The 115,343-nt window shown below is 61.4% G+C and carries 90 protein-coding genes (2 of these 90 only partly in view); 47 read left to right on the top strand and 43 right to left on the bottom strand.

Going from position 1 to position 115,343, the window contains the following annotated elements; translation table 11 throughout:
• From KUA23_RS17005 to KUA23_RS16980, 6 genes are all read right to left on the bottom strand, one after another.
• Positions 1-1,216, bottom strand: partial view of an extracellular solute-binding protein gene (locus KUA23_RS17005; RefSeq protein ID WP_252992481.1) — the 5' portion only. 644 nt of this gene lie to the left of the window's left edge; the window shows 1,216 of its 1,860 coding nt (coding positions 1-1,216); its start codon is at positions 1,214-1,216; the stop codon falls past the left edge of the window.
• Positions 1,217-1,346: 130 nt separating this feature from the next.
• Positions 1,347-1,628 (bottom strand): peptidylprolyl isomerase, encoded by a 282-nt coding sequence (locus KUA23_RS17000; RefSeq protein WP_252992480.1) that lies wholly within the window; start codon positions 1,626-1,628, stop codon positions 1,347-1,349.
• Positions 1,629-1,716: 88 nt separating this feature from the next.
• Positions 1,717-2,565, bottom strand: coding sequence for a response regulator transcription factor (locus tag KUA23_RS16995; RefSeq protein WP_252992479.1), 849 nt, complete (start codon positions 2,563-2,565; stop codon positions 1,717-1,719).
• A 65-nt stretch (positions 2,566-2,630) separates the two neighbouring features.
• Positions 2,631-4,049 carry an aminotransferase gene (locus KUA23_RS16990; RefSeq protein WP_252992478.1) on the bottom strand — a complete coding sequence of 473 codons (1,419 nt, stop codon included), beginning with the start codon at positions 4,047-4,049 and terminating at the stop codon, positions 2,631-2,633.
• 25 nt (positions 4,050-4,074) lie between these two features.
• Entirely contained in the window at positions 4,075-5,175 is a 1,101-nt protein-coding gene (locus tag KUA23_RS16985; RefSeq protein ID WP_078048796.1) for a polyamine ABC transporter substrate-binding protein, read from the bottom strand.
• A gap of 97 nt (positions 5,176-5,272) precedes the next feature.
• Complete coding sequence (locus KUA23_RS16980) at positions 5,273-5,767, bottom strand: DUF1543 domain-containing protein (protein WP_252992477.1); 495 nt, start codon at positions 5,765-5,767, stop codon at positions 5,273-5,275.
• 106 nt (positions 5,768-5,873) lie between these two features.
• Between KUA23_RS16980 and KUA23_RS16975 the strand changes: the two genes are divergently transcribed.
• Positions 5,874-6,695: an aldo/keto reductase gene (locus KUA23_RS16975; RefSeq protein WP_078048794.1), complete on the top strand. Its 822-nt coding sequence runs from the start codon at positions 5,874-5,876 to the stop codon at positions 6,693-6,695.
• A 52-nt stretch (positions 6,696-6,747) separates the two neighbouring features.
• Here KUA23_RS16975 and KUA23_RS16970 read toward each other — a convergent pair whose 3' ends face one another.
• A complete protein-coding gene (locus KUA23_RS16970; protein ID WP_078048793.1) occupies positions 6,748-7,263 on the bottom strand; it encodes an Hcp family type VI secretion system effector in 516 nt (171 codons plus the stop codon).
• Between the two features lie 442 nt (positions 7,264-7,705).
• Here KUA23_RS16970 and tssA point away from each other — a divergent pair, with 442 nt between their 5' ends.
• From tssA to KUA23_RS16890, 16 genes are read left to right on the top strand one after another with little or no spacing between them, the layout of a single operon-like run.
• Positions 7,706-9,259, top strand: coding sequence for a type VI secretion system protein TssA (gene tssA, locus KUA23_RS16965; RefSeq protein WP_252992476.1), 1,554 nt, complete (start codon positions 7,706-7,708; stop codon positions 9,257-9,259).
• A 32-nt stretch (positions 9,260-9,291) separates the two neighbouring features.
• Positions 9,292-9,789: a type VI secretion system contractile sheath small subunit gene (tssB, locus tag KUA23_RS16960; protein ID WP_078048791.1), complete on the top strand. Its 498-nt coding sequence runs from the start codon at positions 9,292-9,294 to the stop codon at positions 9,787-9,789.
• Positions 9,790-9,817: 28 nt separating this feature from the next.
• Positions 9,818-11,293 carry a type VI secretion system contractile sheath large subunit gene (tssC, locus tag KUA23_RS16955; RefSeq protein WP_078048790.1) on the top strand — a complete coding sequence of 492 codons (1,476 nt, stop codon included), beginning with the start codon at positions 9,818-9,820 and terminating at the stop codon, positions 11,291-11,293.
• A 14-nt stretch (positions 11,294-11,307) separates the two neighbouring features.
• Positions 11,308-11,709: a type VI secretion system baseplate subunit TssE gene (gene tssE / locus KUA23_RS16950; RefSeq protein WP_214496842.1), complete on the top strand. Its 402-nt coding sequence runs from the start codon at positions 11,308-11,310 to the stop codon at positions 11,707-11,709.
• On the top strand, positions 11,699-13,486 hold the full coding sequence (tssF, locus tag KUA23_RS16945) for a type VI secretion system baseplate subunit TssF (RefSeq protein ID WP_252992475.1): 1,788 nt from the start codon (positions 11,699-11,701) through the stop codon (positions 13,484-13,486). The genes tssE and tssF overlap by 11 nt, the downstream gene beginning before the upstream one ends.
• Positions 13,450-14,457, top strand: a complete 1,008-nt coding sequence (gene tssG / locus KUA23_RS16940; protein ID WP_252992474.1) for a type VI secretion system baseplate subunit TssG — start codon at positions 13,450-13,452, stop codon at positions 14,455-14,457. Before tssF ends, tssG begins: the two co-directional genes overlap by 37 nt.
• A 12-nt stretch (positions 14,458-14,469) precedes the next feature.
• Positions 14,470-16,902: an AAA family ATPase gene (locus KUA23_RS16935; protein ID WP_252992473.1), complete on the top strand. Its 2,433-nt coding sequence runs from the start codon at positions 14,470-14,472 to the stop codon at positions 16,900-16,902.
• Positions 16,899-18,431, top strand: coding sequence for a sigma-54 interaction domain-containing protein (locus KUA23_RS16930; protein ID WP_252992472.1), 1,533 nt, complete (start codon positions 16,899-16,901; stop codon positions 18,429-18,431). Before KUA23_RS16935 ends, KUA23_RS16930 begins: the two co-directional genes overlap by 4 nt.
• Before the next feature lie 42 nt (positions 18,432-18,473).
• The gene (locus KUA23_RS16925) at positions 18,474-18,647 is read left to right on the top strand and encodes a type VI secretion protein (RefSeq protein WP_252992471.1); all 174 of its coding nucleotides are present in this window, start codon (positions 18,474-18,476) and stop codon (positions 18,645-18,647) included.
• Positions 18,622-19,794, top strand: a complete 1,173-nt coding sequence (gene tagH, locus KUA23_RS16920; RefSeq protein ID WP_252992470.1) for a type VI secretion system-associated FHA domain protein TagH — start codon at positions 18,622-18,624, stop codon at positions 19,792-19,794. Before KUA23_RS16925 ends, tagH begins: the two co-directional genes overlap by 26 nt.
• Before the next feature lie 5 nt (positions 19,795-19,799).
• Positions 19,800-20,285 carry a type VI secretion system lipoprotein TssJ gene (gene tssJ / locus KUA23_RS16915; protein ID WP_214496848.1) on the top strand — a complete coding sequence of 162 codons (486 nt, stop codon included), beginning with the start codon at positions 19,800-19,802 and terminating at the stop codon, positions 20,283-20,285.
• Position 20,286: 1 nt separating this feature from the next.
• Entirely contained in the window at positions 20,287-21,615 is a 1,329-nt protein-coding gene (tssK, locus tag KUA23_RS16910; RefSeq protein ID WP_078048781.1) for a type VI secretion system baseplate subunit TssK, read from the top strand.
• 5 nt (positions 21,616-21,620) lie between these two features.
• The gene (gene icmH / locus KUA23_RS16905) at positions 21,621-22,484 is read left to right on the top strand and encodes a type IVB secretion system protein IcmH/DotU (protein WP_214496849.1); all 864 of its coding nucleotides are present in this window, start codon (positions 21,621-21,623) and stop codon (positions 22,482-22,484) included.
• 15 nt (positions 22,485-22,499) lie between these two features.
• The gene (gene tssM / locus KUA23_RS16900; protein WP_252992469.1) at positions 22,500-25,862 is read left to right on the top strand and encodes a type VI secretion system membrane subunit TssM; all 3,363 of its coding nucleotides are present in this window, start codon (positions 22,500-22,502) and stop codon (positions 25,860-25,862) included.
• The gene (locus KUA23_RS16895; RefSeq protein WP_214496851.1) at positions 25,859-26,572 is read left to right on the top strand and encodes a PP2C family protein-serine/threonine phosphatase; all 714 of its coding nucleotides are present in this window, start codon (positions 25,859-25,861) and stop codon (positions 26,570-26,572) included. The genes tssM and KUA23_RS16895 overlap by 4 nt, the downstream gene beginning before the upstream one ends.
• The gene (locus KUA23_RS16890) at positions 26,569-27,414 is read left to right on the top strand and encodes a serine/threonine-protein kinase (protein ID WP_252992468.1); all 846 of its coding nucleotides are present in this window, start codon (positions 26,569-26,571) and stop codon (positions 27,412-27,414) included. The genes KUA23_RS16895 and KUA23_RS16890 overlap by 4 nt, the downstream gene beginning before the upstream one ends.
• A 4-nt stretch (positions 27,415-27,418) precedes the next feature.
• Here KUA23_RS16890 and KUA23_RS16885 read toward each other — a convergent pair whose 3' ends face one another.
• Positions 27,419-27,748, bottom strand: a complete 330-nt coding sequence (locus KUA23_RS16885; protein WP_078048778.1) for a DUF6388 family protein — start codon at positions 27,746-27,748, stop codon at positions 27,419-27,421.
• Between the two features lie 252 nt (positions 27,749-28,000).
• Here KUA23_RS16885 and KUA23_RS16880 point away from each other — a divergent pair, with 252 nt between their 5' ends.
• Entirely contained in the window at positions 28,001-30,079 is a 2,079-nt protein-coding gene (locus KUA23_RS16880) for a PTS sugar transporter subunit IIC/EAL domain-containing protein (RefSeq protein WP_252992467.1), read from the top strand.
• Here KUA23_RS16880 and KUA23_RS16875 read toward each other — a convergent pair.
• The 3 genes from KUA23_RS16875 to KUA23_RS16865 are packed head-to-tail and all read right to left on the bottom strand — an operon-like array spanning position 30,073 to position 33,347.
• On the bottom strand, positions 30,073-30,906 hold the full coding sequence (locus KUA23_RS16875) for a metal-dependent hydrolase (RefSeq protein WP_252992466.1): 834 nt from the start codon (positions 30,904-30,906) through the stop codon (positions 30,073-30,075). The genes KUA23_RS16880 and KUA23_RS16875 overlap by 7 nt on opposite strands.
• Before the next feature lie 15 nt (positions 30,907-30,921).
• Positions 30,922-31,812, bottom strand: coding sequence for an SDR family NAD(P)-dependent oxidoreductase (locus KUA23_RS16870; RefSeq protein WP_252992465.1), 891 nt, complete (start codon positions 31,810-31,812; stop codon positions 30,922-30,924).
• A complete protein-coding gene (locus KUA23_RS16865; protein WP_252992464.1) occupies positions 31,809-33,347 on the bottom strand; it encodes a flavin-containing monooxygenase in 1,539 nt (512 codons plus the stop codon). The genes KUA23_RS16870 and KUA23_RS16865 overlap by 4 nt, the downstream gene beginning before the upstream one ends.
• Before the next feature lie 266 nt (positions 33,348-33,613).
• Between KUA23_RS16865 and KUA23_RS16860 the strand changes: the two genes are divergently transcribed.
• The 10 genes from KUA23_RS16860 to KUA23_RS16815 all read left to right on the top strand — a co-directional run bounded on the left by KUA23_RS16860 (position 33,614) and on the right by KUA23_RS16815 (position 47,239).
• A complete protein-coding gene (locus KUA23_RS16860; RefSeq protein ID WP_252992463.1) occupies positions 33,614-34,612 on the top strand; it encodes an alpha/beta fold hydrolase in 999 nt (332 codons plus the stop codon).
• Positions 34,613-34,906: 294 nt separating this feature from the next.
• Complete coding sequence (locus tag KUA23_RS16855) at positions 34,907-36,187, top strand: alkane 1-monooxygenase (RefSeq protein ID WP_099491620.1); 1,281 nt, start codon at positions 34,907-34,909, stop codon at positions 36,185-36,187.
• A 133-nt stretch (positions 36,188-36,320) separates the two neighbouring features.
• Complete coding sequence (gene praA / locus KUA23_RS16850) at positions 36,321-36,815, top strand: alkane oxidation protein activator PraA (RefSeq protein ID WP_028616492.1); 495 nt, start codon at positions 36,321-36,323, stop codon at positions 36,813-36,815.
• A 132-nt stretch (positions 36,816-36,947) separates the two neighbouring features.
• On the top strand, positions 36,948-37,442 hold the full coding sequence (gene praB, locus KUA23_RS16845) for an alkane oxidation protein activator PraB (protein WP_078048771.1): 495 nt from the start codon (positions 36,948-36,950) through the stop codon (positions 37,440-37,442).
• Between the two features lie 131 nt (positions 37,443-37,573).
• Entirely contained in the window at positions 37,574-39,028 is a 1,455-nt protein-coding gene (locus KUA23_RS16840; RefSeq protein WP_078048770.1) for an outer membrane protein transport protein, read from the top strand.
• Positions 39,029-39,295: 267 nt separating this feature from the next.
• Positions 39,296-41,821, top strand: coding sequence for an acyl-CoA dehydrogenase (locus KUA23_RS16835; protein ID WP_252992462.1), 2,526 nt, complete (start codon positions 39,296-39,298; stop codon positions 41,819-41,821).
• 149 nt (positions 41,822-41,970) lie between these two features.
• Positions 41,971-43,314, top strand: a complete 1,344-nt coding sequence (locus tag KUA23_RS16830; protein ID WP_252992461.1) for a 3-oxoacyl-ACP reductase — start codon at positions 41,971-41,973, stop codon at positions 43,312-43,314.
• A gap of 4 nt (positions 43,315-43,318) precedes the next feature.
• Positions 43,319-44,209, top strand: coding sequence for a MaoC/PaaZ C-terminal domain-containing protein (locus tag KUA23_RS16825; RefSeq protein WP_078048767.1), 891 nt, complete (start codon positions 43,319-43,321; stop codon positions 44,207-44,209).
• Positions 44,206-45,504: an acetyl-CoA C-acetyltransferase gene (locus KUA23_RS16820; protein ID WP_252992460.1), complete on the top strand. Its 1,299-nt coding sequence runs from the start codon at positions 44,206-44,208 to the stop codon at positions 45,502-45,504. The genes KUA23_RS16825 and KUA23_RS16820 overlap by 4 nt, the downstream gene beginning before the upstream one ends.
• A 31-nt stretch (positions 45,505-45,535) precedes the next feature.
• Complete coding sequence (locus tag KUA23_RS16815) at positions 45,536-47,239, top strand: AMP-binding protein (RefSeq protein ID WP_100490500.1); 1,704 nt, start codon at positions 45,536-45,538, stop codon at positions 47,237-47,239.
• 111 nt (positions 47,240-47,350) lie between these two features.
• On the opposite strand, the gene KUA23_RS16810 is transcribed toward KUA23_RS16815, so the two are convergent.
• On the bottom strand, positions 47,351-48,466 hold the full coding sequence (locus KUA23_RS16810) for a Gfo/Idh/MocA family protein (protein ID WP_252992459.1): 1,116 nt from the start codon (positions 48,464-48,466) through the stop codon (positions 47,351-47,353).
• 307 nt (positions 48,467-48,773) lie between these two features.
• Between KUA23_RS16810 and KUA23_RS16805 the strand changes: the two genes are divergently transcribed.
• On the top strand, positions 48,774-49,814 hold the full coding sequence (locus KUA23_RS16805) for a WD40/YVTN/BNR-like repeat-containing protein (protein WP_100490502.1): 1,041 nt from the start codon (positions 48,774-48,776) through the stop codon (positions 49,812-49,814).
• 16 nt (positions 49,815-49,830) lie between these two features.
• Positions 49,831-52,206, top strand: a complete 2,376-nt coding sequence (locus KUA23_RS16800) for an efflux RND transporter permease subunit (protein ID WP_099491601.1) — start codon at positions 49,831-49,833, stop codon at positions 52,204-52,206.
• Between the two features lie 57 nt (positions 52,207-52,263).
• Here the strand turns inward: KUA23_RS16800 and KUA23_RS16795 are convergent, their stop codons facing one another.
• Both KUA23_RS16795 and KUA23_RS16790 read right to left on the bottom strand, forming a co-directional pair.
• Complete coding sequence (locus tag KUA23_RS16795; protein ID WP_252992458.1) at positions 52,264-57,174, bottom strand: dermonecrotic toxin domain-containing protein; 4,911 nt, start codon at positions 57,172-57,174, stop codon at positions 52,264-52,266.
• A gap of 161 nt (positions 57,175-57,335) precedes the next feature.
• Positions 57,336-61,649, bottom strand: a complete 4,314-nt coding sequence (locus tag KUA23_RS16790; protein WP_346356342.1) for a dermonecrotic toxin domain-containing protein — start codon at positions 61,647-61,649, stop codon at positions 57,336-57,338.
• Positions 61,650-61,805: 156 nt separating this feature from the next.
• Between KUA23_RS16790 and KUA23_RS16785 the strand changes: the two genes are divergently transcribed.
• The 5 genes from KUA23_RS16785 to KUA23_RS16765 all read left to right on the top strand — a co-directional run bounded on the left by KUA23_RS16785 (position 61,806) and on the right by KUA23_RS16765 (position 64,627).
• Positions 61,806-62,072 carry a hypothetical protein gene (locus tag KUA23_RS16785; protein WP_256581753.1) on the top strand — a complete coding sequence of 89 codons (267 nt, stop codon included), beginning with the start codon at positions 61,806-61,808 and terminating at the stop codon, positions 62,070-62,072.
• A 472-nt stretch (positions 62,073-62,544) separates the two neighbouring features.
• Positions 62,545-62,835 (top strand): DUF5629 family protein, encoded by a 291-nt coding sequence (locus tag KUA23_RS16780; RefSeq protein WP_099491595.1) that lies wholly within the window; start codon positions 62,545-62,547, stop codon positions 62,833-62,835.
• Entirely contained in the window at positions 62,822-63,997 is a 1,176-nt protein-coding gene (locus KUA23_RS16775; protein WP_252992456.1) for a lactonase family protein, read from the top strand. Before KUA23_RS16780 ends, KUA23_RS16775 begins: the two co-directional genes overlap by 14 nt.
• Before the next feature lie 156 nt (positions 63,998-64,153).
• Entirely contained in the window at positions 64,154-64,333 is a 180-nt protein-coding gene (locus KUA23_RS16770) for a hypothetical protein (RefSeq protein ID WP_010210027.1), read from the top strand.
• Positions 64,334-64,501: 168 nt separating this feature from the next.
• Complete coding sequence (locus KUA23_RS16765) at positions 64,502-64,627, top strand: hypothetical protein (RefSeq protein WP_256581755.1); 126 nt, start codon at positions 64,502-64,504, stop codon at positions 64,625-64,627.
• A gap of 53 nt (positions 64,628-64,680) precedes the next feature.
• Here the strand turns inward: KUA23_RS16765 and KUA23_RS16760 are convergent, their stop codons facing one another.
• The 11 genes from KUA23_RS16760 to KUA23_RS16710 all read right to left on the bottom strand — a co-directional run bounded on the left by KUA23_RS16760 (position 64,681) and on the right by KUA23_RS16710 (position 78,507).
• Positions 64,681-65,274, bottom strand: coding sequence for a glutathione S-transferase (locus tag KUA23_RS16760; protein WP_252992455.1), 594 nt, complete (start codon positions 65,272-65,274; stop codon positions 64,681-64,683).
• Entirely contained in the window at positions 65,271-68,909 is a 3,639-nt protein-coding gene (locus KUA23_RS16755; RefSeq protein WP_252992454.1) for an AAA family ATPase, read from the bottom strand. The genes KUA23_RS16760 and KUA23_RS16755 overlap by 4 nt, the downstream gene beginning before the upstream one ends.
• Complete coding sequence (locus KUA23_RS16750) at positions 68,906-70,147, bottom strand: exonuclease SbcCD subunit D C-terminal domain-containing protein (protein ID WP_078048755.1); 1,242 nt, start codon at positions 70,145-70,147, stop codon at positions 68,906-68,908. The genes KUA23_RS16755 and KUA23_RS16750 overlap by 4 nt, the downstream gene beginning before the upstream one ends.
• Positions 70,148-70,322: 175 nt before the next feature.
• On the bottom strand, positions 70,323-70,553 hold the full coding sequence (locus KUA23_RS16745; RefSeq protein WP_214496867.1) for a DUF6124 family protein: 231 nt from the start codon (positions 70,551-70,553) through the stop codon (positions 70,323-70,325).
• 465 nt (positions 70,554-71,018) lie between these two features.
• The gene (locus tag KUA23_RS16740) at positions 71,019-72,659 is read right to left on the bottom strand and encodes a BatD family protein (RefSeq protein WP_252992453.1); all 1,641 of its coding nucleotides are present in this window, start codon (positions 72,657-72,659) and stop codon (positions 71,019-71,021) included.
• Positions 72,656-74,395 (bottom strand): tetratricopeptide repeat protein, encoded by a 1,740-nt coding sequence (locus tag KUA23_RS16735; RefSeq protein WP_252992452.1) that lies wholly within the window; start codon positions 74,393-74,395, stop codon positions 72,656-72,658. Before KUA23_RS16735 ends, KUA23_RS16740 begins: the two co-directional genes overlap by 4 nt.
• Complete coding sequence (locus KUA23_RS16730; protein ID WP_252992451.1) at positions 74,392-75,480, bottom strand: vWA domain-containing protein; 1,089 nt, start codon at positions 75,478-75,480, stop codon at positions 74,392-74,394. Before KUA23_RS16730 ends, KUA23_RS16735 begins: the two co-directional genes overlap by 4 nt.
• On the bottom strand, positions 75,473-75,967 hold the full coding sequence (locus tag KUA23_RS16725; RefSeq protein WP_025857779.1) for a DUF4381 domain-containing protein: 495 nt from the start codon (positions 75,965-75,967) through the stop codon (positions 75,473-75,475). The genes KUA23_RS16730 and KUA23_RS16725 overlap by 8 nt, the downstream gene beginning before the upstream one ends.
• The gene (locus KUA23_RS16720) at positions 75,964-76,896 is read right to left on the bottom strand and encodes a DUF58 domain-containing protein (RefSeq protein ID WP_252992450.1); all 933 of its coding nucleotides are present in this window, start codon (positions 76,894-76,896) and stop codon (positions 75,964-75,966) included. Before KUA23_RS16720 ends, KUA23_RS16725 begins: the two co-directional genes overlap by 4 nt.
• A gap of 5 nt (positions 76,897-76,901) precedes the next feature.
• A complete protein-coding gene (locus tag KUA23_RS16715; RefSeq protein WP_003174327.1) occupies positions 76,902-77,861 on the bottom strand; it encodes an AAA family ATPase in 960 nt (319 codons plus the stop codon).
• A gap of 292 nt (positions 77,862-78,153) precedes the next feature.
• Positions 78,154-78,507 carry a hypothetical protein gene (locus KUA23_RS16710; protein ID WP_028616470.1) on the bottom strand — a complete coding sequence of 118 codons (354 nt, stop codon included), beginning with the start codon at positions 78,505-78,507 and terminating at the stop codon, positions 78,154-78,156.
• Positions 78,508-78,998: 491 nt separating this feature from the next.
• Between KUA23_RS16710 and KUA23_RS16705 the strand changes: the two genes are divergently transcribed.
• Positions 78,999-83,867 carry an NAD-glutamate dehydrogenase gene (locus KUA23_RS16705; RefSeq protein ID WP_078048748.1) on the top strand — a complete coding sequence of 1,623 codons (4,869 nt, stop codon included), beginning with the start codon at positions 78,999-79,001 and terminating at the stop codon, positions 83,865-83,867.
• A gap of 101 nt (positions 83,868-83,968) precedes the next feature.
• Here the strand turns inward: KUA23_RS16705 and KUA23_RS16700 are convergent, their stop codons facing one another.
• From KUA23_RS16700 to KUA23_RS16690, 3 genes are all read right to left on the bottom strand, one after another.
• Positions 83,969-84,661 (bottom strand): GntR family transcriptional regulator, encoded by a 693-nt coding sequence (locus KUA23_RS16700; protein ID WP_099491578.1) that lies wholly within the window; start codon positions 84,659-84,661, stop codon positions 83,969-83,971.
• Positions 84,662-84,678: 17 nt separating this feature from the next.
• Positions 84,679-85,380 carry a FadR/GntR family transcriptional regulator gene (locus KUA23_RS16695; RefSeq protein ID WP_012724653.1) on the bottom strand — a complete coding sequence of 234 codons (702 nt, stop codon included), beginning with the start codon at positions 85,378-85,380 and terminating at the stop codon, positions 84,679-84,681.
• A gap of 169 nt (positions 85,381-85,549) precedes the next feature.
• Complete coding sequence (locus KUA23_RS16690) at positions 85,550-86,875, bottom strand: C4-dicarboxylate transporter DctA (RefSeq protein ID WP_177409504.1); 1,326 nt, start codon at positions 86,873-86,875, stop codon at positions 85,550-85,552.
• 217 nt (positions 86,876-87,092) lie between these two features.
• On the opposite strand from KUA23_RS16690, the gene KUA23_RS16685 reads away from it, so the two are divergent.
• A complete protein-coding gene (locus KUA23_RS16685) occupies positions 87,093-87,722 on the top strand; it encodes a DNA-3-methyladenine glycosylase I (protein ID WP_252992449.1) in 630 nt (209 codons plus the stop codon).
• A gap of 172 nt (positions 87,723-87,894) precedes the next feature.
• Here KUA23_RS16685 and KUA23_RS16680 read toward each other — a convergent pair whose 3' ends face one another.
• The 3 genes from KUA23_RS16680 to pdxR form a co-directional block, all read right to left on the bottom strand.
• On the bottom strand, positions 87,895-88,299 hold the full coding sequence (locus KUA23_RS16680; RefSeq protein WP_099491576.1) for a cupin domain-containing protein: 405 nt from the start codon (positions 88,297-88,299) through the stop codon (positions 87,895-87,897).
• A gap of 96 nt (positions 88,300-88,395) precedes the next feature.
• Positions 88,396-88,677: a putative quinol monooxygenase gene (locus tag KUA23_RS16675; protein ID WP_252992448.1), complete on the bottom strand. Its 282-nt coding sequence runs from the start codon at positions 88,675-88,677 to the stop codon at positions 88,396-88,398.
• 85 nt (positions 88,678-88,762) lie between these two features.
• Positions 88,763-90,196, bottom strand: a complete 1,434-nt coding sequence (gene pdxR, locus KUA23_RS16670) for a MocR-like pyridoxine biosynthesis transcription factor PdxR (RefSeq protein WP_078048742.1) — start codon at positions 90,194-90,196, stop codon at positions 88,763-88,765.
• Between the two features lie 155 nt (positions 90,197-90,351).
• Between pdxR and KUA23_RS16665 the strand changes: the two genes are divergently transcribed.
• Complete coding sequence (locus KUA23_RS16665; RefSeq protein WP_252992447.1) at positions 90,352-90,795, top strand: carboxymuconolactone decarboxylase family protein; 444 nt, start codon at positions 90,352-90,354, stop codon at positions 90,793-90,795.
• On the opposite strand, the gene KUA23_RS16660 is transcribed toward KUA23_RS16665, so the two are convergent.
• From KUA23_RS16660 to KUA23_RS16640, 5 genes are all read right to left on the bottom strand, one after another.
• Positions 90,796-91,563, bottom strand: a complete 768-nt coding sequence (locus KUA23_RS16660; RefSeq protein ID WP_034106094.1) for an SDR family oxidoreductase — start codon at positions 91,561-91,563, stop codon at positions 90,796-90,798. It abuts the gene before it with no gap.
• A gap of 22 nt (positions 91,564-91,585) precedes the next feature.
• Entirely contained in the window at positions 91,586-92,653 is a 1,068-nt protein-coding gene (locus KUA23_RS16655) for a phosphotransferase family protein (RefSeq protein ID WP_078048740.1), read from the bottom strand.
• Between the two features lie 129 nt (positions 92,654-92,782).
• Positions 92,783-93,736 (bottom strand): 2-hydroxyacid dehydrogenase, encoded by a 954-nt coding sequence (locus KUA23_RS16650; RefSeq protein ID WP_100490518.1) that lies wholly within the window; start codon positions 93,734-93,736, stop codon positions 92,783-92,785.
• A gap of 53 nt (positions 93,737-93,789) precedes the next feature.
• Entirely contained in the window at positions 93,790-94,314 is a 525-nt protein-coding gene (locus KUA23_RS16645; RefSeq protein ID WP_214496871.1) for a cysteine hydrolase family protein, read from the bottom strand.
• Between the two features lie 183 nt (positions 94,315-94,497).
• Positions 94,498-95,091 (bottom strand): TetR/AcrR family transcriptional regulator, encoded by a 594-nt coding sequence (locus KUA23_RS16640; RefSeq protein ID WP_214496872.1) that lies wholly within the window; start codon positions 95,089-95,091, stop codon positions 94,498-94,500.
• Positions 95,092-95,374: 283 nt separating this feature from the next.
• Here KUA23_RS16640 and KUA23_RS16635 point away from each other — a divergent pair, with 283 nt between their 5' ends.
• On the top strand, positions 95,375-96,652 hold the full coding sequence (locus KUA23_RS16635; protein ID WP_100490521.1) for a serine/threonine transporter: 1,278 nt from the start codon (positions 95,375-95,377) through the stop codon (positions 96,650-96,652).
• Positions 96,653-97,435: 783 nt separating this feature from the next.
• Here KUA23_RS16635 and acnB read toward each other — a convergent pair.
• Positions 97,436-100,045: a bifunctional aconitate hydratase 2/2-methylisocitrate dehydratase gene (acnB, locus tag KUA23_RS16630; protein WP_078048735.1), complete on the bottom strand. Its 2,610-nt coding sequence runs from the start codon at positions 100,043-100,045 to the stop codon at positions 97,436-97,438.
• Positions 100,046-100,442: 397 nt separating this feature from the next.
• Between acnB and KUA23_RS16625 the strand changes: the two genes are divergently transcribed.
• Positions 100,443-100,913 (top strand): DUF1289 domain-containing protein, encoded by a 471-nt coding sequence (locus KUA23_RS16625; protein ID WP_078048734.1) that lies wholly within the window; start codon positions 100,443-100,445, stop codon positions 100,911-100,913.
• A 133-nt stretch (positions 100,914-101,046) separates the two neighbouring features.
• Here KUA23_RS16625 and KUA23_RS16620 read toward each other — a convergent pair whose 3' ends face one another.
• Positions 101,047-101,910, bottom strand: coding sequence for a universal stress protein (locus KUA23_RS16620; RefSeq protein ID WP_099492848.1), 864 nt, complete (start codon positions 101,908-101,910; stop codon positions 101,047-101,049).
• Positions 101,911-102,061: 151 nt separating this feature from the next.
• On the opposite strand from KUA23_RS16620, the gene KUA23_RS16615 reads away from it, so the two are divergent.
• A complete protein-coding gene (locus KUA23_RS16615) occupies positions 102,062-102,664 on the top strand; it encodes a MiaE family protein (RefSeq protein ID WP_078048732.1) in 603 nt (200 codons plus the stop codon).
• On the opposite strand, the gene KUA23_RS16610 is transcribed toward KUA23_RS16615, so the two are convergent.
• Positions 102,620-103,819 (bottom strand): MFS transporter, encoded by a 1,200-nt coding sequence (locus KUA23_RS16610; protein WP_100490523.1) that lies wholly within the window; start codon positions 103,817-103,819, stop codon positions 102,620-102,622. The genes KUA23_RS16615 and KUA23_RS16610 overlap by 45 nt on opposite strands.
• A gap of 157 nt (positions 103,820-103,976) precedes the next feature.
• On the opposite strand from KUA23_RS16610, the gene KUA23_RS16605 reads away from it, so the two are divergent.
• Both KUA23_RS16605 and KUA23_RS16600 read left to right on the top strand, forming a co-directional pair.
• Positions 103,977-104,684, top strand: a complete 708-nt coding sequence (locus KUA23_RS16605) for a winged helix-turn-helix domain-containing protein (RefSeq protein ID WP_252992446.1) — start codon at positions 103,977-103,979, stop codon at positions 104,682-104,684.
• Entirely contained in the window at positions 104,685-105,968 is a 1,284-nt protein-coding gene (locus tag KUA23_RS16600) for an ATP-binding protein (protein ID WP_078048729.1), read from the top strand.
• Between the two features lie 855 nt (positions 105,969-106,823).
• On the opposite strand, the gene KUA23_RS16595 is transcribed toward KUA23_RS16600, so the two are convergent.
• The 4 genes from KUA23_RS16595 to KUA23_RS16580 all read right to left on the bottom strand — a co-directional run bounded on the left by KUA23_RS16595 (position 106,824) and on the right by KUA23_RS16580 (position 110,954).
• Positions 106,824-107,615 carry a MipA/OmpV family protein gene (locus KUA23_RS16595; RefSeq protein WP_100492452.1) on the bottom strand — a complete coding sequence of 264 codons (792 nt, stop codon included), beginning with the start codon at positions 107,613-107,615 and terminating at the stop codon, positions 106,824-106,826.
• A gap of 17 nt (positions 107,616-107,632) precedes the next feature.
• Positions 107,633-109,447 (bottom strand): serine hydrolase domain-containing protein, encoded by a 1,815-nt coding sequence (locus KUA23_RS16590; protein ID WP_099492263.1) that lies wholly within the window; start codon positions 109,445-109,447, stop codon positions 107,633-107,635.
• A 94-nt stretch (positions 109,448-109,541) separates the two neighbouring features.
• A complete protein-coding gene (locus KUA23_RS16585; RefSeq protein ID WP_252992445.1) occupies positions 109,542-110,030 on the bottom strand; it encodes a GFA family protein in 489 nt (162 codons plus the stop codon).
• 33 nt (positions 110,031-110,063) lie between these two features.
• Entirely contained in the window at positions 110,064-110,954 is an 891-nt protein-coding gene (locus KUA23_RS16580) for a LysR family transcriptional regulator (RefSeq protein ID WP_078048726.1), read from the bottom strand.
• A 226-nt stretch (positions 110,955-111,180) separates the two neighbouring features.
• On the opposite strand from KUA23_RS16580, the gene KUA23_RS16575 reads away from it, so the two are divergent.
• The 4 genes in view from KUA23_RS16575 to KUA23_RS16560 are tightly spaced (at most 29 nt apart) and all read left to right on the top strand, a layout consistent with a single transcriptional unit that may run on beyond the window.
• On the top strand, positions 111,181-111,999 hold the full coding sequence (locus tag KUA23_RS16575) for an HTD2 family dehydratase (RefSeq protein WP_252992444.1): 819 nt from the start codon (positions 111,181-111,183) through the stop codon (positions 111,997-111,999).
• Positions 112,000-112,028: 29 nt separating this feature from the next.
• Complete coding sequence (locus KUA23_RS16570; RefSeq protein ID WP_078048724.1) at positions 112,029-113,192, top strand: acyl-CoA dehydrogenase family protein; 1,164 nt, start codon at positions 112,029-112,031, stop codon at positions 113,190-113,192.
• Positions 113,193-113,202: 10 nt separating this feature from the next.
• A complete protein-coding gene (locus KUA23_RS16565) occupies positions 113,203-114,552 on the top strand; it encodes an MmgE/PrpD family protein (protein WP_252992443.1) in 1,350 nt (449 codons plus the stop codon).
• A 9-nt stretch (positions 114,553-114,561) separates the two neighbouring features.
• A protein-coding gene (locus tag KUA23_RS16560) for a CaiB/BaiF CoA transferase family protein (protein WP_252992442.1) crosses the window boundary here: on the top strand, positions 114,562-115,343 show its 5' portion. 412 nt of this gene lie beyond the right edge of the window; only the first 782 of its 1,194 coding nucleotides appear in the window; it begins with the start codon at positions 114,562-114,564; its stop codon lies off the right edge, out of view.

The following is a 115,343-nucleotide window of genomic DNA, read 5'->3' as shown; positions in this document are numbered from 1 at the left end:
CGCTGCCGTCGGTGACCGGCGCTTTGAATACCTGGGTGAACACCTCGTCCGGCACCTGGCCGCGCAAGGGTTCAAGAATCGCCAGTTCTTCTGGGGTCGGCGGCTGGCTGGCCGCCAGCGGGCTGTTGGAGAAGAAGCTCTGCTGGCGGATGTACATGTTGCGCATCATCTGCCGGTTGGCCCATTCGAAGTCCCACAGCATCGCCAGGGCCTGGCGCACGCGGCGGTCCTTGAACATCGGTTTTTGCACGTTGAACACATAGCCCTGGGCCGGTTGCGGCATCTCCTTGGCCAGGTGTGCGCGTTGCAGGCGACCGTCATCCAGGGCCGGGCCGTTGTAGCCGATGGAATAACCGGTGGCGGAAAATTCGCGGTTGAAATCGTAGGCGCCGCCTCGCAATACCTGGCGGGCCACTTCGGTGTCGCCGAAATACTCCAGGCTCAGGTGATCGAAGTTGTACAGGCCACGGCTGACGGGCAAGTCCTTGCCCCACCAATTCGGGTCGCGGGTAAAGGTGATGGTGCTGCCGGAGTCGATCTTGCTGACGGTATACGGGCCGCTGCCCAGCGGGGCCTCATAGCCGCCGCCGTTGGCGAAGTCGCGGGTTTTCCACCAGTGCTCCGGGAACACCGGCAGGGTCGCGATATCCAGAGGCAGGGTTCGGTTTTCGTTGCTGGAGAAGTCGAAGCGCACCTGGCGCTCGCCCTCGACTTCGACGTGCTTGACGTCGGCGAACAGGGTACGAAAGCGCAGGCTGCCCTGGGTCATCAGCAGGTCGAAGCTGTAGCGCACGTCTTCGGCGGTGATCGGCTTGCCGTCGGCGAAGCGTGCCTTGGGGTTGAGGTAAAAACGCAGCGACAAGCCATCGTCGGCGCGCTCCATTTTCTCGGCGACCAGGCCGTAGACCGTGTAGGGCTCGTCGAGGGAACGCTGGGCCAGAGGGGCGTAGAGCCAACCGTCGACCTGGGACACACCGATGCCTTTGTCGATATACGGCAGCACATGGTCGAAGCGCCCGATCTCGATGGCCGAGCGGCGCAGGCTACCGCCCTTGGGGGCGTCGGGGTTGGCGTAGTCGAAATGGGTAAAGCCGGCGGGGTACTTGGCCGGTTCGCCGTACACCGTCAGGTAGGGTTGGGGCGCCGCGATCACGGCGGAACTGGCCAGCAGCAGGGCCAGGGTCGAGCTCAGCATGTAGGAAAAAGCCAATCGCATTGTCAGCCTTGAACGCCGTATGAAGAAGAAAATGGATTTGTACGCTAACGGCATCAGCGTCGCCAGTCATCACATGCACAACGGCCCACCAAAAGGCGGGCCGTTGTTTATAGCATCAGCACAGATTGGATCAGTTCTGGCGGCTGGTGACTTCCAGCAGGTGGTAGCCGAACTGGGTTTTCACCGGGCCTTGCACGGTGTTGACCGGGGCGCTGAACACGACGGTGTCGAATTCCTTGACCATCTGGCCTGGACCGAACGAACCCAGGTCACCGCCTTGGCGGCTGGATGGGCAGCTGGAGTTGGCTTTGGCGACTTCTGCGAAATCGGCGCCGCCTTCGATTTGGGCCTTGAGTTCGTTGCACTTGTCTTCAGTGGAAACGAGGATGTGACGGGCGGTGGCTTTGGCCATGGGAAGTAACTCCTTGAATAAAAAAGGTGAGCCTACCGGATTCAGTCGGTTATTTCCTGGCAAAGTTCCGCCGGATGACTCGAGTGGCTCAGGCGCGGGCCATGGCGCCGCTGCGGGTCAGCCATTCGATAAACAGCGCAAACAGCTCGGCCTGGGAACTGATCACCAGTTTGGTGTACAGGTTCTTGCGGTGCATGCGCACGGTTTCCGGTGAAATACCCAGGACCTGGGCGGTGGATTTCACCGAATGCCCGCGCAGGATCAAGTGCGCGATTTCCCGCTCACGCACCGTGAGCACGCCGCTGCCGAACCCCATGAACGCCGCTTCTATCTGCTGATGCGCCTGGGTCTGGGTGAAGGCGTCGTCGCTGATTACCTTGGCCAGGCCGCCCGTGGTACCGAAACGCCGCAGCAATTCGCGGACCATGGCCTGGGTGGCCTTCTGCACGGCCAACTGTTGCCCGGTGAACTGGCCGGCGCTCAGGCCCTGGAACATGCACAGCGAAATCTTGCTCTGGGGGCAGAGGTCGACAATGTAGTAGCTCTCTTGGGCACCGCCGCTGCGCAAGTAGTAGGTCTTGTAGTACTCGCTGTTGAAGAAGTCGTCCGGGGCAATCTCGGCCAGGGGGTAGAAACCTTCGGCAAGGCCCTTGTCCACCGCGAGGCAGAAGGGGTCGAGCAAGTAGCCACGGGAAAAGTAGCGGTGGATGATTTCATCCTGGTAGGCCCGGGGAATGCCCTGTTGGTACAGCAGGTGCGGAGGCAGGCCCTGGCGTTCCAGGCTGATCATCATCGATTCGATGGGGGTGAGGGTGCAGAGGGCTGTGGCCAGGTGTTCGAGGAACGACGCCTCGTCCACATGAATAAGCGCCTGGCCCAGGGCGTGGTGCCAGGCTTCCAGTTGCTGCAGGGTGGGGGCAAGGCTGGCGGTCGTCATGACGGCCAGTCTACCCGGCTGCCTGTGCCCAGGCCACCACGCCGAGACAGGCTCGGCGCTGGCGGTCATCGGCCCTGGTACTCGCCTCTCTCGCGCAGCTCTGCCGCTGTGTCGAGGATGCATTCGCGCAAGGTTTCCACCACTTCATCGACCTGGGCGTGGGTGATGATCAAGGGCGGTGACATCACGTTCAGATGCCCGATGGGGCGCACCAGCAAACCCTTGGCCTGGGCGCGCAGGTGGATTTTCTCGCCGATGTTGACGGCGTCCGGCAGCAGCGCCTTGGTGCGTTTGTCGGCGACGAACTCGATGCAGGCCATCAAGCGCTGGCAGCGGATATCGCCCACCAGTGGCAGGTCGGCCAGGGTTTTGAGGCGCTGTTCCAGGTACACGCCGACATCCTCGACATGCGCCAGCAGGTGCTCCCGTTCGATGATCTCGATATTTTTAAGCGCCGCCACGCAGCTCACCGGATGGCCGCTGTAAGTAAACCCGTGGGTGAAGCAGCGACCCTTGCCCGGTTCGCCGATGACTTGCCAGATGCGGTCCGAGAAAATGCACGCCCCCAGGGGCAGGTAGCCGGAAGTCAGGCCCTTGGCGGTGGTGATGATATCGGGCTGCATGCCAAACACCTCTTCGGAGGCAAAGAACGCACCGAGACGCCCGAACGACGTCACCACTTCATCAGCGACATACAGTACGTCGTGGCGCTGGCAGATTTCCCACATGCGCCGGTGGTAGCCCTTGGGCGGGATGATCACGCCGCCCGACCCCATGATCGGCTCTGCAAAAAACGCCGCCACGTTTTCCGCGCCGAGGGTGAGCACCTTGTCTTCGAACTCGTTCACCAGGAAATCGAGGAAGTCCGCCTCGCTCATCCCCTCTGGCGCCCGGTAGTAGTTGGGGCAGGAAATGTGGTGGAACAAATCGCTCATGAAATCGAATTCCGGCGCGCGGTCGGCGGCCTTGTTGCCGATGGACATCGTCAGGAACGTGCTGCCGTGGTAGGCACTGAAGCGCGAGATGATGTGCTTCTTGGTCGGCTTGCCGCGACTGTTCTGATAGAACTGCACCAGGCGGTAAGCCGTATCGACCGCCGTTGAGCCGCCCGTGGTGAGGAACACGTGGTCCAGATCGCCAGGTGCCAGGCTGGCGAGCTTGGCACAGAGTTCGATGGCGGTGACGTTGGCCATGTCGCAGAAGGGGTTGGAGTACGCCAGTTGGCGCACCTGGTTGGCGATCGCCTCGGCCATTTCTTCACGGCCCAGGCCGATATTCGTACACCACATGCCGCCGACAGCGTCCAAGTAGCGGTTACCGTGGGTGTCGTAGATGTAGGCGCCATCGCCCATGGCGATGTTCAACGAACCCTGTTCACGGTGTTCGTCGAACATATGGAAACCGTGCATGTAGTGGGCTTTGTCGGCAGTGTCCAGCGCGTCGTGGTCGAACTGGGCGAAGAAAGCAGGATTTGGCAGGGTCATGGCATTTACCTTCAATGGCTGGGGGTCACTTGCCGGTCTTGACGGCATTCCAGGTACGGGTGATCAGGCGCACGGCGGCCGGTGGCTGGCTTTTCTGGGTGAACAGCCGCTGCATCGTCACTGGGTCCGGGTAGATCGCGGGGTTGTCGCGGACATCGGCGTTGACCAGCGGTTTGGATGCCAGGTTGCTGTTGGCGTAATGGATGGTGTTGCTGACGCCCGCCATGGTCCGGGGTTGCAGGAGGAATTCGATAAACCTGTGGGCATTGGCGACATGGGGCGCATCGGCCGGAATGTAGAAGTTATCGAACCAGATCAACGAACCCTCCTTGGGGATGAAGTAATCCAGCTTGATCTTGGCCCCGGCCTCCGTCGCGCGAGCCTGGGACGTGGCGTAGTCGCCCGACCAGGTGGTGGCCAGGCACAGGTCGCCATTGGCCAGGCCATTGATGAACCCACTGGAGTCGAATTTGCGAATGTAGGGCCGCACGGCCATCAGCACGTCCTGGGCGGCCTTCAAGTCCTTGGGGGCGACGCTGTTGGGGTCCAGGCCGAGGTAGGTCAGGGCCAGGGGAATCATGTCGGTGGGCGAGTCCATGAAGGTGATGCCGCAATCGGCAAAACGGGAGATCACCTTTGGGTCGAAGATCATCGCCAGGGAGCCGATGGGCGCGTCCGGCATGCGCGCCTTGATCATGTCGACGTTGTAGGTCACGCCATTGCTGCCCCAGGTGTAGGGCGCGGAATAGGTGACGCCGGGGTCGTGGGCCTCCAGGCTTTTGAGCACCAGGGGGTCGAGGTTTTGCCAGTCTGGCAACTGCGCCTTATCCAGGGGTTGGAAGACGTTGCCCTTGATCAGCAGCGGCACCAGGGAGGCGTTGAGCAGGGCCAGGTCATAGCCGGAGCGCCCGGACAGCAGTTTGCCCTGTACGGTTTCGTAGGAATCGTAGGTGTCATAGATCACCTTGATCCCCGTGGCCTTCTCGAAGTCGGCCAGGGTGGTGTCGCCGATGTAGTCTGCCCAGTTGTAGATGCGCAAGGTGTTGCCTGGGTCGTCGGCGGCCCGGCTCAAGGTGGAGCAAGCAAGCGATACGACGCTGAACAGGGCGATAAGGGCTTTACGCATGGGGACCCACCTTGAGTTGTGCGTGTTGTCAGGCCGAGGGACTGATTGCACTGTCAGGCAGGTGGCGGGCAGGCGCCATACCCCGTTCGGGTAGGGTTCAGGTCAGGACGATATAGTCGTTCTGCTGGATGATCGGTCGGTGCGGGCCCTGCACCAGGTGGACATAGCGACCATCCACCAGGTCGATGGGCAGGCAGTCGTCGATATCCAGCACGCCATCGGTGTGGGGCTGGGACCAATGGCGCAGCATCTGTTGCTTGCCCTTGCTCATGGCCTCCTGTTTGTTGCGCGCCACCACCAGCAGGTAGTGGTGGGCTTCGCCAAAGCTGTTGGCCTCGTAACCGCCAAGGTTGATGAAGTACAGGTGATGGGCGCCGGCGGCAGGTGCCAGAGGGCTGATGTCGACTTTCCAGCCGTCGACGCCATCCACCGCCATCCACGAATCGATATGCACGCCTTTTGGGCTGCCGAACCAGTCGGCGCGCAGTTGCGGGTAGGCCGCTTCCAGCGTGTCCGCCACCGCAAACACCACATCGTGAACTTCAATTTTCGCCCGTGAGTGCTTACCCCCGAGCATGACGACAAACAGCATTGCAGGTTCTTCCTGGCGACTTGGCAGAGGCTAACCATACTTCGATTGAACCCTTTTGTCCGGCCAATGCCACACTGTTAATCCGCGAACTCATCAGGAGGTTGTCATGCGTACCATTGATCTGGCGGGCGTTCCCGTCCCTGTCATCGGCCAGGGAACCTGGCGCATGGGCGAAAACCCCGACCAGCACCGCGCTGAAGTCGCGGCGTTGCAACTGGGCATCGACGAGGGCATGACCCTGATCGATACGGCCGAAATGTACGGTGAGGGCGGTGCCGAAACGGTGGTCGGCGAAGCCATTCGTGGGCGCCGCGACCAAGTGTTCCTGGTGAGCAAGGTCTACCCGCACAACGCCAGCCACAAAGGTGTGCCTCGTGCCTGTGAAGCCAGTCTCCAACGCCTGGGCACGGACTACATCGATCTGTACCTGCTGCACTGGCGCGGCCAGTACCCCTTGGAAGAAACCGTCGAAGCCTTCGAGCGCCTGCGCGAGGCCGGCAAGATCGGACGTTGGGGCGTCTCCAATTTCGATGTCGCCGACCTGCAGGAACTTGCATCCCCGGCCTGCGCCACCAACCAGGTGCTCTACAACATCGAAGAGCGCGGCATCGAGTTCGACCTGCTGCCCTGGTGGCAACAGCACCACTTGCCCTTGATGGCGTACTGCCCAATCGCCCAGGGCGGCGAACTGTTGTCCAGCCCGACCCTCAAGCAGATCGCCCGCCGTCACGAGGTCACACCCGCCCAGGTTTCCCTGGCCTGGGTGCTGCGCCAGGACGGCGTCATCGCAATCCCGAAGGCCGTCACCCCCGAGCATGTGCGACTCAACGCTGCCGCCGCCAAGCTGGTGCTGGATGAGCACGACCTCGACGCCATTGATCGCGTGTTTGGCGCACCCCAGCGCAAGCACCCGCTAGCGATGGTCTAGTCGCCTGTCAGGCGCGGCGCCGTCCTTGGCGCCGCACCTGGGGAGGCCCGGTTTAACCCGCTACCGGGCTGCGCCAGTCATCCGACCCGGAAGTGCCGGACACTTCATGGGTCCACACGATCTTGCGATAAGTGAAGTACACATCCTCCAGGTGGGTGAAATGGGCGTTGTCCGGGTCCTGACAGTTGGGCATGCGTGACTGGATGTCCACGATGGTTGCACCCTCCAGTTCGATGGTGAAGTAGTGCTCCTGGGTGCCGGCTGACGAAGTGCGCAGCCATTCCAGCCGGCACTTGACCTCTTCGCCGCTGGTCAATGCGCTGAACAGCAAAGGTGAGGACTTATCGAAGACTTTGCTGATCATCAAGGGCTTGTGGACCCTCTGGCCGGTTGGCTGGCCCGATTGTGGGTCGCGCGGAATGATCACCTGGTGGGAGAAGCCCTGGACCAGGATCTGGTCCTCATGGCCTTCCTGGTAAATGTTGCCTACCGAGTCCTGGGTAAACGTGCCTGCCGTGATCAAACCTTGTTTTACACCGGTAACGGAGAGATACGCGGGTGTTGGCATGACGGAGTTCCTTGTCTGATTGATGAGGTAGTTCCAACCGAAGCGTTTGTCGGCTGGGTAAGTTGCCTATAACAAGAAGCGTGCCTGAAAGTGTTCCGGTCAATGAAATAAGGGGTGTAATGTTGTTGGGAGGGTGATGGTTAGTTAGTTGCGGCAATAAAGCTAGAATTTATAGGTGAAAGGGTGCGCGTTAGTGCGCATTTATTTGCTCATGTTATTGGTGTTGTAAATAAACGAATTTTCACAGGAGTAGTAGGAGCGGGTGCGCAAAATGCTGCGCACTCGATAAATTAAGGGTCTTGTAGGAAAAAGATTAAGTAACGCTCCATTGCTTGCTGAATGTTTTAGGCATGACTAAGGTTCGTGAGCTTCGCAGGAAAGCCAGCGAAGTTTACAGGGGGTAGTTGCCTCTGCTTGTTTCGTTAGTTGCGCAGGATGCCGCATGTCTTATTCAGACAACCTTTATGATCATTACCTTGAACTTGCACGGTCGCCTTGCATGCAAACACGTTTTGCTGGCGAAGACGTGCGGTTTTCGAGTGAGTATGAAGTTCTGGAATCTGAGCTGGCCAAGGCGCAATCGATGCATGGCAACGGTCAGCCTGACTGGCACAAAGTGCTGGAGACCGGCGAGTGGGTGTTGCGCCAGCAGTCCAAGGACCTGAGGGTGGCGGTGTGGCTCACCTGGGCATTGCACCAGCGTGAGTCCTACCCGGGGTTGCTGGCCGGGCTCGGGTTGCTGCGCTACCTCTGCGACCATCATTGGCCGCAGGTCTATCCCGAAAAACTGCGTACCCGAGGGGCGGCCTTCGGATGGTTGGTCCTGCGCCTTGAACCCCTGTTTACCCAAGGCCTGGCACTCCAGAACCAGCTGCCGTTGTTTCACGCCGTGCATGAGCACTTGGTGCGTCTTGATGAGGTGTGGGCCGAGCACCTGGGAGATGACGCGCCGTTGCTGTTGCCGATTCGCAGGCAATTGGCCCAGCGCCTGGAGCGTGCTGCGCAGGGCGATTCCCCTACGCCAGGGTTGAGCGGCGTCATTGCCCACGTCAAGCAAGCCACCAGCCAACTGCTCAAGCCCGAGGCCGTGGTGGACAGCGAAAAAGACGCCCATCGGTTACTGCGCGCGTTACAGGAACAGGCCCGTCCATTGTGTGCATGGTGGTTGCGTCAGAACGCCACTGATCTACGCGCATTGCGCCTGAATCGAACATTGATGTGGCTGGCACTCACCCGCTACCCGGACGCCAGCAACGAACGTGTCACTGCTCTGCGTGGGCCCGCCCCAGACAAGCTCAAGCGGTACCAGGCGCTTTTCACCCAGGGGCATCACGCCGACCTGGTGCTTGAACTTGAGGCCAGCCTGGCGGGTGCGATGTTCTGGTTCGATGGGCTGCACCTGCTCTGGCAATGCCTTGACGCGTTGCAAGCCGAGCAGGCCAAGACCGAACTGGAAGTGACGTTTGCACTGTTGTTGCAACGCCTGCCGGACTTGCCAGCGTTTTGCTTTCACGACGGCGTACCGTTTGCCGACGCCGCCACTCGCGAGTGGATCACGCTGCAGGTGACGCGTCACCTGCAAAACCCTGAGTCGCCCGCGGTGGTTGTGGATGCCGAAACCGAACCCTGGGAGCTCGCCTTGCAGGCTGCCACGCCTCGCCTTCGAAAAGACGGGCTCAAGGCTGCTATTCAAGCTCTCAAGCCCGGCATGCAAGCCGCGCACAGTGATCGCGCACGCTTTTATTGGCGGTTGGCCCAGGCGCGCCTGTGCATCAACGCGGGCAAGCATGAGCTGGCGAAGATCCAGCTCGAACACCTGGACCTCGAACTGCAACGTACCGGCCTGGAGCGTTGGGAGCCGGAGCTGGCGCTTCACGTGATGCAGCTTCTGTACCGCTGCTGCGACCTCCTGCCGCAAGACCACGCCGTGTGCGAGCGCAAGGAAGACACCCATCGCAGGCTGTGCCTCTTCGATCTGGAAGCGGTACTTGAATAGGCTTTCGAGCCACTTGAAAAAGGAAAGACACCATGGCCAAAGAAGGTTCGGTAGCCCCCAAGGAACGCATCAACATCACCTTCAAACCCGCCACCGGCGGGGCGCAGGAAGACGTTGAGCTGCCGTTGAAGCTGTTGGTGCTGGGGGATTTCACCCAGCGTGAGGATGCCCGCAAGCTTGAAGACCGCAAGCCCATCGCGATCGACAAGAACACCCTCGATGACGTGCTGGCCAAGCAGGCATTGAGCCTCACGCTGAACGTGCCCAACCGTCTGCAGGAAGAGGCAGACGTTGAGGAACTGGCGATTCAGCTGCGCATTAATTCCATGAAGGATTTCAATCCGGCGAACCTGGTTGAGCAGGTTCCCGAGTTGCACAAGCTGATGGCCCTGCGCGAAGCACTGATGGCGCTCAAAGGGCCCTTGGGCAACACGCCGAGCTTTCGCAAGGCAATCGAACAGGCCCTGGCAGATGACGATTCCCGCGCCAGGGTCCTGGCGGAGCTGGGGCTGGACACTCCTGTCGCCTGACATTCTTCAGTAAAAGGACACTGACCGCATGACCACACAACAACACTCGCTGCCGGCACAAACCGCTGAACACCACAGCATTCTCGACACTATCGTTGCCCAGACCCTGCTGAACGTGGACGACGAGGCGTATGGCATTGCCAAGAGAGGCGTCTCGGCATTTATCGAAGAATTGATCAAACCGCAGAATCAGGGCGAGCCGGTCAAAAAGCGCCTGGTCGACCGGATGATCGCCGAGATCGATGCGAAACTGAGCCTGCAGATGGACGAGATCCTGCACCACCCGGACTTCCAGGCCCTGGAAGCGTCCTGGAAGGGGCTGCAGTTGTTGGTTGACCGCACCAACTTCCGCGAAAACATCAAGATTGAGCTGCTGAACGTCTCGCGCCAAGACTTGCTGGACGACTTCGAAGACTCACCGGAAGTGACCCAGTCCGGGTTGTACAAACACATCTACAGCGCTGAATACGGCCAGTTTGGTGGCCAGCCCGTCGGCGCGATCATCGCCAATTACTTCCTGTCCCCCAGTGCGCCTGACGTGAAGCTGATGCAGTACGCGTCCAGCGTGGCCTGCATGGCACATGCGCCGTTTATTGCCGCTGCGGGGCCGGCGTTCTTCGGGTTGGAAAGCTTCACCGGCCTGCCGGACCTCAAGGATCTGAAGGACCATTTCGAAGGCCCGCAATTTGCCAAGTGGCAAAGTTTTCGCCAGAGCGAAGACGCACGCTACATCGGGCTGACGGTGCCGCGTTTCTTGCTTCGTACGCCCTATGATCCCCTTGAATGTCCGGTGAAGACCTTCGCCTACCAGGAAAACGTGGTCAACAGCCACGAGCACTACCTGTGGGGCAATACGGCCTATGCGTTTGCCACGCGCTTGACCGACAGTTTCGCGCGGTTCCGCTGGTGCCCGAATATCATCGGCCCGCAAAGCGGTGGGGCGGTGGAAGACTTGCCGTTGCATCACTTCCAGAGCATGGGGGAGATCGAAACCAAGATCCCGACCGAAGTACTGGTTTCTGACCGCCGTGAGTACGAGCTGGCGCAAGAGGGCTTCATCGCCTTGACGATGCGCAAGGGCAGTGACAATGCGGCGTTCTTCTCGGCCAGCTCGGTACAAAAACCGAAATATTTCGGTATCAGTCCCGAAGGTAAGGAAGCCGAGCTGAATTACCGCCTGGGTACGCAGTTGCCCTACATGATGGTGGTCAATCGCCTGGCCCACTACCTCAAGGTGCTTCAGCGTGAACAACTGGGTTCGTGGAAGGAGCGCACCGATCTGGAGTTGGAGCTCAATAAATGGATTCGCCAGTACGTCGCCGACCAGGAAAACCCCAGTGCCGAAGTCCGTGGGCGACGGCCCCTGCGCGCAGCCCGCATTGTGGTCAGTGACGTCGAAGGCGAGCCCGGCTGGTACCGCGTCAACCTGAGCGTGCGACCGCATTTCAAATACATGGGGGCTGACTTCACGCTGTCCCTGGTTGGCAAGCTCGATAAAGAATGAGCAGAGCCCAGGGAATGACCTACCACCGAAGCCTTTTCGAGCGACTCGAACGCCCGGCAGCCAACCCCGACTCTGGCGTGACCTCTGTCGCCATCCATCTGGGGAAAATGCTTAGCATCCGTGCGGGCAGTGCGCAGACATTGCCGGACTACGGCTTGCCCGACCTCAATGACATGAACCAGAGCCTGCATGAATCGTTGAGTCAGTCGCGCCTGTTGATCGAGCGATTTATCCGGGCTTACGAGCCGCGTTTGAAGGACGTGCGGGTCAGGTCATTGCCCCGGGATCATGACCCTTTGGCCCTGGCGTTCGCTATTGAGGCGACGCTGGTGGTCAAGGGGGCCCGGCAGCCCGTGGTGTTCACCGCGCGCCTGAGTGACGGCGGCCGGGTCGAGGTATTGCCGGATGTCGTTTAACCGTTATTACCAAAGCGAGCTGAGTGCCTTGCGGCAGCTCGGGCGACGGTTCAGCGAACGCAACCCGGCGCTCGCGCCCTTTCTTGCCGAGTCTGGCCAGGACCCGGATGTCGAGCGTTTGCTGGAGGGCTTTGCGTTTCTCACCGGTCGCTTGCGCCAGAAGCTGGATGACGAGCTTCCAGAGCTGACGCATTCGTTGATGCATTTGCTCTGGCCCAACTACATGCGCCCGGTCCCTGCGTTCAGCATCCTGCAGTTTGATCCACTCAAACACTCAGGCCCAGGTGTGTGGGTCGCGCGGGACACAACGGTTGAAAGCACGTCGGTCAATGAAGAACGCTGCCGTTTTCGTACCTGCTACGACACACAGGTCCTGCCGCTGCAACTGAATGCGCTGGAGCACATTGCTCAGGGCGAGCGGGCGGTATTGAGCCTGCGCCTGGGCATGAGCGCCGAAGGTAATTTCAGCGAGTGGACCTTTGATCAGCTGCGCCTGCATCTGGCGGGAGATCGCTATATCAGCCAGGCGCTGTACCTGAGCCTGTTGCGTCAACTTGGAGGCATCGAGGTACTGCCTTTTGGTGACGATGGCCTGCCAGTGACTGGGGCGGACGGGCAGGTGCTGTCATTCCGGCTGGGTGCCGATCAGGTGCAGCCTGTGGGGTTCAGTGAGGAGCAAGCCTTGATCCCGTATCCGCAGAATACCTTTCGCGGGTATCGACACCTGCAGGAGTACTTCGCCTTTCCCGACAAATACCAGTTTGTCGACGTGGGAGGCTTGGACGTACTGCATCGATTGCCTGGCGAGTTGCTCAAGCAGGTGAGGGGGGTGGTGTTGCGTTTTGAATTGCGCTGCCCGTGGCGTGAGTCCCAGAAGCCTACCCTGGAAAACGTGAAGCTGTACTGCACACCCATCGTCAACCTGTTCAAGCATGACGCAGTGCCGATTCGCCTGGATGGCAAGCAGGATGAGTACCTGCTGATTCCTGGCGAATACTCACGGGAGAATGCGTGTGTCTTTTCTGTAGACCGCGTCACCGGTTGGCAGCCTGGAGGGCTTGGGTACCAGGCCTACGTCCCGTTCGAGTCCTTCGAGCATCACGGCGATACCCACCCGTCTGGAGGGGCTCCAAGCTACAGCATTCGCCAACGGCCTTCGGCACAGCATGCCGGACTCGATACCTGGCTCGGGTTCGGCAGCGGGCTGGTGCTGTACCAGCAAACACTGTCGATCGAAATGACGTGCACCAATCACAACCTGCCGAGCCTGCTGCAGGTAGGCGACATCAACCAGCCTGGCGAACAGATGCCCGAGGGTTTGTCGTTCCGCAATATCTGCGCACCGACTGCCAGCTTCTCCGCACCCCTGGACCAGGACTTTCTATGGCGACTGATCAGCAACATGTCGCTCAACTACCTGTCATTGAGTGACATCAATGCCTTGCGGGTGGTCCTCGAAACCTACGACGTGCCGCGCTACCACGATCGGCAAGCCCAAAAGGTCAGCGCAAGGCGGTTGGGCGCGATGCGATCGGTCAGTCACGCAGCTGTTGATCGGCTGCACCGTGGTGTGCCGTTTCGCGGCGTGCGCATCGACTTGGTCATCGATCCACAGGGCTTTCTGGGGCAGGGCGAAGTGTTTTTGTTTGCGTCGGTGCTCAACGAATTCTTTGCGCTTTACGCCAGCCTCAACGCCTTTCACGAACTCAGAGTCACCAGCACACAAGGAGACGTGTACCTATGGCCACCACGGATGGGGCTGCAACCCCTGCTTTGACGCAACTGTGCCGAAGCATTCGCGAATACACGCTGTTCCAGGCGGTTTTGCAGGTTATCAAGCGCCTGCGGGATACCCATCCGCTGCTGGATGACGACGCGCTGTACGACCTGTTGGAGTTTCAAGCCAACCCGGGCCTGGGTTTTCCGGGACACGATATTGATCGAGTGGAGTTTTTCATTGAGCACGATCAATTGCGTGCGCGTTTGCGCCTGAACGTGTTGGGCCTATGTGGCGCGGGGTCGCCCTTGCCGGCGTTTTATGCCGAGCAGGCCTGTGCCGACGGAGCGCCAGGCCGGGCGACCCGCGACTTCCTTGACATGTTTCACCACCGTCTGCAACGGCTGATGCTGCCGATCTGGCGCAAGTATCGCTATCGGACGTGTTTCCAGGCAGACGCCAGGGATGCTTTTTCCGAGCAGATGTTTGCATTGGTCGGGTTGAGAGGGCAGCAGATTCGCAGTGCTGCGCCATTGAACTGCACACGGCTACTGCCCTACCTGGGGCTGCTCAGCCTGCGCGCGCATTCGGCCGCCTTGATCGAGACGGTGCTGCGTTACTACTTCAAACACAACCGCTTGTTCATCGAGCAGTGGGTCCAGCGCAGGGTTGTCATCGCTGCGTCACAGCGAAATCGCCTCGGTGCTGCGAACAGCATGCTTGGCCACGACCAAGTGCTGGGGAGCCGGGTCGCGGATCGAAGCGGCAAGTTCAGGGTGCATCTGCAAGGCCTGGGCTGGCAGCAGTTCCATGGGTTTCTGCCTACCGGTGCTGACTACCCGCTGCTGTGCTCATTGGTGCGGCTGACGGTGCGTGACCCCTTGGAATATGACCTGCGTCTCGTACTGGCCAAGGCTGAAATCAGGCCGCTGCACTTGGGTGAAAACAACGTATGCCGGCTCGGCTGGACCAGTTGGCTGGCGCATGAATGCGCCGACGGTGTGGTCATTGTGCCGAGCACCGCTCACTAGGGATGAATCATTATGATGAATGTGGACCTGCAACAACTTATCCAGACATTGACCTTCCCGACCCGTCGAGACCTGGAGCGCGCAGCCGAACGGTGCGTCACGCGCGGCGGCAGGGAAGTGCTTGTAGAGGACCTGTTGCTGACCCTGCTGGAACAGCACGACGGCCTGTTGATGCGTGCCTTGGGGGATGCAGGCATCGAAACCGGCGACTTGCACGCAGCGCTGCAACCTAAAGGCGAGGCGAGCGCGTCGCGCAATCCTGTGTTTGCCCCGGCGCTCGTGCAATGGTTGCAACAGGCCTTGATGGTTGCCCATCTGGAGCTGCGGCAGACTGACGTCAATCACGCAGCGTTGCTGCTGGCGCTGTTGCGTCACCCGCTGCAACACGCAGGCAGCGCTTATCAGCGGGTGTTAAACCGTTTGGATGCGACGCGTGTGCTCGGGTTTGCATTGAGCCAGGCGCCCCAAACGGCGCCTGCGCCGAGCAGTGAGTCCTTGCTGGGGCGCTTCACCCATGACCTGACACGCCAGGCTCGCGAAGGTCACATCGACCCGGTGTTGTGCCGTGACGCCGAGATCGGTCAGTTGATTGACATACTCATGCGTCGGCGCAAGAACAATCCGATCCTTGTCGGTGAAGCCGGTGTGGGCAAGACGGCCGTTGTCGAAGGCCTCGCGCTGCGTGTCGCCGCCGCACAGGTGCCGGGCGCGCTCAAGGACGTGCGGGTGTTGACCCTGGACATGGGGCTGCTCCAGGCCGGGGCGAGTATCAAGGGCGAGTTCGAGCGGCGCCTCAAAGGTGTGATCGACGAGGTCAACGCCTCGGCAAAACCTGTGATCCTGTTCATTGACGAGGCGCACACGCTGGTGGGGGCGGGCGCCCAGGCCGGTGCGTCCGATGCGGCCAATCTGCTCAAGCCGGCCCTGGCCCGTGGTGAGCTGCGCACCATCGCTGCGACCACCTGGACGGAATACAAGAAATACGTCGAGAAAGATCCGGCGTTGGCGCGGCGTTTTCAACCTGTGCGGGTTGGGGAGCCGAGTGTCGACCAGGCGATTTCAATCCTGCGCGGGTTGGTCCCGGTGTATGAGCGCAGCCACGGTGTTTACGTACGCGACGATGCTGTCGTCGCGGCGGCGCAGATGAGTGCCCGCTACCTGGCCGGGCGGCAGTTACCCGACAAAGCGGTGGATGTGCTCGACACCGCCTGCGCTCGTTTGCGTATCCGTCGGGAGACGCCGCCCGAAGCACTGCGGCACCTGAACGCGGAGCTGGCCGAAGGCGCGCGGCAACAGCAGGCATTGACTCGCGACCGGGATGCCGGGCTCAGTGTGGATGAACAGGTCTTGCACGCGTTAAGCCTGCGCATGAACGCTGCGGACGACGAGCGTCAACACCTGGAGCAAGGCTGGCGGGAACAGCAGGCATTGGCGCCGCAGGTGTGCCCGCGCCTGGTGGCCCAGGTTATCAGTGCCTGGACCGGTATCCCGGTTGAGCAACTGGCATTCGAGCACAGTGCACGGGTGCTGGGCTTTGCCGATGCGTTGCGTTCGCGCATTCGTGGCCAGGAGCAAGCGATACAGGCCTTGGACCGCAACCAGCGGGCCGTCGCTGCGGGGCTCAATAAGGCCGACGCACCGGTGGGTGTCTTCCTGCTGGCAGGCCCGAGTGGGGTGGGCAAGACCGAGACTGCGCTGGCGCTTGGCGACTTGCTGTACGGCGGTGAGCGTTTTGTCACCACGCTCAACATGTCCGAATTCCAGGAAAAACATTCGCTGTCGCGGTTGATTGGCGCGCCACCCGGTTATGTCGGTTTCGGCGAGGGCGGCAGGCTGACGGAGGCCGTACGCCAACGCCCGTATTCGGTGGTGCTGCTCGATGAGGTCGAGAAGGCCGATCCGGAAGTGTTGAACCTGTTCTATCAGATTTTCGACAAGGGCCTGGCCAATGACGGGGAGGGCCGGGAGATCGACTTTCGCAACACCCTGATCCTGATGACATCCAACCTGGGCAGTGAGTGCATCGGCCAATTATGCGCAGACGGCCAGCGGCCAGATGTGCAGGTACTGCAAGAGGCGATTCGCCCGCTGCTGCGCGACCACTTCAAGCCTGCGTTGCTGGCTCGGATGCACGTGGTGCCGTATTACCCGATCTCGGACGAAATCCTGCATGACCTGGCAAGGCTCAAGCTCGAAAGCCTGGAACAACGTTTGCACCTGCGCAAGCTTGCCTTCAGCTATACGCCGGAACTGGTCGCACACATGGCCGAGCGGTGCACCCACGCTGACAGCGGTGCCCGTTACATTGACCAATGGATTGAGCGCCATCTGTTGCCGCAGGTGGTGGACCGATTGCTGGAAGCCATGGCCCAGGGCGAAACGCTGTCACGGGTGCATGCTCGCGTGGACAGTGAGGGCTATCCCTTTTGTGAGTTCAGCCAATGAGGGATACCGCATTTACCCCGATCGCCCAGCCCCAGGCCAACGCCGACCAGCTGCTCGCCTGGTTCATTCGCCTGGGCATCGACGGCGAAGAAACCACGTTGCCCGGCCTGTGTGTCGCGGCGGCGGCGCAACTGAGCCAGTGTGAACTCAGCCAGTTGTACGGGCGCAATGAGTCCACCGGCCAGCTTGCACTGATTGCCCAGCATTTGCCCGGTGCGCAGCCCGCCGTCGATCCCGCCTGCACCCAGGATTTTCAGCATGAACAAGTGTTGAACCATGTGCTCAGCCACCGCGCCGCCTTCAGCCTGGAAGATCTCAGCGGTGGCGTATACGAATGCGGCTTCCTGCCTGCGCTGGCGTCACCTTGGCGAGCGTTGTTATGCGTCCCGTTGTTCAATCGAGACAAGGCCATCATCGGCGTGTTGCTGTGTGCCAGCCAGCGTCCGCAACATTTGCAGGAGTGCAGCGACGCCTTGAGCCAACTGGGCAGCTTTGCCCTGATTCAATTGGCGTTGCAGCGTCGCACGTGTTCCGAAGGCCGTTTGACTCAAACGTGTGACAGTACGCCACCACCCCGTGCGGCGCTGGGTTTGATCGGCAGCAGCACCGCCATGGACGAAACGTATCGGCTGATCGGCAAGGTTCTGCATGCGCCCTATACCGTGTTGTTGCGCGGCGAAACCGGCACCGGCAAGGAGGTGGTGGCGCGCGCGATCCACGCTGCCGGCCCGCGCAGCCGCAAGGCATTCGTGGTGCAAAACTGCGCGGCGTTTCCCGAAGGGCTGCTGGAGAGTGAGCTGTTCGGTTATCGCAAGGGCGCATTCACAGGGGCGGAGCGCAACCACACCGGGCTGTTCGACACGGCTCACGGCGGCACGCTGCTGCTGGACGAAATCGGTGATATGCCGCTGTCACTGCAGGCCAAGTTATTGCGGGTCCTGCAAGAAGGCGAAGTTCGCCCATTGGGCGCGACTACGGCGCATAAGGTCGATGTGCGCATCATCGCCGCGACTCACCGAGACCTCGCCGCGATGGTCGCCCAAGGCAGTTTTCGCGAAGACCTTTACTACCGGCTGGCGCAATTTCCCATCGAGCTGCCGCCCTTGCGTGAACGCGAAGGCGATGTGTTGCTGTTGGCCCGTGAATTCGCGCAACAGGCTTCTACTGCGCTTGGGCGTGAGCCGGTGATGTGGTCCAACGCTGCCCTTGATCAGCTCTCGAGCCATGCGTTCCCCGGCAATGTCCGTGAACTCAAATGCCTGGTTGAGCGCGCGGTGCTGCTCTGTGACGACGGTGTGATCCTGCCGGCGCATTTGCCCTTGTCTGCGCCCCCTGCCAATGCACCCGTCGATGCGACGTTACGCCAACGCCTGGAGCGGGTCGAGCGGGTATTCCTGATCGATTGCCTGCACAAGAACCGTGGCAATCGTACCCGTGCGGCTCGTGAACTGGGCGTCGCACGGCGCACGCTGCTCTACCGTCTGGCGCGTTTGAAGATCCCGGTTGGAGATGCCCGTGAGGAGTGCTGAGTGGGAAACGTATGGGCGGCTTAATTTCATGGGAGAAACCTGATGCCTTTTCATCGGTGGCAAGCCGTTGTGCTTGTGTTGTGTTTGTTGAGTGGCTGCAACGCCAATTATGTCTTTGATGATGCCGACTACCGTCCGTTGGGTGACCCCGAGGCGATGCGTCGTGGCCAGTTAGCAGGGGAGCACAGCCATGCAATTAGTATTCGAAGTCTGTAGGACCACCAGCGATTTGCCGCCGGCTCGCAAGACGTTTGACGGCGTCGGCGGCGTAATCGGTCGTGGGGCGGGGTGCGACTGGATTATCCCTGACGCCAATCGCCTGATTTCCAGTCACCACGGCCTGGTCAGCTTTCGCGAGGGCCAGTACTTCCTGACGGATATCAGCAGCAACGGCATCGGCGTGTCAGGCAGCATGGAGCGGCTGTGCAAGGGGCAGGCACGGTTGATCAGTGCGGGGGATGTGTACCAATTGGGAACCCTGGAAATTCGTGCCCGCCTGCTGGAGCCTGCCCGGCAGTCCTTGGCCAGGGATGACGTGATTCCAGACGATGCATTTCTGGGACTTGACCCTGTTCATGAGTTGGATCGCGAGCCGTTTCGTGGCGATGCGTCAGCGTTGCCGGACACCTTGGACGCCTCCGCACAGGCGATGCCACCCTCGCTGTGCCAGGGGCCCGTGGACCGTGACCACTTGGTATTGCCAAGGTGGGCTGAGCCGGACGAACAAGTGACTGCGCCTCTCCCGGCAATGGCTGCACCTGCCAGCCCGGACGCATTCTGGTCGCAGTTTGCGCAGGCGTTGGGCATCCAGGTCGACACCCTCGATACATCGGGGCGCGAAGCCCTGGCGATCAAGGTCGCGGGACTGTTCAGGCAAACCCTCGAAGGGTTACAGCAATGCCTTCGCACCCGTGATGAGCTGAACAGTGAGATCCAGGGCGCGTTGGTGGTCCCGGTGCGTCATACCCGCAACCCGTTGAACGACTGTGCCGACACCCAGGCTGTCGTGTCGTCGCTGTTGGGGACTGGCGAGCCGGGCCAACTGTCGGCCGAGCAGGCCGTTGCCCAGGTGTGTCGAGACCTGCAGGTTCATCAACTGGCCCTGGTCGTCGCCTGTCGAGCCACCGTAAGGAGCGCGTTGGCGGCTTTTGCGCCAGGGCATCTGTTGCTGTGTTTCGAGCGCGAAGGCAAGCCCTCGCGGTTCCACACCGATGGCGTGCACTGGCGAGCCTATCAACGCCACTATCGACGGCTGGCTGAAGACACGTCCCTGGGCGAGCAATTATTACGCACTGAGTTTTCCAAGGCCTACGAGGAGCAGGTGCGCCTGGTCTCCACGCTGCATTCCGGGTACCCAGGATGATGTTCATGTATCGAGTCACTGCCAGCTCAATGCTGCTGGTGCTTGGCCTGTTGGCTGGGTGCAGCACGCTTTCGCCTTTGTCGACCCTGACCAAACTGGACCTGACGTTGACGTCCAGCGACGACGTCAACCCCGACCTTCATGGTCGTCCATCGCCAGTGGTGGTGCACCTGCTTGAGTTGCGCCACCCCGTGGCCTTTGAACACGCCGACTTCTTCAGCCTCTATGGCCGGGCCGAGCAGACACTGCCCAAGGATTGGGTCGCCAGCGAGGAACTGGAGCTGCGTCCGGGTCAGCAGACGGCGCTCAAGCTCAGTGTCGGGCCACACAGCCGGTATGTCGGCGTGCTCGCGGCCTATCGCGACTTGCCCCACGTGCAATGGCGGCTGGTGGTGCCCGTGGTCCCTGGGCAACGGAGCCGGGCCGAAATCATGCTGGACCAACAGGGTATGCGGATAGCACCCCGTCATACCGACAGGACGGAGGACTGAGATGCAAACCCACAACGTTATCTGGCAAGAAGGCATGCTGCTCAGGCCCCAGCATTTGCAGCACAGCGATCGCTACTACCATCGGCAACTCAACCGCACGCGCCTGCTGAACAGCGATGCCTGGGGTTTCCTGACCCTGGAAGTGGACGTGCAATACCTCAACCTGGGCAAGGTGGTTGTCACCCAGGCCAGCGGTGTATTACCCGATGGCAGCCTGTTCGAACTCAGCGGTGCGATGGAGCCCCTGGTGCTACAGGTTCCTGCCAACGCAGGCAGGCAAGCGGTCTACCTGGCGTTGCCGCTGGCGACTGACAATCAGGTGCACGTGCGCAGGCAGGAGCAAAGCGATGTCCTTGCGCGTTACGTCGCTTATGAAACCGAGATAGGGGACACCAATGCCGGTGTCGATTCCCTGTGCCAGGTCCACTGTGCACGCCCGGATTTGCGCCTGGTGTTGGGCGAGCAGCCCAGTGATCCGTCCTACGTGAAACTGCAGGTCGCCCAGGTGTTGGCTTCGACCCAAGAAGGTGGGGTGCGGCTGGAGGCGGATTTCGTGCCGACGTTTCTCTATCTGCAAGGCGCCGGCTATGTGTCGTCATGCGTCAAGGAAGTGATCAGCCTGCTGGCCAACCGTGGCGAGGCGATTGCCGCCCGCATCCAGGGCAGTGGTGCCTCTGCCGGGGCACAGGTCGGTGATTTTCTGATGCTGCAATTGATCAATCGTGCGGAGTTGATTTTGCGTCACTACCTGAGCCAGGCGCAGGTCCGTCCGGAGCAGGTGTTTCGGGAGTTGCTGTCGATTCTTGGCGAGCTGTCAACGTTCGCCAGCGACAACAAGCGCGCGCAATGCTCGGTGCACTACCAGCACGGTGATCAAGGCGCGAGCTTCCGTGGGCTGATGGAGGGGCTTCGCACCTTGCTTTCATGGGTGCTGGAACAACATGCCATTGAACTGACGTTGCAACCGCGCCAGTACGGGGTATTGGTCTGCCCGGTGAACGATCTCAAGCTACTCGGCTCGGCCACGTTCATTCTGGCGGCCACTGCCCAGTGCGATACAGAGGAGCTGCGCCATCGCCTGCCATCACACCTCAAGATCGGCCCCGTTGAGCGCATCCGCGAGCTGGTGAACCTGCACCTCGCCGGCATCAAGGTCAAGCCGCTGCCGGTAGCGCCGAGGCAGATTCCGTTCCACGCGGGCAAGACCTATTTCATGCTCGAACTCAGTCCCCGCGACATCGCGCAACTGGAGCAGTCGGGTGGTTTCGCCTTTCACGCCAGCGGCGAGTTTGCCGAGCTGCAACTCAACTTCTGGGCTATCAGGAACTGAATGCCATGACGATGGACAGTGAATACCCGCAGGACGAAAAAACCGTGCTGCTCGACCGAGAGGGGCTAGGCCCGGCGCATGGGGCCGTCACGGACTTCCCATCGCCGCCACGTTTCGAGCAACTGGAAGACCGCATGATCTATAGCGCCCACTTGCAGGGCGCGCAGCGCTTCAGCGTGGGCTCCAATATCCTCCTGGCAGCGGCCTGGGAACTCTTGTTGCAGCTCGTGCAACTGAAAACCGGCCCTGCTCGGGAAAGCCTGTTGTCGCTCAATGACCAGCTTTCATCCGAGGTCAATGCGTTTGAGGCACGAGCCCTGCACCAGGGCGCTGAAAATAGTCAGGTGATGTCGGCGCGCTATGTGCTCTGCACTGTGATTGATGAGGCGGTGGTCACCACTTCCTGGGGCAGTCGCAGCGACTGGTCGAAGACGAGCTTGTTGAGCCGCTTTCACAACGAAACCTTCGGCGGTGAAAAGTTCTTCCAGTTGCTGGAGCGCTTGTCCCGCGATCCTGTCAAGCATGTGGCCATGCTGGAGCTTATGTACGTGTGCCTGTCGCTGGGGTTCGAGGGCAAATACCGGGTCATGGAGCGGGGCAGGGTGCAGCTTGAGAGTATGCAGGATGCGGTGTATCGCCAGATCCGGCATGTGCGCGGTGAGCGACTGCCTGTCTCGCTTTCGCCCGCGTCGATGAAGGTAACTCGATCGCGCGTCCGCTTTATTTCTTTCACCTGGGTTGCCCTCGGTGTGCTGGCCTGCTTACTCGTGATGTATTCAGGCTTTGCCTGGGTTTTGGGGCAGGAGCGCATGACGGCGCTGCAACCTTTTCAATCGTCGGTGTCAGGCGCGTCCCAGACGCCCTTGTAACGCAGGGAGCAATGAATGAACGCATTCTTCAAGGGCGTGGGCACGGTGCTGCGCAAGAGTTGGGCCTGGAGCCTGTTACTGGTGTTTTCCTGTGCGCTGCTGGTGTGGTTTTTCGGGCCTTTGCTGGCGGTGGATGACTACCGTTTCTGGCAAAGTTCCACTGCCCGTTTGCTGACCATCAGCGCGATGCTGTTGTTCTGGGGATTGGCGATGGTTGTGGTAGGCGCACGCCGCGCTGTTCGCCTCGATCAGCCTGAACACCAGGACCGTCATCGACGACAGGCATTGATCAGCAACGAAATTGGGCACATACGCGGGCGCTTTAAAGAGGCCCTGCACACCCTGAAAACTTCACGCTGCTATGGTGAACGCAGCGAACGCTCACGCAACGAGCTGCCCTGGTATCTGTTGATCGGCGAGCAGGGGAGCGGCAAAACGGCGTTGCTGTCCGCCAATGGGTTGCAGTCACCCCTTGACCGGACCGAAGCGGCGCGTCCAGGCACGAGCGCCTACTGTGACTGGTATTTCGCGGATGAGGCGGTACTGGTCGAATTGGCTGGCCGCTACTTGGACCAGCCGGACCCTTCGGTAGACGGGTCAGGTTGGTCGGCGTTGCTGGGCCTGCTCAAATCGTGGCGCCGATCTCGGCCGCTCAATGGCGTGGTGGTGACGCTGTCAGTTGATACGCTATTGCGCAGCCATGAACACGACCTGCAACTGCAGGCGCGTAACGTGCACACCCGCTTGCAGGATATTCAGCAGGTATTGCATGTGGATGTGCCGGTTTACCTGGCATTGACCCAGGCTGATCGGTTGCCTGGGTTTGCCGAGTTCTTCGATGCGCAACAGGGCGACAGCGCCGACGATGTGTTGGGTGGTTGCTTGGCAGCCGGTACGACCGGCATTGACGTCGCCGAAGTGCGTGAAGCATTCGACGCGTTGCTGCAGCGCCTGGGCGCCGAGCTGATCCCGCGTTTGCATCAGGAGCGAAACCTTGAGCGACGGGGCCAGATGCTGGAGTTCCCCCGGCAGGTTGCACGCCTCGGCGATGGCTTGGGCCTGTTTATCGAGACTGCGTTTTCCGCCCATCGTAATCAGCGTATCAATGGCCTGCGAGGGTTCTACCTGACCAGCGCGAAGTCAAGCGATGGACGTGCTCACTTTGTCCAGGGCCTGTTCAATCGCGTGATTTTTGCCGAGGCTGATCTGGCCGGGCTGCATTCCCCGGAGCGGCAGCGTATACGTCGACGTCACGGGGCATTGGCGCTGGCTGCATCAATCCTTATCGGCGCAGTGGCAGCGTTATGGATGCACAGCTATTCGTTCAACCATCAGCGGTTGGTACAGCTGCTGGCATTGACCAGCCCCACGCCTTCAACCCCGCTCGGCCTGGACGATAGCCCGGCATTGTTGGCGTTGCTGGACAGTCGGCTGGCCGCGACACGCGTATTTCCACCGCAGGCAGCGGCACGATGGGTCGATCGGGCCGGTTTATATCAAGGCGACGTCAGTCGTCCGCTGTTGGACGGCGCCTATGAAGAGTCCCTGCGTCAGCAACTGCTGCCCTTTGTCACCTCCCTGCTCGAAACGCAGGTGCAAGCGAGCCTGGGTGACCGCGAGCGCTTGTTGGATAGCCTGCGCGCCTACCTGATGCTCAACCTGCGCGATCGACGTGATACGGCTTGGCTGGCGGAATATGTGGCCGGGCAATGGCCTGCGGGGAATGCAGGGGATACATTGGCACATAAGCGACTGAGCGAATACCTCATGCGGCTCCTTGAACAACCCTTTGAAGTGGCGTTGAACGATGAGTCGGTAGCCCAGGCTCGCCAGGCGTTACGCGGCGAATCACTGGCCGAGGTGGTCTACCGTGCACTGCGTGATCAAGCGCGGAATCTGGAGCCTCACCACTTGGCTGCAGGTCCGGCGTTCTCCAGGGGCGAGTCAGCCGTTCCGGGGTTCTATACCAAAAAGTACGTTGAGTATTTCGAGCGGCAGGGCCCTCAGTTGGTCAATGCCATTGCCCAGGATAATTGGGTGCTTGGTGAGGCGACTGATCTCAGCGTAATGGCGTTGCGTAAGTTGATGCTGGAGCTGGAGCAGCGCTATTTCAGTGAATACGCCGATGCCTGGAGTGAAGCGCTTGGTCGACTCCGACTGGTAGAAAGTGACAGCCTGAGACAAAGTGCGCAGCAGTTGGCAAGCCTTGCATCCAGCCAGTCGGGGGTGCTGCAGGTGTTGCAGCAGGTGCGCGAAAACACCCGTCTGGTGCCGGCATCGCAGCGGTTTGAGGCGGTTAGCCAGCACGCGGGTGTGTTGGGCACGGCAGCCACAGGCGTGCTGAACAGCGTGGTGCCGGCGGATACCGCCCGACGTGCATTGCAGCGCCGCTTCGAGCCATTGCACCAATTGCTCGATGACGAGCAGAACCCCGCTGGCGAGTGGATGCAGGCATTGCGCCTGCTGGACGAACTGCAGCTGCAATTGTCGACACTGAGCCGGGAGAGTTCGCCGGAGCAGGCAGCGTACAAGCTGGCCAGGCAACGCATGGAGGGGCAGCAACCGCTCTTGGGGAACCTGCGGGATACGGCCATGCGCTTGCCTGCGCCGCTCAAGGGCTGGTTCGAAGGGGTTGCCGAGCAGAGTTGGCGCCACCTGCTGGATGACGCCTATGTGTATATCAATCAGCGTTATCAAAGTGAGGTCCATGGCTTTTACGCGAAGGCGATTCGGCAACGCTACCCGTTCAATGCCCATGCTGGCGGCGACGTCGCCCTGGATGATTTCCAGGCCTTCTTCAAACCGCGAGGGACGATGGAGCGCTTCTATGATGGCTTCCTGCGGCCCTTCGTCAGTGCCGAGGGTAACCGCTATCGTTTGCGCAGTCTGGAGGGGCACAGTCTGCCGGTGTCGCGTTCGCTGCTGGATCAACTGGCCAAGGCCCAGACCATCCGCCAAGGTTTTTTCACCGAGGACCAGGGGGATTGGGCCGTTCGGTTTACGCTGGCGCCCTACAGCCTGGACCAGGCTGTCAGCCGGGCGACGCTGCGGGTAGGCGATCAGCAGTTGGAATACCGGCATGGCCCGATTGTGCCAATGGCGTTCCGTTGGCCGATCGACACCGATAACGGTCGCGGCAGCCTGATACTGGAACGCGGTGCAGAGCGGCCATTGGGCATCGAAAAAGACCGGGGCGCCTGGTCGCTGTTCCGGCTTTTCGAGCTGATGCAAAACGAGGCCGCCAGCGGCAGGGACGCGCAGATACTCAAGGCTGACCTTGCCGGTTTGCGTGCCAATTACCTGCTCACCAGTCAACGCAACCCCAGCCCGTTCCAGATGGCGACATGGCGGACCTTCCGCCTGCCGGAGCAGCTGTGAGCCGGGCGCTCTCCTGGCGAAGCGCCGGGCAAACGGCGCAAGGCAAGCGTCGCACGCACAACGAGGATGCCTTCCTCGACTGCCCGCAACGCGGTTGCTGGGCGGTCGCCGATGGCATGGGCGGCCACACGGCCGGGCATGTCGCCAGTCAACGGGTGGTCAGCAGCCTTGCTGCGCTGTCGGGCGAAGGCGGGTTGGACCAGCGGGTCAAGGCGATCCGAGGCAGCCTGCGCGGCCTCGACAGCCAACTGCAACCCGCCGATGGGCTGTCGGGCATTATAGGCAGCACGGTCGTTGTGCTGGTGCTCGAACACGACCGCGCGGCGTGTATCTGGGCCGGGGACAGTCGCTGCTACCTATGGCGCGGGCAGCGTTTGTATCAGCTGTCGCGTGACCACTCCTTGCAGCAGCATCTGATGGACAAACAGCACTTGAGTCCCGAGCTGGCCCAGGCTCATCCCGGCGCAAAAGCCTTGACCCGCGCGATCGGTGCTCGACAGCCACTGAGCCTGGAGGTGCTGGAACTGGGCGTCCACGCCGGGGATGTGTTTTTGTTGTGCAGTGATGGCCTGTACCAGGGGCTCAGCCACAGCGCGCTGGGGAGCGCCATGAGCGCAGGCACGCCACGTCAGGTGGTGGATCGATTGTTCAGCGATGTGCTGCGTGGGCCGGCGCCGGATGACCTGACTGCCGTGGTGGTCCAGTCATGAGCGAGGCGCCGGCCTTGCCAAGCCTGCTTGCGGGGCGCTATCAGCTTGAACGAGTCCTTGGCAGTGGCGGCATGGGCGTGGTCTATCGTGCCCGGGACCTGCTGCATGAGGCGTTCGGCGAGCCGGACTGCCGAGTGGCGTTGAAGCTGTTGGGTGAACCTCTTTCCATGTGCGACGACGCCCATGTGTTGCTGTACAGCGAGTTCGCTATGACCCGCAGCCTGCGCCATGAGCACGTCGTCCGTGTGTTTTCTTTCGAGGTCGACACGGATCACCAATTGGCATTCTTCACCATGGAAGTCATGCCTGGCCTGACGCTGGACCGCATGCTGCCGGAGTGTCCCCAGGGGCTGCCCTGGCACGCGTTGCAGCCCATGGCGTTGCAACTGCTCGACGCCTTGGACTACACCCATCGACAGGGTGTCCTGCATGGCGATGTGAAACCGGCGAACATCATGGTGGGAGAGCAGGGGATGCGCCTGTTCGACTTTGGCCTGGGGCATGCCGAGGTGCAGGCGAGGGCCGGGCTACCCGGCTTGAGCCGCAGTCGCCTGAACGCCTGGACACCGGCCTATGCCGCGCCGGAGTTGATGGCGGGAGGGGCACCGTCGGCCAGTGCCGACCTGTATGGGGCGGCGTGTGTGCTTTATGAACTGGCCGAGGGGCGACGCCCCGGTGATCGCCAGGGCCATCAACGGCTGCCTCGGCCCAGGCAATTGCCCAGGCATTGCTGGCCGTCGTTGTGCTCAGCGCTGGCGATGGACCCCGAGCAGCGAACGGTCAGCGTCGCCGAACTGCGCGAGGCGTTGGCGAACCGGCGACGTCGCTGGTTCCTGGGGTAATGCGTCAACCGGCCAGGTCATGCAGCTGGCAGTACTCGGTCCAGCTCAGCCCTGCCATCTGCGCCACCTCCTTGTGCACCTCAAGGCGTTGGGCCTCGAAGGCTTCGGCGGATTCGCTGGTGAGCTTGAGGGTCAATTCCCAGGCAAAAAGGCCCTGGCGCTCGGCCTCTGCTTCGAAGGCTTCATGCAGACGCTCGGCGCGGTATTGGGCCAGGGTTTCGCCCTTGGCCTGGGCGGCCAGCGGGTTCAGGCTATCGAGTTCGGTGGCGACATCGGGGTGTTCGTCGAGGAATCTGTCCAGCGCGAGCTGGTGGTTATCACCGGGTTGTGACAAGGGCTTACTCCAAACATAGAGAGGGTCAGGCGGACATTCACACAGGCCTCATTGAAGCAGATCCAGGGATAAGTCTGGGTGTGGACATTCAATTTTTTGGCAAGATCACGGAATTGCCTGTCGTCCACTGCGGAAAATTCACCCGGATGAATGGCAAAAGGCTTTCGCTCATCGTGCCAGGACGTGTAGCGTTAGCCCGTGTTTCCGGCCCTGCCTTTCAGGGACAGTGGGCGATGGGCAGGGGGATGGGTCATGGCACAAACGCTGTTCAAGCTGTTCTTCACGCAACGTCTGGCTGCGTTGGCCAGCACCGAGTCGCTGCGGGCGATTCGCGAAGGGTTGTTGTGGATCCTGCCATGCCTGCTGGTATCGGCGGGCTTTCTGATCCTGTCCGAATGCGCCCGCGTCCTTGGCTTCGACCCGCAAGTGGTGGCGTTCCTGGCGGGCCTGCACAACCAGATCAGCTCGGTGATCCCGCTGCTGGTCGCCGCTTCCATCGGTTATATGCTGGCGATCCAGCATCGTCTGCCGCAACTGCCGGTGGCGTTCCTGTGCCTGGCCCATGTGGTGGTAGCGACCTTTATCCTGCGCGAATACCCCAGGGCTTCGGCCACCTTCGTACTGTTTATCGCGATTGCATCGCCGTTGCTGAATGTGCCGGTGATTGCCTGGCTGCACCGGTTTCGCTGGACCCGGTTGGTCAATGAAGACCTGGTGGGGCACAACCTGCGGGGCGCCATCAATATGGTGCTGCCGGGGGCCATAACCGCCCTGGCATTGGTGGTGGTGTTGTCCTTGTTGCTGCAGATTCCGTATGTAGCGCAGTTGCAAGGCCCCCAAGTGCTGAACGCGCTGCAGTCGCCCTACGGCAGCGGCCTGTTCGTGACCCTGATGAATTCGCTGCTGTGGTTTTTCGGCATCCACGGCGTGTACGCCATGCAACCGCTGTTCGACGTGCTGGACCAGGCGGTGGTGCTCAATAACCTGGCACTGGCGGCGGGTGAGCCGATCAAATATGTGTTGAACAGTGGCCTGTTGGGCAGCTTTGCGTTTATCGGCGGCTCGGGCGGTGCCTTGTGCCTGTTGCTGGCAATCCTGCTGTTCTCCAAGAGCCAATCCATGCGCCTGTTAGCGGTGGCGAGCCTGCCGCTGTCGCTGTTCAACGTCAGTGAGGTGCTGTTGTTCGGTTTGCCGATCATCCTCAACCCGCGTTTGTTCATTCCGTTTCTGATCGTGCCCGCGTTGAACGCCATGGTGGCGTTGACAGTGGTGCAGATGGGGTGGGTGTCGCCGGCGGTGGTCAGCGTGCCCTTCACGGCGCCGGTGTTGCTCAATGCCTACCTCAGTACCCACGGCGATTTGGCTGCGGTGGTTTTGCAAGTGGCGCTGCTGGGCCTGGGCACCCTGGTGTATGCGCCGTATGTGCGCGCAATCCATCGCCAGGCCACCGAAGGCGGTACGGTGTACCTCAAGTCCCTGGACATGACCTTCCGTGGGCTTGAGGAAAAGGGCCGCCTGCGAGAGCTGGACCCGATACTCGCCTCCCACAAGATTCTGGCGCGCCAGGCCACTGAGATGAGCCGCATCCAGCAGATCAGCGACTACGAGTTCTACCTTGAATTCCAGCCGCAGGTCTCGACCCGAACCGGCCTGTGCACCGGTTGTGAAGCGCTGATGCGCGCCCGCGATGCCCAGGGCACGGTGCATTCGCCGTGGGAGTTCCTGCAGTGGCTGGCCCAGGCGCGGTTGATGCCTGACGTGGATGTGTGGGTGGCGTCCCAGGCGGTTCGCCAGTACCAGAAGTGGCAGAAGCTCGGTTTTGCCTTGCCGATGACCATCAATATTTCCAGCGCGACCCTCACCGACGCGGCGTACGGTGAGCGCCTGGTGGACATCCTCGCCCAGGCCCATGGGCAGGTGTCGGTGGAAATCACCGAAGACGCGTTGGTGAGTGATATCCAGGTCACGCGCCAGACCATCCAGAAGCTGCAGGCCATCGGTGCCAAGGTCTACATCGACGACTTCGGCACCGGGTTTTCGGCCTTGAGTTACCTGCACCAATTCCCGGTCGACTTCATCAAGATCGACCGCAGCTTCGTGGTGGCCCAGCACGACCCCAAGGGCGCCCAGGTCATGACCGGCATGCTGCGCTTCTGTGAGGCGTTGAACCTGGGCGTGGTGGTGGAGGGCGTCGAGACTGCCGAGCAATTGGCCTTCCTGAACAGCGGCGCCGAGTTGATTATCCAAGGCTGGTATTTCAGCAAGGCGCTGTCGGGTGACCAGTTGGAAGCCTTCGTGCATGAGCGCGCCGCCTTGGCACAGGTTCAATAGCCGCGTTGAGTCTGCTCGATGTCCTTGAGCAGCCCGTCGATGCCGGCCAGGCGCGAACGGTTATCGTGGTCCCAAGGGTGAAAGCCGGGCTTGAAGTAGTGCAGCCATGGCACCAGCATCCGTGGGAAAACACCCCTCGGCCCATATAGAAACTTCAACATGCGCCAGAAGCCCTTCACGTGCCCACCGGCTTTGCGGTCGGCTATCAGCAGGCGCAGGTGGAAGTCGAACACCACCAGCCAGAAGAACACCGTGGTGGTCAGCATGGTCCCGGTGCGCAGCAGGTAGCGCTTGGGCCCCGGCTTGATCACGCGGTTCCACACATCGAAGGCGACGGCCTTGTGTTCGGTTTCCTCCAGGGCGTGCCAGTACCACATCTGCTGGTAGCCCTTGAGTGAGTCGCCAAAGCGCGACGGGTCGCTCAAGAGTATTTCCGCAAGCATCGCGGTGTAGTGCTCAAGGGCGATGGTCACCGCCAGGTTGAAGGACGGCGGCAGGTGTTTCTTCTGCAGGTCGAGGATGAATTTAAGGCGTCGGTCCAGGGTGTGCGCCGGCAGCCCTGCACATTGCAATAGGTCGTTGTAGGCGACGTGCTCGCGGCTGTGCATGGCCTCTTGGCCGATAAAACCCTGGATCTCTTTTTTCAGTTCTGGGTCGTCGATGTGCTGGCGGTAGTGGCGCACGCTGTCCATGAAAAACAGCTCGCCCTGGGGGAACAGCAACGACAGCGCATTGAAAAAATGCGTAATGAACGGACCCTGTTCATGCCAGTCCTTGATGCGCTCGGCGGGCAGGGCGAAACGGATGTCACGGCGGATCGGCAACATAGTGTGTGCTCCTGTTCAGAGGCGAGGCTCGTCGTTGGTTTCAAACACCGGCGTGCGCGGCTTGGGGGCCATGCGCTTGCTGGCGAACACCACCAGCGCTTGATAGGCCGCCGGCAGGCAACGGGCGAGCAGGTCGAGGAAATACGCGTCGCGGCCGATCAGCACGCGACGCTTGTTTTTGCGCACGCCGTGCAGGATCACCTTGGCGGCCTGGTCGGCGTCGGTAATAAACAGCTTTTCGAAATCGGCACGGGCCTGCTGTTCGCTGTGGATCAGGAAACCGGTCATGTTCGCGTCGATGCGGCTGCTGCGGCAGATATCGGTGCGAATGCCGCCGGGGTGCACGCAGGTGGCCGACACGCCGCAGCCCTGCATGTCCAGCTCCTGGCGCAGGGATTCGGTAAAGCCGCGCACCGCAAACTTGGTGGCGTTGTAGCCACTCATGCCTGGTTGAGCAAACAGGCCGAACACGCTGGAGGTGTTGATCACGTGGCCTTCGCCTGACGCTTTCAAGTACGGCAGGAACGCCTTGGTGCCGTGGACCACTCCCCAGAAGTTGATGCCGACGATCCATTCCAGGTCGGCATAGTCCACGCCCTCGACGGTGCTCGACAGGGCAACCCCGGCATTGTTGAACACCAGATTGACCCGGCCGTGTTCAGCCACGCAGCGCGCGGCCCAATCCTCCATGGCCTGGCGATCGGAAACATCCAGTATCTGGGTGGTGATCACCACGGGGGCCAGGGTCGAGGACTTGATCAGCGCCAGGGTCTGCTCCAGTCCCTGGCCGTTTTTATCCGCGAGCGCCAGGTGGCAACCTTCCCGCGCCAGGGCCACTGCCAGGGCGCGGCCCATGCCGGATGCCGCGCCGGTAATTGCCGCTACGCGGCCATTGAATGACTTCATGACAGGCTGCCTTCCGGGGTGGAGTGGGGGGCCGACACGGGCCGGCTGGGTGGATTGATCGGTAGCAGGTCGGCCACGTAATCCTTGAGCGCAAACTGGCGGGTCACCTGTTTGAAGCGCCAGGTCGAGCCGGGCCACAGGGTGGTGTTCTTGCCGGTGCGTGGGTCGAGGTACCAGCTCTGGCAACCGCCGGTGTTCCAGATGGTGCGCTTGAGCTTGGCTTGCAGTTGTTGGTTGTAGGTGCTCTCCACGGCGGCCTTGACGTCCACGGTGGCGATGCGATGCCGTTGCATTTGCTGGAGCGCGTCGAGGATGTAGGTCACCTGGGCTTCAATCATCAGGATCATCGAGTTGTGCCCCAGGCCCGTGTTGGGCCCGACGATCAGGAACAGGTTGGGATAGCCAGGCACCGTGGTGCCCTTGTACGCATGGGCGCCGTCTTGCCAGGTGTCCATCAGGTCCACGCCACCGCGCCCGATGATGCAGTCGCGGGGCAGGGGATCGGTGGCCTGGAAGCCGGTGCCGAAGATCAGGCAATCCGCCGGGTGCTTGATGCCGTCGCTGGTGAACACACCGTCCGCTTCGATGCGCAGCACGCGCTCGGTCACCACCTCGACATTGCTGCGCGACAAGGCGGGGTAGTAGTCATTGGAGATCAGCACCCGCTTGCAGCCGATGGTGTAGTCCGGGGTCAGGGTCTTGCGCAGGGACGGACGCGCCACTTGCTTGTGCAGGTGGCGCAGGGCGATTTTCTGTACCATCTTCATCAGCCGCGGGTTCAGGGCAAAGCCGACCACGCGGCCTTCCAGCGCCCAGTAGAACGCGCTGCGCACCAGGCGCTGGGTGAAGGGCAGGTGCTTGAACAGCCAGCGCTCGACGGGAGAAATCGGTCGGTCGGGCTTGGGCATGATCCACGGTGGGGTGCGCTGGAACAGGTCCAGATGAGCCACCTGCGGTGCAATCTGCGGCACAAACTGAATGGCACTGGCGCCGGTGCCGATCACCGCCACGCGTTTACCCTTCAGGGAGTAGCTGTGGTCCCACTGTTGGGAGTGAAAGCGCTTGCCCTTGAAACTGTCCAGGCCCGGAATATCCGGCAGAGCCGGGCGCGACAGGCCGCCCATGCCCGACACCAGCACCCGCGCACTGACCTGGCGGCCATCGCTGAAGCTCAACTGCCAGCGTTGCTGCTGCTCATCGAACACGGCACGTGTAAGCCCCATACCGAAACGCAAGTAGGGCGCCAGGCCAAAACGCGTGGCGCATTGCTCCAGGTACGCACGGATTTCCGCTTGCGGCGCGAACTGCCGCGTCCAGTCCGGGTTGGGCGCAAAGGAAAACGAATACACATGGGACTGCACATCGCAGGCGCAGCCGGGGTAGTGGTTGTCCCGCCAGGTACCGCCGAGGGTGTCGGCCTGCTCGGCGATGAAGAAGTCGGTAAACCCGGCTTCCTTGAGCTTGATCGCCATGCACAGTCCGGCAAAGCCGGAGCCGATGATGGCGATGTCGATTGAGTCACGCTGGGCAGTCATAAGTAGTCCCTCGTCGGCATCGGGTGTGCGCCTTTTCTTGTTGTGTCTTTTAGATAGAACACCATTGCAAAGAAAAATTGAATTACTTATTTTAAAAAAGATTTTAAATAATCTACCTGAAAATATCGCCTACGCTAGTCCCAGGTTCCTCATGTGCGCGCTGTCCGACGGGCAGGCACGAAGTTCAGGTCCAGGGTGTGGACGATGGCTGAGGCCCGATCAATACCGGTCGGGTCGCCAGCTGCAGGGATGCAGAGGACCGAGCTATGGCTGTTGAATGGGTTATCGCTGCGGCTGTATTTATAGGCGCGAGCGCCGTTTTGTGGGGCTTCAGCACATGGATGACGCGGCGTATCGAGGCCGCTGTTCCGATCAATGGGCGCTTCGTGGAGGTCGAGGGCGAGCGCTTTCATTATTACGAAGAAGGCAAAGGCCCGCCGCTGGTGATGATTCACGGGCTGATGGGCAGCAGTCGCAACTTGACCTACGCCTTGTCCGGACAACTGCGTGAGCAGTTTCGCGTCATCACCCTCGACCGTCCGGGGTCGGGCTATTCCACGCGCCATAAAGGCACCGCCGCCGACCTGCCTGCCCAGGCACGGCAAGTGGCGGCCTTTATCCATACGCTGGGCCTGGATAAGCCCTTGGTGCTGGGGCATTCCCTCGGCGGCGCCATTTCCCTGGCGCTGGCGCTTGACCATCCTCACGCGGTATCGGGGCTGGTGCTGGTGGCGCCACTGACCCATCCACAACCGAGGTTGCCCCTGGTGTTCTGGTCACTGGCGGTGCGACCGTCCTGGCTGCGGCGATGGGTGTCCTACACGCTGACCGTGCCCATGGGCCTGCTGACGCGCCGCTCAGTGGTCAAGGGCGTGTTCGCCCCCGACAGTGCCCCCGAGGATTTCGCCACCCGCGGCGGCGGGCTGCTGGGCATGCGGCCCGACAACTTTTACGCCGCGTCCAGCGAGATCGCTCGGGTCAATGACGACCTGCCGGACATGGTCAAGCGCTACCCGCAACTGACGCTGCCCATCAGCTTGATCTATGGCGCGCGGGACAAGGTCCTGGATTTTCGCAAACACGGCCAGGCCCTGGCCGACAAGGTCCCGGGCCTGAAGCTGCAGGTGGTGGAAGGGCGCGGGCATATGTTGCCGATCACCGCCACCGCAAGAGTCGTAGAGGCGGTGCAGCAGTTGGCCAAGCGTGTGCGACCTCCGGAAAGCGCCGCGATTCTGCATCCACCGTTCGCCTTGGCGAACAAATAATCGTGGCCCTTACTGCGCAGCGGTTCGTCGCAAATGCTTGCCCTAGAGACCTGACCAAACGGCTGAAAAAGAGACTGCCGAGTCACGTTCAACAGGGTTCGAAAAAGTAGTTGACGACCTATCGATTCCGCGCTATTTCTTTAAAAAAATATTTCAATGTTTATTTTGAAATGATTTTTGAAATGCCTAAGAGCGAATAAAAATGAAAAAAACGTCTTTTATCGCATGGTTGAATTCCTGGAGCATTCAGCGCTCCCTGAACCTGTTTTCCACTGCCCTCCCACGGAGGTTGCCATGAATCAGACACTGGCAGCCCCAAGCGTATGGACCGACGGCAAGCGTCACCTGTGGTGGCTGGGCATCATGCCCCTGGCCACGCCTCTGCTCTCCGGTGCCCTGGCTATCACCACCGGTATCCAGCAACTCTGGTGGGTTGGTGTATTGGTGATCTTCGGCCTGATTCCGCTGATCGATGGCTTGCTCGGTGAAGACGTGAGCAACCCTCCTGAGTCCGCCGTCACCCACCTTGAGTCCCAGAGCTACTACCGCTGGATCGTGTACACCGGCGTAGTGTTCGTGATCTCGTCAGTGGTGATCACCGGCTGGCTCGCCGCTGGCGGTATCGACTGGATCATCCAGGGCGGCCTGTTGCAGGCTGCCGCGAACCTGGAACCGTCCAGTGGGTTGTCCCACGCCGCCAGTTACATCACCGCCCGCACCCAACTGCACGGCGAGCCGAGCTGGTTTACCTACTTGGGCATGGCCATGTCGACCGGCGCCGCCACCGGCATTGCGATCAACACGGCCCATGAGCTGGGGCACAAGCCCAACGCGCTGGAAGTATTCCTGGCCAAGGTCACCCTGGCACCGACTTTCTACGGGCACTTCTACACCGAACACAACCGTGGGCATCACGTGCGCGTCGCCACGCCGGAAGACCCGGCCAGCTCGCGCCTCGGGGAAAGCTTCTGGGCTTTCCTGCCACGCTCGGTCTGGTTCAGTGCCCGCTCGGCGTGGAACCTGGAACGTGAACGCCTGCGCAAGCTCGGCTTGCCGGCATGGCACTGGCAGAACGGCGTACTCAGCGCCTGGATGTACAGCGTGGTGTTGTGGGGCGCGATGATTTATTGGCTGGGGGCGGCGGTGATTCCGTTCCTGATCATCCAGGGCATCTACGGCTTCTCGCTGCTGGAAGTGGTCAACTACGTCGAGCACTACGGGCTTAAACGCCAGAAGTTGCCCAATGGTCGGTATGAGCGTTGCTCGCCACGGCATTCTTGGAACAGCAACCGTATTGTCACCAATATCTTCCTGTTCCAACTTCAACGGCACTCTGATCACCATGCCAACCCGACCCGTAGTTACCAGTCGTTGCGCCACTTTGATGAATCGCCGCAACTGCCCTATGGCTACGCGAGCATGATTGTCTGGGCATATGTGCCGTACTTGTGGCGCCGCCGCATGGACCATCGTGTACTGAATCATTACGCCGGGGATATCACTTTGACCAACCTTCAACCTTCACAACGGTTGAAGTACCTGGAGAAGTACAGCAACAGCGCCAAACCGTTTTAAGTTCATGTAACACATTGTTTGCGTACTCGGGGCCTGCGTGCCGCGCAGGCCTCTATCGCCCGGGATTTTCCAGATCGGTTGCCAGAAAATTGTTTGACCCGAACAAAAATAATTAAAGGGAAGGACGTACACCATGCAAGCACCTGCCAAGTTCACCACCCACATCGTATTGGCCGCGCTGGGCCTGATCGCCTATCACCAGGCCCAGGCCGCGCGTATCGAGCCGGCCGGTAGCGCCTTTACGGCCCAGGGTCCCATCAGTTTCTCCAAAGGTGCGCTGATCAGCGCCGATTGCACCATCAAGGTGGCCGGCAAGGTCGCAGCCGATGGTTCATCAGTGAACGTGGACAAAGTTGAATTCGACGGTGGCCTCAAGTGCAGCCGGGTCGAAGCCACCAACTTGCCATGGATCTTAGTGGCCAAAGACACCAAGAGCGGCTCCATGTCGAAGATCAGCGTCGATGTGCATGCATTCGGCCTCGGCGGCAAGTGCGGCCCCTCGACCGCCGACGGTACCTGGGATAACGCCACCGGCAAGTTGGAAGCCGCCAATGTCCCGATTGGCGAAGACTGCAAGATCAAGACGGTGTCGATCAAGATGCCGCCGAACTTCAAAGTTGTTGAATAAGCGTTAGATGTTGTTTCGGTAATTGAATTGAAATTTGGCTGGAAAGGGAAGTTCTGCAGTTTCACCGTGACCTCTCGTTCATGGCCATTACCCCTGGCGAAATGACTTCGCCATAACATGTGAGGAAAAACAATGAAAAGCTTGAAAACCCTCGTATCGTTGTCTGCTTTGGCTGTTTGCATGGGTGCTGCTTCGATGGCGAACGCCTACAGCATCAGTCCTGTAAGCACAAGCTTCACTGCGCCAGGCACCATCTCGGTGAAGTCGCCTTCGTCCTTCCAGGCCACCGTTAACTGTGGTGCCACGTTTACCGGGAATGTCGATGCGACAGGCGTTGCCAAGATCACCGGCGTCGCGGTCACCGGTGGCGGCCTTTGCGCGCTGCCCAAGATCACCGGTCTGCCTTGGACCCTGACTGCCACCGGCCCTGCCGCCGGTTCGGTGACAAACGTCGGCTATACCATCGCCAGCTCGATTCTGTACCCAGCCTCCAATTGCGGCCCTTCGACGATTACCGTGGGCTACAGCGGTGGTGTGCTGACCGCTGCCAACCAGACCCTGAGTGGCAGTTGCACCGTGGTGAGCCTGAGCGTCACCCCAAGCCCTGCGTTGACGATCGTGCCTTGAGGCGCGCGTAAGAACGAAGGGTTGATCACCCGTTGAAAACTGGCGCCTTGACTGGGCGCCAGTTCATGAATTGCAAGCCGAAAGACGAACCGGCAGGGCTGGCTCAGAGAGATAACAATAAGGAGTGCCGCATGAATAATAAGAAACAACATGTGCAGGTTTTGTTGGGGCTGGCGTTGATTGGCGGGGCAATGGCGACCGCCCCGGTGCAGGCCGGTGGTTTTTCGACACCGACCTACGGCGCGCCAGGTTGGGGGCGGGCATTTGGCGGTGGTTCGCTGTTCAAGAATGACCCCAGCTCGGCATACAACAACCCGGCGGCCATGGCGTTTGTGGAGCACAATGTTGCGCAATTTACCGTCGACTACGCGCGCATCAAGATCAAGTACAAGGGCGATGCCTCTGATTATGCGGGCAACCCCATTTCCAATACGCCATTGGATGCCAATGGTTTTCCCGATGTTGCGGCGACCACGGTCAATAACAACGATGGCGGCCAAGGCGGGTTTACTGCCTGGTTGCCGACCGGTTTCATGGTCATGCCCCTGGGGGATCGCTTCGCATTCGGCTTGAGCCAGGTGGTGCCCCAGGGTATGCGTTCCACTTGGGACCAGGACTCGAAACTGCGCGACTTTGCCGTGGATACCAAGATTGAAACCGTAGGTTTGACCGGGTCCCTGTCGTTCAAAGTGAATGATCAATTCTCCATCGGTGGTGGTGTGATCGTGCAGCACAGTAAGGGATTCGTCAGTCAGAACGTCGACTTGTTATCTGCCGCGGCAGTGTCCGATTCGGTGCTGGGAGGGATCAATTTCCCGTCGGATGTCGGCAGTGCGCTGATGCGTGTCAAAGTTGACAATATCTCGGCTGGCTGGTTTACCGGCGTCGTTTGGAAACCTACCGAGCGCGATACGCTTGGCTTGAATTACCACGCTAAGATCAAGAACAAGATGACCGGCAAATACAACATGTACGCCGATCAGTTTTCCTACAACCTGATGACACAGCCGAGCCCGTTTGGCGGCAGCGGTACATTGGTGAACACCGCTTATCCAGGGTTGGAGCTCATGCCGGACGGCGCGCACGCCAGTGTCCAACTGGATATTCCTGCCACAGCGGGTCTGGACTGGGTACACCAGTTCAACGATCGTTTCACCTTGGGAGCCAGCGTGACGTGGACGCAGTGGTCCTCATTCAAAGACCTGACGCTCAAGTCCGGTGGCAACACGATTGTGTCTATCCCGTATAACTATAAGGACACCTGGATGTACTCCCTCGGTGGTGACTATCGCTTGACCGACGAGCTGACCCTGCGAGCGGGTGTCGCGCTTGATCAGACGCCGACACGCAATTCGACCCGCGACCCGCGGATCCCGGATGGCGACCGTACATTCCTGTCGTTGGGGGCTGGCTATGACGTGAAAGCAATCAAGGGGCTGAGTGTCGACCTGGCCTATTCCCATCAGTTCGTGCAAGAGGTCAAGCTCAAGACTCAAAACGTTGATCGCCTGGGCGGTGCAAGCCTCGATGGCAAGGCGGAGTCGTCGGGTGATGTGGTCAGCGTATCGGCCACTTACGCGTTCTGATGCGTTGTGGAGAGTGATGGCAGGGAGGCATCAAGCGCATCTTGGTGCCTTCGTCCAGGCATTCATCCTCATTTCATGGGTAGTTTCCAGCGTAGTGACAGACCCGGCTGACGTGTTCAGCCACTCTTTTTTCGCCCAAGCATTAAATAAAAATTTCAAAACAAAATTTGAATTTAGCGTTCCGAGTTTGTAGTGTGGCTTTACGCCGCAGCTCACATCGAGCGGCCAGCGTAATGGTCGTGCCCTGAATCGAATTGAGGTATCCCCATGATTATCTGGTTATTGGTGGGTTTCGCAGCTGCGATTGCCCTGGCGTATCGACAAGCCGCTGCCATCCACTGGTTGGGGGCAGGCCTGATCTGGCTGGCGGCGGGTTACCTGTTCAACGTGGTGGCCGGTTTCGGCATGAGCGTTGCGGCGCTCCTGGTGGTGTTGCCCGCAGCGATGATGACGATCAAACCCCTGCGCCGCACCTTGCTCACCAGCAAGGCCCTGGGCCTGTTTCGTACAATCATGCCGGCTATGTCCGACACCGAACGAGCGGCCATCGAGTCCGGCACCGTGTGGTGGGACGCCGAGCTGTTCAGCGGCAAGCCCAACTGGCAGCGCCTGCTGCAAGCCGCACCGGCCAGCCTGAGCGCTGAAGAGCAAGCCTTCCTCGATAACGAAGTCGAAACCCTGTGCGATATCGCCAACGACTGGGAAACCACCCAGGTCTGGCAGGACATGTCGCCCGAAGGCTGGCAGTACACCAAGGATGCCGGGTTCCTCGGCATGATCATTCCCAAGCAGTACGGCGGCAAAGGCTTCTCCCACTACGCGCACTCGCAGGTGGTGATGAAGCTGTCGACGCGTTGCTCGGCGGCCGCCATTTCGGTGATGGTGCCCAACTCCCTCGGCCCGGCCGAGCTGCTGTTGCATTACGGCACCGATGCCCAGCGCAATTACTACCTGCCGCGCTTGGCGCGGGGTGAAGACATCCCGTGCTTTGCCCTGACCAGCCCGTATGCGGGGTCCGATGCCGGGGCGATTCCCGACTTGGGCATCGTCTGCAAAGGTACCCATGAAGGCGAGGAAGTCCTGGGCTTCCGCGTGACCTGGGACAAGCGCTACATCACCCTGGGCCCGATTGCCACGGTGCTCGGCCTGGCGTTTCGCGCCGAAGACCCGGATGGCTTGCTTGGCCAGCCCGGCTCGCTGGGGATCACCTGTGCGTTGATCCCGACGTCCCATCCGGGGGTAAACAGCGGTCGCCGCCATTGGCCACTCAATGCCGTGTTCCAGAATGGTCCTACCACCGGCAAGGATGTCTTCATCCCACTGGAATGGGTGATCGGTGGCCGCGAGCAAGTCGGTAACGGCTGGCGCATGTTGATGGAGTGCCTGGCAGCCGGCCGGGCGATTTCCCTGCCGTCGGCCAACGTCGGCCTGGGCAAAGTCGCGGTGCGCGGCACCACCGCCTACGCGGCGATGCGCAAGCAGTTTGGCCTGCCCATTGGCAAGTTCGAAGGCGTGCAAGCGCCGCTGGCACGCATGGCCGGGCACCTGTATGCCTGCGATGCGGTGCGCAAGGTCTCGGTGGCGTCCCTGGATGCGGGAGAGAAACCGTCGGTGATCTCGGCGATCGCCAAGTACCACGTCACCGAGCGTGCGCGGATCATCGTCAATGATGGTATGGACATCGTCGCCGGCAAGGGCATCTGCATGGGCCCGAACAACTTCCTGGCCCGTGCCTATCAGCAAAGCCCCATCGCGATTACGGTAGAAGGCGCGAACATCATGACGCGCTGCCTGATCATCTTTGGCCAGGGCCTGATCCGCTGCCATCCCTATGTGTTCCGTGAGATGGAAGCCGCGCGCAACCCGGACCGGCGCCAGGCGCTGGAAGCGTTTGACAGCGCGATGTTCGGCCACGTGAGTTTCGTGCTGGCCAATACCGTCCGCGCAGCGGTGCATGCCCTGACAGGCGGGCGGTTGATTTCTGCCCCGGCCAAGACCGACCCGGCACTGGCGTCCTACTACCGCCAGGCCAATCGCCTGTCGGTGGTGCTCGCGCTGACGTCGGACATCTCCATGGGCGTGCTGGGCGGTGCCCTCAAGCGCAAGGAAAGTATCACCGGGCGCCTGGGCGATATTCTGTCGCAGCTGTACATCCTGTCCTGCGTGCTCAAGCGCTTTGAGGATGACGGCCGGCCCCAGGCAGACCTGCCGCTGGTGCACTGGTCGGCCCAGGACGCGTTGTTGCGCGCCCATGAAGCGTTGGCCGAAGTGCTCGATAACTACCCGTCGAAAGTGGCCGCAAGCGTGCTGAAGGCGTTGACGTTCCCGTTTGGTATCCCGCTGCGCAAACCGTCGGACCGTCTGCTGGCCGAAGTTGCTGATGTGGTGCAGACACCGGGCGAGACCCGCGACCGACTATTGGCCAATTCCTACATACCCCGTCCGGAAATCGACAAGTTGGCCTACGGCGAACTGGGCTTCCGCCTGCTGCCGCAAGTCGAGTTGATCGAGGCCCGACTCAAACCGGCGGTCAAGCAGGGCCTGATCGCGCCGATGCCGATCTCGGCCACGGCCTTCACCGCCTGGCGTGTCAAGGCGCGCGCGCTGGACTTGATCAGCGATGACGAGGACACCTTGCTCGGCCGTTATGTGGAATACGCCGACCACGGCATCCAGGTGGACGACTTCCCCCAGGACTTCGGCTTGCTGGAAGCGTTGCAGCAGCGCAAGCAGGCGTTGGAACCGACGACGAAACGTCGCAACAACCAAAGCGAAAACGCCTCGGTCAATTAGGAAAATCACGGTCAAGGTGGGAGCTGGCTTGCCTGCGAAGGCATCACCTCGGTGCGACTGACACACCGAGTTGACTGTATCGCAGGCAAGCCAGCGCCCACAGGGGATCGGGTTTTCACGGTCAGAATGTGTTGTGAGTGAATGTCTCTATGAGTGACAGCTACCTTTCGTTCGTCAATTCCCCCTGGGGTCGGCGCCTGGCCCAGGCCGTCGGCTTGCCGCAGCCCTTGCCGCTGCAACGCCATCGCAGCGGCCAGCAAGGGCTGGTCAACCCGGTGATCGTCGCCGGGGCAGGGCGCCTGGCCGTCGAGGTGCAGCGGGTGTTCGCGGCCACCGACACCGTCATCGCCACGCCGGCCACGCTTAAGGCGCCGTCCACGGTCAAGGTGCAGGGCGCGGTGTTTGATGCGAGTGCCGTGACCGACCCGCACCAATTGGATGAGCTGTATGTGTTCTTCCACGCCAATGCCAAGCGCATTGGCCACCATGGCCGCGTGATGGTGCTCGGCACCGCGCCGGAACACTGCCAGGACTTGCCCCAGGCCATCGCCCAGCGCGCCCTTGAAGGCTTGGTGCGTTCGCTGGCCAAGGAGTTGCGGCGCGCGATCACCGTGCAGTTGGTCTACGTGGCCCCCGGCGCCGAAGCCGCGCTGGACAGCAGCCTGCAGTTCTTCCTGTCGCGCCGCTCGGCCTATGTCTCGGGGCAGGTGATCCGCCTGGAGGCACCGGTGGACGGCCAGGTCAGCGTCAATTGGGACAAACCCTTCGCCGGCCGTCGCGCGCTGGTCACCGGCGCTTCCCGTGGTATCGGCCTGGCGATTGCCCAGGTGTTGGCACGGGACGGCGCCCATGTGGTGTGCGTGGACGTGCCCCAGGCCCAGGCGTTGCTGCAACAGGCCGCGGAAAGTGTCGGCGGCTCGGCGCTGCCGCTGGACATCACCGCAACCGATGCAGCCTCGCTGTTGCAGGCCCACGTCAGCCAATACGGGGCCTTCGATGTGGTGGTGCATAACGCCGGCATCACCCGTGACAAGACCATCGCCAAGATGACCGAGGATGCCTGGCGCAGTGTGCTGGCCGTGAACTTAGAGGCGCCGTTGCAACTCAGCCATGCACTGCTGGACAGCCAGGGCCTGAACTCCGGCGGGCGCATCGTCTGCGTGTCGTCGATTTCCGGCATCGCCGGCAACCTTGGGCAGAGCAATTACGCCACCTCCAAGGCTGGCGTGATCGGCCTGGTGCAGGGCCTGGCACCGCGAGCGGCGGCGCAGCACGTCACGGTGAATGCAGTGGCACCCGGGTTTATCGAGACGCAGATGACCGCGAAAATCCCGCTGATGATCCGCGAAGCCGGGCGGCGCATGAACTCGATGTCCCAGGGCGGGCAACCTATCGATGTGGCCGAGACCATTGCCTGGCTGGCACACCCGGCGTCAGGCGGGGTCAACGGCCAGGTCATCCGTGTGTGCGGCCAAAGCCTGCTGGGAGCCTGAGTCCATGGACTACGTGACGCAGATCATTGACCCGCCGCCATCACGCACGCGCTTGCTGCTCGATGGCGTACGCGCCTTGCGCAAACCCAAGCTCGACGGTGCGCCCGTACTGCCCAAGGAACGCCTGGTGCGCTCGGCGGCGCAGTTGTCTGCCGCTGATATTGAAGCCTATGGCCGCGCCTGTGGTTTTCGCCGCGAGCAGGGCGTGCCGTTGTCCTACCCCCACGTGCTGGCGTTCCCATTGCACCTGATGCTGCTGACGCGGCCGAGCTTCCCGTATCCGGCCAGCGGCATGGTGCACCTGGCCAATCGCATTCGTCAGCACCAGCGCTTGCACCCAGGCCAGGCGTTGCGGCTGGAAGTGTATGGCGAGCGCTGGGTTGCCCATCCCAAGGGCCAGGCGCTGAGCATCGCCACCCGTGCGTACGGCGCCGACACACTGGTGTGGGAAAGCGACAGCCTGTACCTGCGCCGGGACGTCAAGGACCCGGTGGGTGAACCGTGGGACGACGTATTGCCGCTGCAGGAAGACGGTTTGCTGCGTACCCAGCGCTGGGTGTTGCCGGCTGACTTGGGCCGGCGCTTTGCCAAGGTGTCAGGGGATTTCAACCCGATTCACACCTCGGTGATTGGCGCCAAGCTCTTCGGTTTTCGCCGCGCCATAGCCCACGGCATGTGGACCCTGGGGCGCGCACTCGCCGCGCAGCAACCGCCCGGCGGGCTGGACCAGGCCGAGGCGCATTGTGACTTCAAGTTGCCGATCTTCCTGCCTGGCCAGGTTGCTCTTTGGAGTCACCCGGTGACCGGTCCGCGCCGCGAATTCGAAGTGCGCAATTTCGCCGGTGACAAACCCCACATGCGCGGACTATTCATCTGGAAAGAGAGCGTGGAATGAGTGACTACAGCTTCAACCCGGCCCCGGTTCGTCGCGTCGCGATTATCGGCGGCAACCGCATCCCGTTTGCTCGCTCCAACACGGTGTACGCCCACGACAGCAACCAGGACCTGCTGGTCGCCGCCCTGCAGGGCCTGGTCGACCGCTACAACCTGCACGGCCAACGCCTGGGCGAATTCGCCGCTGGGGCGGTGATCAAGCATTCGCGGGACTTCAACCTGGCGCGCGAGTCATTGCTGTCCACCACCTTGTCGCCGTACACGCCTGCCTACGATGTGCAGCAAGCCTGCGGCACCGGCCTGGAAGCGGCCTTGCTGGTAGCGAACAAGATTGCCCTGGGTCAGATCGACGTAGGCATCGCCGGCGGTTCCGACACCACCTCCGACGCACCGATCGGCATCAACGAATCCCTGCGCCACACGTTGCTCGCGGCCAACCGCGCCAAGGGCATGGGCGCAAAGTTGCAGGCGCTGTTCAAGGTGCGGCCATCGATGTTTTTCAAACCATTGCTGCCGCGCAATGGCGAGCCGCGCACCGGTTTATCCATGGGCGAACACTGCGAAGAAATGGCCAAGCGCTGGCAGATCAAGCGCCTGGCCCAGGATGAACTGACCCTCACCAGCCATCAACGCCTGGACGCGGCCTACAAGCGCGGTTTCTTCGATGACCTGATCAGCCCCCATCGCGGCCTGGCTCGGGACAATAACCTGCGCGCCGACGCGAGCCTGGAGAAACTCGCCGGCCTGTCCCCAGCCTACGACCGGCAAAACGGCACGCTCACTGCGGGCAATTCAACACCGCTGACCGATGGCGCCTCGGTGGTGCTGCTGGCCAGCGAGGAATGGGCGGCCGCGCACGGCTGGCCGGTGCTGGCCTATCTGCGTACCGGCGAAACGGCGGCGGTGAATTTCGTCGATGGCACCGAGGGCCTGCTGATGGCTCCGGCCTATGCGGTGCCGCGCATGCTCAAGCGCGAAGGGCTGAGCTTCGATGACTTCGATTTCTTCGAGATCCACGAAGCCTTCGCCGCCCAGGTGCTGTGCACGCTCAAGGCGTGGGAAGACGCCGATTATTGCCGCGAGCGCCTAGGCTTGGATGCACCGCTGGGCGCCATCGACCGCGCCAAGATGAACGTCAACGGTGGCTCACTCGGTTGCGGCCATCCCTTCGCCGCCACTGGTGGCCGGCAATTGGCGGCGTTGGCCAAGATCATCCATGAGAACGGCGGCGGGCGCGGCTTGATTTCCATCTGCGCGGCGGGCGGGCTGGGCATTACCGCTATCGTCGAAAAGTAGCTCTATCAAAAACAACAACAAGGAGACTGCCATGAACGCTGTAAGCCTGGAACATACCGAACGGATCTGGTTGAACGCTTACCTGCCTGGCGTCCCGGCGGATATCGAGGCCGGCATCGAGGACTACCCGTCGCTGCGCGAGGTGTTCCTGGAGCACCTGGAGAAGTTTCGCGAGCGGGTGGCCTACGTCAGCATCGGCACCGAAATGACCTACGCCGACTGGCAGGTGCAAGGCTATGCCTTCGCCGCCTGGCTGCAGGGGCAGGGCGTCAAGAAGGGCGATCGCGTGGCGCTGATGATGCCCAATTGCTTGCAGTACCCGATCTGCCTGCTGGGTACGATCCTGGCCGGCGCGGTGGTGGTCAACGTCAACCCGTTGTACACCTCCCATGAACTCAAGCATTTGCTCAAGGACAGCGGCGCAGAAACCGTGGTGATCTTCGAGAACTTCGCGCAGACCCTGGAGAAAGTCATCACTGGCAGCAGCGTCAAGCGCGTGGTGATCGCCGCCATCGGTGACCTGTTGGGTACCTTCAAGGGCGCGGCGATGAACTTTATCCTGCGTCGCGTGCAAAAACAGGTGCCCGCGTTCAATTTGCGCGGTTCGATACGCTTCAACCAGGCGTTGAAACAGGGCCGTGGGCTTAACCATTTCCCTGTGGAGATGCACCTCGACGACCTGGCTTTTTTGCAATACACCGGCGGTACCACCGGCGACGCCAAGGGTGTGATGCTCAGCCACCGCAATATCATCGCCAACCTGTTGCAAGCCAAGGCCTGGGTTGGCGACCAACTGGACCAGGACAAGCAGGAAACCAACGTCACCTTGCTGCCGCTGTATCACATCTTTTCGCTGACGGTGAATTGCCTGATGTTCATGTGCCTGGGCGGGCGCAACATCCTGATCGCCAACCCGCGGGACGTGAAGCGCGTGCAGATGATCCTGCGCAAGGAACGCTTCAATGGGATTGCCGGGGTCAACACCTTGTTCAACGGCCTGCTCGAGAACAAGGAGTTCTGCGCACGGGACTTTTCCGACCTGCGCATGGTGATCGCGGGCGGCATGGCCACGCACACGGCGGTAGCCAAGCGCTGGAAGGAAGTCACCGGGCTGCCGATCATAGAGGGCTACGGCCTGACCGAATGTTCACCGGTAGTGAGCATCAGCCCGATCAACATTGCGCGCATGCGCGAGATGGAATTCACCGGCAGCATCGGTGTGCCGTTGCCGTCGACCTGGGTACGTTTTGTGCGCGAAGACGGCGAGCTGGCCGACATTGGCGAGCAGGGCGAACTGCAGGTGCGTGGGCCGCAGGTGATGCAGGGCTACTGGAAGCGCCCGGAGGCCACCGCCGAAGTCCTGGATGCAGAAGGGTGGTTGTCGACCGGTGATATCGGCGTGATGGACGAGCGTGGTTACATTCGCCTGGTGGACCGCAAGAAGGACATGATCCTGGTCTCGGGTTTCAACGTGTACCCCAATGAAATCGAAGACGTGGTGGCGCTGCACCCTGGGGTAGGGGAAGTGGCGGCGATTGGGGTGGAAGATGGCGTGACCGGGGAGAAAGTGAAGATCATCGTGGTGCGCAAGGACCCGAACCTGACCCAGGAGCAGATCCTGGCGCATTGCCGCGAGTATCTGACAGGGTACAAGGTGCCCCGGTATGTGGAGTTCCGCACCACCGAGCTGCCCAAGACCACGGTCGGTAAAGTGCTGCGCAGGGCTTTGCGCTAGTTTGAACGTTTAGGTGAACCCACTGTGGGAGCTGGCTTGCCTGCGATAGCGGTGTATCAGTCGCACCGCCATCGCAGGCAAGCCAGCTCCCACAGGTTTCGGCGGTGTGGTTTAGAGAGCGTCTACGGTTACCCAGCGTTCTTCCCTGGCCGCCACGCGAATCGCCGTCGCCAGCCGCTCAACTTCCCACGCCGCTTCAAAATCAGTGCCATCCGCACCTTGACCCGCCACGGCCATGATCAACTCCTGCACCTCCAGCGTCTTCAGCTCGTTGTACCCCAATTGGTGCCCCGCCGCCGGGCTGAACGCTGCATAACCCGGCAGGGCCGGGCCTGCGAGTAAACGCTGGAACCCATCCTGGCCCGCGCGACACACCTGTAATTCATTCAAACGCTCCTGATCGAACGCCAAGGTGCCTTTCGTTCCGCTGATCTCGAAACTCAGGTGGTTTTTGTAACCGTGCTTGAGCCAGCTACTGCTTACCGTCCCGCGTGCGCCGTTGGCGAAACGCAGCAGGGCGTGCACCTGGTCATCCACGGCGATGGTTTTGCGCTCGGCGCTATCTTTGACGGCAGGGCGCTGGCCGTGGACGGTTTGGGTATCGGCGCACACGCTCTGCACATCACCGACCAGATAACGCGCCATCGACAATAAATGACTGCCCAGGTCCGCCAGGGCGCCGCCGGCATGTTCGACTTCGCAACGCCAGGACCATGGCGAGGTGGGGTCGGCCATGAAGTCTTCGCTGAATTCACCCTGGAAGCTGATGATTTCGCCGAGGTCACCGTTGGCGATCATCTGCCGCGCCAGCGTGATCATCGGGTTGTGCTGGTAGTTGTAGCCCACCCGCGTCACCACCCCGGCGGCACTGGCGGCGCGGCGCATGGCGTCGGCCTGTTCCAGGCTCACGGCAAGAGGTTTTTCGCAGTACACCGCCTTGCCAGCGGCAATGGCAGCCATCGCCATGGGGTAGTGCAGGTGATTGGGCGTGGTGATGGCCACGACGTCGACACTGGGGTCGTTGATCAGTGCTTGCCAGTCGCCATGGGCCTGGGCAAATCCCCAGGCTGTGGCGCAACGCTGGGCGCGTTCGGTGTCGGCATCTGCCAGGGCGGCCAACTGGAGGTGTACCGGCAGGTCGAACACCGCGCGAGCATTATTGAAAGCCAGGGCGTGGGCGCGGCCCATGAAGCCTGTGCCGATCAAGCCGATTCCGAGTGCACGCATCGTCGTGGTCCTTTGCATTATTATTTTCAGAAGGCCTATTAATGGAATATAAATTCTCTAATTTCAATAGATGGAATAAAAATTCATTAAGACGCTGACGATCAACCCCGCGAATGCAGCTATATTCAGGCGCTGACGAAAGGCCCTCAGTTAACAAAAGATAACGTAGCGCCGATTGTCAGACGATTCGAAAGCCCGATAGGATGGCCCCTGCTTCCTCCAGGCGCTCTAGATTGCAGGTTTCAAGGCCCCGGAAGGCAGGCGATAACAATAATAAATGGGAGAAAGGTCTATGAGTGAGCCTGTCATGGGTTGGGTTGTTTGCCGCCCACGCGCCGCACGCAGGGTTGCGATGCTGGCCGCAGCGCTCTCGCTGTTTGGACTGGGGGTAGCGTCAGCCGCGTTGTCCACCTCCGTCCAGGCCGCCAGCGATACCACTTTTGCGATTGAATCCCCCAAGGCCGCCAAAGGCCTGATGATCGACGTGGTCCACGCGGGCAAGCGCCTGGTGGCGGTCGGTGATCGCGGGCATATCCTCTATTCCGATGACCAGGGCAACACCTGGACCCAAGCCAAAGTCCCCACCCGGCAATTGCTCACGGCGGTGTTTTTCGTCGATGACAAGCAGGGCTGGGCGGTTGGCCATGATGCGCAAATCCTTGCCAGTTCCGATGGCGGTGCTACTTGGACCCAGCAATACCAGGACCTCAAGCGCGAAGCGCCTTTGTTGGATGTGTGGTTCAACGATGCCAGCCACGGCCTGGCCGTGGGCGCCTACGGTGCGCTGATCGAAACCACCGACGGCGGCAAGAGCTGGAATGACGTCAGCGACCGCCTCGACAACGAAGACCAGTACCACCTCAACGCCATCGCCCACATCAAGGACGCCGGCCTGTTTATCGTCGGCGAGCAGGGCAGCATGTTTCGTTCCAGCGACGACGGCCAGACCTGGGAAAAACTCGAAGGTCCCTATGAGGGCTCGCTGTTTGGCGTGATCAGCACAGCGCAACCGCAGACCCTGCTGGCTTATGGCTTGCGCGGCAACCTGTACCGTTCCACGGATTTCGGCAGCACCTGGGAACCCGTCGAATTGAACGCGGCGCGGGGAGCGCTGGAGTTCGGCCTGTCGGGCGCGACCTTGCTGGATGACGGTGCCATCGTTGTCGTGGGTAATGGCGGCAGCGTGGTGGTCAGCCATGATGATGGACTGACCTTCAGCGTGTTCAACCGTCCGGACCGTATTTCGCTGTCGTCCGTCACGGCGGCAGGCAACGGCAACTTGATTCTGGCGGGGCAGGGTGGCGTTCGCGTCGCCGCGCCCAACGGCGCCGAACTCGTAAAACAATAATAAGGGCGGGGAAAGAATGAGCAGTCATCACAACGATAAAGCGACCTTTCTTGAGCGCCTGATCTTCAACAATCGCCCGGCAGTGATCGTGATCTGCCTGCTGGTGAGCATCTTCCTGTTCTGGCAGGCGACCTTGATTCGCCCGTCCACCAGCTTCGAAAAGATGATCCCCCTCAAGCACCCCTTCATCGAGAAGATGATGGAGCATCGCAACGACCTGGCCAACCTGGGCAACACCGTGCGCATCTCGGTGGAGGCCAAGGACGGTGACATATTCACCCAGGAGTACATGGAGACCCTGCGTCAGATCAACGATGAGGTGTTCTACATCTCCGGCGTCGACCGCTCGGGCCTCAAGTCGCTGTGGAGCCCCAGCGTGCGCTGGACCGAAGTGACCGAAGAAGGCTTTGCCGGCGGTGAAGTGATCCCGCAGAGCTACAACGGCTCGCCGGCAAGCCTCGATCAACTGCGCAACAACGTGCTCAAGTCTGGCCAGGTCGGGCGCCTGGTGGCCAACGACTTCAAGTCGAGCATCGTCGATATTCCGCTGCTGGAGTCCTACCCGGACCCGCAGGATCAGGGCAAGTTACTGGCCCTGGACTACCGCAAGTTCTCCCACGAACTGGAAGACAAGATCCGCGACAAGTTCGAAGCCCAGAACCCCAACGTCAAGATCCACATCGTCGGCTTTGCCAAGAAGGTCGGTGACCTGATCGACGGCCTGGTGATGGTGGTGATGTTCTTCGGCGTTGCCTTCATCATCACCTTGATCCTGTTGCTGTGGTTCACCAACTGCCTGCGCAGCACCGTCGCGGTGTTGAGCACCACGCTGGTGGCGGTGATCTGGCAGCTTGGGCTGATGCACTTCTTCGGGTTCGGCCTCGATCCGTATTCGATGCTGGTGCCGTTCCTGATCTTCGCCATCGGTATCTCCCACGGCGTGCAGAAAATCAACGGTATCGCCCTGCAATCCAGCGAGGCGGACAATGCCCTGACCGCCGCGCGGCGCACCTTCCGGCAACTGTTCCTGCCGGGGATGATCGCGATCCTGGCCGACGCCGTGGGTTTCATCACCCTGCTGATCATCGACATCGGCGTGATCCGCGAACTGGCGATCGGCGCGTCCATTGGCGTGGCGGTGATCGTGTTCACCAACCTGATCCTGCTGCCCGTGGCGATTTCCTATGTGGGCATCAGCAAACGCGCCATCGCCAAGAGCAAGAAAGACGCGAACCGCGAACATTCGTTCTGGCGCCTGCTGTCGAACTTTGCCAACCCGAAAGTCGCACCGATCTCCATCGCCTTGGCGTTGGTCGCCTTTGGCGGCGGCCTTTGGTACAGCCAGAATCTCAAGATCGGCGACCTGGACCAGGGCGCGCCGGAACTGCGCCCCGACTCGCGCTACAACAAAGACAACAATTTCATCATCAGCAACTACTCCACCAGTTCCGACGTGTTGGTGGTGATGGTCAAGACCAAGGCCGAAGGCTGCTCGCGCTACGAAGCGATGGCGCCGATCGACCAGTTGATGTGGAAGATGCAGAACACCGAGGGCGTGCAGTCGGCGATCTCGCTGGTGACCGTGTCCAAGCAGATGATCAAGGGCATGAACGAGGGCAACCTGAAATGGGAAACCCTGTCGCGCAACCCGGATGTACTGAACAACTCCATCGCCCGCGCCGATGGCCTGTACAACAACAATTGCTCGCTGGCGCCGGTGCTGGTGTTCCTCAACGACCACAAGGCGGAAACCCTCGACCGCGCCGTGCATGCGGTGCAGGACTTCGCCAAGGAAAACAACCAGGACGGCCTGGAATTCATCCTCGCCGCCGGCAACGCCGGGATCGAGGCGGCCACCAACGAGGTGATCAAGGAGTCGGAGCTGACCATCCTGATTTTGGTGTACCTGTGCGTGGCGACCATGTGCATGATCACCTTCCGCTCCTGGGCGGCGACCCTGTGCATCGTGTTGCCGCTGGTGCTGACCTCGGTGTTGGGCAACGCGCTGATGGCGTTCATGGGCATCGGTGTCAAGGTCGCGACCCTGCCGGTGGTGGCCCTGGGCGTGGGGATTGGCGTGGACTACGGCATCTACATCTACAGCCGCCTGGAAAGCTTCCTGCGTGCCGGTCTGCCGCTGCAAGAGGCGTACTACCAGACGCTCAAGTCCACCGGCAAAGCCGTGCTGTTCACCGGCCTGTGCCTGGCGATCGGCGTGTGCACCTGGATCTTCTCGGCGATCAAGTTCCAGGCCGACATGGGCCTGATGCTGACCTTCATGCTGCTGTGGAACATGTTCGGTGCCCTGTGGCTGTTGCCGGCACTGGCGCGCTTCCTGATCAAGCCCGAGAAGCTCGCGGGGCAGAAGGGCAACTCGTTGTTCGCCCATTGAGTCGGCAATCACCCTGTGGGATTCACTCACTCCCACAGGGCGTGCTTTACGCTGATGTCATTGAGTCGCCGAGGGCAGCGGGGCGATTTTCAGGAACAGGTTGTCCAGCGGTGGCGTGATCAGCACATAAACGATCTTCCTGACCGGCGCACTGCCGGGGGTCTTCTGGTTGGCCAGATAGGCTTGTACGTGCGCCTTGAGCAAATCCTTCTGGGTAAACTTGCGTTGCTCCGGCAGCTTTAAATGCGCACGGGTGTAGCTGGCCGGCGGAGCGTCGGCGGTGCGGTAGTGGAAGTGGGCGTACCACAGCACCACGGGCGGCTTGGCGGTTTTGTCATACACCGCATATTCGGTGAAAAAATCACCGCTGAGTGTCGGTCGGTCGGGGTCGGACGGGCTGGTGAGGTTGATGTCGATCTCACCATGTTCCCATAGGTAAGTGACGCTGTCGGCGGTGGGTAGTTGCTTTTTGTAGGCGCGACTGCATGCTCGCTGCGCGATGCGCGTCAGGTCTCTGGCGTGTGCACGGTACTCATCCACCAGGTCTTGCGTGGCGGGTTTGTCTTTGTGATCTCGGACCAGTTCATCGGCCAAGGCGGTCAGTTTCCGGGCGTGGGTCGTGAGCAATGTGTCCCAGGTATCCGGGTCGACTTCTTCCCGGGTGGCTTCTTCATCCACCAACAGTTGCTCGGCTGCCACTTGTTGCTCGATACCCTTGCGTTGACTGATCAGTTCCCGGCCTGACTCCCTCACCTGCGCCAGCGTGCGCACCGTCACGTCCGGCTCGGGTTCTACACGTACGCTGCGTGTCGTCTCTACCCATTCATTGTCTTGCCGGTCATAGGTGGCGAGGGTGTGGCCTGTTATCGGCTCGCTGATGGTCAAGTGTTCGTGGGCAATGTGCTCGTTGGCCGGCTGTAGGTCGCCGATCAGATAAGCTTTACGGCGAGTCTTGAACACGCGTTTGGTGGGGGCCTTGGGGCGCAGGGTTTTCGACAGCGGCAGTTCAACCTCCAGTTTTTCTTGTAAGCGCACCACCGTCTCCAATTCACCCTCGGCTAGGGCGCAGGCGTATTGCAGTCCCTTCAGAAGCCGTGCCGATGAGCCAAGTAGACGCTTGGATCTGAGCACATTGAGTGCCCGCAGGGCATTTTCATAGCGCCGGTATGTCTCGATGAGCGTTTCGTAAACACTGCGCTGGTCGCTCAGTGAGTAGTCGTTGCTGCTGCGTACGTCGATATGGGAAAGCAGGGTTTGATTGAGGTCACGCTCTGTCAGGAGTTCGTAGTAGAGTGCCTCCTGTGGCCGCATCGGCTCAATCGATAAGTCGAAACTTGCCCATGCCAGCGGGCGCAATGCATTAAGTTTCAGGTTCGCCACGAAATAATATTGTGGGGTAATGATCGCGTTCATCAGGCGGTTGCGTATCGCACGTCCCCCGGTAGAAAGCCGCTCCAACTGTTCAGACAGGGTTTCCAGTGTAGAGGTGGCATTTGCCATTCGCTGCCAGGTGTCGGCGGCCTCGATAGAATTGGCGACATGTTCGTCAAATGCGGTACGGTCACCCCAAAGTGTATTCAGGTGCGTGCGCTTCAACAGATCGTACAGCGGTTCGCCGCTCTTGGAAGTGAACAGGTCGTTCAACCACCCGCGCTCATATTCGTAGAGCGCAAATGTGCCCTCCCAGGTGTTCTCGAGCATTTTTTCCAGATCCTGGACGTGAGCGCCGGCCCCTGCAACGTCTTTGAGTTCCTGGCCTAGGCTGAACGCTTTTTGCCGTGCCGCCAATAGGTGTGCGGACTGTTCTGTGAAGGTGTCCAGCAATGTCCGGTAGTAGCCCCGCACCCTTGCGTAGTCGCGCATCTCCATTTGGTGCCGCGCCTCCAGAGCGGGAAGCCGGTCGGCGGTAGCACTTTGCAGGAGCCTCCACACCGATCTCAGTTTGCGTCTTTGTTCTGTCAGAGTCTTGTACGAGGTGTTCAACTGCGCAGCCGATTGCTTGCAAGGCGGTTCCAACTGCTCCCGGACCTCCACCGCAAGCGAGTCGATGGCGGCAAGCAGCTCACGTTTTCGTTCCAGGTTTTTCGCGCGCAACGCGGCCAGCCGCTTCGGGCCGCCGCCTGCCAGCTTGAGCCCGCGATCCAGGGTCCAACCGCCTTTGCCGTCGGTTTTGAGCAGAATGCCCGGACGCGCAGGTTTCTCGGGGTGAAGGATGTACACCTCGCCAACGCCTGGGACGATTGTCACCCTGAACAGCAAGCCGCCCACTGAGGCATGCCATTGTCCGTTGATCAAGTACAGGCCCTTGTAGACGCCGGCTTGGGTCGGAACGGGGGCGGGGTCGGGCCAGCGCACGGTGTAGGCCAAGAGTTTTTCCAGCAGGGCTGCGCACGCGGTGTCACTGGCCAGTGAGCGATCGAAGTCAAGCACGGTGCGACCGTCACCCGGCGGCTCGGCGGGCAGGCCGATCGCCCCGCGCTGGATCACGGCTTTGGAGGGTAGCTCCAGGGTGGACTGTGGGCGTTCCAGCCCCCTGCGAGCAGGTGCTGGTTCGATGCGTGTTTCGTCCGGCCGTGGATGTACAGGCTCGTCGCCGGGCACTCGCTGGTGAAGCAGTAGCATGCTGATGTTCATCAGCAGGTCGACCCAGGCCAGCTCCCGGGCAGTAGGGTCTCTACTTTCCAGCGCTGGTAAATCGTGCTTGAGTCCGACCAGCAGTTGCAGCAGCCAACCTACAGCGGCCATTGGCCCGCGCACAGCCATCAGCAACGTATTGAGGCCCAATTGCAGGCCTTCCACGATCAGCGCCCATCGGCTCTCGGAATTGGAAGTCGACTCGCGTTCAGCCTGGTTGAGCAGTTGGTGGGCCTGGCAATTGAACAGGTACTCCATCAACGTTCCGGCATCCTGTGCATGGTGGATTTCATTTGCGCTCTCATCATTCCCGCTCGCCAGCGTTGCGGGGTCAGGTTTGCGCGGCAGATCAAACTCAGATCCCAGGCCGATGCGCACATAGTGCGGCTCGGTGAAGCCACCGTTGCTGTAAATGGGCCTGGCGCTGTCTGACAGCCAGGTCAATACGCTGTCTTGCAGTTCACCCGGTTGGACGATGGCTGCCAGCAGGGCGTCGCGGTCGGGGAATTCCTGTAGCGATTGTGAGTAGGCAGGCCGGTAGAGCAGGTGCGGGCCTGTGCCGGTGTGTTTGGGCTCGATGATGAACATGTTGTCTACCACATCCGCCGTTGCACCAGGCTTGCGCACAAATGCGAGCGGGCGCAGGACGATCTCATCATTGTCGACCCAGCGCTGCGAACGACTGGGTTTGAAGGCTGCCCTCACACATCGAAACCCTCGTTGCGTCAACCCGGCTTCGCCGCGAATTTTATGTTCAAGTGCCTGAATGCTCAGTTGCACCGGCCGTTGGCGGCAGAACAGGCGCTGGCGCTTTTTCGCTGCGATGGTGTCGCTCAGCAGGTGTTCACGCAGGTAGTTGGGATAATTGCGCCCAATATCGACGCGCTGGACCAGCTGCAGAATAGCGTCGGGCGTCAGCCACGCTTCTATCTCACGGCCGCCGGTATGGCGCACCGTCATGCGTCCTTTGGGGCGGCCGGCGAGATTTTTCAGCGCCAAGTCAAGCAGGCTCATGGTTACCCTCTCGATGTAGCCGCCCTCCAGGTTGCCAACCGGCACGTGGAAGGTCAGTTCCAACTCGCGGGCGTTGTACCCTGCAGCCAACGCCTCTTCGCTGCAGGTGCGTTCGCCGTGCAGGTGCGTGTTGCGCTCCAGGCACAGCTGATGGTTGAGGTGAGGGGCCGCATAAGTGTCGATGGCGTCCAGCTCATTCAGGTTCGGATCACCAAGCGCCTCGTGTTTCAGGGCCGTTTGCTCGAGCAGGCATTGGTGATAAGCGAATCGATCCTGCGGGGTTGCGTCGCGCAGCCAGGTCGGCAGTGCGGCATCTAGACGGGCTTGGGGCGCGAATGTCTCGGCGCTCAGTAAGTGTGAGGGGTCGGTAATTGAGGCAAATTGCGCTTGCAGGTGCTCTACGTTGGTCATACCGGGGAGCTTGACTGCGGCGAGATCGTCCAACTGTTGGTTGAGTAGCAGTGCCGCCTGGATTTCGAAAATATCGCCGTCGGGTTCATACAGTTGCCAGGTGACGCGGTCGGCGCCAAAACGCGCTTCCATGCGTTCAGCCCAGGCACGTCCGAAGGCATCCACGTTGGCAAACGGCAAGACCTCGCCCGAAACAGTACAGAGCAGGGTACCCGTGTTGCTCACAACCAACAGGTCTGCGGCCTGCAAGGTCAGGGTAGTCTGGCCCTGTTGAAGGCAAGCAGCGGGGGTGTACGCATAGACGAATGTGCCAGGCTCTGACTGGCTTGCACGGGTTTGCCGGTCGGGATAGCGAGTCAGCAGGCTGAGCGCCGACAATTGCTGGGAAGTGGCGTCGACGTTGCGCAGTGTCGACAGGCGCAGTTGGCTTTGCAGTACTGTCGCCAACCACTTCCAGCGGCTGCCACCGGCATCGCTGTCTTGGCCCCAGTACGCGGCCAGCGCGTCCTGAAAATCAATAAACAGGATCAGCGGCAGCTCATGAATAACCGCCTCAATCACTTGAAGGTCATAGTCGTGTGGGCTTTCAGCTTGATAACGCAGGCGAGTTCCGGTGGCGTCGCTCAGGTAGCAATCCATGCCGTGCCGGTTTGACACGTCTGGATAGCGGCCATCGGCAAGATGTTCCAATGCTATGTCCAATAGCGGCAGCAGGGCACGGCCGCCACCGTCTCGGGGCTGCGCCAAGCGCAGGTCCGAGATGGGGTGCGTCAATAGCGGGTACTTTTCCTTCAGGTTGTCCGACAGCATCTGCGCTGTAACCGAGCGCAAGGTGGGGCGCGTTCGAAACTGCTCGGCGACAGTTTGCTGGATCAGGTTGGTTGCACGGGCATGGCTTGGAGTAGGCATGGGTCGTTCCTTAACGCTGGCCTTGTAAGTAGCCACGCAAGGTAGTGCTCAATGGCGCACAGGGTGTGGTAGCTCAGTACCTCGGGATACGGCCAAGCGTTGTCGCCAGCAGTGCCTTCAGACCAATGCCGCGCTCATCACGGCATTGGTCTGAAAGGGGGTCACAGCTTCAAAAACAGCTTTTCATCCAGTGGCGCTGTGATCCGGGCGCGGATGATCTTTTCTATCTCTTTTTTGTCGTTGCCCGCCTTGGCGATCAGCGATGTTTGCGTCTCATAGCGCTGGGACGGGATTTTCAGGTGCGCCGCAGTGTACTCATTGCGCGGCGTCGCAGCGTTCGGGTAGTGAAAGTGCGCGTACCACAGCACCTTGTGCGAACCCTTTTCCCGCACCGTATACTCGGTAAACACATCGCCGGATTTCGAGGGAATTGCGCGTTTGACCAGGTTGATGTCGACGAAGCCGTGCGTCCAAAGGAAGTCGACGTTTTCCTGTCTCGGTGTTTGGACTTTATAGCCGTCGGCCGTATGCTGACGTCCCTCTTGCAGCAGCTCATCGGACTTTGCGCGCCATTGGGCGACTAACTCCTTTGTGCCCGGCTTGTCGCCAAGCTCGGTTTCAACTTGATCGGCCGTTGCCTTGAGCCTGTTAGCCAAGCTCTCGCACATGTCGTTCCAGTCAAGTGGGGTAACGCCGTCGCGTCTTGTTGGGTCTTTGAGCTTTTTTTTCTGAAACGCGATCCTGCGTTCGTTGTCGATGCTGTCGTCGATGATTGCCCTCACTTCGTCTTTATAGGTATTCAGAGACTTGGACGGTCGGGGCGGCGTAGCGGCGGGGGGTTCATATGCAACTTGCCTGACCCATTCACGCTGGGCCGGGTGCTCGTTATAAGTCGCAATAGGGTGTCCGGTTTTCGGGTCCAGCACATCAATGACATTATTCTGACCCTCCGTGGGGGCACGCAATGTCCCGATCAGAGTTTGCTTGTCCCGCGTGTTGAAGACTCGCCGTTTCGAGTCTTTTTCCGGCTTGTCGGCGCGCTTGGGTAATACGGGCGACAAACCTTGTTCTTCGCGCAGTGCATCGGCCAAGTCGGCCCTGGCCTCATCGAGGACTTCAGTGACGCGTTGGACGAACAGTTGGCGGTATTCGTCGCGAAAAACCTCGGGGTGAAGTTCTTGCAAGGTCTCAAAGTCGTTCAGTGACTGTTCGTAGGTGTCGATCACCGTGGTCAATGCAGCCTTGCGTTCAGTGAGCGTGTAGCCCTGATATTCGTGTTGGTCAAGGAAGGTTTGGTTGACGAGCCTCAGGTTGGCCGATTGCAGCCGCGCCTTCAAAAGAACCCCATAGTTTGACGGCACGTCAGCGCTCCTGATGATGCTCAACTCCTTGAGGTTGGCCATGATGGACAGCTGCGAGGCTTTAGCTTCGATGGACGGTGCAACCTGCTTCCGCTCGCTGAGGAACTTCTCGGCGCTGTGTCTGGCGGAAGGCGAATCGTTTTTCCATTTCTCGAGTTGGGCAGCAAGTGCTTGCTGGGACCTCCAAATACCTTCGCGGTCCTGATTGATGATCTTGAGGTTTTCAATCGCCTCATCGTAGGTAGCTTTTTCTGCGCCTGGCCCGGCTCGACGCATCATGTCGGACAAGGGCTCACCGCTGAGACTGATTTCGGTAGTGTGATTGTTAAGTCGGGCGTAAATGTTATTGACCAGCAACAAGTCCGCCATATTCTTTGAATATATCAACGAGCGCATGGACTTGAACTCGGCGAGATCATCGATCGCACCGTTTTTTTTCGGAGTGATGATTTCGATGGCTCTTTCGTTGCTGGCGATATCGGCTTGGGCCGCCCTCTCCAGGTCGCGAAGACCCTGGTCAATCTTCAGTCTGAGTTGACGCGTAGATTGCAATTGTTCTGCATAAGGCGCGGCGTATTGGCTGGCTGTGTCACCTTTGTTCAACCCCCATTGCACCATGAGTTTTTTTCGTGCGGTGGTGAATGCATCGAGATCTTCATTGAGCGCCCGAACGGCTGCCAAGAAAGTTTTTTGGGTTTTTCCGCTTTCCAGGAGGCTTTGCTCGTATTGGACGACCACTTGTTCCCTGGCCATGGCGTTTTCCCTGACCATGTCTTTTATGCCCTTGCGCTTGGGCATGCCTCCCCTTAGCTTGGGGCCGATATCCAGGCGCCATCGGCCGTCTGGGCCGGACTTCAATGAAGGCCCTGTACGTGCCTTGTTTTGCGGGTCGATGATGAAGGTGCCGTCCAGGTCCCGGGCCACCCGGAACCATAGGTTGTCGATGTGTGCATACAGGTGGTTGTCGATGCTGAAGAGCCCCTTGCTTGCCCCGTCGTTGATCGGCTCTGCGCCCGGCGCCGGCGCTGTGACGCTGAACGAGTCAATATGGGCACGTTGGGCGGGCGTCAGCTCGCGCGGGTTGGAGAAGGCGAAGTCGAACACGGTATGATCGTTGCCCACTGTCAGACCGTTTTCCTGGGGGGCAGCCTGCTGAACCGACACATTGACCGTCGTGGGGTCGGTAGCTGCGTCACGACGCAAGGGAATCGATGCCTCGGGACGATCGATAAAACGCGAGCTGCGGGTGGGCGTGGTCGGACTCACGTGACCCAGCGACAGGGCCACATTAACCAGTAGGTCGACAACCGCTGCGGAGTGGTCCTTGCCATTGGGTTCATTGATCTGCTCGAAATCATTTTCCATACTGGCCAGTTGCATCAGCCAACCAGCCATCGCGCCGGGGCCGCGTAATACCGGAAGCAATGTATTGAGCAACAGCAAGCCCACCTCCTTGAACGACGCCCAGCGGCTTTCGGTATCGGACGTGGATTGGCCGTTTGCCAGGTTGACCAGGCTGTGCGCGTTGGATTTGAACAGATGCTTGGCCAGGTCACCGGTCAACAGGTCCTGGCGCAAGGTACTGGCGGCGTCATAGCCATCGACCGCCAGGGTCGTCGGCGCCGCGGTGGCCGGTGGGTCGAACTCATTGAACAGGCTGTAGCGGGCAATATGGGGGATGTTGAAACCACCGTTGCCATACACCGCCCGCGTGCGGTGATCCGCAAGCCAGTTCAGCACGTTCTGTTGCAACGTGCCGGGTTGACGGATGGCCTCCAGCAAGGCTTCCCGGCTGGCAAACTCCTGCAGCGTCGGTTGCAGTTGGGGCTGGTAGAGGACATGTGGGCCTTGGCTGGCATCCAGCGGTTCGATCACGAACATGTTCTCGACCACATCCGGTGTCGCGCCCGGTTTACGTACAAACGCCAGTGGGCGCACGGTGATCTCCTGGCCGTCCACGCGTTTGGCGCCGGCCCCGGGCTGGAGAACCGCGTTGATATACTGATATCCGCGGGCGCTCAGGCCCGAATCGCCCTTGAGCTTCAATTCCAGCGCCTGCATGGCGAGCTGGATCGGCACCTGATCTATGAACCGCGCCTGGCGTTGCTGGGCAGCCTCGGTACCACTCAACAGTTCACGTTCCAGCAGGGCGGGATACTGCTTGCCGATGTCGACCTTGCTGATAAGGTCCTTGAGCATTTGCGGCAAGCTTGAGTCGACTACCTGTTGCCCGCGCACGTAGACGTCCATCTCGCCCTTGGGCAGGCCGGAAAGGTTCTCCAAGGCCATGTCAGTAAGGCTCATCTTCACCCGTTCGATGTACCCACTGCCCATGTTGCCCACGGCGACCTTGAACACCACCTCCACATCTTTGGCGGCGTAGCCTTTAGTGCTCAGCGCCAGGTCGAGTTGCTGCTGGGTATAAAGGCGTATGTCGGGGATACCGTCGAGGAAGGTGCGTCCCCCATTGCGCTGTACGCTGGTGGCGAGGGACGTGGTGAGGCGTTGGTAGGCAAAGCGTTCGGCGTCGCTGGCTTGCTTGAGCCAGGTGGGGAGCTTGCTGGCCAGTGATTGTGCGTGCGACGTCGACGGCACCGGCGCGCCAACGAACCAGGGCGCGGTGGCGGTAGCGGCAGCGAACAGTTGTGCCAGGTCTTCAGGATTGCTGCTGACTGGCAGCGTGACGGCGTCGAGGTTTTCCAGTTGTTGGTTGAGCATGATCGCGGCCTGGGTATCGAAGAGGTTGCCGTCGATCGCTCTGCGCTGCCAGGTCATCTGGTCGAAATCGAATGGCTGCGCCAATTGCTGGCTCCAGGCGCTGGCGAACGCTTCCAGCGAGGCATAGGGCGTGACCTTGCCTGCGGCGGTTGCGTGCAGGACGATGGTGCGCTCCCCGACCTGGCGCGTGATCAACAGATCGGCACTCAGGAGGGTGGTCTTCACTGCGCCCTTGCTCAACGTTGTGTCTATCACGTAGACCTTGGCTGCGTTGTCACCCGCGGCCTGCTGGCGCTGCGCGGTGTCCGGGTAGTGCGTCACCTGGTCCAGCGTCTGGCGCTGCAGCTCATCCAGGCCGGGTTGTTCCAGACTGGCGATGCTCAGGGTTGTGTGCAACGTATCGCTGAGCCAGGACCAATGGCTGCTGGCCGGGTCTGTGCGGAAGGCGGCCTGGCCCCAATACTGGCTCAGCGCTTGGGCGAAGGCGCTTTTCAGGTTGGGCCGCAGGGCGCGTATGGCCAATTCCACCGTTGGCATATCCAGGAGGCGCGAGTGAAGACCATTGTCGTCGATGATTTTGAGGAACCTGAAGTGAGCGGTATCCATCCATTTGCAGGGCTCGCCATCGCGATCAGTGAAATCCAGGTCGGTGCCCGAGGCCAGGTGGTCAAGGGCCAGGTCGAGCAGAGGCGTCAATACGTACTGCAGGGGGGCGCCCTGGCTGGGGACGGCCAGCGAAGTCGTGGCGACATTGATATTCAGGGAGGGGTACTGGCTCTTGAGTGCATCGGTCAGCATTTCTGCGACCACCGAACGTAGCGTCGGGCGATTGGCGAAATGCGCGGCGACGACGTTTTCTGTTGTGCTTGCCGGCGCGATTGTAAAACGCGAGCTCAACGTCGGTTGGGCGATAGAGGCGCGTATTTGTGGGCGAGCAACCGTGGAGATTGCGGGTTCGGCTGGGGGGGCAAGCACGCCAGGAAGTGGGGGCGTGATGGGCAGGTTCACCGTGTACGGGCGTGGAGTGGTTCTTACCGATGGCATGCAGACGCCTCCTTGGCGTGGGTGACAAACAAGTACGGCAGGAAAAATAACCGCCCATTCATGTAGGCGGGGCGACAATGCGTTATCAACTGTTTCGCCGCAGTGAACTCAGGCCGGCGAGCGCTTGGATTGGCGGGAGCTTGAGCCTTCTGTTTCCAGGTGTTTGCAGCCGCCCCATGGATGAAAGCGCGGCCCTACCTGCCATGCTGGGCTATCATTGGCGCTTTCCCGTAGACGATTGACTGCCATGACTGCCGAGACCCTGACCACCGTCCTTGAACATGCCGACATGCTGGAGATCGACGGCCTGCACGCCTTCGATTTCAGCCTGGACGACGAGACACTACTGATCACCGCCATGGACGGCCGTGCTGAAAAACGCTGGCGTTTCAGCCTGGAGCAGGTGCGAGCAGCCACCTTCGACGACACGCTGCAAAGCTGGACCCTGACCGGTGATTCGGGCGAGCACCGCCTGATCTGCCTGAGCGCGTTCACCGGCAACAATAACGACGAGGATGAAGCGGATGATGATGCGTAAATTCTGGCCCCTGCTGATGGCGGGCAGTGTCGGTGCGATGTCGGTGCAGGCTGCGCCGGCCGACACCTATGAACTGTTGGTGGGCAGCTACACCGCCGGCAGCAGCGAAGGGATCTATCGCCTGCAATTCGACAGCCGTACCGGTCAGTTCCAGGGCCCGCCAGTGCTGGCGGCCAAGGCTGCCAACCCGTCGTGGCTGACGATCTCCAAGGACCAGAAGCACCTGTTTGTGGTCAACGAGAATGGCCCCGGCCAGGAAGACCCGGTGGGGCGCGTGAGCAGCTACAGCATCGACCCGCAGAATCACCAACTGACCTTGATCAACCAGGTGCAGAGCCTGGGCAATGAACCGACCCATTCCAGCGTCGCCGCCGATGGGCGTTACCTGTTCGTGGCCAACTATTCGGTGCTGGAAGACCCGGGCGGCAGCCTGGCGGTGCTGCCGGTCGACGCCGCGGGCAAGCTGTCGCCCCCGGTGCAACTGAGCGGGCACCCGGCCAGCCGGGTAAACCCGGAGCGCCAGGCGTCCAACCATGTGCATTCGGTGGTGTCATCGCCGGATGGCAAGTATGTGTTTGTGCAGGACCTGGGCGCGGACAAGGTGTTTGCCTACCGCTATGACCCCAAGGCCAACCATGAGCTGCCCTTGACCTCGGCCGATCCGACCTCGGTGCAATTGCCGCCGGGCAGTGGCCCGCGCCACCTGTTGTTCAGCGCCGATGGCAAGCATGCCTGGCTGACCACCGAGATGAGCGCCCAGGTTGCGGTGTTCGACTACAACGATGGCGCGCTGACGCAGACTCAGCTGGTGGACTTCGCCGCCGGGCAGCCGGTGTCCGACAAAGCCGGCGCCGCGTTGCACGCTTCAAGCGACGGCAAGTTCCTGTATGTGAGCAACCGTGGTACGGCCAACCAATTGCTGGTGTTCAGCATCGACCCGGCCACCGCACACCTCAAGGAGTTGCAGCGTCGTTCGGTGGAAGGCGATCACCCGCGCGAGTTCAGCCTGGACCCGACCGGCAAGTTTTTGCTGATCGCCAACCAGAAGAGCAATGCAATCGTAGTGGTCGAACGTGACCCGAAGACCGGCCTGTTGGGTAAAACCGTGCAGACATTGCCGATCGATGCGCCCAGCGACCTCAAGTTCCTGGTGCGTCAATAAGCCACAGGCCCCGCATTGCGGGGCCTGAGCCTTTGTATTAATTCTATTAATAGCGGCTACTGTTTCAAAGCATTTCTAAGGCTCGGCCCCCGGGCGTAAGTTTGGTTACAAGGCCTTCCCCGGCCACTCAACCAAACGAACACAAGGGTTACCGACATGAATCTGAATCTCTTCTCCATCATCGCCGCTTCTGCTGTTTCCGCCACTGTTGCACTGCCAGCTGCGGCCAGCGTGGAAGTCACCGGCAAAAAATCCAGCACCAGCGCCTACACCCAGAAATACCTGCAACAAAGCGCTAACTTCTACGCCGCGCTGGATCACAAAACCCAGCAATGAGCGTTGATTGACCCTGCACACCTGCAGACGCCAAACCACTGGAACGAAGCCTGGCTCGTTCGAGTGGTTTGGCGTTTGTGCATCTGCTGAATAAAAATGATTGATATCACATTGCCATGTGTTTAAATTTGGCGCTCAAATATTGACGCCTTCCCTGGAATCGACAGCATGGCACTCCGACTCGCCGCAGTAATCCTGTTCCTCTATTCCGCCCCCATCCTGTCCTCCGTGCAACCGGTGGACGGTGAGCCGGAGCTGGCGCGCGAGCGATTGTTGAGCCTGGTCGAAGGCTGATACTGCCTTATGTGTGATGAGCCCGCTCACCACAACAGGCCTGCTTATCCCGGTTAATGCTTTGCCATTACACCGATGAACAACGGTGATTGCAGGAACGCGCCTAGCCAGCGCTGCAACCCAGGGTAGGGCGCACTGCCAAACCAATCCCGATCCACATGGGCAAACTGCCGCACAAACGGTGCCAGGGCCATGTCCGCCAGGCTCGGATGATCGGCCAGCAAATAGGCGCGGTCCGCCAGTAACCCCTCCAACTTCTGCAAGAACATCTCTCCCTCGGCCCGGTAATGCTCCATTGGAAATTGCGGGTAGCGTTCGGCGTACTTGTATCGATCCAAGTGATACTTGAAGCCTTGGTCGTTCTCGGCAATCAACGCCAATACCGCGGGATCACCCTGCAGCAGCCAGTCATCCGGATCGTGCCGGGCCAGCGCCCACTGCATGATTGCCAGGCTTTCGTCGATCACCTCGCCCTCCACACTCAACACCGGCACCGTGCCCTTGGGCGAGAGTGCCAGCATCTCGGCTGGCTTGGCCTTGAGGCTCACCTCGACGATACGTACCGGCACGCCGGCGTAGCGCAGGGCCAGGCGTGCCCGCATCGCGTACGGGCAGCGCCGGAACGAATACAGCACCACTTCGTTCACTTGACCTCCAGGGTACTCAGGCCATTGCCCTGGCGCTTGACCTGAATTTGTACCGGAATCCGTTCGTGCATTTCCTGCACGTGGGAGATCACCGCCACCTTGCGCCCTTGGGCCTGCAAGCCGTCCAGGGCGTCCATGGCCAATTGCAGCGATTCCGGGTCCAGGCTGCCAAAGCCTTCATCGATAAACAGCGACTCGATCTTCAGTGTGCTGGAGGCCATCGACGCCAGGCCGAGTGCCAGCGCCAGGGACACCAGGAACGTTTCGCCGCCAGACAACGAATGCACCGAGCGCAGCTCATCGCCCATTTCCGTGTCCATCACCAACAGGCCGAGCATGCTGCCGCCGCGTTTGAGACGGTAGCGACGCACCAGCTGGCGCAGCTGCACATTGGCGTGGTGCACCAGCAGGTCGAGGTTGTAGGCCTGGGCGATCTTGCGGAAGGTGTCGCCGGTGGCCGAACCGATCAGCGCATTCAGGCGGGCCCAGCGCTGCCACTCGTCATAGGCCTTGGCGATCTGCTCGGCGAAGGCCTGGTTGGCGTCCTGGCGGCGCTGGTCTTCGGACTGGCGCGCACGTAATTCGGCGCAACGTTTCTCGCTGTCGGCCAATTGCTGGTTGAGGACGGCCAGGGCACTCTCCAGTGCCTCGGCGTCGAGATTGCCGTTGTGCAAGGCCTGGTGGTCGGCGAGACGTTGCTCTCGTTCTTGCAGCAAAACCTTGGCCTGTTCGACGGCTTTTTCGCTGTGCTGCAGCTGCTGGCGCAGTTGGCTGACCTGGGCGTCATCGTAGCCGAGCAAACGGTTGAGGCCTGCGTCGTCAAGTTCCGGGTGCAGGGCGCGCCACTCGCTGATGCGGGTGTCGAGGGTCTGTTGCTCGGCCTGCAAGGCCTGTTCGCGTTCCTGCTGGGACTTGAGGTCGCCGGCCAGTTGGATCAGCGCGTTGTGGAGCGCTTGCAGTTGTTTGTTGGCATCGGCCTCGCTGTCGCGCGACTGGGTCACGGCCTGATCCAGGTGATGCTGCCACTGCTCGGCAGTGCTGTGCTCGCCGAGCAATGCGCTGAGCTTTTCCTGGCCGGCCTGTTGTTGTGCAGCCAGCTCGGTAACCTGCTGAATCAGTGCGTCGCGTTGTTGCTGGCGATGCTGCTGATGGGTCTGTTCTTTCTCGATGACCTGTTGACGCTCTTGTTGCTCGGCCAGCTCATCACGTTGATGGCCCAGCTGTTCAAGGCGCTGGCTGACCTGCTGGTCCAACTGCATGAACGTGGCGGCTGGCTCGGCGCGCAGACCTTCCAGGGTATCGGCAGGCAACAGGCCGGTGAACGCGTTCAGTTCCTGCTCCAGGCGTTCGCGGTCGCTGGCCAGTTCACGCTGCTGGTCCACCAGCAATTGACGCGACTGCTGGCTCGCTTCCTGGGCAGCCTGCAATTGTTGCTGCAAGCGGCCGGCATTTTGTTGCAGGTTGAGCAGGGCGCCTTGACGCTGCTCGTCCTGAGTGATGCTCTGGGTCAGTTGGCTCAGTTGCTGGTCAAGCCAGGCGCTGCGTTTGGCGGCGTCCTGGTTGAACAACGCGGCGGCCAGCGGGTGCGCATCCAGGCTGGGTTTGAGTGCTTGCTGTTGCGTCGCCAACTGCTCCTGCTGGTGCAGGTATTCCTTTTGTTGGGCGATCAGGCCACCCACTTCACCGCGCAGCTCGGTGAGTGTCTCCTTGAGGGTATCGACGGCTTTCTGCGCCGTGGCTTCTTCGTTTTCGTCATGGCGACCGAGGCTTTGCAGCAGGGCTTCGGGCTGGTGGTACGGGTGTTCATGGCTGCCGCACACCGGGCAGGGCTGATCGTCCTGCAACTGCTCGCGCAATTCCTCGACGCTCGCGCTGCGGGCCAGGCGCTGGCGTTCCAGCAGTTGCTTGGTCACGGTCAGGGTCTGTTCGGCAACGGTCAGCTCAGCTTTGGTCTGCAGGCCGGTCTGGTTCAGTTGCTCGCGCTTTTGTTGAGCATCGGTGAGCTTTTGCGTCAGTGTGCTGGCGTGCAGGTCCAGTTGCTGCTGGCTGTCCCACAGGCGCGTCAGGTCTTCGAAGGCGCGCTGCTGTTTGCGATTGTCCTGCAGCAGACTGGCCAGCAACTGGATCTGCTCGGCCACGGCGTGGGGTTCGGCGCCCGCTTCCTGGTACAGCAGGTCCAGCGCTTCGCGTTGCTGGGTGAACTGTTCGGCGGCAAGGGTGGCGCGCTGTTCCAATTGCGGCAGTTCGGCCTCACCCTTGTTCAGGCGATTACCGATCAGCACCAACTGTTGCAGGCGGTCGCGGTAGGCGTTCCAGGCATCGCCCAATGGCGCGAGGGCGGCACTGCTCTCAAGCTCGGCACTCAGGCGTTGCAGGCGTTCGGCGACCTGGCCCTGTTTTTCCTGCAAACCGTTGAGCAGGGCCTGGCCTTCGGCCCAGGCCTGTTCGTGCTGCTGTGTGTCCTCGGTGCGCTTGGCCAGTGCCTGACTCAAGTGGGCGAGGGTGCTTTGCTGCTCAAATGCCTGGCGCAGCAACGGCACGGCATCGCCCTGGTTTTTCAGGGCTTGCGCCAATGCGCTCTGTGCGTTGGCGAGCTGTTGCTGGGCCTGTTCCTGGCGGGCATGCAGGTCGGCTTGTTGTTGAGTATGCAGCTGGATTTGCGCGGCCAGGGGGGTGAGCAGCGTGCTGAGTTCGGCCTGGCGGGCGAATTGATGACGTTGCGGTGCCAACTGGTCCAGGCGGCTCAGGTCCTGGCGTTGCGGCCCTTGGTTGTCCCAGTCGGACTGCGCGCGTTGCAGCTGTTCGTTAGCGGCGAGTTGGCGTTCCTGCCATTCACGCAGTTCCTTGAGCCAGGTGTGCTGAAGTTCAAGCTGCTTGAGTTGTGCTTGCTCAGCCTTGAGCTGTTGTTGCGCGGCGTCGAATTGCTGATCCAGTTCGGCGCGGTCCTCGGGCGCCAGGGGCACCACGCCGGTGGCCTGGTCCTGCAACTGCTTGTGGGCGTCCCTGGCCTCTTTGGCCTTGTCGAAGGCGCGCCGGCCGAGCTGGGTGTAGAGGGCCGTGTCAGTGAGTTTTTCCAGCAGTTCGCTGCGTTCGTTGTCGTTGGCCTTGAGAAAGGCGCTGAACTCGCTTTGCGCCAGCAACACGGCGCGGGTGAACTGTTCGAAGTTCAGGCCCAGGGCCAGTTCCAGCTGAGTCTTGTATTCGGTTTTCTGGCTGGCCAGCAATTGGTCGCTGTCCAGGTCCAGCAGGCTCTGGCGGCTGTTCTGCAACTTGCCGCTGGCCTTGTCGCGGGCGCGATTGGCTTCCCAGCGCGCACGGTAGCGACGGCCGTTGACGCCGACAAAATCCACCTCGGCATAACCGCCACCGGTGCCGCGCCGCAGCAGGGTGCGTGGGTCACCGATGGAAATATCGCTGTCGGCATCTGGCATCTTCGCCTGGCCGGTATCGCCCAGGCGTGGCACCGCGCCAAACAACGCCAGGCACAGTGCGTCGAGCAGGGTGCTTTTACCGGCGCCAGTTGGCCCGGTAATCGCGAACAACCCAGCACTGGCCAGGGGCTCGGCGGTGAAGTCGATCTCAAACGGGCCGGCCAGGGAGGCGAGGTTTTTCAGGCGGATGGCGAGGATCTTCATGGCTGTTCAGCCTCCTGTTGCACTTCCTGAAGCAGCACGGCGAAATCCTTCAAGGTCTGTTCATCCACTTCACTGCCGTAGCTGTCCTGCCAGGCACGGCTGAACAGTTCCTGGGGCGTGAGCTGGTCAAGTTCGATCAGGCGCTCATCGTCCGTGTCGTCGCTGCCGCGTTTGCCGGCGTACTCGGCGGCAATGCGCACCAGGCGCACGGCCTTGCCTTGCAGTGCGGTTTCGATCTGCTGGCGCAGGTCGGGCTGCGGCTCGTCGAGGCGCACGCGCACTTCCAGCCAGGGATGGCGCTGGGTTTCGGCGAGCAGGTCGACGTCTGGCAAGTCGGCCAGCGCCGTGAGGATGTCCGCCAGTGGGGCGGCTTCCAGGCGTTGCAGGTCGACCGAGCGGGGGATCAGGATCGGTTCGACACTTACCAGGCATTGGCCCTGGAACGTCACGTCGAGAACCTGGTGTTTGTAGCCGATTTCGGAAAACGACAGTGGAATCGGCGAGCCGCTGTAGCGAATGCGCTCTTCGCCATTGACCTTTTGCGGCTTGTGCAAATGGCCGAGGGCAACATAGGCGACACTTCTGTCGAACAGTTTGGCCGGTAACGCCTCGGCATTGCCGATGATCAGGCTGCGCTCGGAGTCTTCCGACACCGAGCCCCCGGCCATGTGCGCGTGGCTGATGGCGATCAGCGCCTGGCCTTTTTTGCGCTTGGCGTTGGCGGCGGCGATCAGCCCTTCATGCACCTGGCCGATACCGTGCAGGTAATCGTCACCCAGGTGTGCCCCCGTGACTTCCGCCGGGCGCAGGAAGGGCAGGGCCAGGCACCAGGCGGCGACCTTGCCCTTGGCATCCGGCAGCGGGATCAGCAGGCGTTCGGCGTCCAGCTGGCCGTCATCCAGCCACAGCACGCGGCCGAGCGCGTGGGTACGCAGGCGACGCATCAACGGCGCGGGCAGTTCGATCCGCGAGCCGGAATCGTGGTTGCCGGCGATCATCACGATGGTCAGTTTCGGGTTTTGTTCATGGGCGCTGATGATGAAGTCATACAGCCGTTCCTGCGCCTTGAGCGGCGGGTTGACCGTGTCGAAGATATCGCCGGCGATGAGCAGCGCATCCGGCTGATGGTCCTTTAATTGGACCAACAGCCATTTGAGGAAACAGGCGTGTTCGAAGTCGCGTTCCTGGCCATGAAGGTTTTGGCCCAGGTGCCAGTCGGAGGTATGAAACAGACGCAAGGCGAACTCCGTGGAAAGGATGAAAAGGAGGGGAGTTTACCTGTAAAAGCACACCTGGTGCCTGTGGGTGACACAGATCCAATGTGGGAGCGGGCTTGCTCGCGAAAGCGGTGTGTCAGTCAGTGCATTTTTACCTGGCACACCGCTTTCGCGAGCAAGCCCGCTCCCACAGGGGTTACGCGTGCAGACAGTCCAGCGCTCGGTCGGCCAGGGCTCTGGCACTGTTGATCAGGTGCTCGGTGGCGCCCGCCATATGGCGCTGATCACTGCTTAGCGTTTGGGTGGTGCCCGCAGCGGTCGCGGCTGCGCAACGCAGCAGGTCGCAGATCTGGGCGAGGGCGTCTTCGAAGCTGAGGTCGTGGTGCACGGTGAAGGTGGGCGGTGGGCTGGGGACGATTTTGTTCATGAATGGATCTCCTGACAAAGTTGGGAGCCATTCTTTTGGCGATCTCACTCGACAAAAGGTGGCAGCTATGTGCGGGGTGAGATTACCGGGCAGGAGCAACCGGTCGGACCGAAGTCCGCCCGCACACAGCCGCCATAAAGCATGTTGCTCGCGGTTGTGGCGCTTGGCTTCCTGTTCACAGGATCTCACCCCTGATCGCTGATGTGCAGCGACGGAGCGAAGGCTAGCCAGTGGAGTGAGCAGGCGCAAGGCCGTGGGATTGTCTAGGAAACTTCCTGCAAATTAAAGCGATATGGATTGCTGGCCTTTGACAATGCATGTCAACCGAACGATGGAGATCAAGTGTGGGAGCGGGCTTGCCCGCGAATGCGGTGTATCAGTCGATGTATCTTTATCTGACACACCGTATTCGCGGGCAAGCCCGCTCCCACATTTTTGATGTGTGTGGTGTCAGGGAGGTTGCGGTTACTTGGGGTAGAGCGGCGGCAAACTCGTGGTATCCGTCGCCGGGTCTTGTTCACGCTCAGCCACCGGAATGGCCTTGACTGCACGCCACAAGTCTTCGCCCAGCCAGAAATGCCCACTCTCGCTGTACAGCGCACCATTCAACCCATCCAGCGCATCCGACAGCGGCACGAACCGCGCCGCCATATCGGCCAGCGTTTCCGGCTGCTGGCGAGCCCAGGCGTCGAGGGCCTGGCGGGTGGCCTGCGGGTCATTGGCCTGGGTGGCACGCTTGAGGTCGTCGAGCAGGGTGCGTGGGCTTGGGCCGGTTTGCGCGGCGCGTTGCACAGCGGGTTGGCGACGCGCGCGCCACCAGAGGCCAAATCCCAGCAATGTGGTGCAGGCGAGGATTAATGTGCTCAGTTGCCACAGCCACAGGCGTTCATCATCCGGCGCGGTGATCACCGTTGGCGTGGCGGGGGTATCCACGGCCAGGCTCGGGTTGATGGCAACCTGCAGAGTGCGGGCCGGCAAGCTGCTGCGCTCAAGGTGGTCTTCGTGGGTGTTCCACCACACCACGTCCACGGCAGGCAGCTCCAGGGCGCCGGCGCGGTTGGGCACCAGGGCTTCGCGGTCTTCACGGCTGCCGATCAGGCCGCGGTCATTGGTCTGGTTGCCGAGCACCGGTTGGTCCGGGTAGCGGCGCAAGCCGCTGATGTCGGTGCTGGGCAGGGCCGGCAGTTGCGCGCTGGACAGGCCCTCGGCCTTGACCGTGAGGCTGCGGGTCAGCGAATCGCCGACCTGCACGTGCTCAGGCTCCGGGTTCCAGTTTTCGCTCAGGGTCAGGCTGCGCGCCGGCAACCAGGGCGTATCCGCCGGGTACAGCGCGGGTTTGGGTTTGACCACCAGGGGCAACTCCGCAGAGCTGACGTGGATCAGCTTGCCGGGCTTGGTGCCCTGCAGGGTGTTTTCCTGGGCCGGGCGCGACTCCACCAGCGTCGCGCTGAAGGTCTGTGCCGGGATCGCCAGGGTGCCGCTGTGCTGCGGGTAAATCGCGTAGCGGGTTTCGATCACGCCATGGCGGATGCTGTTGATCACCTTCTCGTAGGTGCGCGACTCGCCCAACTGCTCCACGCGTGCATCGGCAATCTGCAAAGGCGTGAGGCTGCTGTCGTCATACAGCGACACCGAGTGGTACACGCGCACCGTCAACAGTGCCTGGGCCTGCACGTAGACGCTGGTCTGGTCGAGGTTGGCCTCGACAAACACCGGCGCCAGCTCGGCGGCGGTGTTCTGGCTGGCGGTCTCCATGACTTGCAGGCTGATCGGCTGGGTCTTGTACTCGCCCACCTGCAGGGGTGGGATGACCACCGTGCCGTTTTCCTTGGGCAGCAGGGTGATGATCCAGCGTGTGGTGGCGTGGTTATCGCCACCTAACGTGGTGAGCTGGTTGATCTGGCGGGTGCCGCTGACTTCGAACTGCGCATCCAGGGGCGCAAGGTCCGGCTTGCCGAACTGGGTGACATCGCTGGATTCCACCGTCAGTTCCACCGTTTCCCCGGAGTTGAGGCGGCTGCGGTCGACGCTGGCGGTCAGGTTCGCCGCCTGGGCGTGGCCTGCCGACAAGGCGAGCAGGAGCAGTAGGGTGGTGCGGCGGCTCATCGAGTCTTGTCCTGATGTTGTTGCTGTTCGTACCAGAATTTGCGGCGCAGCAGTTCGCCGGGGTTGTCCGGGATCTCTCGCAGCCATTGCTCCAGGGCCTGGCGGTGTTCACCGTCGAGGCTGGCATCATTGGGACGCAGCGGCGGGGTGGTGGTCTGTTCGTCGCCCAGCTCACTGCCCGGTACCTCATTGCCCGCGGTTTGCGGCGTGTTGCCCGTCTGGGTGTCGCCAGTGCCGGCTTCACCCTGGCCTTGTGACGACTGCTCGCCACCCGTGGCGTTTTGCCCAGTGGCGCCCGGTTGCGCAGTTTGGCCGGGTTGGGTGGTTTCGTCATCCTCGTTTTTTGCCGGTTTAGTGGGCTCAGGCTCGGCCTGTTCCTGCATCAGGGTTTCCACCAGCGCCTTGTTTTTCAGCGCCGGTTGCAGGTCGGGCTGGGCTTCGAGTGCTTGCTCGTAGGCGTCGATCGCCGCTTCCAATTCACCGGACTTGGCCAGGGCATTCCCACGATTGTAGTGGGAGTAGGCGTCATTGCCTTCGGCGAAACGCTTGATAGCCTCGGCATAGTTGCCGGCCTCGTACAGCGCCACGCCTTGCCACTGCGGGTCTTCAAAGTGTTCGGCGGCTTCGGCGGGACGTTTTTTCTTCAACAGATATTGGCCTTGCTGATCCGGACGCAGCCACAGGTCCTGCAGGCCGAAGGCGTAGCTGGGTTGCGGTGCAGTCAACAGCAACAGCGGCAGGCAGAACAACCAGCCGCGCCGGCCAGCGCAAGCGGCCAGCAGCAACAGCGGCAGGAGCAGCCAGTAACCCTGGTCGGCCCAGGTGTCGAGGTGCAGCAATTGGCCGTCGTTGCGCAAGGTTTGCGGTGGGTCCAGCACGCCGAGCTGGCGCAGGTCTTTGTCGTCCAGGCGCGCAGCGCGGTAGCGGCCGCCCATTTCGCTGGCGAAGGCCTTGAGGGTCGGGCTGTCCAGGCGTGGCACCAGGATCGCGCCTTGTTCGTCCTTGAGGAACTCGCCGCTTTCCTGGGTCACCGGCGTGCCCTCACGGCTGCCGATGCCAAGGATCGACAAGCTCGGCGCCTGGCCGCTTTGCAGCAGCAGGCGGATGCCCTGGCGTTCCTGTTTGGACAGCGAGGAACCGATCAGCAACAGGCGCCCCTGGCCGAGCCCGCCTTGCTTGAGCAGGCCAAGGGCTTTCTCGACAGCCAGGTCGGCACGGTGGCCAGCCTCGGGCATGATCGATGGGCGCAAGGCTTCCAGCAGGTTGCGGCTGGTGGCCAGGTCGTCCGACAGCGGCACCAGGGTGTGGGCACTGCCGGCATACACGACGATGGCGGTTTGCGCGTCGGTGCGCGCCTGCAACAGGTCATACAGCTTGCGGCGTGCCTGCTCCAGGCGATTGGGCGGGCTGTCGGTGGCGAGCATTTCCGGGGTCAGTTCCAGCAGCACTACCAACGGGTCGGATGGCTTCTGACTGGACTGCTCAACGCGCTGCCAACTGGGGCCGAGCAACGCCAGCACTGCCAGTAGCCAGGCAATGCCGAGCACCACCCACGGCGTTTTGCTCTCACGCCCGCTGCCACCGCTGAGCAGGTCGGCGTGGAAGGCCGGCGGCAGGATCATCTGCCAGCGCCCGGCACGCTTTTGCCGGTGCCACAGGTGCCACAGCAACCAGCCGAGCAACGGCAGCAGCAACAGCCACCAGGGACGGAACCAGTGCGGCCACAGGTCGATCATCGACGCCTCCGCAAACGCAGGCGCTTGAAGCGCTGGCGCCATTCCGGGTGTTGCTGCAGGAAAATCCCTTTGCTCGAGAGCCGGTTGAACAGCCGCTGCAAGGCGTTGTTCGGCCAGCGCTCCTGGATCACCAGCAGCATACTCAGCACCAACGCCAGGGCCAGCGGCGCGCTGTACAGCGCCAGGGCCGGGCGTGCCTGGGTGGGTTGTTGCTCGACGGGTTCGAGTTTGTCGAGCGTTGCCTTGATGGTTTGCAGTTCTTCGCCATCGCGGGCGCGGAAGTATTGGCCGCCAGTGGCTTCAGCGATGGCCTTGAGTGCAGGCTCGTCGAGGTCCAGGCTCGGGTTGACGCCGAGGATGCCCAGTGAGCCAGTTTGCTCGGGGTCGGCGCCGATGCCGATCGGGTAGATCTTCACGCCTTCTTCGGCAGCCAGGCGCGCCGCCGTGAGTGGGTCGATCTGCCCGGCATTGTTGGCGCCATCGGTGACGAGGATCAGCACGCGGCTCTGCGCCGGACGCTGGCGCAGGCGTTTGAGGGCCAGGCCGATGGCGTCGCCAATCGCGGTGTTCTTGCCGGCAATGCCGATGCGCGCTTCATCCAGCCAGGTGCGCACGGTGCGGCGGTCGAAGGTCAGCGGCGCTTGCAGGTAGGCCTGGCTGCCGAACAGGATCAAGCCGACGCGATCACCCTCGCGACCTTCGAGGAAATCGCCGAGCAGGTGTTTGACCAGGCTCAAGCGACTCACGTCTTCGTCTTGCCAGTTCATGTCAGGAAAATCCATGGAACCGGACACGTCTACCGCCACCAGCAAATCGCGGCCACTGGCGGCAATCGGCAGCGGCTCGCCGAGCCATTCCGGGCGCGCGGCGGCAGTCAACAGCAGTAACCACAGCACCACGAACGGCGCTTGCTGGCGCCAGCCCGGCAGGTTGACGCGCGCACGGCGACGGGCCAGGCCTTCGAGGTCGCTGAGGTAGCTGACTTTCAGGGCGGGCTCGCCGCTGTCGGCGGCCGGCAGCACCAGGCGCATCAGCCAGGGTAGAGGCAACAGGGCAAAGATCCACGGCCAGGCGAACTCAAACATGTTTGCGAATCCAGGTATCGACCGCTTGGGTCAGGCCGGCGATTGCCTTGTCGTCGAGTTTGCATTCGGGCTTGTAGGCGCCTTCCACCAGCACCATCCATCGCGTGAGGCCGGCGGCGGGGCAGCGGTTATCGAGGAAGGCCAGCCATTTGCGGCCGTTGAGGGTGTGGCTCTGGCTGTAGGGGTAGTCATTGCGGCACAGGCGCTTGAGCAGGCCATTGAGTTGCTGCAGCCAGGCACCGGCCGGGGCGCCGTCGTAGGGTTTGGGCATCAGCGCCAGTTCCGCCAGGGCGGCGATGCGCAGCGGGTCCAGCGGTTGTTCGGCGCGGGCGATGGGGCGACGGGTCGGCAGGAAACGCCGCAGCCACCACAGGCCCCACCCCAGCAACGGAATCACCAGCAGCAACAGCCACCAGCCCGGTGCAGGCGGCCAGAAACCGATGGCGGGCGGGGCGATCAGTGGCTGCAGTTGGTCAAGGCTGCTCATTGTTTTTTAACCGGGCGTTGCGGGTTGAGGTATTCGCGCAGTTGCTCGACCATTTCGCTCTGGGTGCTCAAGGGCATCAACAGTACGCGCAGTTTCTGCGCGAGCAGCTCCCAACGGGCAATGCGCGCTTCGGCCTGGGCCTTGTAGGCCTGGCGCAAATCGAAGTTGAGCGTGTCCAGTTCCAGCTGTGCGCCGCGCTCTGCGAAGCGCAGCAACCCGGCCGCGGGCAGGGCGTGGTCCAGTGGGTCGGAGATCGGCAACAGCAGCAGGTCGCAATGCCGCGACAGCAGGCTCAGCTGTTGCTCGGCACCTTCGGTCAGTGCGCGTTCATCGCAGATCACGATCACCAGGCTGCCGGGACGCAAGACTTCGCGGCCACGCCGCAGGGCCATGCCGAGGGCGTCGGCTTCGGGGCGGCTCTCGGTGCTCAGGCTCTGGTTGACGCGCACCAGGCGGTTGAGCAACTGCAGCAGGCTTTGCTTGCTGCGGCGCGGCTTAATTTCATAGTGCTCGTTGTCACCGAACACCAGCCCGCCGACGCGGTCGTTGTGCCCCAGCGCAGCCCAGCCGATCAGGCTGGCCGCCTGGGCCGCCAGCACCGACTTGAACATCTGCCCGGAGCCGAAAAACAGCCGGCAGCTTTGCTCCACCATGATGAAAATCGGGCGCTCGCGTTCTTCATGGAACAGCTTGGTATGCGGTTCCTGGGTGCGCGCCGTCACGCGCCAGTCGATGGTGCGCACGTCATCGCCAGCCTGGTACACGCGCACTTGGTCGAAGTCGACCCCGCGCCCGCGCAGCTTGGAGTGGTGCAGGCCGATCAGCGGGCTGCGCTGGCTCGGCGTGGAAAACAGCTGCACTTCGCGCACGCGATGGCGCATCTCGATCAGTTCGCTGAGCGTGATGCGAATCCCGTCGCCGGTGCTCATGGGTTTCAAGCGACGGCAACGACGTCAAGAATGCGTTGCACCACACGGTCCTGGTCAATGCCGGCGGCTTCGGCCTCGAACGACAGGATGATGCGGTGGCGCAGCACGTCGAACAGCACCGCCTGGATGTCTTCCGGGCTGACGAAGTCGCGACCGGCCAGCCAGGCATGCGCCCGCGCGCAGCGGTCGAGGGCGATAGAGCCGCGTGGGCTGGCGCCGTAGGCGATCCACTCGGCCATCTCCGGGTCGAACTTGGCCGGGGTGCGCGTAGCCATCACCAGCTGCACCAGGTATTCCTCCACGGCGTCTGCCATGTACAGGCCGAGGATTTCCTTGCGCGCGGCGAAGATCGCCTGCTGGCTGACGCGGCGTTCCGGTTTGGTTTCGCCGTTGAGCGCTTCGCCACGGGCTTGTTGCAGGATACGTCGCTCGACGGCGGCGTCGGGGAAGCCGATCTTGACGTGCATCAGGAAACGGTCGAGCTGGGCTTCTGGCAGCGGGTAGGTGCCTTCCTGCTCGATGGGGTTTTGCGTGGCCATCACCAGGAACAGTGGCGACAGGTCGTAGGTGCTACGCCCGACGCTGACCTGGCGCTCGGCCATGGCCTCCAGCAACGCCGATTGCACCTTGGCCGGCGCGCGGTTGATTTCGTCCGCCAGCACCAGGTTGTGGAAGATCGGCCCTTGTTGGAACACAAAGCTGCCGGTTTCCGGGCGATAGATCTCGGTACCGGTGATGTCGGCGGGCAACAGGTCAGGGGTGAACTGGATACGATGGAACTGCGCTTCAATGCCTTCGGCCAGCTCTTTGATGGCCTTGGTCTTGGCCAGGCCCGGTGCGCCTTCTACCAGCATATGGCCGTCGGCGAGCAGCGCGATCAGCAGGCGATCAATGAGTTTTTCCTGGCCGAGAATCTGCGTAGAAAGAAAGGTTCGCAGCGCAAGCAGCGCTTCACGATGTTCCATCGATGACGGTTCCTGGAGAGATGAGCCGGGGCGTCGTGAGAAATGCCAAGGCCTGGGGCGTCTACTTTAATGCATCGAGGGGGGCGGCGACTAACGGAGTAACGGGTATTTTTGGCAATACTTGTAGGATTTTTGTGTGTAACGCACAAACAGAGGCACGCGTACTTTCTGTTGCGAACACCGTTACTGTGGGAGCTGGCTTGCCTGCGATGGCATCGCCCTGGTCTGACTGATAGACCGAGTCGCCCGCATCGCAGGCAAGCCAGCTCCCACATTTTATCGTTGGTGCGGTTTAAATCCGGGTGAAGGTGCCGGTACCGTTGAGAATGTTCTGCAAGGTCTCTTCAACCTCGTCCAGGTCGGAGGCGGCCGTGGCGTGGGTGATCTCCAGCTGGTCCTTGCCGCCCAGGGCATCGGCATCACCTGCGGCCAGTTCAACCAGCAGGGTCGTGGCGCCCAGGGTGACTTTCAGCCCGTCGAGGGTCGACGGTTCGTAATCCCAGGTCAGTTCCACTTCGTCCTCATCCGGGTAGCGGGTCAGCATGAACATCTCGCCGTTCTTGCCGTGGCAGCAGAGCATCGCCATGTTGTCTTCTTCGTCATCGCACGGGGTGACCATCAGGGCGTCGGTTTTCAGCTGCAGCATGGGGAATCCTGTCTGGGGTAGGGCGTAATGCGGGCAATTGTGCCATTTCGGCGAATTTTGTGCTGCATCCTGTGTCAGACCCAGTGCATGACCTGACGGGCACTATCAGTCATTTCTGGTACTCGCGGGCGTTGAAATAGCAGGTTTCTTTGCCGGATATTGCGGGTTGCCCAAGTAGCAACCCAGTGCCTGCTTACCGATGACCGAATATGTCGCAGCGTCGCAAGCAGCGGGCTTCCCACACTCGTTAAGCTGCGCAACGGATGTGCCCTGTGCCGGGAACCTGACCTGCCCGTCGTACCGTCGCCTGGCAAGGCGTATGTCCAATGGAAGTTGTATGTGACCTGACTGTCTTGTCCAGCTTCACTCACCTGTCACCCTGATTCGCTAGTGTGCTTATATCAGTACCAGCGAACAGCGCTGACGGTCTCCCCGCAAGGGGATAACACGCGACGCTTTCATCAATAACAAGCCCAAGCGGAGTACCACAGATGGCGTTCTTCACCGCAGCCAGCAAGGCCGACTTCCAGCATCAACTGCAATCGGCACTGGCGCAGCACATCAGTGAACAGGCACTGCCACAAGTGGCGCTGTTCGCTGAGCAATTTTTCGGCATTATTTCCCTGGACGAACTGACCCAGCGTCGCCTTTCCGACCTGGCCGGTTGCACCCTGTCTGCCTGGCGCCTGCTTGAGCGCTTTGATCACACCCAACCGCAAGTGCGGGTCTACAACCCCGATTACGAACGTCATGGCTGGCAGTCGACCCACACCGCGGTCGAAGTGCTGCACCATGACCTGCCATTTTTGGTGGATTCGGTCCGTACCGAACTGAACCGCCGTGGCTACAGCATCCACACCCTGCAGACCACCGTGCTCAGCGTACGCCGTGGCGCCAAGGGCGAGCTGCTGGAAATCCTGCCCAAGGGCACCCAGGGCGAAGGTATCCAGCAAGAATCGCTGATGTACCTGGAAATCGACCGTTGCGCCAACGCCGCCGAACTGAACGTGCTGAGCAAAGAGCTGGAGCAGGTGCTGGGCGAAGTGCGCGTGGCGGTGGCTGATTTCGAACCGATGAAAGCCAAGGTCCAGGACCTGCTGGCCGGTATCGACGCCAGCCAGTTTGTCATCGACGGCGAAGAAAAAGCCGAGATCAAGAACTTCCTGGAATGGCTGGTGGGCAACCACTTCACCTTCCTCGGCTATGAAGAGTTCGTGGTACGTGACGAGGCAGACGGCGGTCATATTGAATATGACGCCGATTCCTTCCTCGGTCTGACCAAGCTGCTGCGCGCCGGCCTCACCGCCGACGACCTGCGCATCGAAGACTATGCCGTGGCTTACCTGCGTGAGCCGACCGTGCTGTCGTTTGCCAAGGCGGCGCACCCAAGCCGCGTGCACCGCCCAGCCTACCCGGACTATGTGTCGATCCGTGAGATCGACGCCGACGGCAAAGTCATCAAGGAACACCGTTTCATGGGCCTGTACACCTCCTCGGTGTATGGCGAAAGCGTGCGGGTCATTCCGTACATCCGCCGCAAGGTCGCGGAAATCGAACGCCGTTCCGGCTTCCAGCCCAAGGCTCACCTGGGCAAGGAGCTTGCCCAGGTCGTCGAAGTGCTGCCCCGTGACGATTTGTTCCAGACCCCGGTCGACGAACTGTTCAGCACCGTGATGTCGATCGTGCAGATCCAGGAACGCAACAAGATCCGCGTGTTCCTGCGCAAAGACCCGTACGGTCGTTTCTGCTACTGCCTGGCCTACGTGCCGCGCGACATCTACTCCACCGAAGTACGCCAGAAGATCCAGCAAGTGTTGATGGATCGCCTGAAGGCCTCGGACTGCGAATTCTGGACCTTCTTCTCCGAATCCGTGCTGGCCCGTGTACAGCTGATCCTGCGGGTTGACCCGAAGAACCGCCTGGACATCGACCCGCTGCAGCTGGAAAAAGAAGTGGTGCAGGCCTGCCGCAGCTGGCAGGACGACTACTCCAGCCTCGTCGTCGAAAGCTTCGGCGAAGCCCACGGCACCAACGTGCTGGCCGACTTCCCGAAAGGCTTCCCGGCCGGTTACCGCGAGCGTTTCGCCGCGCATTCGGCCGTGGTCGACATGCAGCACCTGCTGAGCCTCACCGAAGCCAACCCGCTGGTGATGAGCTTCTATCAGCCGCTGGGCCAGGTCTCCGGCCAACGCGAGCTGCATTGCAAGCTCTACCACGCTGACACCCCGCTGGCGCTGTCCGACGTGTTGCCGATCCTGGAAAACCTCGGCCTGCGTGTGCTGGGCGAGTTCCCGTACCGCCTGCGTCACGCCAATGGCCGTGAGTTCTGGATCCATGACTTCGCGTTCATCGCCGCCGAAGGCGTGAACCTGGATATCCAGCAGCTCAACGACACCCTGCAAGACGCATTTGTGCACATCGTGCACGGCGACGCCGAGAACGATGCGTTCAACCGCCTGGTACTGACTGCCGGCCTGCCGTGGCGCGACGTTGCGCTGCTGCGTGCCTACGCCCGTTACCTGAAGCAGATCCGCCTGGGCTTCGACCTGGGTTACATCGCCAGCACCCTGAACAACCACACCGACATCGCCCGCGAGTTGACCCGGTTGTTCAAGACGCGCTTCTACCTGGCGCGCAAGCTCACCAGTGAAGACCTGGAAGACAAGCAGCAACGCCTGGAACAAGCGATTCTCACGGCCCTGGACGATGTTCAGGTGCTCAACGAAGACCGCATCCTGCGTCGCTACCTGGACCTGATCAAGGCCACCCTGCGCACCAACTTCTACCAGACCGACGCCAACGGCCAGAACAAGTCGTACTTCAGCTTCAAGTTCAACCCGCATGCGATCCCTGAACTGCCCAAGCCTGTGCCGAAGTTTGAAATCTTTGTGTACTCGCCACGCGTCGAAGGCGTGCACTTGCGTTTCGGCAACGTCGCGCGTGGTGGCCTGCGCTGGTCCGACCGTGAAGAAGACTTCCGTACCGAAGTGCTTGGCCTGGTAAAAGCCCAGCAAGTGAAAAACTCGGTCATCGTGCCCGTGGGTGCGAAGGGCGGCTTCCTGCCGCGTCGTCTGCCATTGGGCGGCAGCCGGGACGAGATCGCGGCCGAGGGCATCGCCTGCTACCGCATCTTCATTTCCGGCCTGTTGGATATCACCGACAACCTGAAAGACGGCGCCCTGGTGCCGCCGGCCAACGTCGTGCGCCATGACGACGATGACCCGTACCTGGTGGTAGCAGCGGACAAGGGCACTGCGACCTTCTCCGACATCGCCAACGGCATCGCCATCGACTACGGCTTCTGGCTGGGCGATGCATTCGCTTCCGGTGGTTCCGCCGGTTACGATCACAAGAAAATGGGCATCACCGCCAAGGGCGCGTGGGTCGGTGTGCAGCGTCACTTCCGTGAGCGCGGCATCAACGTGCAGGAAGACAGCATCACCGTGGTGGGCGTCGGCGACATGGCCGGTGACGTGTTCGGTAACGGCCTGTTGATGTCCGACAAGCTGCAGCTGGTCGCGGCCTTCAACCACCTGCATATCTTCATCGATCCAAACCCCAACCCGGCCACCAGCTTCGTCGAGCGCCAGCGCATGTTCGAGCTGCCACGTTCGGCCTGGACCGACTACGACACCAGCATCATGTCCGAAGGCGGCGGTATCTTCTCGCGCAGCGCGAAGAGCATTGCCATCTCGCCACAGATGAAAGAACGCTTCGATATCTCCGCCGACAAGCTGACCCCGACCGAGCTGCTGAACGCCTTGCTCAAGGCACCGGTGGACCTGTTGTGGAACGGCGGTATTGGCACTTACGTCAAGGCCAGCACTGAAAGCCACGCCGATGTGGGCGACAAGGCCAACGACGCACTGCGCGTCAACGGTAACGAGTTGCGCTGCAAGGTGGTGGGCGAGGGCGGTAACCTCGGCATGACCCAGCTGGGTCGTGTCGAATTCGGCCTCAATGGCGGCGGTTCCAACACCGACTTCATCGACAACGCCGGTGGCGTGGATTGCTCCGACCACGAAGTGAACATCAAGATCCTGCTCAACGAAGTGGTGCAGGCCGGTGACATGACCGACAAGCAACGCAACCAGTTGCTGGCGAGCATGACCGACGAAGTCGGCCACCTGGTGTTGGGCAACAACTACAAGCAGACCCAGGCCCTGTCCCTGGCTGCGCGCCGTGCCTACGAGCGTGCCGCCGAGTACAAGCGCCTGATGAGCGACCTGGAAGGCCGTGGCAAGCTGGACCGCGCCATCGAGTACCTGCCGACCGAGGAGCAGCTCACCGAGCGCGCCGCGAATGGCAAGGGTCTGACCCGTCCGGAGCTGTCGGTGCTGATCTCGTACAGCAAGATCGACCTCAAGGAAGCGCTGCTCAAGTCGCTGGTACCGGATGACGAGTACCTGACCCGTGACATGGAGACCGCGTTCCCGCCGAGCCTGGTGGCCAAGTTCTCCGAGGCCATGCGTCGTCACCGCCTGAAGCGCGAAATCGTCAGCACCCAGATCGCCAACGACCTGGTCAACCACATGGGCATCACCTTCGTGCAGCGACTCAAAGAGTCGACCGGCATGAGCCCCGCGAACGTGGCGGGCGCCTATGTGATCGTGCGCGACATCTTCCACCTCCCGCACTGGTTCCGTCAGATCGAAGCCCTGGACCACCAGGTCTCCGCTGACGTGCAATTGCAGTTGATGGACGAGCTGATGCGCCTGGGTCGTCGTGCCACGCGCTGGTTCCTGCGCAGCCGTCGCAACGAGCAGGACGCTGGCCGTGACACCGCACACTTCGGTCCGCACCTGGCCGCCTTGGGCCTCAAGCTCGACGAACTGCTGGAAGGCCCGACCCGCGAAGGCTGGCAGACCCGCTACCAGGCCTACACCGAAGCCGGCGTGCCGGAGCTGTTGGCGCGCATGGTTGCAGGCACTACCCACCTGTACACCTTGCTGCCGATCATCGAAGCCGCTGACGTCACCGGGCATGACGCCGCCGAAGTGGCCAAGGCCTACTTCGCCGTCGGCAGCGCCCTGGACCTGCCGTGGTACCTGCAGCAGATCAGCGACCTGCCAGTGGCCAACAACTGGCAGGCCCAGGCCCGCGAAGCCTTCCGCGACGACGTGGACTGGCAGCAACGCGCGATTACCATCTCCGTGCTGCAAATGGCCGACGCGCCACAAGACATGGAAGCCCGCGTGGCCCTGTGGCTTGAGCAGCACAAGGACATGGCCGAGCGTTGGGTGGCGATGATGGTGGAAATCCGTGCTGCGGTCGGCACGGACTACGCCATGTACGCGGTGGCCAACCGCGAGCTGCTGGACCTGGCGTTGAGTGGACAGTCGGTGCTGCAACCGGCGTAATCCCTCGGTAAAACAAAAGCCCCCGCATCGTGAGATGCGGGGGCTTTTTGTTGGAACGCTATTTATCAAACACTGAACGGCACGTTTTGACCTGCATTCACTTAGGTGCAGTGGTGTTTTACTAGTCTGCTTTCCAGATGATCCAAGTGCTGCATCATGAGGTTCACCGCGGTCGTTGAGTCACGCCGCTCCACCGCCTCCACAATCGCCACATGCTCCTGCCACGCGCAATACGTGCAGGCTTTCGCTTCGTATTGGGCAATGATCAACGACGTCAGCGGCACCAGGCTGTTGAGGAACTGTGCCAGGGGAGCATTGCCCGCCATGGCGGCCAGTTGCAGATGAAATTCCCCGGACAGGCGAATCGCCGGCCCACGCTGATCTCGCTCGATACAGTCGCGCTCGCGGGCAATCAGCTCGCGCAATTGACGTATTTGCAGGGGTGTTGCCTGGGCACAGGCCAACTGCACCACGGTGACTTCGGTCATCCTGCGCGCTTCCAGAATCTGCCGGGCCTGCTGTGCATCCGGCGCTGCCACCTGGGCGCGCTGGTTGGGGCGCAGGATGATCACTTGCTGATGGGACAGCTTGGCCAGCACCCGCCGGATCACGCTGCGGCTCACGCCGAAGGTTTCGCCCAGGCCTTCTTCGGTAAAACGGCTGGAGGGCGCAATGCGTTGCTCGAGAATGGCGTCGAACAGCCGCGGGTAGATGTCATCCACCGAAGGCTTCCTGCCGGCGACCAGGCGCAGGGCAGGGAGTATGGGGTCGCGTTGCAGCGCGTGAGCGGTCATGGCCAGTCTCCAGTCATTCAACTACCCAGATGGTCATCCGGAATGTTCAAGCGAATCCCCATGCGCAGGCCTTCCTGAAGAATGTGCCGACGCATCTCGGCACTGGCCAGGGCACTGTTCTTGTTGCGGATGGCGCGCACCACGGCTTCGTTTTCCTGCAGGCGCTCGGCCAGGTGTTCTGGCGAGTTGCGCAGTACCTGGGCGCTTTGCTTGAGGGCGTTGCTGGTCTGTTGCACCACGTTCTGGAAGATCGGGTTGGAGGTGAGGGCGAACAGTTCTTCGTGGAAACCGATGTAGGCATTCATGCCCGCTTCGGCATCACCGGCGTCGAGGGCTTCGCGCATGTCCATCAGGGTCAGGCGCAGTTGGCCGACTTCCTTGCTGCTGATGGACTGGGCTACCAGGCCGACAATGAAGGGTTCGAGGGTGTAGCGCAGTTGCAGGATATCTTCCAGGCTGGCGTCGGCCACGGCGTCACTGGACTGTGGCTCGCTGACGCTGGTCTCCAATACGACCACGCCTTTGCCGGGCATGGAGCGCACCAGGCCAAGCGTCTCGAGCACAATCACCGCTTCACGCAGGCTGGGCCGGCTGATGCCCATCTGTTCGGCCAGTTCGCGTTGGCCGGGGAGCATTTCGCCACGGCGCCACTGACCCCGCGCCAAGGCGGCGCGCAGTTTTTCGACGACTGAATTGACGACGGTTGAGGTGCTGATCACGTCTACCTCTCCTTTATGTTGCGAATACATTAGCGAGCATGGCGACTCTTAACTGTGGGAGCGGGCTTGCTCGCGAATGCGGTTATTCAGTCAATACATCTGTGACTGACCCAGCGCTTTCGCGAGCAAGCCCACTCCCATATTTGAACGGTGTCGCTCATGAAATCGGTCAGAACTCTTGGTGCGCGGGCAATACCGGTTTCTTGGCCTGGAAGGCATACCCTTGCTGGCCGTCGAGCACCTTGTTGGCACGCTGGATATCGATATCTTTCTCCCAGCGCGCAATGGCCACGGTTGCCACACAGTTGCCGATCAGGTTAGTCAATGCACGACCGATGCCCATGAACCAATCCACCGCCAGCACCAGCACCAGGCCCACCACCGGGATCGCCGGAATCGCCGTGAGCGTCGCCGCCAGAATCACCAGGGCCGAGCCGGGTATGCCGTGGGCGCCTTTGGAGGTGATCAGCGATACCAGCAGGATGGTCATCAGATCAGTCATCGACAGCGGCGTGCCGGTGGCGTTGGCGATAAACACGATGGCCAGGGTCAGGTAGATGGAGAACCCGTCGAGGTTGAACGAATACCCCGTTGGGATCACCAGACCCACGGTGGAGCTGCCGATGCCCAGATGTTCAAGTTTACGCATGATCTGTGGCAGCACGGCGTCGGAGGAGGCGGTGCCCATCACGATCAGCAGCTCTTCACGCAGGTATTTGAGCAAAGGCAGCATGCGCAGGCCCGACAGACGCATTACCAGGCCGAGGATCAGGCCGACGAAGGCAAAGCAGGTCAGGTAGAACAATCCCACCAGGCTGCCCAGGTGTTGCAGGGAATCCAGGCCATAGGTGCTGGTTGTAAACGCAATCGCGCCGAACACACCGATGGGAGCGAGGCGCACGATCATGCCCATGATGCGGAAGATCACATGGCTCAGTTCATTGATCAGCCGCGAGATGCCCGAGGCGGCTTCGCCCACCAGGTTCAACGCACTGCCGAACAGTACCGAGAACAGCAACACCTGCAACACGTTATTGTCGGCAAAGGCGCCGATCACCGAGTTGGGGATCAAGTCCATGAGGAACTGGCTGGTGCCACGGATGTGCTGGCCCTTGTCGGCCAGTTCATTCAGGCCCGCCGACGACAACTGCTCAAGGTGGATATTGGCGCCTTGGCCGATACCGGTGCTGAAAGCCATGACCAGGCCGATCACCAGCGCGACGGTGGTCAGGACCTCAAAGTAGATCACCGACTTGAGGCCGATACGCCCGACTTTCTTCAAGTCGCCGGCGCCGGAAATGCCACTGACCACCACGCAGAATACGATCAGGCCGATCAGCATCTTGATCAGCTTGATAAAGCCGTCACCCAGGGGTTTGAGTTGCGAGGAGAATTCGGGAAGGGCCAGGCCGCAGATTATGCCGAGCATCAGGCCAATCACGACTTGCAGGAAAATCGAACGCGAGCACCATCTGAGCATGGGAGGGATCTCTATTCGGTGCCCTGGTGGTTCCAGGGCTTAATTGTTGTGGTCATACCGGTAAGTCCAGTGCGGGGCCAGTCTACGCCCGGTATTTTTGAAATCACAAGCAATTATTTGACGGTTGGCAGGTCCCGGTCTGACCAGTTGGTCGGTAAAGGCGATGCTTGAGCGGTTGGCGGGTTGGAATTTTTTTCGCTTATCATCCGCCGCTCGGCACATGAGGTGATGGATGGACGTACCAGGACTGACCACTGACGACAGCGGGCACACCCACTGCACTTGGCGCACGGCGGCGCCGGAATACCCGCGTTATCACGACGCGGAGTGGGGCGTGCCGGTGGCGGACGATATCCAGCTGTACGAGAAGATCTGCCTGGAGGGCTTTCAGGCCGGCATGGCCTGGATCACCATTTTGCGTAAGCGCGAGCAGTTCCGCGCGGCGTTCGACGGGTTTGATTTTCGCCGGGTGGCGCAGTATGGCGACGCGCAGATCGAGCGGCTGATGCGGGACCCGGGCATCGTGCGCAATCGGGCCAAGATCGTCTCCACCATCAACAATGCGCGCCGGGCGTGTGAGTTGGTGGATGAGACCGGTTCGCTGGCGCGCTGGTTGTGGGCGTTTGAGCCAGGTGATGAGGAGCGTCCGGCTGTGGTGGACCTGGCTTATTGGACGGGGAATCCAACGTCACCGGCGTCGGTGCGGTTGTCCAAAGCGTTGAAGAAGCGTGGTTGGACGTTTGTGGGGCCGACCACGATGTATGCATTGATGCAGGCGATGGGGATGGTCAATGATCACCTTGAAGGGTGTGCCTGTCGTGAGCGGGTTGAGCAGTTGCGCCGTCAGTTCAAGCGTCCCTGAATGACTGACCCTACGTGGCTGGACCTGTAGGAGCTGGCCTGGCAGCCGACCACCGTCTAACGGTGCCCGCGATTCAAATGTGGGAGTTGGCTTGCCGGCGATGGCGGTTTGTCATTCAGCGAAAGGGTTGAATGTTAATCCCCTATCACCGGCAAGCTTGGCCTATAGGGTTTTATTGTTTAGGCAGGGGCGTGAGCACTTGCGCCTTGTCATCCAGGACGATCACCACCAGCAACTTGGCCGGTTTGGTCTGGCTGGCATTGCTCGATTCGAAGTGCCGCGAACCTGCCGGTTCGTAGAACGATTCACCGACCTTGTAGGTTTTTGCTTTCTCATCATTCACCCGCGAGGTGATCGCGCCTTCCAGCACGTAGGCCACGGCGGTGCCGGTGTGGCTGTGGGGTACGGTGGCCTGGCCGGGGGCATAGTCGACGGTGAGCATGATGGTTTTCTTGCCGGGGACGTTGGTCAAGGCATGTTCTTGCAGCACCTTGATCGATTCCTGGTTGTACACCGGTTCGTGGGCAAAGGCACTGAGGGAGGCGAGCATCAGCGAGGCGGCGAGCAGTCGTTTCATGGCGAGGTTTCCGAGTAGTTCGAGACCGCTTCACCCTACGCCGCCGTGCCTGGGTAACCAATGACCAATCCCGGCAAAGAGCAGGAGACCAATGCCTCAGTGGTCGAAATCCAGGCGGCGTGCCAGGTGTTCGCCGGTCAATTCGATAAACCCTTGCAGGGCCGGCAACCGGAAGTGCGCAACGAGCTGTTCGGCACTGGTCCAACGGCCGCTGACGGTCCAGAGGTCGGGGTCCAGCGGGTCGCGTTGCACGGCGTAGTCCAGGCAGCCAGGGGTGGTGCGCACGGCATTGGCTATCTGCTGCAGGCGCTCGCCCAGTTCACTTGAGCGCCCGGCCGCCGCACGGACATGGACAGTGTTGCAGGCACAGGCTGGCATGACGAGGGTCTCCGAGGTCGGGTGTCAGTGCACAGGCTAGTGCCTGGGAGTGACAGGACCAATGACCAATCGGCTGGAAAATCCACTAGCCAATCTGCTGCAGGATATCGCGGACCTTGTCCAACGCCGGGTCGATATCGAGGGTCTCGATGGCGCCGAAGCCGATGATCAAGCCTGGGCGGACCGGCGCATCGTGAAAGAACACGTCCAGAGGGTACAAGCCCACTTCCACCCGGCGCGCCAGTTCCATGAGCAACGGGATGTTCACCGGTACTTTGCACAGCGCGGCCATGTGAAACCCGGCCACGGTTGGCACCGCTTCGAACCATGGCGACAGGTCACCTGCCAAGCGCTGCAGGATGCGTTCACGGCGCCCGGCGTAGACCGTGTGGCAGCGGCGGATATGTTTGAGCAGGTAGCCCTCGCTGATGAACTTGGCCAAGGCCCATTGCGGCAGCGTCGAGCTGTGCTGGTCGGTGAGTTGCTTGGCCTTGAGCACTGCGCCATAAATGGCCGGCGGCAGCACCGCATAGCCCAGGCGCAACTCGGGCAGCAAGGTTTTCGAGAAGGTGCCGACGTAGGTGACCACGCCGCGGGTGTCCATGCTTTGCAGCGAGTCGGTGGGCCGGCCCTCGTAGCGGAATTCGCTGTCGTAGTCGTCCTCGATGATGATCGCGCCCAGCTCAAACGCCCGGGCCAGCAAGGCTTGGCGGCGTGGCACGCTCATGGGCATGCCGAGTGGGAATTGGTGGGAAGGCGTCACGTAGATCAGCTGTGTACCGTCGGGAATCAGGTCCACTCGAATGCCGTGTTCATCCACTGGCACGCTCGCGACGCTGGCGCCCATCGCCATGAACAATTGGCGCGCGGGGCTGTAACCGGGGTCTTCCATGGCGACGATGCTGCCCGGTTCCAGTACCACACGGGCGATCAGGTCCAGCGCCTGCTGCGCGCCGTTGGTGACCACGATGTCGCTGTCACGGCAGTTGACCCCGCGCGAAAACGCGATATGCCCGGCGATGGCACTGCGCAGTGCCGGCAGGCCTTCGGGCTGACTGTAGAAGCCACTGTTCTGGGCGATGCGCCGCAGGGCGTCCTGGGTACAGCGTCGCCATTCATCCTGGGGGAACTGGTTGCGGCTGGTGGCGCCGCCGATAAATTCATAGCGCAGCGTGCTGTCGCGGGTGGGATGACGCATGGGCGAGGGCAGTGATTGCCACTTCGCCAGATTGGCGGCGCAGGCCAGGTCGGTGGCGGTTTGCAGGCGTTCGGTCTGTGGCGCACGGGCGTTGACGAAGGTGCCGCGACCGGTCTTGCCGATCAGCAATCCCTCGTAGGTCAGGGTGGCATAGGTGTCCGACACGGTCTTGCGCGACACACCCAGTTGCTCGGCGAGCAGGCGGCTGGGCGGCAGTTGCGCACCGGCGGCCAGGCGCCCGGAGCCAATGGCTTCACGTAACTGTTGGTACAACTGTTCGGCCAGATCCTTACGGCCGTTGATCACAACGTGCAGTTCCATGTCTTATTCCGAGCGTTTACTTTGCGCCAAGCGTACGCGCGTGCGCGGCTGGCTCAAAATGGTCTCTGCATAAACCGGCCGATTGGCTATAGGGCGTGTGCCCTGTGGGTTCTAGGCTGGACTGTCATTGAACCTACCGCCAGAGAGCAACCCCCATGGAACCCCGCCTGGATTACTACACCGCCTCACCGCTGGCGCTCAAAGGCATGCTGATGCTGGAGGCGACGACCTTCGGCTTGTCCATCGAAAAGCCTTTGCTGGAATTGATCAAGATCCGTGTCTCGCAGCTCAACCACTGTGGTTTCTGTACGGACATGCACTCGATGGCGGCACGTCAGCGCGGCGAGACCGAGCGACGTTTGTTCGCGTTATGCGTCTGGCGGGATTCGCCATTCTTCACGGCGCGGGAAAAGGCCGCGTTGGCCTGGAGCGAATCGGTCGCGACACTGCCGACCTCGGTGGTGTCGGATGAACTGTTCGCCGCCGTGCGGGTGGAGTTCAGCGAGCAGGAACTGGTAGACCTGACCATGGCGGTGTCCAGCATCAGTGGCTGGAACCGCCTGGCGGTCAGTTTTAGACAGCAGCCGCCGAATGCCTGATCAGGACAGGAAACCACCGTCCACGTTCAGCGACACACCGGTGGTGTAGCTCGACGCATCGCTGGCCAGGAACAGCACCGCGCCGGCCATTTCGCTCGGGTCGGCCACGCGCTTGAGCGGGATTTGCGCCAGGGCCATTTTCAGGATCGCGTCATTCTTCACCAGCGCCGAGGCGAACTTGGTGTCGGTCAAGCCAGGCAGCAGGGCGTTGCAACGAATGCCGAACGCCGCGCATTCCTTGGCGAATACCTTGGTCATGTTGATCACGGCGGCCTTGGTCACCGAGTAGATGCCCTGGAATACACCGGGGGAGATCCCGTTGATCGACGCGACGTTGATGATGCTGCCGCCACCGTTCTCGCGCATCAGCTTGCCGGCTTCCACGGACATGAAGAAATAGCCCCGGATGTTCACATCAACGGTCTTCTGGAACGCACCGAGGTCGGTGTCCAGCACGTTGCAGAACTGCGGGTTGGTCGCCGCGTTGTTGACCAGGATATCCAGGCGTCCGAACTGCTCGCGGATACCGGCGAATACCTGGGTAATCTGCTCCATTTCACCGATATGGCAGGCCACGGCAGTCGCTTTGCCGCCGTCGGCGATGATCGCGTCGGCCACGTGCTGGCAGCCTTCCAGCTTGCGACTGGAGACGATCACATGAGCGCCTTGCTGGGCCAGCAACTTGGCGATGGCTTCGCCGATGCCACGGCTGGCGCCGGAGACAAAAGCGATCTTGCCGTCGAGGTCGAACAGGTTGGTCTTGGACATAGCGGTTCCTTGTTGTAGGCGATCAGAGCGCGGATTTGCTGATGACGTTCAGGCTCATCTGCTCCAGCAGCGTGTTCATGTGGATGAACTGCGCAAAGCGTTTGTCCTGGGTCTGGCCATGGAAGAAGCGGTAATAGATCTGCTGCACAATGCCGGCCAGGCGGAACAGGCCGTAGGTGTAGTAGAAGTCGAAGTTGTCGATCTGGATGCCCGAGCGCTCGGCGTAGTAGTCGACGAATTCACGGCGGGTGAGCATGCCCGGCGCGTTGCTCGGCTGGCGGCGCATCAGTTGCACTGGCGCGGGGTCGGCCGCTTCTATCCAATAGGCGAGGGTGTTGCCCAGGTCCATCAGCGGGTCGCCGAGGGTGGTCAGCTCCCAGTCCAGCACGCCGATGATCTGCATCGGGTTGTGCGGGTCGAGGATTACGTTATCGAAGCGGTAGTCGTTGTGCACGATGCTCGACGTCGGATGGTCGGCGGGCATCTTGTCATTGAGCCAGGCACGTACGGCATCCCAGCGCGGGGCGTCGGGGGTCAGGGCTTTTTCGTAGCGGTCGCTCCAGCCACGGATCTGGCGTTCCACGTAGCCTTCGGGTTTGCCCAGGTCCGCCAGGCCGCAGGCGCTGTAGTCCACCTGGTGCAGTTCCACGAACTTATCGATGAAGCTTTTGCACAACGCCTCGGTCTTGCTCGCGTCCAGGCCCAGTTCGGCCGGCAGGTCGGAGCGCAGGATGATGCCGTTGACGCGCTCCATCACGTAGAACTCGGCGCCGATCACCGACTCATCCGTGCAATGCACATAGGCCTTGGGGCAATACGGGAAGCCGTCTTTGAGCTGATTGAGAATGCGGTATTCGCGACCCATGTCATGGGCGGACTTGGCCTTGTGGCCGAAAGGTGGGCGACGTAGCACGAATTCCTGGCCCGGGTATTCCAGCAGATAGGTCAGGTTGGACGCGCCACCGGGAAACTGGCTGATCGTGGGCGTGCCGGTCAGGCCCGGGATATGGGCCTTGAGGTAGGGATCGATCAGGCTGGCATCAAGTTCTTCGCCAGGGCGAATCTGGGTGGATTGGTCGTTCAGCGCCATGCTTATCCCTTCTGCTTATTCTAAAGGCCTCGGACTATTTCCTAATCTAATGCGCGCAGCCGCCCAGCGACAAGGTCGGGGCGGCTTAATAGGTTAGCGTGTTGGGCGATAATCAGCGTGCCTGATCGGTCATTTAGTGGGCGGGGGCAATGCGACCGGCGTGAGGACTGGGCGGCCGGCGAAGTATTCCACCAGGTTGTCGGCCACGCGCTGCACGGTGTCGTGGGCGGCTTCCGGCGACAGGCCGGCAACATGGGAGGTCAGCACGGTGTTGCTGAGCGTCTTGAGAGCGTCGGGCACCTTCGGCTCGTCATCGAACACATCCAGCGCCGCGCCCCCGATGCGGCGCTGCTCCAGGGCGGCCACCAGATCGGCGGTGACTACCACGCTGCCACGGCCGATGTTCACCAGGTAGCCATTGGGCCCCAGGGCATCCAGGGCGTGGCGATCGATCAGGTGACGGGTGCTGGCGCCGCCGGGTGTGGCCAGGATCAGGAAGTCCGAGGTGCGCGCCAGTTCCACCGCAGTTGCGCAGTAGGTGTAGTCCACATCATCGCGTGGCTGGCGGTTGTGGTAACTCACCTCCATGCCGAAGCCCAGGGACGCGCGCTTGGCGATTTCCAGGCCGACGGCACCCAGCCCGAGGATGCCCAGTTGCTTGCCGCCCAGGGACGGACGCATCACTTTCGGCCATTCGCTGCGGCGCACGGCGGCGTCGGTCTGCGGGATGCCGCGCACCAGCGCCAGCAGCAACGCCATGGCGTGATCGGCCACCGACGGCGCATTCACCCCGGCGCCGTTGGTGACCACGATCCCGCGATTGCTGGCGGCCTGCAGGTCGACGTGCTCGTAGCCGGCACCAATCACGCAGATGATCTCCAGCAGGGGCAGCGCGGCGATTTCCTCGGCGTACAAACCCAGCGGGCCACGGGTCAGCACCGCCTTGATCTGGCTGCCATGGGCCTTGATCGCTTCAGCGCGTTCGGCCGGTGTCGGCGCGAGGATCACATGAAAGTCATTGCTCTCGATGATGGGCAGGTATTCGTTGATGGTTTCAACCAGGACCAGAACAGTAGCGGTCATCGGAAGGCTCTTCCTGAAGGGTTTGAGGGGAGGAGTATGCCGTATTTGATCGCTCAAAAGCGGATCTCGTCGGCGCTTGTGAGCTTCACAAACGCTCCGGACAGGGTCGCATTGTGATGCTCGATAATTGCCTTGGCCTTCAGCGTCGGTGTGTCCATGCAGGTATGGCCGTCTTCTGGCAGTACCACGGAAAAACCCAGTTCCACGGCGACCCGGCAGGTGGTGTCGATGCAGAACTGGGTTTTCATGCCGGCGATCACCAACTCCTTGACCTGCGCCGCTCTCAACTGCTGCTCCAGCTCCGTGCCGAGGAAGCAGCTGGGGCGGGTCTTGTTGAACAGGCGGTCGCGCGATTCGTCCACCTGCAGCGCAGGCCACAGCTGCCAGAGCGGGCTACCGGCTTCAATCGGCGAACCTGCCGGTCCGGTGTGGCGTGCCACGAAGATCGGGGCGCCGGCAGCGCGCGCGCGTCCGATCAGATGGTTGAGTGTGGCGAGTACGCGTTCGCGCTCGAAGGGCTTTTCCGGGCCATCGTACAGGCCGTTTTGCATGTCAATGATCAGCAGGGCGTCAGCCATGGTGTTGCTCCTTGTGATTGCCAGCGGGCGGAGCAATAAAAAGGCCCCGTCCATTGCTGGCGGGGCCTTGGGTTGAATCTGTGAAGTGTCTAGCTCATGCACCCACAGCCACCGCGCGACCCGCCGTAAGCGGTCGTGGTGGTGGTACGGGTGAGGGCGAGCTGGATAAAGTTCATGGCCCGATCATGCTGGGACGGGCGAAGGGCTGTCAACGGGCAAAAGGGCATTTCGTGCAGCCACCAGGAATTCATCCGACAGGCTATTGCCCCGTGTCGCACGCGCCAGGGTTACTGCGCCGACCATCATCGCGTATTGGGCCAGCAGGGTTTGACGATCTCCGTCCTCCAGCTGCGCGAAGATCTCCAGCGACTTTTCCACCCCGTCTATAAAGGTGTGCTGCAAAGCCGTCTCGGCGGGTTCATGGCACATGTCCGGGGCAAAGGCCGACACTGGGCAGCCGTCACCGGGATTGTCACGGTGGGAGGCGGTCAAATAAGGCCCCAGCACCGCCTGGCGGGCGGCCTGTTGGTCTTCGCTGCGGTCGATCTTGGCCTGCCAGCCCAGGTTCGCGACCTCGAACGCCTGTTGGCAGGCCTCGGTGGCCAGGGCTTCCTTGGAGGCGAAATGCCCGTAAAAACCACCGTGGGTCAGGCCGGCGGCGGCCATCACGTCCGACAAGCTGATACCGTGCAGTCCGCGTTCGCGGAACAGATGCGTGGCGGCCTCGACGATGATTTCGCGGTTGAGTTCAGCTTGTTTGCGGGAAACGCGAGGCATGGCGAGGCTCTCTGGATAACGGTGGGCGCTGGGCTCAAACTACAGGTTTGAGCGCGATTCTAAAATAGATTTGTGCGGGAATGTATATTCGACATTCCGCCGCATGCCGCGAAACCCGCTGTGTACAGGTGCCCCTGCGTGCCTGTAACGCACCACCGTTCCTCAGCTAAGTCTTTGCTTATTCAGAAGAATCCCGGACAATCCGGCCCCTTCTATGGTCGGGGCGCTGCCTGTCAGGTTTTTCTGACTCGTCCCGGCCGTGTAAATGCGGAGATCCGACCGGATGAATGATCAGGCCAATAGCGTCGACGAACGCTATGCAACGACACCTGCAACCCTCACGAGCTGGAGCCGCCAGGACACCACCTGGATGCTTGGCCTGTTCGGCACCGCCATTGGCGCCGGCACGCTGTTCTTGCCGATCAACGCGGGCCTGGGAGGCTTCTGGCCACTGGTGATCCTCGCGCTGCTGGCATTCCCGATGACGTTCTTTGCTCACCGTGGCCTGACCCGCTTCGTTTTGTCCGGCCGTGAAGGCTCCGACATTACCGACGTAGTGGAAGAACACTTCGGCATCACGGCCGGTGCGCTGATCACGCTGCTGTACTTCTTTGCAATCTTCCCGATCCTGCTGATCTACAGCGTGGCGTTGACCAACACGGTCGGCAGCTTCATGGAGCACCAGTTGCACATCATGCCGCCGCCACGGGCGATCCTGTCGTTCGTGCTGATCCTCGGCCTGCTGGCCGTGGTGCGTTGCGGTGAGCAAGTGATCGTCAAGGCCATGAGCCTGATGGTGTATCCGTTTATCGTCGCCTTGCTGTTCCTGGCGGTGTACCTGATCCCGCACTGGAACGGCGGCATCCTCAGCACCGCCAGCGTGGTGCCGGCGCCGTCCGCGCTGCTCAATACCCTGTGGCTGGCGATTCCGGTGATGGTGTTCTCGTTCAACCATTCGCCGATCATCTCGGCCTTTGCGGTTGACCAGAAGCGCCAGTACGGGATCCACGCTGATGAGCGCAGCTCGCAGATCCTCTCCCGCGCGCACCTGTTGATGGTGGCGATGGTGCTGTTCTTTGTGTTCAGTTGCGTGCTGACCCTGTCGCCGGCGCAGTTGGCCGAAGCGAAGGCGCAGAACCTGTCGATCCTGTCGTACCTGGCCAACCACTTCAATAACCCGACCATCGAGTTTGCAGCGCCGTTGATCGCGTTTGTGGCGATTGCCAAGTCGTTCCTGGGGCATTACATCGGCGCGAGTGAAGGTCTCAAGGGGCTGGTGCTGAAGACTGGTCGTCGCCCGAGTGCCAAGCGTCTGGACCGCATGACGGCCGCGTTCATGCTGGTGGTGTGCTGGATCGTTGCGACGTTGAACCCAAGCATTCTCGGGATGATTGAGGCGCTGGGTGGTCCGATCATTGCTTCGATCCTGTTTCTGATGCCGATGTATGCCATCCGTAAGGTGCCGGCTATGGCCAAGTACCGTGGGCAGGCGTCCAATGTGTTTGTCACGGCGGTGGGGTTGGTGGCGATCAGTGCGGTGGTTTATTCGTTTTTTGCTTGAGGCTGTTTGGGAGCTGGCTTGACTGCGATAGCTGTGTTCCGGTGTGTATATCCGTTGCTGCGGTAACGGCGGCTTATGGTTCCGCTCTTACAGCGGGTCACTTTTGGAAGAGCGCCAAAAGTAACCAAAAACGCTTCGCCCCAACACTCGGCACCTCGCTTAGGCTCGGTGTGCCCTCACTCCGGCTTGAATCCGTGGGCCGCCGTCATGGGCCATCCTTGGCCCAGGACGGCTAACCCGGCGTCCTGCCGGGTTACCCACGGATTCAAGCCTGCGTTCGGCCAGCGTGTTTGACGGGGCGCCGAAGATCAAAAGCAAAAGCGCGGCGGCCTGGTGGCCGACCGGCTTCTGGAAGCTGGTCTCGGTCCAAATGTGGGAGCGGGCTTGCTCGCGAAAGCGGTGGATCAGTTAGATATGTAATTGCTGACGCACCGCTTTCGCGAGCAAGCCCGCTCCCACAATTTAGATCTCCTACATCAGGCAGATATCAAACGGCTCTGGCTCTGGCTCTGTTTTTGATTTTGATCTTAGGCGGCCCCCCAAATCACTGTCGGATTACGGGCATACCGAGCCTAGGCGAGGTACCGAGTGTTGGGCAAGAGCCCTTTGGTTACTTTGGGCTGGGCCGGCATTCCGGCTCTTTTCCAAAGTGACCCGCCGTAAGGGCGGAACCAATACCAGCCGTTACCCAAATAACGGATATGTACCCGGTCTCACCCATATCCCAGGCATAAAAAAACGCCGCGTACCTCACGATACGCGGCGCCTCTTCACATCAACACTTTAGGCTTGAATCACCGGAATGTTGGCGCTAGCTGCGATCTTGCGGAACTCAGCAATCTGGTCGAAGTTCAGGTAGCGATAAACGTCACTGGCCATGGTGTCCAGTTTCGCCGCGTAGCCCATGTACTCTTCGACGGTCGGCAGGCGACCCAGGGTAGAAGCCACTGCCGCCAGCTCGGCCGAAGCCAGGTAGACGTTAGCGCCGTCACCCAGACGGTTCGGGAAGTTACGGGTCGACGTCGATACCACGGTCGAATTCGGCTCTACACGTGCCTGGTTACCCATGCACAGCGAGCAGCCCGGCATTTCCATGCGCGCGCCAGCCTTGCCGTAGATGCCGTAGTAGCCTTCCTCGGTCAACTGGTGAGCGTCCATCTTGGTCGGCGGCGACAGCCACAGACGGGTTGGCAGCTGACCTTTGACCTGCTCCAGCAGCTTACCGGCAGCGCGGAAGTGACCGATGTTGGTCATGCACGAACCGATGAACACTTCGTCGATCTTCTCGCCAGCAACGCTCGACAGCAGACGGGCATCGTCCGGGTCGTTCGGTGCGCAGAGGATCGGCTCGTTGATCTCGGCCAGGTCGATCTCGATGATTTCAGCGTATTCCGCGTCGGCATCGGCTTCCATCAGCTCAGGGTTCTTGACCCAGGCTTCCATCGCTTGGGCGCGACGTTCCAGGGTGCGAGGGTCACCGTAGCCTTCGCCGATCATCCAGCGCAGCAGGGTGATGTTGGAGTTCAGGTACTCGGTGATCGACTCTTTCGACAGCTTGATGGTGCAACCGGCAGCCGAACGTTCAGCCGAGGCGTCGGACAGCTCGAAAGCCTGTTCCAGCGTCAGGTCGTTCAGGCCTTCGATTTCCAGGATGCGGCCGGAGAAGGCGTTCTTCTTGCCTTTCTTCTCTACGGTCAGCAGACCCGATTGGATCGCGTAGTAAGGAATGGCATGAACCAGGTCACGCAGGGTGATGCCAGGTTTCATCTTGCCTTTGAAGCGCACCAGGATCGATTCCGGCATGTCCAATGGCATGACGCCAGTGGCTGCGGCGAACGCGACCAGACCGGAACCGGCCGGGAACGAGATGCCCATCGGGAAACGGGTGTGGGAGTCACCACCGGTGCCGACGGTGTCCGGCAGCAGCATGCGGTTCAGCCAGCTGTGGATGATGCCGTCGCCTGGACGCAGCGAAACACCGCCGCGAGTCATGATGAAGTCAGGCAGGGTGTGGTGGGTGGTCACGTCGATCGGCTTTGGATAGGCCGCGGTGTGGCAGAACGACTGCATGACCAGATCGGTCGAGAAGCCCAGGCACGCCAAGTCTTTCAGTTCATCACGGGTCATCGGACCGGTGGTGTCCTGGGAACCGACGGTGGTCATCTTCGGTTCGCAGTAGGTGCCAGGACGAACGCCTTTGCCTTCTGGCAGACCGCAGGCCTTGCCGACCATTTTCTGTGCCAGGGTGAAGCCTTTGCCGGTGTCGACAGGCGCTTCTGGCAGCTTGAACAGGTCGGTTGGGCCCAGGCCCAGTTCGGCACGCGCCTTGTCGGTCAGGCCACGGCCGATGATCAGCGGGATACGGCCGCCGGCGCGGACTTCGTCCAACAGCACCGGGGTCTTCATTTCGAAGGTGGTGATGACTTCGTCGGTACCGTGCTTGCAGACTTTGCCTGCGTGCGGGTACAGGTCGATCACGTCGCCCATGTTCATGTTGCTGACGTCGAACTCGATTGGCAGTGCGCCCGCATCTTCCATGGTGTTGTAGAAGATTGGAGCGATCTTGCTGCCGAAGCAGAAGCCGCCAGCGCGCTTGTTCGGCACGTAAGGCACGTCGTCGCCGAAGAACCACAGCACGGAGTTGGTCGCCGATTTACGCGAGGAACCGGTACCGACCACGTCACCGACGTAGGCGATCGGGAACCCTTGGCCGCGCATTTCTTCGATCTGCTTCATCGGGCCGGTCTTGCCTTGCTCGTCCGGCACGATGCCTTCACGGGCCATTTTCAGCATGGCCAGGGCGTGCAACGGGATGTCTGGACGGGACCAGGCGTCAGGCGCAGGGGACAGGTCGTCGGTGTTGGTTTCGCCAGTGACCTTGAAGACGCGCAGGCTGATCTTGTCGGCCAGGGTAGGGCGGTTGCGGAACCACTCGCCGTCAGCCCAGGACTGGATCACGGCTTTGGCGTGCTCGTTGCCGTTACGGGCTTTTTCAGCCACGTCGTGGAACGCATCGAACATCAGCAGGGTGTGCTTGAGTTGGGCAGCGGCGACAGGTGCCAGTGTGGCGTCGTCCAGCAGCTCGACCAGGGTCACGATGTTGTAGCCGCCTTGCATGGTGCCAAGCAGTTCAACGGCGCGTTTCTTGTCGATCAGGGGGGAAGTGGCTTCGCCCTTGGCCAGGGCAGACAGGAAACCGGCCTTGACGTAGGCAGCTTCGTCAACGCCTGGTGGAATGCGGTTGGTGATCAGGTCAACGAGGAATTCTTCTTCGCCAGCCGGAGGATTTTTCAGCAGCTCGACCAGGCCTGCGGTTTGTTCGGCGTTAAGCGGCTGGGGAACAATACCCAGGGCTGCACGCTCTTCGATATGTTTGCGGTAGGCTTCAAGCACAGTTATTACCCTCATCAGTGGTCCCACGGGACGCTCATCCAGAAATGAACGGCACGCATGCGCTCGGGGGCTTTTTGGGCCGCAAAGCCAGCGCTGCCGGCATTCCTCACAGAAGCTGCTTTCAAAGTTTTACGCCTGCAGAACGGAGCTGATGAGGGTTGGCGAGGGCATTGACCTACCGAGTCATTGACCATCGCCAACACCGTTCTGAAGGAACGACTGTGCTCGTGACGCTTTGAAAACAGCTTCCAGCGGATTATTGGCGCCTTACAAGGCCGGATGATTCTACGGCAAAAAATTTCTAAAGGTAAGTTGCCTCGCCAAGTTTGCAGGGTGATGAAGGTTAGACAAAGGGCTAACATGGCGCATTGTTTCGCTGATTTGCGTGCCGTTGCCCATGTCCAACCAAACCATCAAGACCCCCTGCGTCGGCCTGTGCTCCACGGTCTATGGCGATCTCGTGTGCCGTGGCTGCAAGCGTTTCCACCATGAAGTGATCCAGTGGAATGGCTATAACGAAGAGGAAAAACGTGCGGTCTGGCTGCGCTTGGAGCAGCTGTTGGTGCAGGTAATGGCCGGCAAACTGGAGGTTTTCGACCCCAAGACCCTGCGCGGCCAGCTGGAACAGCGCAAGATCCGCTTCGTGCCGCACCAGTCCGAGTACTGCTGGGCCTACCAGTTGATCGCTCGTGGGGCACGGGTGATCAACAACTTGGAGGCCTACGGCATGGTGTTGCTTCCGGAGTTCCGCGACTGGCCCTTGCCGGACTTGCGCGATGCCATTGATCGGGAGTTCTTTATCCTGTCCGAGGCGCATTACCAGCGTTATATCGCGCCAAGCTTCCTCAAGGATGCGTTTACAGGCTAAAAACACACATCCAAATGTGGGAGCGGGCTTGCTCGCGAATGCGGTCTATCAGTTACATCATCAATTACTGAACCACCGCATTCGCGAGCAAGCCCGCTCCCACAGGAGATCTTCATTGCCGCAAGGTTTGCTATCAGGGCTTGGTAGCCAGTTCTTCCAAGTGATCTATCAGCGTCTGTGGCTTTAGCACCAGCACGTCACTCTCCACGGCATCCAGTATCACCTCCGCCGTATTGCCGATCAGCGCCCCGGAAATCCCGGTGCGCGCGACGGTGCCGATGATCGTCACCGCCGCTTGCCATTTATGCGCCGCGAAGGGGATCAGCACGTCCGCCGGGCCTTCCTCGATATGCAGGTGCGAGTCGTCCACATCGAACTCGGCCTGGAACGCCTTGCATTGCTCGCGATAGCGCGCCTCGATGGTTTCCTTGAGCTGGAACGTCGGGTCCGCTGCCGACAACATCGGCGACGGATGGGCGCTGATCACGTGCAACTGCGCCTTGGCCAGGCTGGCGATATCAAAGCCATGGTCAATGATCGAATTGTGCAGGGAGCGGTGCTCGCCATCGGTGTTGCCCACATCGATCGCCGCGAGGATCACGCCGCCCATCCACGGCGTCGCCGTCTTCACCAGCAGCACTGCCGTCGGGCAGTAGCGCAGCAATTTCCAGTCGGCGGGCGTGAGCAGGGCTTTTTTCAGCGGACTGTCTGGAAAGTGCTGTTTGATCACCAGCCCACAGCCTTCGGCTTGCTGCACGTCGATTATGGTTTCATGCAGGCTGTCATTCCACGCCTGCTCGGTGCTGACGCTGTAGCCGTCTTCCTGCAAGCCCGACTTCAGCAGGGCCAGCAGCGCCGAGTGCTCGTGCTTCTTGTCGCAGACCAGCAAATGCAGGTGCGCGCCGGTGACCCCGGCGATCAGCTTGGCACGCTTGAGGGCCAGGCTTTCCGAATGCTCGGGCTCAATGACCACCAGGATGCTGCGGATGGCTTGCATGGTCGGGATCTCCAAAAAGGGTGGGCCTGGAACAACTATAGTTGCTGGCTGGCGCACGTCATGTTGATGCACATCAAGGCCGGTGGCTGGTGGTCTGCGGCGGGGTCGGTATAATCGCCGGCCTTTTGTGATCCTTTTGCCCGTGAGCCCGATGAACCTGCCAGAAATCCACGAATTCCTCGGTTGCCGCACCCCTGACGCCTGGGTCCAGGCCGCGCTGGCCGATCAGGACACCCTGCTGATCGACCACAAGAACTGCGAATTCAAAGCCGCCAGCACCGCCTTGAGCCTGATCGCCAAGTACCACGGCCATGTCGACCTGATCAACATGATGTCGCGCCTGGCCCGCGAAGAGCTGGTGCACCATGAACAGGTCATGCGCCTGATGAAAAAGCGCAAAGTCGAACTGCGCCAACTGCACGCCGGGCGTTATGCCTCCGGTTTGCGCAAAGTGGTGCGCAGCCACGAGCCGGTGAAGCTGGTGGACACCCTGGTGGTCGGCGCCTTTATCGAAGCGCGCAGTTGCGAGCGTTTCGAAGCGCTGGTGCCGCATTTGGACGAAGAACTTGGCAAGTTTTACTTTGGCCTGCTGAAAAGCGAGGCCCGGCACTTCCAGGGCTACCTGAAGTTGGCGTACCAGTACGGTGACGCCAAGGACATCGCCCAGGTGATCGAGCGGGTGAGGGCGGCGGAGCAGGAACTGATCGAGTCACCCGACATCGAGTTCCGCTTTCACAGTGGCGTGCCAGCCTGAGGCGACGGCCACGCCTAGCAACGCGGTGATTCCGGCCAGCAGCAGGATCACCGACTGCGTGCCCAACGGCGCCGCCAGCAGCGCAACTGCCAGGCCTGCCAAGGGTTGCGGCAGGTTGTTGAGCAGGGTGATCACGCCCACGGTCTTGCCAAAGTCCTGCACGGGGATCACGCGCTGACGGGTGCTGCGCAGGTAGACGTTGAACATCTTGTCAAAGCCGGTGACCAGCAGGAAACCCACAGCGTACAACCACACGCCGGGGCTGGCCGCCATGATCACTGCACCCACGCCGATCATCGAATACGACACGCCGCCCAGCACCTTCAAGGGCAGGCCCGCCCGCGCCAGGTAAAACAGAATCCCGATCGTCACCAGTGCGCCGGCTGCCTGCAGCAGGGCGTAGGTGTCCTTGTCCTGTGCAAACTGGCCGGTCACCATCGCCGCAGACGTGGCCAGCGTGACGCCGATGATCAGGTTCACGCCCACAGCCAAGGTAATGACCCGTTTCAACTCCGGCAGGCTGCGGATATGGCCAATAGCAACCTTCAGCGGACGCAGCCAGATATCCCGGTGCTGCTCGAAGGTCTCCAGGCTGACCGTGCTGGAGCGTTGCCATATCCGCATCGCCAGGTCGGCCAGTAAGAACAGCACGGCCACCCCCAGCACTACCCAGTGCCAGGCCCATACTTCAAGCATCAACGCCGCCACCAGGGGCCCCAGCACCAGCCCGCTCTGGTCGGCGATCTGTGAATAGGAGAGGGTCTTGGCATAGCTGTACTGCTCGAAGATATGCGGCATCAGCACTTCCCGCGCCATGATGCCCTGGGTCGTCAGCACCCCGCACAGGGCCGACAGCAGCACGATCCAGTGGATACCGTCAAACACGCCATACAAGGCGACCGCCAGTACACACGCCAGCGCGCGGTAAACCTGGCTGATATGCAGGATGCGCACCGGCGCGAACTTGTCGCACAACGCGCCGCACACCGGGAACGCCAGGTAGCGGGGCAGCGACTCGACAAAGAACGCCAGCCCGGCCCACGCAACGCTCTGGGTGGTTTGGAATACGATCAACGGCACGATAAACAGCAGAATCTGGTCCGCCAGCCGCGACAGGAACAGCGAAACAAAAAACGCCAGGTAATCCTTGCGCATACAACTCCCTGTACATGGCGTTAAAGATTGCAGGTTATTTGTTAAAAACTCTTAAAAGCATGAAGCTTCGTCGGCCGGTGCTGGCCAGCTACTTTAGTTGCCCAGCTTGCCACCTATAATGCCCGCTCTTCAATCCGCGTCTGCACACTGAGAACTTATGGAAAACCTGGGACTGGGCAAGGTGTTGCTCGTTGAGGACGACGAAAAACTGGCGGGGCTGATTGCGCACTTCCTGTCGCAGCATGGTTTCGAGGTGCGCGTGGAGCATCGGGGCGACGAAGCCCTGGCCGCGTTCCTGGACTTCAAGCCGAAGATCGTCGTGCTCGACCTGATGCTGCCCGGCCAGAGCGGCCTGCATGTGTGCCGAGGGATTCGCGCAGTGTCCGACACGCCGATCGTGATCCTTACGGCCAAGGAAGACGACCTGGACCATATCCTCGGCCTGGAGTCCGGGGCCGACGACTATGTGATCAAGCCGATCAAGCCGCCGGTTCTGCTGGCCCGCCTGCGCGCCCTGCAACGGCGCCAGGCACCGGAGCCGACCGTGCGCGGGTCGTTGGCCTTCGGGCGGCTGGCCATCGATCGCAGTTGCCGGGTGGTCAGCCTGGGGGAGGACACCATCGACCTCACCACCATGGAGTTTGAATTGCTGTGGCTGCTGGCGAGCAACTCGGGGACGATCCTGTCCCGCGATGACATCCTCAACCGCATGCGCGGCATCGCTTTCGATGGGCTCAACCGCAGCGTCGATGTGTACATCAGCAAGCTGCGCGGCAAACTCAACGACAACCCCCGCGAGCCGGTGTGCATCAAGACCATATGGGGCAGGGGCTACCTGTTCAACCCATTCGCGTGGGAGGCATAGATGCTGCGGCTCTATATCCGCCTGTACATCATCCTGGCGCTGGGCCTGGCGGGAGCGATCTGGCTGGTCAACTACACCTTCGATGAGTTACTGCCCGAAGCCAATGAAACCTATAACCGCGAAGCCTTGCGCGGGCCGGCCTATGGTTTGGTCGAGCAGTTGCGGCCCTTGCTGGGTGACGCCCGTCAGGCACGCCTGGCCGAGCTGCAACCCCATTACGGCCTGCACCTCAAGCTGGTGCAGCGCGATGAACTTGCGCTTGATCAGCGTGAGCAACAGTTGCTGGCGGCCGGGCAGTTGGTGGTGCGGGGCGACTTCATGGAGTTTATCGCCAATATCGATGGCGGCCCGCAACTGCTTAATATCAAGCTGCCCGAAGAACCCAAATGGCTGTACCTGTGGGCCTACAGCCTGCTGGGGCTGAGCCTGGCGATCGTGCTGTATTTCTGGGTGCGCCCGCATTGGCGCGACCTGGAGCATATTCGCCTGGCGGCGCAACGGTTCGGTGACAACGACCTGAGTTCGCGCATCCTGCTGCCACGCCGCTCCACCGTGCGCGAACTGGCCGGGCACTTCAACCAGATGGCCGAGCGCATCGAAAGCCTGATCGCCAACCAGCGCGAACTCACCAACGCCGTGTCCCACGAACTGCGCACGCCGATTGCGCGGCTGTCGTTCGAGCTCGACCAACTCAAGCAACAAACCGACCCGCGTCAGCGCGGCGAATTGATCGCCGACATGTACGCCGACCTGGGTGAGCTGGAAGAAATGGTGTCCGAACTGCTCACCTACGCCAGCCTGGAGCGCGGCGCCACCCAGGTCACCCGCGAGCGCATCGAGGCCCACAGCTGGCTCGACAGTGTGATTGGCAGCGTGGCCCTGGAGGCCGAGGCGGCGGGTATCCAGCTGTCGTTGCGCACGTGCGAGGTGGATTTTATCCAGATCGAACCGCGCTTTATGGCACGTGCGGTGATCAACCTGTTGCGCAATGCTATTCGCTATGCCGACCGCCGCGTCGAAGTGTCGTTGGTCAAGTTTGGCAGTGGCTATGAAGTGCGGGTGTGTGACGACGGGCCGGGTGTGCCGGAGGAAGGCCGTGCGAAGATCTTCCAGCCCTTTATGCGTTTGGACGCTAGCCGTGATCGTCGCACGGGTGGCTTTGGGCTGGGTTTGGCGTTGGTGCAGCGGGTGTCGCAGTGGCATGGCGGCCAGGTGCAGGTGCTGGATTCGGAATGGGGTGGGGCGTCGTTTCGGATGACTTGGGCGTATGCCGAGTCACTGTAGGCGCTGGCTTGCTGCGATGGCGGCCTGACTGCCGATCACTCTCTAACTGTTGCCCCGCGATTCAAAATGTGGGGGCTGGCTTGCCTGCGAAGGCGGCCTGACTGCCGACCACGCTCTAACTGTAGCCCCGCGATCTAAAAATGTGGGAGCTAGCTTGCCTGCGAAGGCGGCCCGACTGCCGACCACAATCTAACTATCACCCCGCAATCGAAATGTGGGAGCTGGCTTGCCTGCGAAGGCGGCCTAACAGCCGACCACAAACTAACTGTCGCCCCGCGATCCAAATGTGGGAGCTGGCTTGCCTGCGAAGGCGGCCTGACAGCCGACCACAAACTAACTGTCGCCCCGCGATCCAAATGTGGGAGCTGGCTTGCCTGCGAAGGCGACCTGACAACCGACCTGGATGCTGGATCTGATCGGGTACATATCCGTTATTTAGGTAAAGGCTTCTATTGGTTCCGCCCTTACGGCGGCTCACTTTGGAAAAGCCCCAAAGTAAGCAAAGGGCTCTTGCCCCAACACTCGGCACCTCGCCTAGGCTCGGTGTGCCCGTAATCCGACAGTGATTTGGGGGGCCGCCGCCACGCGCCATCCATGGCGCGGGGCGGCTAAACCGGCATCCCTGCCGGTTTACCCCCCAAATCCCTGTCGAATTCCGGCCAGCGTGTTTGACGGGGCGCCTAAGATCAAAAGCAAGAGCAAGAGCAAGAGCAAGAGCAAGAGCAAGAGCAAGAGCAAGAGCAAGAGCAAGAGCAAGAGCAAGAGCGGCTCGCTTCGCATCGTGGGTACCGGTGGGTACTCGGTTTTGTAGGTGCTGGCAAGCCAGCACCTACAGTGTTTGATTGGGTTACCCGGTCAGAAGGTGTATTCCAAAACGCCCATCACTGAGGTCTGCAACCGTCGCTCCACAATGGGGCTCTTGCCGGCTTCGTCCGCCAGGTATTGTACGTCCAGCAAGGTCGAGAACTGGGTGTGTTCGCTGATGGGCAGGCTCCACGACAGGTTCAGGCCGTTGCTGATGTTGCCGGCGCCAGCCTTGTAGGCTTTGAAGCGGCTGCGGGCGGCTTGGCCGGTGGTGACGCCGTACCAGGTCTGCAGGTAGTCGCGGTCGCCAAAATGGCTGCTGAGGCTGGCATCCACGGAGCCGTAGCGGCCTTCGTAAAGGTTCGTGCCCAGGCTCAGTTCCAAATGGGTGAACGCCTTGCCACTGTCTTTGTGGTCATCTTCCTTGAGTGCATGTTCCAGGGTGGCGCCGACAATTGCGCTGCCGAGGTTGTAGCTGGCACTCACGCCCACTTGCGGGCGTGACTTGATTTCGCCCATGCCCTTGAGGCGCTTGGAGCCGGCGTGCATTGACTCGTTCTTGTCCTTGCGTGAGGCGCTGGCGCCGACGTAGGCACTGAAGCTCAAGGCATTGCCTTCGTAGCCCCAGCCCAGGCCTTTGTCGGTGTCGAGGAAGATTCCCCAGGGGCTGACGACGGCCCCGCCGAAAATGGGCGCGGTCATGCGTTCGTCGCTGCCGCTGTAGCGTGGCAGGTTGGCCACGCCGGCCTTGAGGGTGTAGGTCCAGTCCTCGGCCAGCACTGGGTTGGCGCCTGCGAGCAAGCACAGTGAGGTGATGGACAGGCAGAGGTGTTTGGAGGGCATCAGGGTTTTCATGGGGGTTAGAAACTCAGGGGTGGATGGGTGCGTTTGAAGGAGTAGCCCGAGGCGCTCAGGCCGTTGACTTGGCGGCTGACGGTGTCGCCCAGGCCATAGCCGTTGCCGGCGAGTACGGCGTGGGCGTTGTCCACGGGCAGCAGGATGTAGTCGGTCAGCGGTTCGTCATGCAGTTGGCCGCGGATCACCAGGAAGCCGTCTTCCAGGCGCACGCTGATGCCGCTCAACGGCGCGTCGGGTTCATGGGTGTTGAGCACTTGGTAAGTGCCGACGGTGTCGGCCCAGGCCATGGGCAGCGGCGGTGGCTGGATGCGTTCACCGATGGCGATGCGCTGCCCGTGGCTGCGCGCGGTGAGCATCTGCCGGCCTTGCACGGTGATCACGTCGAGTTGTATGCGGCCGAGCTCACCGAGGTCCTTGAGCCAGAAACCCAGGACCTTTTTTTGCGCACGCAGCCAGCCGTGATCGTCACGCAGCAGCTCGAAGTCATAGCCGGCGAGTTCGCCGTGCAGCCGATTGGCGTCATCGCGAATGCGGAACACGCCCCAGGCAGTCGCGTAGAACCCGGCCAGGCGCTGGCGGTCGATGGCAGCCGGCACCTGGCGCAACTTGAGCCCATGGCGGGGCGCCTGGCAGTCGTCGCTGCACACGGGCTCGCCGGTGTGGGCCTGGAGCATCAGGCGCAGGGTGTCGGTGGCCAGTGTGGCGACCAGGTCTTCGGCATTGCTGTCGTTGGCCATGATGATCACCGCCAGTTGCTGGTCGGGCAGCAGGGTCAGTTGTGCGGCAAAGTCATCGCCGCCGCCGCTGTGCTGGTAGGTGCGAATCCCAGGGCCGATCGGCTCGTCACCGCACGGCGCCAGGAACCACGCCAGGCCGATCTGGCAATCGAAGTCGAGGGCGTTGCCGGTGTTCTGCTGGGTGAACATTTCATCGATGGAACGACGGGCCATCACCCGATCGCCCTTGTACAGGCCTTCGCCGAACAGCATCTGCACGTAATGGCTGAGGTCCTTGGGGCTGGCCCACGCGCCACCGGCGGCCAGGTCGCGCACCTGTGCATCGGTGCTGGCGATGCCCTCCTGATAGCCCTGGGCGCGATAGCCTACTTGCGCGGCGGTGCCGACAAAACTCGTGTGGTGCATCTCCAGTGGCTTGAGCAAACTGTGTTGCAGCTGGGTTTCAAAGTCCTTGCCACTGCTGCGCTCGATGGCTGCGCCCACCAGCGCATAACCCAGGTTGGAATACGCCACCTGCGTGCCAGGCGGTGTGCTCAGCCAAACGCCGGACACGCGCATGGGCATCTGCCCCATGGCGAAGCTGTTGCGCAGGTCGCGCAGGTGTTCACTGGGCAAGCCGGATTGATGGCTGAGCAGGCGCCGCAAGGTGATGTCACGGTCAGCGGCCTGCTGGTCGGTGTGGAAGCGCGAGCGCACATAGAACTCGCGCAAGGTCTGCTGGATTGGGGCATCCAGTGCCAGCCGCTGCTGTTCAACCAGTTGCAGGGCAGCGCTGGCGGTGAGCAGCTTGGAGATCGCACCGGCACGGAAGGCGGTGTTCGGCGTTACCGGCAGGCCCAGAGCTTTGTCGGCCATGCCGAACCCACGGGCCCAGATCAACTCCTGGCCGTTGACCAGGGCAATCGACAAACCGGGCACATTGGCCTGGGCCATGTCGCGGGGAATCCGGGTTTGCAGGTAGCGGATGATCGCGCTGTAGTCGCCCTTGGGGATCGGCGGCGGGGCGGGGGGTTGCCCGTGGCAGCCAAGGCTGCCCAACAGGCAACCGAGCAACGGAATACCGCGCAATGTGCGAAGCATGAAGAGCACCCGGCAGGTGGTTTGGATGCTCGAATGCTAGGGGCGCAACGCCCAGCGGTCTTTGGCAGCTTTGTCGAGAAACTGTCAAAGACTGTTAACGGGTCAGGCCGTTACGTTCATGCCATTGGGCGATCGACTCTTCAGGGTACTCCTCGAACTGCAGGTCACCCTTGCGCACCGTGACCTCCACCCACGGCGCCTTCGACCCCAGCATCAGGTGCGTATGCTCCGGCGGCACCGGCAACGGCGTGTCGATGGCCGAGGCAAACGGGTGGATCAACTCCGGCCACTCCGGGCTGAACAACCACAAGGCGCTGCCGCATTGCGAACAGAAGTGCCGTTCGGCAGTGCTTGCATGGGCACGGCTGGCGCCTTCGGGCTTGAGCCTGGCGTGGTAGATCGAAATGAGTTTGCGCCCGCGCACCTTCAGGCTTTGGGTATCGCCGGCGAGGTTGATCGCATAACCGCCACCGCCCTGGGTCTTGCGACAGATCGAGCAGTAGCAACGCTGGTACGGGTAGGGGTGGGCGCTGTCGAGGCTGAACGTCACGGCGCCGCAATGGCAGGAACCTTCAAGCTGCATGGGCTGACTCCTTTGGTAAGGTGACTGATCAGCTTAGGCGCTTTGCGGCATCAACGTGGCGATCAACGCACGAATGGTGCCGGGCAACGCCTCCAGCTCCCGCACCAGGATGCTGCGTTCGCGAATCGCCCAGGGTTCATCGAGCTTGACCGCGACCAATTGCATGGTGCGACTGTGGCGCACAGCGGCGGACTCCGGAATGATGCCAATGCCCACGCCGGCCTCGACCATCCGGCAAATCGCCTCGAAGCTCGAGACCTGGATACGCAGAGACAAATGCTTGCCCAGCCGCTCGACGTGTTCGCGCAAGAAGCTCAGCAAGGTGCTGCCTTCATGCAGGCCGATATGCTGGTAGGCGAGGGTCTGTTCCAGGGTCACCGAGGCTTGCTCCGCCAGCGGGTGGCCGACCGGCACCATCAACACCAATTCATCCGTGCTGAAATGCAGCACCTGCAAACCCGCCGCTTCCACAGGCCCGGCAATAATGCCCATGTCGCTGGTGCCATCGAGCACGCCGCGTACGATGTCGCGGGACAGGCGCTCCTGCAGGTCGACGGTCACGCCGGGCCGTTGCGACAGGAACCCCGCCAGCACTTCGGGCAAGAATTCGGTGACCGCTGTGGTGTTGGCGAAGATGCGGATGTGCCCGGCCGAGTCCACGCCGTACTGGGTGAATTCGCTCTTGAGGTAGTCGACCTGGCGCATGATCAGCCGCGCATGGTGCAGCAAGCGCTCGCCGGCCGGGGTGATTTCCACGCCACGGCTGTCGCGGTACAGCAGGCGCGTGTCGAGCTGGCCTTCGAGGGCCTTGATTCGCGCACTGGCGGCGGCCGGCGAGAGGAACGCGCGCTTGGCGCCCTGGGTCAGGCTGGGGGATTCGGCGATATGGATAAACAGGCGCAGGTCGGCCAGATCGAAGTGCATGCAAGACTCCCAGACGTTCTTAAGACCTGTGGGAGCCGGCTTGCCGGCGATAGCGGTCATCTTGCAACACCGCTATCGCGGGCAACCCAGCTCCAGGGAATAGGGTTGTAATAGAGGACGGCGTTCAGCATAACCGAACGCTGGTTTATTGAAATGCAAATTCTCAGAACGTGCACGCGCTTGCATGATCCGGGGCAGACACTCACTGCCCGAGGACCTGCACCCGATGAGCGCCACCGATTGGATCGGCCGAAGCGAGACCGCCCACGACCACCTCAGCCATAACCTGCTCAAACGCATCGCTGCCACCTTCGGCGAGGCAGTGCCCGCGGATGGCGCGGCTATACCGCCGCTGTGGCAGTGGTGTTTCTTCCAGGACCCGCTGCCGGAAGCCGCCCTGGGCACCGACGGTCACCCGGCCCGTGGCGGCTTCCTGCCGCCGGCCGACAACCGCAATCGCATGTGGGCCGGCGGGCGTATTGAGTTCATTCATGCGCTGCGTGCCGGTGAGGCGGCAACCCGCGTGTCGACCATTACCCAAGTGGAAGAAAAGACCGGGCGCACCGGCTCGCTGCTGTTCGTCACCGTGCGCCACGACTACTCCCAGGATGGCCGCCTGGCGATCCGTGAAGAACAGGACATCGTCTACCGCGAACCCACACCGCCCAAGCCAGGCAGTGGTGAGGCGCTGGAGCCGGGCGAATGGCGAGAAACGGTGGAGCCCACGTCAACCCTGCTGTTTCGCTACAGCGCCGTGACTTTCAACGGTCACCGCATTCACTACGACTACCCCTATGTGACCGGCACCGAAGGCTATTCAGGCCTGGTGGTGCACGGCCCGCTGATCGCCACTCTGAGCCTGCGCGCATTTTGCCGTGCCCACCCCGACGCCACCTTGCGCCGTTTCGCCTACCGCGGCGTGCGCCCGTTGATTGCGCCGCAACCCTTTGAATTGGGCGGCCGCGTGACGGAAGACGGCGTGGCACAACTGTGGGCCGGCAACGCCGATGGCCTGGCGCAGCAAGCCCACGTGCATTTCGAATAATCCAAGAACAACAGGCGGAGAGCCGTTACATGAACCCCAATGACAATGAAGAACTCAATGCCATCCGCGAAGGCGTGCGCGCCTTGTGCGCAGAATTCGATGCAGCCTACTGGCGCAAGATCGATGAAGAGAAAGGCTTTCCCGAAGCCTTCGTCAAGGCGCTGACTGACGCCGGCTGGCTGTCGGCGATGATCCCCGAAGCGTACGGCGGCTCCGGCCTGGGCCTGGCCGAGGCCTCGGTGATCCTCGAAGAAGTGAACCGTTGCGGTGGCAACTCCGGCACCGTGCATGGCCAGATGTACAACATGTTCACTTTGCTGCGCCATGGCAGCGAAGCGCAGAAAAGCTTCTACCTGCCCAAGCTCGCCAGCGGCGAATTGCGCCTGCAGTCCATGGGCGTGACCGAGCCCACCACCGGCACCGACACCACCAAGATCAAGACCACCGCGATCAAACGTGGCGACAAATACGTGATCAACGGCCAGAAAGTCTGGATCTCGCGGGTGCAGCATTCCGACTTGATGATCCTGCTGGCGCGCACCACGCCACTGGCCGAGGTGAAAAAAAAGTCCGAAGGCATGTCGATTTTCCTGGTGGACCTGCGCGAAGCCATCGGCAACGGCCTGACCGTGCAGCCCATCGCCAACATGGTCAACCACGAGACCAACGAGCTGTTCTTCGACAACCTGGAGTTGCCGTTGGACAGCCTGATCGGCGAGGAAGGCAAGGGCTTCAAATATATCCTCGATGGCCTCAACGCCGAACGCACGCTGATCGCCGCCGAATGCATCGGCGACGGTCGCTGGTTCATTGAAAAGGCCAGCGCCTATGCCCGCGACCGCGTGGTGTTTGGCCGACCCATCGGACAGAACCAGGGCGTGCAGTTCCCGATTGCCGAAGCACATATCGAGATCGAGGCGGCGGACCTGATGCGCTGGCGCGCCTGCGAGGAATACGACAGCGGCAAGAATGCCGGCGCGAGCGCGAACATGGCCAAATACCTGGCCGCCAAGGCGTCCTGGGAGGCGGCCAATGCCTGCCTGCAAACCCACGGCGGCTTCGGGTTTGCCTGTGAATATGACGTGGAGCGCAAATTCCGCGAGACGCGCCTGTACCAAGTGGCGCCGATCTCCACCAACCTGATCCTGTCCTACGTGGCCGAGCATTTGCTCGAACTGCCACGCAGCTTCTGAGGGCGCGACCATGAGCCATACCCAAGCCTTGTGTCGGTTCCTTGCCGAGTTGAACGACACGCAACTGCCTGAAGAGGTGCTGGCGCGCACCGAAGACCTGTATCTGGATTGGCTGGCGTCGGCGCTGGCGAGCCAAAGCGCGCACCCGATTCCATTGTTCGAACGCTATGCACAGAAGATGGGCCCGAGCAGCGGCCCAGCGCAGGTGATCGTCAATGGCGCCAGCACCAGCGCGTATTTTGCCGCGCTGGTCAACGGCGCTTCGTCCCACTTGGTGGAGCAGGATGACCTGCACAACAGCTCCGTATTGCACCCGGCGACCGTGGTGTTTCCAGCGGCGCTGGCGGCGGCTCAGGACCTCGGCAGATCCGGTCGCGATTTGCTGCTGGCTTCGGTGGCCGGCTATGAGGCCGGTATCCGTATCGGCGAATTCATGGGCCGCTCCCACTACCGCATCTTTCACACCACCGCGACCGTTGGCACGTTGGCGGCGGCGGTTGCCGTGGGCAAGTTGCTGGATTTCAACGAAGAGCAGTTCATCAACCTGCTCGGCAGCGCCGGCACCCAGGCCGCCGGGCTGTGGGAGTTCTTGCGCGACGCCGCCGACTCCAAGCAACTGCACACGGCCAAGGCTGCAGCAGATGGTTTGCTCGCCGCTTACCTGACGGCGGATGGGCTGACCGGCGCGCGCAATATCCTTGAAGGCGACCAGGGCTTGGCGGCAGGCATGTCCAGTGATGCCGAGCCGAGCCGGTTGTCTGCCGACCTCGGCAGCCGCTGGGCGCTGCTGGAAACCTCATTCAAGTTCCACGCTTCGTGCCGCCACACCCATCCTGCCGCCGATGCGTTGTTGGATCTGATGCAACGCGAAGGCCTTGCCGCTGCCGACATCGCCCAGGTGGAAACGCGCGTGCACCAGGGCGCCATCGATGTGCTGGGGCGGGTGACCGTGCCGACCAGTGTGCACCAGGCCAAATTTTCCATGGGCACGGTGCTGGGCCTGATCGCTGTGCATGGCAAGGCCGGGCTCACGGAATTTCATGAGCAGGCACTGACCGACCCGGCCGTCTCGCGCTTTCGCGACAAGGTCAGCATGACCCTCGACCCCGACGTCGACCGCGCCTACCCACAACGCTGGCTTGGCCGCGTCACCGTCACCACCCTCGATGGCCGCACGCTGCACGGCGCCATCGACGAGCCCAAGGGCGATCCGGGCAACACCCTGAGCCGCGAAGAATTGGCGGATAAATTCCAGCGTCTCACCCGGTTCAGCGGCGCACGCACCTCGGCCCAGGCCGAAGGATTGATCGAAAAGGTCTGGGACTTGCGCAACGCCGCGTCCATGGCCGGCTGGCTTTAAGGAACTGTCATGACTCATCAACGACCGTTGGACGGCATCACCGTTGTCAGCCTGGAACACGCGATTGCCGCGCCATTCTGCACCCGTCAGTTGGCGGACCTGGGCGCCCGAGTGATCAAGGTCGAGCGCCCGGGTGCCGGCGACTTTGCCCGTGGCTACGACGAGCGCGTGCGCGGCCTTGCTTCGCATTTCGTGTGGACCAACCGCTCCAAGGAAAGCCTCACGCTTGACCTCAAGCAAGACGCGGCGGGCGATATTCTCGACACCCTGCTGGCGGACGCCGATGTGCTGGTGCAGAACCTGGCGCCGGGTGCCGCGGCCCGCATGGGCCTGTCGTTCGAGGCGTTGCATGCGCGCTTTCCGCGCCTGATCGTTTGCGATATCTCCGGTTACGGCGAAGGCGGGCCCTACGAGAAAAAGAAGGCCTACGACCTGCTGATCCAGAGCGAGGGCGGTTTTCTCTCGGTGACCGGCGGCCCCGGCGAAGACCAGATGGCCAAGGCCGGTTGTTCCATCGCCGACATCTCGGCGGGCATGTACGCCTACAGCGGCATCCTCTCGGCGCTGCTGTTGCGTGGCAAGACGGGCAAGGGCAGCCGCATCGACGTGAGCATGCTGGAAAGCCTGGTGGAGTGGATGGGCTACCCGATGTACTACGCGTTCGACGGCGCCCCCCAGCCACCGCGTGCCGGGGCTGCGCATTCGACGATTTATCCCTATGGGCCGTTTCCCACCGGCGACGGCGGCACGGTGATGCTGGGCCTGCAAAACGAGCGCGAGTGGGCGGCATT

Source organism: Pseudomonas pergaminensis, assembly GCF_024112395.2.
GTDB lineage: Bacteria > Pseudomonadota > Gammaproteobacteria > Pseudomonadales > Pseudomonadaceae > Aquipseudomonas > Aquipseudomonas pergaminensis.
Note: the sequence above shows the minus strand (reverse complement) of the source record. Positions and strands in the feature narration are given on the sequence as shown.

Coding starts and splice junctions, on each gene's coding strand:
- KUA23_RS17000 (WP_252992480.1), bottom strand. CDS start 1,628: ATGGCCAAAGCCACCGCCCGTCACATCCTCGTTTCCACTGAAGACAAG.
- KUA23_RS16995 (WP_252992479.1), bottom strand. CDS start 2,565: ATGACGACCGCCAGCCTTGCCCCCACCCTGCAGCAACTGGAAGCCTGG.
- KUA23_RS16990 (WP_252992478.1), bottom strand. CDS start 4,049: ATGACCCTGCCAAATCCTGCTTTCTTCGCCCAGTTCGACCACGACGCG.
- KUA23_RS16985 (WP_078048796.1), bottom strand. CDS start 5,175: ATGCGTAAAGCCCTTATCGCCCTGTTCAGCGTCGTATCGCTTGCTTGC.
- KUA23_RS16980 (WP_252992477.1), bottom strand. CDS start 5,767: ATGCTGTTTGTCGTCATGCTCGGGGGTAAGCACTCACGGGCGAAAATT.
- KUA23_RS16975 (WP_078048794.1), top strand. CDS start 5,874: ATGCGTACCATTGATCTGGCGGGCGTTCCCGTCCCTGTCATCGGCCAG.
- KUA23_RS16970 (WP_078048793.1), bottom strand. CDS start 7,263: ATGCCAACACCCGCGTATCTCTCCGTTACCGGTGTAAAACAAGGTTTG.
- tssA (WP_252992476.1), top strand. CDS start 7,706: ATGTCTTATTCAGACAACCTTTATGATCATTACCTTGAACTTGCACGG.
- tssB (WP_078048791.1), top strand. CDS start 9,292: ATGGCCAAAGAAGGTTCGGTAGCCCCCAAGGAACGCATCAACATCACC.
- tssC (WP_078048790.1), top strand. CDS start 9,818: ATGACCACACAACAACACTCGCTGCCGGCACAAACCGCTGAACACCAC.
- tssE (WP_214496842.1), top strand. CDS start 11,308: ATGACCTACCACCGAAGCCTTTTCGAGCGACTCGAACGCCCGGCAGCC.
- tssF (WP_252992475.1), top strand. CDS start 11,699: ATGTCGTTTAACCGTTATTACCAAAGCGAGCTGAGTGCCTTGCGGCAG.
- tssG (WP_252992474.1), top strand. CDS start 13,450: ATGGCCACCACGGATGGGGCTGCAACCCCTGCTTTGACGCAACTGTGC.
- KUA23_RS16935 (WP_252992473.1), top strand. CDS start 14,470: ATGATGAATGTGGACCTGCAACAACTTATCCAGACATTGACCTTCCCG.
- KUA23_RS16930 (WP_252992472.1), top strand. CDS start 16,899: ATGAGGGATACCGCATTTACCCCGATCGCCCAGCCCCAGGCCAACGCC.
- KUA23_RS16925 (WP_252992471.1), top strand. CDS start 18,474: ATGCCTTTTCATCGGTGGCAAGCCGTTGTGCTTGTGTTGTGTTTGTTG.
- tagH (WP_252992470.1), top strand. CDS start 18,622: ATGCAATTAGTATTCGAAGTCTGTAGGACCACCAGCGATTTGCCGCCG.
- tssJ (WP_214496848.1), top strand. CDS start 19,800: ATGTATCGAGTCACTGCCAGCTCAATGCTGCTGGTGCTTGGCCTGTTG.
- tssK (WP_078048781.1), top strand. CDS start 20,287: ATGCAAACCCACAACGTTATCTGGCAAGAAGGCATGCTGCTCAGGCCC.
- icmH (WP_214496849.1), top strand. CDS start 21,621: ATGACGATGGACAGTGAATACCCGCAGGACGAAAAAACCGTGCTGCTC.
- tssM (WP_252992469.1), top strand. CDS start 22,500: ATGAACGCATTCTTCAAGGGCGTGGGCACGGTGCTGCGCAAGAGTTGG.
- KUA23_RS16890 (WP_252992468.1), top strand. CDS start 26,569: ATGAGCGAGGCGCCGGCCTTGCCAAGCCTGCTTGCGGGGCGCTATCAG.
- KUA23_RS16880 (WP_252992467.1), top strand. CDS start 28,001: ATGGCACAAACGCTGTTCAAGCTGTTCTTCACGCAACGTCTGGCTGCG.
- KUA23_RS16875 (WP_252992466.1), bottom strand. CDS start 30,906: ATGTTGCCGATCCGCCGTGACATCCGTTTCGCCCTGCCCGCCGAGCGC.
- KUA23_RS16870 (WP_252992465.1), bottom strand. CDS start 31,812: ATGAAGTCATTCAATGGCCGCGTAGCGGCAATTACCGGCGCGGCATCC.
- KUA23_RS16865 (WP_252992464.1), bottom strand. CDS start 33,347: ATGACTGCCCAGCGTGACTCAATCGACATCGCCATCATCGGCTCCGGC.
- KUA23_RS16860 (WP_252992463.1), top strand. CDS start 33,614: ATGGCTGTTGAATGGGTTATCGCTGCGGCTGTATTTATAGGCGCGAGC.
- KUA23_RS16855 (WP_099491620.1), top strand. CDS start 34,907: ATGAATCAGACACTGGCAGCCCCAAGCGTATGGACCGACGGCAAGCGT.
- praA (WP_028616492.1), top strand. CDS start 36,321: ATGCAAGCACCTGCCAAGTTCACCACCCACATCGTATTGGCCGCGCTG.
- praB (WP_078048771.1), top strand. CDS start 36,948: ATGAAAAGCTTGAAAACCCTCGTATCGTTGTCTGCTTTGGCTGTTTGC.
- KUA23_RS16840 (WP_078048770.1), top strand. CDS start 37,574: ATGAATAATAAGAAACAACATGTGCAGGTTTTGTTGGGGCTGGCGTTG.
- KUA23_RS16835 (WP_252992462.1), top strand. CDS start 39,296: ATGATTATCTGGTTATTGGTGGGTTTCGCAGCTGCGATTGCCCTGGCG.
- KUA23_RS16830 (WP_252992461.1), top strand. CDS start 41,971: ATGAGTGACAGCTACCTTTCGTTCGTCAATTCCCCCTGGGGTCGGCGC.
- KUA23_RS16825 (WP_078048767.1), top strand. CDS start 43,319: ATGGACTACGTGACGCAGATCATTGACCCGCCGCCATCACGCACGCGC.
- KUA23_RS16820 (WP_252992460.1), top strand. CDS start 44,206: ATGAGTGACTACAGCTTCAACCCGGCCCCGGTTCGTCGCGTCGCGATT.
- KUA23_RS16815 (WP_100490500.1), top strand. CDS start 45,536: ATGAACGCTGTAAGCCTGGAACATACCGAACGGATCTGGTTGAACGCT.
- KUA23_RS16810 (WP_252992459.1), bottom strand. CDS start 48,466: ATGCGTGCACTCGGAATCGGCTTGATCGGCACAGGCTTCATGGGCCGC.
- KUA23_RS16805 (WP_100490502.1), top strand. CDS start 48,774: ATGGGTTGGGTTGTTTGCCGCCCACGCGCCGCACGCAGGGTTGCGATG.
- KUA23_RS16800 (WP_099491601.1), top strand. CDS start 49,831: ATGAGCAGTCATCACAACGATAAAGCGACCTTTCTTGAGCGCCTGATC.
- KUA23_RS16795 (WP_252992458.1), bottom strand. CDS start 57,174: ATGCCTACTCCAAGCCATGCCCGTGCAACCAACCTGATCCAGCAAACT.
- KUA23_RS16780 (WP_099491595.1), top strand. CDS start 62,545: ATGACTGCCGAGACCCTGACCACCGTCCTTGAACATGCCGACATGCTG.
- KUA23_RS16775 (WP_252992456.1), top strand. CDS start 62,822: ATGATGATGCGTAAATTCTGGCCCCTGCTGATGGCGGGCAGTGTCGGT.
- KUA23_RS16770 (WP_010210027.1), top strand. CDS start 64,154: ATGAATCTGAATCTCTTCTCCATCATCGCCGCTTCTGCTGTTTCCGCC.
- KUA23_RS16765 (WP_256581755.1), top strand. CDS start 64,502: ATGGCACTCCGACTCGCCGCAGTAATCCTGTTCCTCTATTCCGCCCCC.
- KUA23_RS16755 (WP_252992454.1), bottom strand. CDS start 68,909: ATGAAGATCCTCGCCATCCGCCTGAAAAACCTCGCCTCCCTGGCCGGC.
- KUA23_RS16745 (WP_214496867.1), bottom strand. CDS start 70,553: ATGAACAAAATCGTCCCCAGCCCACCGCCCACCTTCACCGTGCACCAC.
- KUA23_RS16740 (WP_252992453.1), bottom strand. CDS start 72,659: ATGAGCCGCCGCACCACCCTACTGCTCCTGCTCGCCTTGTCGGCAGGC.
- KUA23_RS16735 (WP_252992452.1), bottom strand. CDS start 74,395: ATGATCGACCTGTGGCCGCACTGGTTCCGTCCCTGGTGGCTGTTGCTG.
- KUA23_RS16730 (WP_252992451.1), bottom strand. CDS start 75,480: ATGTTTGAGTTCGCCTGGCCGTGGATCTTTGCCCTGTTGCCTCTACCC.
- KUA23_RS16725 (WP_025857779.1), bottom strand. CDS start 75,967: ATGAGCAGCCTTGACCAACTGCAGCCACTGATCGCCCCGCCCGCCATC.
- KUA23_RS16720 (WP_252992450.1), bottom strand. CDS start 76,896: ATGAGCACCGGCGACGGGATTCGCATCACGCTCAGCGAACTGATCGAG.
- KUA23_RS16715 (WP_003174327.1), bottom strand. CDS start 77,861: ATGGAACATCGTGAAGCGCTGCTTGCGCTGCGAACCTTTCTTTCTACG.
- KUA23_RS16710 (WP_028616470.1), bottom strand. CDS start 78,507: ATGCTGCAGCTGAAAACCGACGCCCTGATGGTCACCCCGTGCGATGAC.
- KUA23_RS16705 (WP_078048748.1), top strand. CDS start 78,999: ATGGCGTTCTTCACCGCAGCCAGCAAGGCCGACTTCCAGCATCAACTG.
- KUA23_RS16700 (WP_099491578.1), bottom strand. CDS start 84,661: ATGACCGCTCACGCGCTGCAACGCGACCCCATACTCCCTGCCCTGCGC.
- KUA23_RS16685 (WP_252992449.1), top strand. CDS start 87,093: ATGGACGTACCAGGACTGACCACTGACGACAGCGGGCACACCCACTGC.
- KUA23_RS16680 (WP_099491576.1), bottom strand. CDS start 88,299: ATGAAACGACTGCTCGCCGCCTCGCTGATGCTCGCCTCCCTCAGTGCC.
- KUA23_RS16675 (WP_252992448.1), bottom strand. CDS start 88,677: ATGCCAGCCTGTGCCTGCAACACTGTCCATGTCCGTGCGGCGGCCGGG.
- pdxR (WP_078048742.1), bottom strand. CDS start 90,196: ATGGAACTGCACGTTGTGATCAACGGCCGTAAGGATCTGGCCGAACAG.
- KUA23_RS16665 (WP_252992447.1), top strand. CDS start 90,352: ATGGAACCCCGCCTGGATTACTACACCGCCTCACCGCTGGCGCTCAAA.
- KUA23_RS16660 (WP_034106094.1), bottom strand. CDS start 91,563: ATGTCCAAGACCAACCTGTTCGACCTCGACGGCAAGATCGCTTTTGTC.
- KUA23_RS16655 (WP_078048740.1), bottom strand. CDS start 92,653: ATGGCGCTGAACGACCAATCCACCCAGATTCGCCCTGGCGAAGAACTT.
- KUA23_RS16650 (WP_100490518.1), bottom strand. CDS start 93,736: ATGACCGCTACTGTTCTGGTCCTGGTTGAAACCATCAACGAATACCTG.
- KUA23_RS16645 (WP_214496871.1), bottom strand. CDS start 94,314: ATGGCTGACGCCCTGCTGATCATTGACATGCAAAACGGCCTGTACGAT.
- KUA23_RS16640 (WP_214496872.1), bottom strand. CDS start 95,091: ATGCCTCGCGTTTCCCGCAAACAAGCTGAACTCAACCGCGAAATCATC.
- KUA23_RS16635 (WP_100490521.1), top strand. CDS start 95,375: ATGAATGATCAGGCCAATAGCGTCGACGAACGCTATGCAACGACACCT.
- KUA23_RS16625 (WP_078048734.1), top strand. CDS start 100,443: ATGTCCAACCAAACCATCAAGACCCCCTGCGTCGGCCTGTGCTCCACG.
- KUA23_RS16620 (WP_099492848.1), bottom strand. CDS start 101,910: ATGCAAGCCATCCGCAGCATCCTGGTGGTCATTGAGCCCGAGCATTCG.
- KUA23_RS16615 (WP_078048732.1), top strand. CDS start 102,062: ATGAACCTGCCAGAAATCCACGAATTCCTCGGTTGCCGCACCCCTGAC.
- KUA23_RS16610 (WP_100490523.1), bottom strand. CDS start 103,819: ATGCGCAAGGATTACCTGGCGTTTTTTGTTTCGCTGTTCCTGTCGCGG.
- KUA23_RS16605 (WP_252992446.1), top strand. CDS start 103,977: ATGGAAAACCTGGGACTGGGCAAGGTGTTGCTCGTTGAGGACGACGAA.
- KUA23_RS16600 (WP_078048729.1), top strand. CDS start 104,685: ATGCTGCGGCTCTATATCCGCCTGTACATCATCCTGGCGCTGGGCCTG.
- KUA23_RS16595 (WP_100492452.1), bottom strand. CDS start 107,615: ATGCCCTCCAAACACCTCTGCCTGTCCATCACCTCACTGTGCTTGCTC.
- KUA23_RS16590 (WP_099492263.1), bottom strand. CDS start 109,447: ATGCTTCGCACATTGCGCGGTATTCCGTTGCTCGGTTGCCTGTTGGGC.
- KUA23_RS16585 (WP_252992445.1), bottom strand. CDS start 110,030: ATGCAGCTTGAAGGTTCCTGCCATTGCGGCGCCGTGACGTTCAGCCTC.
- KUA23_RS16580 (WP_078048726.1), bottom strand. CDS start 110,954: ATGCACTTCGATCTGGCCGACCTGCGCCTGTTTATCCATATCGCCGAA.
- KUA23_RS16575 (WP_252992444.1), top strand. CDS start 111,181: ATGAGCGCCACCGATTGGATCGGCCGAAGCGAGACCGCCCACGACCAC.
- KUA23_RS16570 (WP_078048724.1), top strand. CDS start 112,029: ATGAACCCCAATGACAATGAAGAACTCAATGCCATCCGCGAAGGCGTG.
- KUA23_RS16565 (WP_252992443.1), top strand. CDS start 113,203: ATGAGCCATACCCAAGCCTTGTGTCGGTTCCTTGCCGAGTTGAACGAC.